The following is a 115343-nucleotide window of genomic DNA, read 5'->3' as shown; positions in this document are numbered from 1 at the left end:
AAAATTTTAATTAAGTCGGGGTGCACTTCGCCGATTTTAGTAATAAAAGCAGCTTCTTCGCCCATTTCTTTAATAAAATTGTCTACTTCTATGGTTGAAGTTTCTAAGGCTTTTTCGATGCGAGAAGGATGAATTCGCCCATCAGAGACCAAAAATTCTAAAGTTTTTTTGGCAATTTCTCTTCTAATCGGGTCAAAACTACTTAAAATAATGGTGCAAGGGGACTCATCAATAATTAAGTCTACTCCGGTTAAAACTTCCAAAGACTTAATATTTCTGCCTTGGCGCCCAATAATCCGTCCTTTCATATCTTCGTTAGGAATGTTAACAACGCTAATATTTTTTTCTCCTGTAATATCGCCAGCATATTTTTGCATGGCTAAAACTAAAAGATTTTTGGCTTTTTTAGATGCTTCGCTTTTGGCTTTTTCTTCTTCTTGTTTAATATATGACATCATTTCATAAGTGGTTTGGTCTCTTGTTTCTTTCATTATGATTTGTCTGGCTTGATCTTGCGTTAAGGAAGCTATTTTTTCTAATTGTTGTTTTTGGGTGTTTAAAATTGTTTCTTGTTCTTTGATTTGTTGTTCTAGGTTTTTTTTAGTATGGCTAATTATTTGTTGTTCAGAATCTAAATGCTCTTCTCTTTTATTGAGGCTCTCAGTTCTGTTGTTAAGCAATTCTTCACGACGATTATTTTTGGATTCTAAATCAACAATTGTGTTGGTTATTTGTTCTAAATCCAGTTCTAATTTTTGTCTTAAAGAAGTTATTTCTATTTTGGCATTACGCATCATTTCTTGTTCGCGTTGTTGCAAATCTTTTTCTTTTTCTTTTAGTTTGTTGTCAAATGCTTGTTTTTTTTCTTCTAATTTCTTTTGATTAAAAAAAGAATACAAAAAATAGCCGATAATTGATCCACAAATTAAAACAAAGACAAGAAGGGAACAACCCATTATACAATGAGTTCGCCAATAATCACCTTTCATATCCTTGATACCTTTCTTTTGGGGGGGTTAACAAATGTAAAATCATTGTTTTACCTCTTTTTCTTTTTGAATTTAGTTTAATGATTTGTAATGCAAAACAAAAAATAAAAAAATAGGGGGGATTAGATTTTTTGATGCAATTTTGTCATTAAAACGATAAATAAGTTTGTTTTTTTAAATATTGATAATTAATTTTGAATGGGGCGGGTTGGAAGTTTTATTATTTTTTTTAATTTATTCAGTACAAAATTTCATCGTGAAATGAAAAAATAAAAATGTATAAATTGGGGGTTAAAAAAAATAATAAAGTTTGGTTTGCGAAAAAAAAATCAGCAAAAACCATACAAAAAACAATGGTTCTGTGATGAATAGTGGCAAAAATAAAAAAACTGAAAAGCTAACCTTAAAAAGATTAGCTTTTGTAATGAAAAATATTTAATTATTATATATTATTATGTGCTAGCAAAATATTTGAATTTATTAATATAATTAATAATCAAGCTTTTCTTGGTGATTGGTTTTTATTTTGCGAAAAGCTTTTGCTAATGGTGCTTGATAATTTATTAGAAAAAGTTTTTAGTGATTGAGATACTTTCGGAGATTTTATAGCTCTTTCAAAAAATTCTCCTGATTTTTCAATAAATACATCTTTCAAAGATTTTTTTTCTAAAATCGAAGGGGCTGAGTTTGGGTTTTGTGTTTCATCAGAAAATTGCATTTGTTCAATAACTTCATCAGAAGATGACCCTTGAGGAGATTCTTCTTCTAAAGAAAAAAATATAATAATAGGAATGACAAGTAATATCACAATAAAAACGCTAGTAATAATGATTTGCTTGGAAGTAAATTTAAAAATAAAATGATATCCTTTGGTTGTTGAATAAAAATCATGCCAAAACTCAAAATATCAAAATAAAGAATAATAAATAATATAAATTGGATTTGAATGCATAATTTTTTAATTTTAATTTGGATTTAAAAATATAAATAATTTTAATAATTTAATTAATGAAATATATAAGATACTAAATAAAAAAAATAGTATCCATAAATATTATATAATAACTCAAAAAAGTATTTGCAAAATAATGTTAAAATAATGTCAAAAAGGAGTTAAAATAATGATTTAAAAATCTATCTTTTCATTTTTGATGTTGTTTTTGGAATTGTTATTTTCTTTTTTTCGAACTTCTAACAATTTTTGATAACGTTGCTCTAAGGTTTTTTCTTTTTTTTGAATATCTTCAATCACTTTGAGAACTTTTTCCAAAGCCGCTTTCAAATCATAAATAAAGACTTTATCAAAATTTTTCATCGCTTGTAGCACATTTTCAATACATTCAAGTTTTTCTTCGTTGTTTTGAACACTTTCGAAAATTTGAAAATAATAATCAACTGAATTAAGAATAGCAAGTAAAATCGAAGGACTTGTAATGATAACATTGCGTTTAAAAGCATATGATATTATTTCAGGATCGCAATTAATTTGGGCAAAAATACTTTCAGAAGGAATAAACATAATGGCATAAGGGCAGTTGTCTTCTTTGCTGACGTATTTTTGAACTTCTTTAATTCTTTCTTTAACGTGAAATAAAAAGCGACTCTTTAATTCTGTTTGGTTGGAAGTGACGTTAATATAGGCTATAAAATCTGTGGTAGGAAACTTCGAATCAATAGGAATTTGAACAAATTTACCATAACCTTTACACATCACATCAACTTTAAGACGATTGCCGTTATTGTTTGTTTTTTTCATTAAATATTGTTTTTCAAAAACTAATTTATCTTTAAAATGAGAAACATTTTCCAAAACGCGTGCCAACAAAAATTCTCCAGCTTGTCCTGTTTTATCGTTTTGGCACAATAATTTATGAATGTTTTGCACTTCTTGAAAACCACTTGCATTTTGTTCTCTTAAAACTTTTAAAGAATTTTCGAGATTAATTGTTAAATGTTGGCGAGTATCTTTAATTTCTTTAGTTAAACTATCTTGACTTTGATGAGTTAAATTGTTAATTTTATCATCCAAACGACAAATAACCCTAGATTCTGACTCTAAAAAAGCTTGTTTCACAAAATCTTGGATATTGACTTGCGTTTTTTTCGGTTTGGCAACAAAAAAATAAATAATGAAAGTTACACCACCCAAAATAAGAATCAAAATAACGGATAAAGTTAAGATTAATAAAAAAACAATTTGATCTTGAGGCATTTATTTTATTATTCCTTTTTCTTTTTTTCTTTTTTAATGTCTTTTAGCTTTGGGATGCATTAAAGTTGATATAAAAAAATAAAAAAAATAAAAAACAAAACAAAAATAAAAAAAGGGTTATTATTGAGATTTGTTCTTTAAATATTTTTAATATTTATTTCTTATTTGAAAAACAAATAACATACATAAAATAAAAATTTGTGAAAATGTTTGGGACAAAAAAAATAAATATTAAAAATAAATATAAATGTCTAAGTGCTAAATTACTAAATTAATGGAAATGGTGCAAAAAATAAAAGATAAACTGGCGTTTGAGAAGGGATTCGAACCCCCGACCGACGGCTTAGAAGGCCGTTGCTCTATCCAGCTGAGCTACTCAAACAAACATACAACAAATATTATACTATAAAATCATTGTTTTGGACAAAAAAAAGCAATTAAAGTAGTGAAGATAGTTTCTTTATTTAAATCCTCAAAGAAAAAACGATCCAAAAGTCATTAAATATCTATTAAATAAAAAAGTTTGCACAAATAAATAAAAAAAGTATATAATAATAATGTTGATTTTTAATTTCTAAATAATTTCTAAATTAAAATAAAAAATACAAAATTTTTTAAAAATTTTTTCAAGAAAAAAATAATTTACAAATCACAAAAAAAATTAACAAAAGACAAGTATTTTTATCCAACAAAACTAAGGTAGCCTTTTCAAACCTTATCATTCAACAATAAGAGACGAATTTGGTCAGGTCTTGATTGAAGCAGCCATAAGTTATTTTTATTGTGTGGAAGATAGGGTTTGAAAAGGTTATTTTTAATATAAAAGACCCAAAAAAACAATTTTTAAAACAACAATTCAATACATAAAATTAAAAAAACAAAAAAAATAAATTTTTATTAATGAATTTTGGCAAAAAAACTTTCGAAAAATAACAATTTCACAACTAAAAAATAAAGGAAAAGGAGTAATCATATGAATTTTTCATTTTTTCAAAAAGAAAAAGAATTTAAATTATTAACTAATATTTACAACTCTTTACAAGGAGAACCATTTTTAACCCAAGAAACAACATTAAAAGAAAAAGAAACCAAAGTAGAATTTTATTATTTGGATCAAAGCAAATATTATAGTACTCTTTTTCAATCACGCCAATTTGCTGTTTGGACTGCTGATAAAGGAGTGTGCCGCCTTTTGGTTGAAAAAAAATATTACGAAGAATTTGGAGCTTTTTATCAAAAAGATATAAACGATATGTGGCTAGATTTTATATGGCAGATTTTCCAAAAAGAAGCTACTTTAATCAAAACAATAAAATTGTTATTTGTGGCAGTTTTAGTGCCTATTTTATTAAATGCTTTTTTGCTTAGTGGACAAATTTCTGTTTGGTTAAGAATTCCTGCTTTTGTTGTATTGATATCTTCTTGTTTTTCTATGAATTATTGGATGAAAAATCAACAAAAAAAATTACACATATTTAGAGATAAAAAATTACAAGAAACATTGGACAAAATCCAAGAAACATTAGGAATAGAACTTTATGAATCATTAAAAGAAAAACAAAAACAATTCAATCCAACCTTTGTTGAGCCCAAATCCGACCAAAATCCCAATGAAGACAACCCCAAAAACAAAGACAACACAATAGACGAAATAAACGAATTAAATTAAACAAATGATAAATAAATGATTATAAAACCCAAAAAAAACAATCAAGAAAGGTACTCAAATGATCTACGATAGCATTGTTATTGGAGCAGGACATGCAGGTGTTGAAGCTGCTTTAATATTGGCAAAAAAACATAATACTTTACTCATTACAGGCTCCTTAAAACAAGTTGCTTCCTTACCTTGCAATCCTTCTATCGGAGGTCCTGCCAAAGGTGTTGTAGTACGTGAAATAGATGCTTTAGGTGGTGTTATGGCAAAAGCTGCAGATCTTGCACAAATTCAGATAAAAATGCTTAACTCTTCCAAAGGTCCTGCAGTAAGAGCTTTAAGAGCTCAAATTGATAAATTAGAATATCCTCAAATTATTTTAGAAATATTACAAAAAAAACTCAATTTAACTCTATTGGAAGGGCTCGTAAACAATCTAGTCATCCAAAACAACCAAGTTCAAGGAGTCTGTCTTATTGATGGAACAAAAATTAATGCCAAAACTGTCATTATCACTACAGGAACTTATTTAGCAAGCCAAATTTTAATTGGAGATACCAAAAAATCCTCGGGACCTAATGGCGTTCCTACAACTTACGGTATCAGCACTCAATTAAAAGAATTAGGTTTTGAAGTTATTCGTTTAAAAACAGGCACACCACCAAGAGTTAAAAAAAACAGCATTGATTATAGCCAAACCAAAATACAAATGGGAGATAATTTAGAACAAATATTTAGTTTTGTTCCCCAAACAAATCAAAGACCCCAAGAACCATGTTTTTTAACTCACACCAACCAAAACACCCACCAAGTTATCCAAAAACATTTAAACCAATCAGCTATGTATGGAGGTTATGTTGAAGGAACAGGCCCTCGTTATTGCCCTTCTATCGAAGATAAAGTAGTAAGATTTTGTGATAAAAACAGTCATCAAATTTTTATTGAACCAGAAAGCATATCTTTGGATGAAATGTATCTACAAGGACTTTCTACCAGCATGCCTCAACACGTTCAACACGAAATCCTTAAAACTATTCCAGGATTACAAAACGCCCAAATCACTAAATATGCTTATGCTATCGAATACGATGCTTTTAATCCCAACCAACTCAAACACAGTTTAGAGACTAAAAAAATCCAAAATCTCTTTTTAGCAGGACAAATGAACGGCACCAGCGGTTATGAAGAAGCTGCTTGTCAAGGGCTTATGGCAGGAATTAATGCTTCTTTAAAACTCCAAAATAAACCTCCTTTTGTGTTAAAAAGAAATGAAGCCTATATTGGTGTTTTGATCGATGATTTAATCACTAAGGGCGCCAAAGAACCGTACCGTCTTTTGACATCACGCGCGGAATTTCGTTTATTATTAAGACACGACAATGCCGATTTGCGCCTCAAAGATTACGGATATCAACTAGGTTTGATTGATGAAAAAGATTATAACAATTTTCAAAACAAAAAAGCTAAAATAAACCTTTTATTAGAAAAAAGCAAAAATTATGAAATTTTAGTTAATTCAGATAATCTATCTTATTTAAAACAACAAAACTCAGCTAGTCTTGGAGAAAAAACCACATTAGCACAACTGCTAAAAAGACCAGAATTAAATTTTTGCACTTTACAACATTTTTTACAGGAAAAAGCAGATAAAACCATTTATGAACAAGTAGAAATACAAATCAAATACGAAGGTTATATTGCTAAAGCCCAAAAAGAAGCTCAAAAATTAGCAAGGTTAGAACAAAAAAAAATTCCTAGCAAAATCAATTACGCAGATATTAAAAATTTATCAAAAGAAGCTCAAGAAAAACTTGATTTAATCAAACCCCAAACTTTAGGACAAGCAACAAGAATATTAGGAGTCAATCAAGTTGATATTTCGATTTTATTAGTTTATTTGGAAAAACATCATGCTTTACTTTGAATCATTAAAAAACAAATTTGCACTCAACAAAAAGCAATTAAACAAGTTTGTTTTTTACTATGAATTTTTAAAACAAGAAAACCAAAAAATGAACCTTACTTCTCTAATATCTTTATCTGATGTTTGCTATAAACATTTTTATGATTCTTTAATTTTAAAAAAAATATTTAACTTTAATACTGTAACTAATCTTTGTGATGTTGGCTCAGGTGCTGGCTTTCCTAGCTTTCCTTTAAAAATTCTTTTTCCTCATTTAAAAATTGTAATCATTGAATCATCTTTAAAAAAAATCAATTTCTTAAAACAATTAGCAAGCCATTTGGAATTAGATAATATATGTTTTTTTCACCAAAGAGTAGAACAATATGACATAGCCAAAAATGGCAGTTATGATTGTGTTGTTGCTCGCGCTTTGGCTAGATTGGAACTTATCTTAAAATGGTGTGTTCATTTAGTTAAAAAAAAGGGTTATTTTATTGCTATGAAAGGTAAAAACTTTCAACAAGAATTAGAAGCTAGCAAAAAGATAATTAAGCAAATAAGAGTTAAATTAGTTAGTGCAAAAACATTGGAATTACCAATGGAATTAGGAACAAGAACTAATTTATTATTCCAAACCGAATAAAAAAAGGTAATATAATAAAAAAAAGATCACGAATATTCGTGATCTTTTTTATTTTCTTTTTATTTTCTTTCTTTACCAAATAACCTTAGCAAAATTAACATTATTCTTAAAAAAATTTCAATTAAAGTTGTTGCAAAAGCCAAAGAAACTTGCCATTCATATTTTTTAGGCATTCCTTGTTTAATCATTTGTTCGGTGTAATCAAAATGAAATGCTAAAAACATAGATACAAATCCTAACATAATTAAACTAATAGGAAGAGTTAAAAAGCTATTGTAAATAATATTTTCAATTGTCCAAACGCCGCATAAAGACAACACTAAACGAACTATATAAGAAACCACCAAAGCAAAAGAACAATATAGCATAATTTGTCTAAATCTATTTGTTACTTTTATAAAACCTTTATAATAAGCATGGGACATTGCAACAAAGACGATAAAGGTTGCAAAAATAGCCATAAAGGCAATTTCAACTAAATTGGCATAAACTAAATTTAGAACAACAAAAATAATTGATAAAATTATTCCTTCTATAAAAGAATAAATTAATCCACAAGCTTTAGAAATTTCAACTTGTTTTAATCCTGCAGAATAAATGCCATAATTTAAAAAACCTAACGCAATCATGGAAAAATAAATTGCATGAATATTTAGATTTTTTAATATCGCGGGTTTTAGAATTGGATAAAAAAACATTGAAGTGATTGCTGTAACACATAAAAGCAAAATTGTTTTTAAAGCAATTCCTTTACGAGTAGCAATATTATTATAAGTAGTTGTTTCAAATAAAGAAAGAAAGTTATTTTTAATTTGGGTAAACGAATTATTTACTTTATTAGATTCCATTTAAACCACCTTTTTAAATTTTATTTATTATTAAAATTAAATTTATTTTATTATTCTTATTATTTAAAAAAATATTTACATCTTTTTTTAACTTGCTTAATAAACAAGCACATATATATTTTACCTTTTTTTAAAATTAATTGGAAGATATTTTGCTTTTTTATTGCAAAAAATGACAAAAAGTGGTGTTTTTTGGTTAGTTTTGTGAAATTTGATAATAAATAGCGTTTTTTTGGCACACAACTAATTTTTTTATAAGTGTTTAAAATATCATTATTGCAAAATTTGCATCTTTTAGTTGAGTTGGGTTAGATTTGTGGAGTTTTAAAAAGCGATAAAAAGGCAAAAGGGCAAAAAAGGGGCAAAATACAAAATAAAAAATAGTTAAAAAAGATAAAAACCCACATAATGTTGGTTTTATTTATTAATAAGGTTGGGTATAATGAATTTTTAGTTAAGAAGTTTGGAAACTGATCCTGCACCAACTGTTTTTCCACCTTCACGAATAGAAAATTTAGTTCCTTCTTCGATAGCAATTGGGTTGTTAAGGGTAACTACTAATTCAGCGTTGTCACCTGGCATTACCATTTTAACATCACCTTGTAATTCAACTACTCCTGTAATATCTGTAGTACGGAAATAGAATTGAGGACGGTATTGAGAGAAAAAGGCAGTGTGACGTCCTCCTTCTTCTTTAGTTAAAACATAAACTTGAGCAACAAATTTAGAATGAGGCTTAACAGAACCTGGTTTAGCTAAAACTTGTCCACGTTGTACGTCTTCACGGTTAATTCCACGTAATAAAGCTCCAACGTTGTCTCCTGCTTGAGCAAAATCTAGGTCTTTTTTAAACATTTCTACTGCAGTTACAATAGTTTTTCTAGTTTCTTTAAGTCCTACGATTTCTACTTCATCACCAGCTTTTACTTGACCTCTTTCTACTCTACCAGTAACAACAGTTCCTCTACCAGTAATAGTGAAAACATCTTCTACAGGCATTAAGAAAGGTTTGTCAACTTCGCGCACCGGGTCTTCAATGTAGGTGTCTAGAGTTTCGATTAATTCGTTTACTTGAGCAACATAATGAGCGTCACCTTCTAAAGCTTTTAATGCAGATCCTCTAATAACAGGAATGTCGTCTCCTGGGAAATCGTATTGAGATAATAATTCACGAACTTCCATTTCTACTAATTCTAAAATTTGTTCATCTGGGGAAAGATCACATTTATTTAAGAAAACAACAATTTTTGGAACACCAACTTGGCGCGCTAATAAAATGTGTTCTCTAGTTTGAGGCATAACACTATCTGCACCAGAAACAACTAAAATAGCAGCGTCCATTTGAGCAGCACCAGTAATCATGTTTTTAACATAATCGGCGTGTCCAGGACAGTCAACGTGAGCATAGTGACGTTTTTCTGTTTCATATTCTACGTGTGAAGTTTTAATAGTGATTCCACGTTCTCTTTCTTCAGGAGCATTATCAATTTGATCATAAGCTCTACTTTTAGCCAAGCCACGGGTAGACAAAACTTGGGTAATAGCTGCTGTAAGAGTAGTTTTGCCGTGGTCTACGTGTCCAATAGTACCTACATTTAAATGTGGTTTGTTTCGTATAAATTTTTCATTAGCCATTTTTCAAAGGCCTCCTTTTATTATGTTTTAAGGTTTATTTTAATAAATATATTTACCATTTAAATTTTAACTTATTTTTGGCTTTTCACAACTATTTTGTTAATAAAAATGTTTTTTAGTGTAAGGTTGTCTAAGCTCGTTTTTTAATAATTTCTTCAGTGATGCTTTTAGGAGCTTTTTCATATTTAGCAAATTGCATAATAAAAGTAGCTCTTCCTTGAGTATTGGAACGCAAAACAGTAGCATATCCAAACATTTCAGAAAGGGGAACAAACGCTCTAATAGCAACAGCGTTGGCGCGTGATTCTTGGTTTTCTAATCTACCTCTTCTAGAAGTTAGATCACCAATAACATTTCCTACATAATCGTTGGGAGTAACTACTTCAACGTCCATAATAGGTTCTAAAATGACTGGGTTTCCTTTGTTTTTGGTTTCTTTTAATGCCATGGAAGCAGCAATTTTAAAAGCTATTTCGGAAGAATCGACATCATGGTAAGAGCCATCAAATAAAGTTGCTTTAACATCAATAATTTGATATCCAGCTAAAATACCAACAGCAAGAGCTTCTTGAATTCCTTTTTGAACTGCAGGAACGTATTCACGAGGAACTACACCACCTACAATTTTATTAATGAATTCAAAACCTTTTCCAGGATTTGGTTCAAAACGCATCCAAACATGTCCGTATTGTCCACGACCACCTGATTGACGAATGAATTTTCCTTCTGTCTCAGTTTCTTGGGTGATTGTTTCGCGGTATGCTACTTGAGGTTCTGTAACATTTGCTTGTACTTTGAATTCTCTTTTAAGACGTTCAATAATGATATCTAAATGAAGTTCACCCATTCCAGCAATAATAGTTTGCCCGGTTTCATGATTGGAAAAAACCTTAAATGTAGGGTCTTCTTCAGCTAATTTTGCAAGGGCAATCCCCATTTTATCTTGGTCAGCTTTAGTTTTTGGTTCTACTGCAATTTCAATTACTGGTTCTGGGAAATTAATTGATTCTAAGACGATGGTTTGTCCTTCTGATGCTAAAGTGTCTCCTGTAGTAGTTGCTTTTAATCCTACAACTGCTAAAATATCGCCTGTGTAGGCTTCTTTTACTTCTTCACGAGAATTAGCATGCATTTGTAATAAGCGTCCAAAACGTTCTTTGGTTCCTTTAGTAGTGTTAGTTACGTAAGAACCAGCTTTAACTGAACCTGAATAGATACGGAAAAAGGTTAATTTTCCTACATAAGGATCGGTCATCACTTTGAAAGCTAGAGCTGTGAAGGGTTCTTTATCTAATCCGGTGCGCACAATTTCTTGGTTGTTAGAATCAAAACCAACAATAGCTGCAACATCACAAGGAGCAGGAAGGTAGTCAACAATAGCGTCTAACATTTTAACAACACCCTTATTTTTGAAAGAAGAACCGCAAAGAACTGGGAAAAAGGAAGCTTGTAAGGTTGCTTTTCTAATGGAATTTTTCAACATTTCAGAAGAGATTGATTTTTCTTCTAAATAATACATCATTAATTCTTCGTCTAGGGTAGATAAAGTTTCTATTAATTCGTTTCTTTTAGTTTGGGTAATTGATTCTAAATCGCTAGGAATAGGAACTACTTTTCCTGTTTCTTGGGAAGTGTTATCATATTCAAAAGCATTCATTTCTACTAAATCAATGATACCATTAAAGTCATTTTCTGAGCCAATTGGCCATTGAATAGCGCTTGCATGAACTCCTAAGCGTTGTTTAAGGGTTTCAATTGCATAAGCAAAATCAGCGCCTACTTTATCCATTTTGTTAACAAAAATAACTCTTGGGACTTTATATTCACTAGCTTGGCGCCAAACAGTTTCAGTTTGTGGTTCTACTCCTGCCTGAGCATCAATAACTGTTACTGCTCCATCCAAAACTCTAAGAGAGCGCGAAACTTCCACCGTAAAATCAACGTGTCCGGGAGTGTCAATAATATTGATACGGTGGTTTTTCCAAAAAGCAGTAGTAGCAGCAGAGGTAATAGTGATTCCTCTTTCTTGTTCTTGTTCCATCCAATCCATCTGAGAAGCGCCATCATGGGTTTCTCCGATTTTATGAATTTTTCCGGTGTGGAACAAAATTCTTTCTGTAGTGGTGGTTTTTCCTGCATCAATATGAGCAATAATGCCAATATTACGAGTTTTTTCTAATGAAAACTGACGTGCCATCTTTTATTCTCCTATAAGTTACAATCACCAACGATAATGAGCAAAGGCTTTATTAGCTTCTGCAGTGCGATGCGTTTCTTCTCTTTTTTTAACTAATACTCCGTTACCTAAAGAAGCATTTACTATTTCTTGGGCGAGTCTTTCTCCCATTGTTTTTTCATTGCTTTCTTTAGTGTATTTAACAAGCCATCTTAATCCTAAAGACTGGCGTCTTTCGGGACGAACTTCGGAAGGCACTTGGTAATTTTGACCACCCACACGACGCGTGCGTACTTCTAATACAGGCATAATATTGTTTAGGGCTTCATGAAAAACTTCAATAGGCTCGCGGTTAGTGATAGTTTTTACTTGTTTTAAAGCTTGATAAAAAATAGTTTGAGCTTTGCCTTTTTTGCCGTCTTCCATAATGGTGTTAATGATTTTAGTAACTAATTTAGAATTGTAAACAGGATCTGGCTGTACATCTCTTTTTTTAATATGACCTTTACGGGACACAAAAATTCACCTACTTTCTTTATTTTATTTATTTTTTTTGGGATTTGTGATTTTTTTATTATTTATTTTTTATTCTTTGTAATTGTAATTATTTTTTTTCTTTAGGTAATTTAGAGCCGTACTTAGAACGCCCTTGTTTGCGGTTAGCAACACCAGTAGCATCTAGAGCACCACGAACGATATGATAACGCACACCAGGAAGGTCTTTTACGCGTCCGCCACGAACTAAAACAGAGCTATGTTCTTGTAAGGAGTGTCCCACGCCTGGAATGTAGGCAGTTACTTCAGAACCATTACTTAGGCGCACTCTTGCAAATTTACGTAAAGCTGAGTTTGGTTTTTTTGGAGTCATGGTAGTTACACGCAGACAAACACCCATTTTTTGAGGAGAACTGTAATGTTTAGCTTTTTTTTGCAAAACATTAAAACCGTAACTTAGAGCAGGTGCTTTAGTTTTGGAAGTTTTACTGCTACGACGTTTTTTGATTAATTGAGAAACAGTAGACATTTTTTATTTCCTTTCTTTTTTAATTTTGGTTAGTTTTTTCAGCAAGTTCAGAAGTAGTTGCAGGTTCTTTTGGATATTTAAATAAAGTAGTTTCTAAAATACCTGTTCCTGCAGGAATTAAGCCACCAATAATAACATTTTCTTTAAGTCCGTAAAGATGGTCGGTTTTTCCTTTGATGGCAGCATCGATTAGAATTTTAGTAGTTTCTTGGAAAGATGCAGCTGACAGTAAAGAATCACTTCTTAAAGAAGAACGCGTAATTCCTAAAATAATGGGGCGCCCTACTGCTAAAAGTTTGTTTTCTTCTAACATTTTTAAATTAGCTTTTTTAAAGTTATTAATAGTAATTTCTGTGCCAGGTAAAAGTTGAGTATCACCTTCATCAATAATTAAAATTTGTTTAAACATTTGGTGAATAATAATTTCGATGTGTTTGTCGCTGATATAAACATTTTGGGCACGATAAACTTTTTGTACTTCTTCTAAGATGTATTTTTGAACCTCTGTTGTGCCTGCCACTCTTAAAAGTTCTTTTAGATCAACCGAACCAGAAGTTAGTTTTTGACCGGGATAAACACTGTTGTTTTTGCTTACTAAAATATCGACATTAGGTTCCAAAATATAACGGTGCTCTGTGTCAGGGTCATTTTCTTCTGTGATTACAATTTCTGGATTTTGGGAACGGATTTTATCAATTTTTTTGATTTTTCCTTTTAATTCGCTAATTAGCGCTTTTCCTTTAGGTTTGCGTACTTCAAATAATTCTTCGATCCTTGGAAGACCTTGAGTAATATCTGAGGCAGAAGCAACTCCTCCAGTATGGAAAGTTCTCATAGTTAATTGAGTTCCTGGTTCCCCAATGGATTGAGCAGCAATAACACCAACAGCTTCGCCAATTTCTACTAATTTATTGGTAGCTAGATTGACGCCGTAGTCTTTGGCGCAAATACCATATTCACAATTACAAGTTAAAATGCTTCTAATAAGAACTTTTTTAATTTTGGCAGTAATAATTTCTTGGGCTTTGGACTCAGTAATTAATTCATTGCGCGCTATAATAAGGGCGTTGGTTTTGGGATGACAAATGTCGCAACTAGCAAAGCGTCCCATAATGCGTTGTTTGAGGGAAACAATTTCTTTGTCGTCGCTCATCATAGCTTCTACAACAAAACCGCGGTCACTATTGCAGTCTTCTTTGATAACAACAATATCTTGAGTTACGTCAACTAAACGACGCGTTAGATAACCTGACTCGGCTGTTTTGAGGGCAGTGTCAGTTGAACCTTTACGGGCTCCGTGAGTAGAGATGAAAAACTCAGAAACTTTCAAACCTTCTCGGAAAGAAGCTTTAACAGGGACTTCAATAATTTCACCTTTAGGGTTATTCATTAACCCTCTCATCCCTGCTAATTGAGTAAAGTTAGAAACACTACCACGTGCGCCACTTTCGCTCATCATAAAAATGTGGTTGTCTTGTTGAAATTCTTTCATCAAGCCTTCTTGAATTTTATCACGAATAGTTTTCCATTCGTTAATTACTAAACGACGACGTTCGGCATCTGTTAAAAAACCATCGTTGTACCAAGTCTCAATTTGAATATTGCGGGCTTCTACTTCTTGTAACAATTCTTGTTTATTGGAGTAAGTATTGATGTCTGCAAATGAAACTGTAATTCCTGCGATAGTAGAATACTTGAAACCTAAGTTTTTGATGTGATCTAGCATTTTGGAAGTTTCTGTAATTTTCATTTGTTTGAAAAAACATGCAATAATCATAGATAGGAATTTTTTGTTAAAAGGTTTAGGGGCGGGAAGTTTTTTTAGGAATTGTTTGGGGTTGGTTCCTGGAGCTAAAAAATAAGCATCAGGGGTTTTGACATCCAAATTAAACTGAGTTGGTTCGTTAATGTAGGGGAAACTTGGAGGCAAAATGTCATTAAAAATTAATTTTCCTAAAGTAGTCATTAAATATTTTTGACGTTGTTCTTCAGTAAATGATAAATTAATTGCTTTTGGTTTGATAAAAATTCTTGTGTGAAGGTGGATTTCTTTATTTTGATAAGCGGTTTTGGCTTCGTTGATGTCAGCAAAAAAAGCTCCTTCATTGCGATGTTTGTATTGGTGTTCTGCAGTTCTTTGGGCAGCATCATAGCTGTTTATAGTGCGATCTTTTTTTTCTTCAATGGTTAAATAGTAGTTTCCTAAAACCATATCTTGGGAAGGTGTTACTACTGGATTACCATTTTTAGGGTCTAAAATGTTGTTCGAAACAAGCATCAATAAGCGCGCTTCGGCTTGGGCTTCTAAAGAAAGAGGGACATAAATTGCCATCTGGTCGCCATCAAAATCGGCATTAAAGGCAGGCGTAACTAAAGGGTGGAGGCGAATGGCTTTACCGTCAATTAATTTAGGATCAAAAGCTTGAATTCCTAAACGGTGTAGTGTTGGGGCGCGGTTTAAAAGGACCGGGTGTTCTTTGACTACTTCTTCTAAGGCGTTCCAAACTTCTTCATTCATTTTTTCATAAATGGTGTTGGCGTTTTTTTTGTCAATTCCTTTGGTTTCTTGTAATTTTTTCAAAATGAAAGGTTTGAACAAAATAATTGCCATTTCACGAGGCACACCGCATTGGTGCATTTCTAAATCAGGACCTACAATAATTACGGATCGTCCCGAATAATCCACTCTTTTACCTAAAAGATTTTGACGGAAACGCCCTTGTTTACCGCGTAGCATTTCGGATAAAGACTTAAGCGGGCGATTTTTTTCGACGTTGTTAATGTTTTTTTTGCTAGTTTTAGCATTATCAAATAAAGCATCAACTGCTTCTTGTAGCATTCTTTTTTCATTTTTAATGATTAAACGAGGAGCTTTTTGGAGCATTTGTTTTTTTAAACGATTGTTGCGATTAAGGATGCGGCGGTAAAGATCGTTGACTTCAGTAGTGGCAAAACGACCACCATCTAAAGGAACCATCGGTCTTAATCCCGGAGGCAATACAGGAATAACATCCATTACCATCCATTCAGGTTTGTTGTCTGATTGATGAAAAGATTCGATGATTTCTAGTCTTTTAATAATGTTTTCTCTTTTTTGTTTGGAATTTTCCGATAAAGATTTGCGAAGGACTTTGATAGTTTTTTCTAAATTGAGATTTTCTAGTAATTTTTTAACCGCTTCGGCACCTGTTAAAGCTACAAAAGCGTTTCCAAATTCATAAAGAGCTTCACTGTATTGGGTTTCTGTAATAATTTCTTTAGGTTTGAATTCGGTTTTTCCAGGATCAATTACAACGTAAGAAACATAATAAACTATTTCTTCTAATTGTTTAGTTTTGATGTTTAAAAGAATAGCTAAACGGCTGGGAGAAGAGTTAAGGTACCAAGTGTGGACGATGGGGGTTTGTAATTCGATGTGTCCCATTCTTTCACGACGCACTTTGGTTTCGGTAAATTCAACTCCACATTTGTTACAAAATTGACTTTTGATGCTGACTTGTTTTTTAGAACAAGCACATTGGAAATCAACTACTGGACCAAAAATCTTTTGACAAAATAACCCTGATATCTCTGGTTTATAGGTGCGATAGTTAATTGTTTCATAGCTAGTAACCTCACCATAAGACCACTGTCTGATTTCTTCAGGAGCAGCTAGACGGATTTTAAAATAATCATAATCTCTACTACCGTATTCTTTGTCAGATGAAATAGAAGGGAAGTGGTTGTATAACTTAAATAGGTCGTTTAATTTTTGAAAAGCAAGGGAATTGGTTTCAAATGCTTTTTTAAGGACAGCCATTTTAGTTTGTAAAAGATCTTGAAAATCTTCCATTCCTAGTTCAGTAAGAATGTTAATAACGGCTTCACTCAAATCTAGATTTTGTAAATTGCGAGGTAGGGCGAAGTTTTTGAGGATAGGTAAAACTTCTAAAAAAGCTTCTTGCAGTAAAAGCCTTAACTCTTCTAAAGTAAAAGTGTTGAAATCTTCCAAAGTATTGATTCCAGAAAGTTTTAATTTTTCTAAAACTGGAGATGAAAGATTTAAAGTTTCTAATGAAGTAAATAATCTGTTATCACTCATCTTTAATTATAACCTTCCTTTTTGTAATCAATTAAGGATTTATTAACTTCATTTTCTTTAGTATCGGTTTTGATTAGTTCTACATACAATCCTAAAGATTGTAATTCTTTAATGAAAACTCGGAAACTTTCAGGAATGCTTGGTTTAGGCAGTGGAGTTCCTTGCACGATGGCACTGTAAGTTTTGTTTCTACCTACAATATCATCACTTTTAACTGTTAAAATTTCTTGTAAGGTATGAGCAGCTCCATAAGCATAAAGCGCCCATACTTCCATTTCACCGAAGCGTTGTCCACCGTTTTGGACTTTTCCTCCCATAGGTTGTTGGGTCACTAAAGTGTATGGTCCTACGTTTCTGGCATGGAGTTTGTCATCTACCATGTGAGATAATTTAACCATATACATAACTCCTACAGAAATACGACTGTCATAAGGTTCGCCGGTGCGTCCGTCATATAAAACCATTTTGCCATCAGGATCTAAATTGGCTTCTTTCATGATTTCTTTAAGGTCGTAGTCATTAACGCCGTCAAAAACAGGAGTTGCCACTTTGATGCCTAATTTTTTGGCAGCCATTCCTAAATGGATTTCTAAAATTTGTCCAATGTTCATCCTACTAGGAACTCCTAAAGGATTTAACATGATATCAATTGGGGTGCCGTCTGCCATATAAGGAAGGTCTTCTTTAGGTAAGATGCGAGAAATTACACCTTTGTTTCCGTGGCGTCCTGCCATTTTGTCGCCTTCGTTGATTTTACGTTTTTTAGCGATGAAAACACGGATGTTTTCGTTGACACCAGCAGGAAGAACATCACCGTTTTTTCTGGAGAAATAATGAACACTTTGAACGATCCCCCCTTCACCAAAAGGAACCCTTAAAGAAGAGTCTTTGTATTCGCGGGCTTTTTCACCAATTACAATTTGAATTAATTTTTCAGAAGGAGAAGGTTCAATGTTTCCTTGAGGAGTTATTTTACCTACTAAAATATCTCCTTCTTTAACTTCGGAACCAGGAATAATAATTCCTCTTGCGTCAAGGTTTTTAATAGCATCAGCGCCCACGTTGGGAACTTCTCTAGTGATTTCTTCTTGACCGCTACCTTTTTTTAATTCTCTAGTTTGAACTTCGTATTTATCAATGTGGATGGAAGTGTAGACATCGTGTTTGACTAATTCTTCTGACATAATGATGGCATCTTCATAGTTATAACCTTCCCAAGTCATAAAAGCCACTGTAACATTTCTGCCAAGTGCTAATTCGCCTTGAGATGTAGAAGGTCCACTTACTAAAATATCGCCTTCATTGATTTGTTCTCCCAAAACTACAATCGGTTTTTGCAATACTAAAGTGTCTTGGTTAGATTTGGCAAAATTGATGAGGGTGTATTCGGCTTGGTGTTCTTTGTAGTTGTTCTCGTATAAAGCCTTGGCTTGGGCGTAGGTAAATTCTTGGGTAGTATCGTAAAGGGTTTTGCCATTTAATGAAACATTTTGGTTGGGTTTTTTAGTGATAACTATTTTTTGAGCATCAACATAAGTAACAAATCCTGATTCGCGGGCAATAATTAAGCAACCTGAGTCTTTGGCAGCGCGATATTCAACACCTGTTCCCACAATAGGAGATTCAGGGATTAATAAAGGGACTGCTTGACGTTGCATGTTGGCTCCCATTAAAGCTCTGGAAGCGTCGTTGTGTTCTAAAAAGGGGATCGAAGAAGTTGCAACAGAGACAATTTGTTTAGGAGAAACGTCAGCATATGTTATTTGGCTTCTTTCAAAAATGCCTGTTTCACCGTTGCTACGAGCAATTATTTTTTTGTCTTGAAAAGCATTATTGGCATCCAAAAAAAACCCAGCTGAGGCAATAATTTCTTCTTTTTCTTGGTCAGCTGTTAAATAATCTATGTGGCGCGAAAGGGTAGTTTTCCCGTCTTGGTGCAAAACCTTAAAGAAAGGAGTTTGGATAAAACCGTACTTATTGACTTTGGCATAAGTGGAAAGGGATGTGATAAGTCCGATGGAAGGTCCTTCAGGAGTTTCAATGGGGCATAATCTGCCGTAGTGGGAATTGTGCACGTCGCGCACTTCAATGCCTGCACGATCACGATTAATTCCTCCGATACCTAAAGCTGATACCCTTCTTTTTTGGGTTAATTCTGCTAAAGGATTGATTTGATCCATGAATTGCGATAAGCGTGAACTTGTAAAAAAAGTTTTGATTACACTCATTAAAAAAGTAAAATTAACTAGGTCGCCTGGACCGTTAACTTCACTGAATTTGCTAGTGGAAATCATATCTTTGATATTTTTTTCAGCTCTGGTAAGACCAATTCGGAATTGGTTTTTTAACAATTCTCCAATTAATCTTAAACGACGATTCCCTAAATGATCAATATCATCAACAGTGCCTACGTTTTCATAAAGATTCAAATAATAATTAATACTTGCAATAACATCTGATAAAGTGATGTGTTTTTTGGTTTCTCTTTGGTCGTTTCCAATAAGTTTGACTTTGTGATATAGCTTGCCTGATTCGTCTTTTGAAGTATAGACTTCTAAAATTTCGTTAAAAACTCCTTGACGGTCTGCTTCTTTTTGATAAATATCTTTAGTTCCTAAGAAAAATTTAGATACTTTTTCATCAAGAGTGTGAATATTGTGTCTTAAATGATTGATAATATCGTCGTTAACTAAAGTATCTTTAGCTACTAAAACTTCACCAGTGCGAGAGTTGATGATGTTAGTTTTGGTGAATAATTCGTTTTTTTGTGGGTCTTTTTTATATGCTAAAATCTCTTCATCAGTTTCGTTTTCTAAATTATGTTTAGCGTCGAATATTTCTTGGAGCAAAAAATGACGATTTTGTTTCAGGATTGCAATTTTTTCTTTGGTTAAAAGTTCGTCTTGTGCAATTATTATTTCTTGAGTTTCGGGATTGACAAAATCACAAGCTAAATAAGTGTTTCCAGCTCGGGTAAGAACGTCTAGTTTTTTGTTAAATTTGTATCTTCCCACTTTAGCCAGGTCGTATTTTTTTTGATCAAAAAGTCTTGTTCTGATAAAATCTCTAGCAGTGTCGACAGGAACTTTTTCGCCTTGACGGATTTTAGAATACAGTTCTACCAAAGCATTGTCTGAGTCCATATCAGTTTCTTTATCAAAAACAGAATCAAGGATAGCGCTTTTGCCAAAGACATTTTCGATTGCTTCTTTGCTGTCAAAACCTAGAGCATAAATAAAATTAGACAAGGGGATTTTTTTGGAACGATCTAGTTTGGCATACAAAATTTCTTTAGAGCCTTCTTCGTATTCAATCCAAGCACCACGTGAAGGAATTACTTGTCCAGAATAAGTGGTTCTGTTGAGTTTGCTGTCAAAATTACCTGCAAAATACACGCTAGCGGAACGTACAATTTGAGAAACTACTACTCTTTCAGTGCCGTTGATAACAAAAGTCCCAGTGGGAGTCATTAGAGGCAATTCAGTAAGTAAAATATTGCTTTGTTTAGTTTCGCCAGTTAAAACATTTTCTAAAGTAGTTTTGACAAATAATTGGGCAACATAACTTATATCTTTAATTTTAGTTTCTTCAATACTATATTTTGGGGGTGCTAAAAAATAATCATCAAAGTGAATTTTTAAATCCCCATTATAACTTTCAATAGGACAAAAATCCTGCAACAATTCTTTAATACCGTGTTTTAAAAACCAATCAAAAGATTGGTTTTGAATTTCAATTAAATTGGGCAAATCAACATCATAAATTGTTTTAGAATAATTACGACGTTGCGCTTTTTTGCCATATTTGACATTATGATAACCCATCTTATGCTCCTATAAATTATTAATTGGTAGTTTGTTTTGCCAAAATCTTTATTTTTAATTGTGTCTTTGCGATTTTTGGGTTTTGGGGGTTGGGGTATAAAAATAAAAACAATGCAAGACTAAAAAACCTGAGAAAACTCAGGTTTTTATATTACTTACAAGATAATAATTTATTGAAGTTCAACAACAGCTCCAGCTTGTTCTAACTTGTTTTTGATATCTTCTGCTAAAGCTTTGGAAACATTTTCTTTTACTTTAGAGTCAGGAACTTTAACAAAATTAGCAGCATCTAGCAAGCCTAATCCTGTTACTTCGCGCACTGTTTTGATAACAGCAAGTTTCTTTTTTTCATCAAAACTTTTCATAACTACTATGAATTCGGTTTTTTCTTCTACTTCAGCTGCATTATTTGCTCCAGGAGCTGCAACTGCTAAAGCAGTTGGGTCAATTCCAAACTCTTCTTTCAAACCATCTAATAATTCTTTAATCTCTAATAAAGACATTTCTTTTAAAGCCGATACAAAAGCTTCTTTCGTTAACTTAGCCATGTCAATCTCCTTTGTTATAATCTTTTCATTCATAAATTAATTGTTTATTTTTTTGGGGTTTTCTTGTTCTTTGGTTTGTACTAACATATTTAGACCAATTGCTAAATGTTGCAAAGGTGCAAACATTGAAGCAGCTAAAAGCGCTAACATTTGTTCTTTTGAAGGCAAAGTAGCTAAAGTGTTTATTTCTTGCAAGGAGACAATTTTTTGTTCCACGATGCCAGAAACTATTTTAACTGCTTTATTTTTTTTAGCAAAATTATAAATCGTTTTGATTGGTTCTAATAATTCTTGGGGACTAATAATTAAAGCTTTTGCTCCTTTTAAAAAGGTAACTAAATCAGCTTGTTTGGCGTTGGTAACAGCTCTTTGCATGATGTTTTTGGGATATACTTTTACTTCACAACTAGTTTTTTTTAACTCACGACGCAGTTGCATAAAAGAGCTTACCGGTAAGCTTGCATATTCAAAAACAATAACTGTTTTGGCAGTGCTAATTTTTTCTTGCAAAACAGCAACTGAATCTATTTTTTTGGCTAACTGAGGTTTTATCATGATTATGCCCTTTTCCTTCCTTCAAAATTTTGATCTTGATTATTGTGAAATTGTAACAGGGTCAATTTTAATACCTGGTGCCATTGTAGTTGAAATAGTAACACTTTTAATGTAAGTGCCTTTCACTGTACGAGGTTTAACAGCCATTAATTGAAGATATAAAGTTTTTAAGTTTTCTAGTAATTTTGTCTCATCAAAAGAAACCTTACCTAATATGGCGTGAATATTCCCGCTTTTGTCTAGGCGGTATTCAATTTTACCATTTTTAATTTCTTTGACTGCTTGTAAAACACCATTTGTTACAGTACCTGTTTTAGGGTTAGGCATTAGTCCTTTAGGTCCTAAAAGACGCCCTAATTTACTTAATTGCGGCATCATTTCTGGAGTAGCAACTAAGACATCAAAATCAAACCAGTTTTTGGCAATTTTATCAATTAAATCTTGGTCGCCTACGTAATCTGCTTGGGCTTCTTGTGCTTGTTTAGCTTGTTCTCCTTTAGCAAGAACTGCTACTTTTAAGACTTTACCAGTGCCATGTGGTAAAACTAAGGCTCCTCTTAAATTTTGATCAACTTTTTTAGGATCTAAATTTAGATGAAAAGCACATTCTACCGCAGCATCAAATTTAGCAACTTGAGTTTGTTTAGCTAAGCTAATAGCTTCTTGAAGCGGATATGTTTTTTTAACATCAAACATTTGTAATGATGCTAAATATTTTTTGCCTCGTTTCATCGCAGTAATTCCTTTCTCAAAACAACTTGACATTTTTTAGAAATTTTTTTAATTTGAAATTTGAATAATTGGGTTAAAAAATATTTTAATATTTTAATCTTTTACTAAAATTCCCATATTACGAGCTGTGCCTTCAATGATTTTGCAAGCTTTTTCAACGCAATAAGCATTTAGATCTGGAAGCTTTAAATTGGCGATTTCTTCTACTTGTTTGTGGGTGATAGTAGCTACTTTGGTTTGACTTGCATTAGCAGAACCAGATTCAATTTTAGCAGCTTTTTTTAAAAGATCACTTGCTGGAGGAGTTTTAGTTACAAAAGTAAATGTTCTGTCCTCATAAACAGAAATGATAACAGGGATAACGAAACCCATTTGATCTTTAGTTGTTTCATTAAATTGGGAACAAAAAGCAGGAATATTAACTTGGGCTTGCCCTAAAGCAGGTCCTACTGGAGGAGCTGGATTAGCTTTTCCTGCAGGAATTTGTAATTTTACCGTTTTAACAACTTTTTTAGCCATAAAAACCTTTCTTTGGAACGGGGAATTGAAATAAAAAACTTGATAATTTGAGTTGTTTATTCTTTGTTTGCGTTTCATTAAATTTGGAATATTGTTGATATTGTAACATAAAAAAATATGATAAAATTTTTTAGACAATTTATTTTAACATAAATTTTAAATATTTGATAAAAAATGTTAGAAATTATGAAAAAATTAAGATATTTCTTTGAAGTCGTTGAAAGAAATTTCTACTGGAGTTGCTCTACCAAACAAATCTACTTCCACTGTCATTTTTTCACGGTCGTCATCAATAATTGATACTTGCCCTATTTGACCCGAAAAAGAACCAGAAATAATTTCTACTTTTTTGCCGATAAAATTTTTATAATCGGGTTTATTGATGATGCCCATTTTTAATAAAACAGGATTGATTTCGTTTTCAGATAAAGGAACTGGTTTAGAACCCATCCCGCTGGAACCTAAAAAACCAGTAATTCGCGGAGTGTTTCTGACAACAAACCAAGATCGGTCAGTAATCATCATTTGAATAAAAACGTACCCGGGGTACATTTTACGCTCTTTTTTAACCTTTTTTCCATCCAAACGAGTTTCATAATATTCTTCTTTGGGAGACAAAACATTAGATACTAAATCACCTATGCCAATGCTTTCGACTCTTCTTAACAAATCGTCTTTTACAACATTTTCATAACCTGAATAAGTTTGAGCAATATACCATTTAAGGTGAAATGTATTTTGGGAGTTTTTTTCTTGATCTTGTTGTTCTTGCGCTTGTGTCTCTTTTATTTGTTTTTCTGTTTTATTCATTTTATTTGCTCAACAAATTTTTGATTTTGACACAAAATTGGTTTAATTTGCCAATAACATAAGAATCTATGGCATGAACAAAAAGGATTAAGAACAATGTGAAAAAAATAACTTGTAATGTTTTAAACAAAATTTGTTTTAAGGAAGGCCAACTAATGTTACAAATTTGCAAAAATGCATCTTTGAAAAAAGCAAATGAACCTATCGCAAAAATAAAAACACTCAAAAGAACTAAAGCACAAGGCAATGCCCAATGCATAGTTTCAAACTGTTTTTGTTGCCATAATTGCCCACAAAGAGCAAGAGACAAAATAGAAGTGGTAATTAGTAAAATATTGAGCCAACTATATTCTCTTTTGATTACTTCTAATAACTGATTTGGTTTGTTTTCGCTTACTATTTTAATTCCCATAAAGTTAAAAACTCCTTTACTTAGTTTCTTGATGCAAAGTGTGTTTGTTGCAATAAGAGCAATATTTTTTTAAAGTTAAACGTTTTGAGTTTTGATTGGCTCGTGGTTTGGTGTTGTAATTGCGGTTTAGACACAAAACACAAACTAAAATATTTTTTTTCAAAAAAATAGCTCCTTTTATGTTAGAAAGTTGAAAAAACATTAATTTATTTTCAAAACATCTTTTTTATTATATCACAAATCAGTGTTTTTATGCAAAAAATAAAATATAAAAATTGCTTTGTGCAAAAAAATATCCCGGGAAGAAAATATTTGGAATGTTGGATGAAAGATGGTAAGAAAACTAACAGTAACCCAAATTAGATAAATGATTAACTGCTTAAAAAAAGCTAGTGATTAGTTTGTTTTTTGGAGGAGGCAAGGGTTAATTATCGCCAAAAATAAAAGTGGAGTAGATCATTAATGCAGCAGCAACACTTACATTTAAAGAATTGATTTTTCCATACATAGGAATTTTAACCAACAAATCACATTGCTGTTTTAATAAATGTCTAATGCCTATTCCTTCGTTGCCAACAATAATAGCCAAAGAAATGTTTTTAGGGATTTGGTGAAAAGATTGGGAAGAATTGCTATCGGTACCAACGATTAAAACTTGATTTTTTTTTAGTTTTAAAATGGTTTGATGCAAATTAGTAACTAAAAAAACTTTAGTGTATTCCAAGGCACCACAAGAAATTTTGGCAACTGTGGAATTGAGTGGGACTTGATGTTTTTTACTCATAATAACACCATCCAAAGCACAAGCTTCAACAGTTCTTAAAATGGCTCCTAAGTTATGAGGGTCATTAATGGCGTCTAAAATTAAGAATTTTTGGAATTTGGCAGAATCTAAATAAGTGTCTAAGTCGTAAAAAGTGTAGTCACAAACATTGGCAGCGACTCCTTGATGGGTTTTTTGTTTGGTTAGATCATATAAAAACTTTTTGTCAACTAATTGATAAGCAATATTGTGTTTTTGCAAAAACATTATAAAAAGATGGTCTTTAATTTTTTCATCTAAATATAGTTGATAAATTTTTCTCTGCGCTTTAATTGCTTCTTTGATGGGGTTTTTTCCGTAAATAATCATATTAATTATTTGTTTTCTTTCGATTTTGTAATTTTTGTTGGATGGGGTTTTTGGGAGATTTGGGTTATGACAAGGGATAAAATGATGATTAAAACTAATAAAACTTTTTCAAGTTTATCGAATTGAGACATTTCTTCCAAAACATTCAAAATAAATGAAGCTGTCATAAATCCTATTAACATTGCTACAAATAAAATTAATTTAGCTAGATTTAAAGGTTTAGAAATTCTAAATAAAACAGTAAATAAAATGAAGGTGGAAAGCAAAATGACAAAATTAGAAACTGTTTCTAATTGTTTGAAATCGGGAGTTTGGGTTGATACAAAACCAATTCGCACACCAAAAGTTAAGACATAACTAATAAAAGCTAGACTTGCATAGGGAAAGGCTTTTTTGAGATTATTAAGTAAAAAGTTTTTGCTGATAATTTCGTTGCTTTTTTCAAAAGATAAAAAAAGCGAAGGAATGCCAATTGACCAATAATCCATGACAAATTGTAATTTCAAAGGTGATAATGGATAGTAGCAAGGACGCCTTAAAAAATTAAATAAAATAACAGCAACTGCAAGCATAAAAGCAATAATAGTTTTGGTAAAAAACAAAATAGAGATTTTATCTAAATTGTTAATAATTCTTCTGCCTTCAAAAACTACTTTAGGCATGGAAGAAAAATTAGAATCCATCAAAACTAAATTAGCAATATTACAAGTGGCTTGGCTGCCTGATGCCATCGCAATGGAAAGATCGGCTTCTTTTAGGGCTAAAATATCGTTTACACCATCGCCTGTCATGGCAACTTTTTGTCCTGCTTGTTTAAAAGTTTGGATTAAGATTTTTTTTTGTTGGGGCGAAGTTCTTCCAAAAACATTATATTTAGTAGCTATTTGGATAACTTCTTGGTCAGAAAGTCCTTCTAAACTGATGGTTTTATAAGCATCAATAATACCTACTCTTTGAGCTATTTGAGAAACTGCCACATGATTATCACCAGAAATTACTTTAACACAAACGCCATTTTTCTGGAAAAAATCAATGGTAGTAACTGCGTCTTTTTTAATAGTATCTTTGATGATAATTAAAGCTAAAGGAATGCATGGGATGTCGTGTAATTTTTGGTTTTTACAAGTTATTTGAGAAATACAAGGCTCAGGGCTTTTGGCTAATAAAAGCACTCGATAACCTGATTTAGTGTAAGTTTCAAAATCTTTTTGAATAAGGTGAAAATTGTTTTTTAAAATGAATTCAGGAGCCCCCAAAAAAATGGTTCCTAAATTGTTAAATTCAACTGCACTATATTTTCTTGTGTTAGAAAAAGAAAGATTTTGGGAGGGTTGATAAGGAGTTGAAGTAGTAAAAGTATTGAGGCTAAATTTGTTTATTAAAGCATTATAAGTACTATTAGAAGTGGGGCAAGCAGATAAAAAAGAGTTCATTAATTTAGTAAAATCAAGTTCTTTAGGGTGATAAGGAATGACTTTTTTAACTTGCATAGTGCCATCAGTAATAGTTCCTGTTTTGTCGAGGCATAAAGTGTTTATTTGAGCTAACATTTCGATTCCAAATAGATTTTGGGCATAAGTTTTTTGTTTTGCTAAACGTACAAAACCTACTGCCAAAGAAATGTTAGTCAGCAAAAAAAGTCCCAAAGGAAGCATTGCTATCATCATGCCACACAAACCTAGTAAGGAATTTTGCCTGAAACCTGATATTTTATTATTTTCTTTATTAAAAGCAAAAAAAGCTAAAATAATAGCAAAAAGTGTGACAAAAATAATGATTGTTTTGATTAACGAAGATAAGTTTTGCATTAAAGGAGTGGTCGGTTTTTTGTATTTTTTAGCTTCTTGGGAAACTTTTTCAATATACATATCACTTCCTACAGCTACAATTTCGGCATAACTTTGACCTGATACCACGTAGCTACCAGAGTATAAAAAATCATTTTCTTTTTTGATAACTAATTTAGATTCACCAGTTAAAAGTGATTCGTTAACTTCTAAAATACCCGATTTTACCTTGGCATCAGCTGCAATTTGTTCTCCTGCTTCCAAAAATAAAAGATCTCCCAAAACTAAATCAGAAGAAAAAACCTTTTCTTTTTGACTATTTCTTATTACTTGAGAATGGTTTTTTATCAACAAAGATACTTTGTCAAGAGTTATTTTAGCTTTAATTTCTTGAATAACACTAATAAAAACATTGGTTAAAGAAACTACTAAAAAAAATAAATGTTCATATTGTTCTATGAAAATAATTATTAATGCTACAATTAAAATCAACAAATTAAGATAATTAAATAAATTACTAAATAAGATATCTTTAATACTTTTAGAATTTTTATAGTTAGAAACATTAACTTGACCCGCAGTTTTTTTTTGTTCTACTTGCTTGTTAGTTAGTCCTGTAAAGTTTTTTTTTGTTGTGATATTGGGATTATTTAAAGATTCATTCATGCACAACCACCACACTTTTCTTAAATGATATCGGTATTTTTTTTATAAATTAATGGGTATTGGTAATAATTTTTGAAAGCCAAACTAAGATTTTTTTTCTTGTGTATTTTTGGGCAAAAGCAAAAAATCAATTCTTCCGCGGTCGTTGATTTTGGTGCATTTAACCGAAACTGTTTCACCTATTTTTAAAACATCGGTGATTTTTTGAAATTTCATTTGATTAACGTGGATAAGTCCTTCGATTCCTGGACAAACTTGTGCCACAGCTCCAATCATTTTTCCTTGTTTGTCACTTAAAAAATGCAAAATAGAGGCTTGATAACAAGTGCCTATTTGAATTTCTTGGATTAAACTTTCAATAAAAGCGACTGTTTTTTTGACTGTTTCTAAGTTGGAATGCATTAAAAAAACGCGTCCGTCTTGTTCAATATCGATTTTTACACCATCATGAGATTCAATAATTTGATTGATGATTTTGCCACCACTTCCAATAATATCACGAATTTTTTCTGGTTTGATTTGCATCATACAAACTTTAGGGGCGTACTTCGAAACTTCTAAACGAGGTTGAGAAATTGTTTGGCTCATGTGTTCTAAAATATGAAGGCGTCCTTTTTTGGCTTGCAAAAAAGCTTCTTGCAAAATTTTAAAAGGGATTCCTTGAATTTTAAGATCCATTTGTAAAGCAGTAATTCCTTTATTGGTGCCTGCGATTTTTAAATCCATGTCTCCAACGTGGTCTTCTAAACCTTGGATATCGCTTAAAATAACGTATTTATTCGTTGCTTGGTCAAAAACTAATCCTACTGACATTCCTGCAACTGCTTTTTTTAAAGGAACTCCTGATGCCATTAATGCCAAAGAAGAAGCACAAACAGTGGCTTGAGAAGAAGAGCCGTTAGATTCTAGAATTTCAGAAACTACTCTAATAGTGTAGGGGAAGTCTTTTTCTTCGGGCAAAACTTGAGATATGGCTTTTTCGGCAAGAGTGCCGTGTCCGATTTCTCGTCTACTAGGGGCAGTATAACGACCAACTGCACCAACTGAAAAAGGAGGAAAGTTGTAATGAAGCATAAAACATTTATTTTGTTCGTCGCTTAGACCGTCAATAATTTTGCTTTCTGATAAACATCCTAAGGTCACTACAGCAAGGCTTTGGGTTTGTCCTCTAGTAAACAAAGCAGAACCATGAGCGCGGGGCAACAAATCAATTTGAGATTCAAGAGTTCTTATTTCTTCTAATCCTCTTTTATCTGGTCTTATTTTTTCTTGCAAAATTAAAGAACGTGTTTCTTGTTTGGATAATTTTTGAAATAGGGTTTCTGTTGTTTGTAAATGTTTTTTGTGGGCTTCGTAATCAAAAACAGTGGTAGTGTCAATAGTTTTGAAAAAAGGAGTTTGTTTGGCTTGATCTAGGATTTGTTCTTTTAATTGCTGTAAATCGTTTTTGCTGTTGCAACTTAAAATAGCTTGTTTAACTTGGGATTGGTGTTTGGCAAAAAAGGCTTGTTGTTGGGTTTGTTCGGTTTGGTGCAAGGTGTTTGTTATTTTAGCAGGTGCAAATTGTTGCTTGATATTTTCTTGAAATAAGCACAGTTTTTTAATATATTGGTGAGCAAAATTAATGGCTTCTAAAAAGTCTTGTTCGCTAACTTCATTGGCGTGTGCTTCTATCATAGTAACGTTGTGTTTGGTACCTGCAACCATCAAATGTAGAGTAGAATTGGCAAGTTGTTGCAAAGTGGGATTGATGATAAACTTGTCGTTGATTTTTCCTACATAAACTCCGGAAATAGCTTCAAAAAAGGGGATTTCAGAAATCAATAGAGAAAGAGAGCTTCCAAGCATAGAGGCAAGCTCGCTTTTAAAATCAGGGTTTAGGCTTAAAACTGTATTAATTACTTGCACTTCTTGTTGAAAATAATCAGGGAATAGGGGGCGTAAAGAACGGTCGATGAGGCGTGAAGTGAGGATTTCGTGATCGTTGGAACGTCCTTCTCGGCGTAAAAAACTGCCAGGAATTTTTCCAGCAGCATATAATTTTTCTTGATAAATAACAGTAAGAGGTAAAAAATCAAGATTATTGGATTTGCGACTAAAAACAGTAGTTGTAAGAACCACTGTATCTTGGTAGCGTACTAAAATGGAAGCATCAACGTTTCTGGCGTAAGTTCCTATTTCGACTTGAAAAGAATCTTTTAAATTAGTAGTTTCAAAAACTTTTTTTAACACTTGAGATACTCCTTTAAGTAACTGGGTTGGGGTTGGGGGAATTTTGGATGTGATAAAAAAATATATAAAAATAAAAAGCTAGAGTTTGAATTGATTTCAACAAACTAGCTTAATAATTAGATAATTATTTTAATTTTAAGTGATATTTATAAAAAATCAATTTAAAATTATTTTCTTAAAAAAAGAGAATTTTGTTAAAAAAATAAGCCAATCATTGATTGTAAAATTGACTTAATAAATTAGAAAATACTAATTTAAAAAATGAGTTTCAAGGACAAAAGAAAAAACACAACAAAGATGGCGCCCACGCTAGGACTCGAACCTAGGACCCTCTGATTAACAGTCAGATGCTCTAACCAACTGAGCTACGTAGGCAGTTTTTGGTAGAGGATGAGGGACTTGAACCCCCGACATTCTGCTTGTAAGGCAGACGCTCTCCCAACTGAGCTAATCCTCTCTTTTATTCTTTTTTATAAAGCAAACCTTGGCACTCCCTATCTTCGCTCAATAAAGAACTATTGTCAGTACTAAGGACTTAACTGCTGTGTTCGGGATGGGAACAGGTGTTTCCCCTTAGTTTTATGCACCAAGGATCTTTCAAAACTAGATAAACGTTGGTATTTAAAAAATCAAAGTCAATGGGTCTATTAGTACTAGTCAGCTGAAAAGATCACTCTTCTTACACCTCTAGCCTATCAACCTGATAGTCTTTCAGGGACCTCATAGGGAAATCTCATCTTAAGGGAGGCTTCACACTTAGATGCTTTCAGTGTTTATCCCTTCTATACATAGCTACTCAGCTGTGGCTCTGGCGAACCAACTGAAACACCAGCGGTATATCCATCCCGGTCTTCTCATACTAGGGACAGTTCCTTTCAAATTTCCAACGCCCACGACGGATAGAGACCGAACTGTCTCACGACGTTCTGAACCCAGCTCGCGTTCCGCTTTAATGGGCGAACAGCCCAACCCTTGGAACCTTCTCCAGCTCCAGGATGCGATGAGCCGACATCGAGGTGCCAAACCGCTTCGTCGCTGTGAACGCTTGGAAGCGATAAGCCTGTTATCCCCAGGGTAGCTTTTATCCGTTGAGTCACGGCCCTTCCATTCGGTACCGTAAGATCACTAAGTCCGACTTTCGTCCCTGCTCGACTTGTAAGTCTTGCAGTCAAGCTCCCTTGTGCCTTTATGCTCTACAAATGATTTCCAACCATTTTGAGGGAACCTTCGAACGCCTCCGTTACTCTTTAGGAGGCGACCGCCCCAGTCAAACTGCCCACCAAACACTGTCCCTCACATTACACATGTGCAGGTTAGAAACTAAAAATAACAAGGGTGGTATCCCAAGGACAACTCCAGAAAAACTAGCGTTTTTCTCTCACAGTTTCCCACCTATCCTGTACATCTTATTTCCAATCTCAATATTAAGTTGCAGTAAAGCTCCATGGGGTCTTTTCGTCCTGTCGCGGGTAACCGGCATTTTCACCGGTAATTTGATTTCACCGAGGCTCTTGTTGAGACAGCGCCCAAATCGTTATGCCTTTCGTGCGGGTCGGAACTTACCCGACAAGGAATTTCGCTACCTTAGGACCGTTATAGTTACGGCCGCCGTTTACTGGGACTTCAATTCAATGCTTCGTTGCCTGACATCTCCTTTTAATCTTCCAGCACCGGGCAGGCATCAGCCCCTATACATCACCTTGCGGTTTAGCAGAGACCTATGTTTTTGATAAACAGTCGCTTGGGCCTATTCTCTGCGGCTTTTAGTTTTAATAAAAGCTCTCCTTATCCCTAAGTTACGGAGTAATTTTGCCGAGTTCCTTAACAAGAGTTTGCTCGCGCGTCTTAGTATACTCTACCTACCCACCTGTGTCGGTTTGCGGTACGGGTAGTTAATCAATTAGCCCTAGAAGCTTTTCTTGAAAGTATGACATCAATCACTTTACTTTCAAACCTTGTCTTTAAATGAGAAAACGGATTTGCCTGTCTTCTCAGACTTAGTTTTTCTACCCCAATCCAATAAGGGGCGTGTTTAGCCTGCTTTGTCCCTCCGTCAGTTGATTAACTAGTGCAGGAATCTCAGCCTGCTTGCCATCGATTACGGATTTCTCCCTCACCTTAGGACCCGACTAACCCAGGGAGGACGAACCTGGCCCTGGAAACCTTGGGTTTTTGACGGATAGGATTCTCACCTATCTTTTCGTTACTTACACCGGCATTCTCACTTCTGACCTCTCCACCACTGCTTCCGCTATGGCTTCACTGATATCAGAACGCTTCCCCTACCATTCAAATAACTAAGAAGTTATTTCAATCCGTAGCTTCGGTATGATGTTTTAGCCCCGGTACATTTTCGGCGCAGAGTCATTCGACTAGTGAGCTATTACGCACTCTTTAAAGGATGGCTGCTTCTAAGCCAACCTCCTAGTTGTTTAAACGTCTTCACTTCCTTTGCCACTTAACATCAATTTTGGGACCTTAGCTGACGGTCTGGGCTCTTTCCCTTTTGACCATGGACCTTATCACCCACAGTCTGACTGCTGATTTTATTTGGTAACATTCGGAGTTTGATTGAGTTCGGTACCCCGAGGTGGAGCCCTTACTCATTCAGTGCTCTACCTTCACCAAATTACTAAATCAACGCTAGCCCTAAAGCTATTTCGGGGAGAACCAGCTATCTCTGAGTTCGATTGGAATTTCACCCCTAGCCACAAGTCATCCAAACACTTTTCAACGTGTCCTGGTTCGGTCCTCCATTTAGTTTTACCTAAACTTCAACCTGCTCATGGCTAGCTCACTTCAGTTTCGGGTCTATGACATGCAACTAAACGCCCTATTAAGACTCGCTTTCGCTACGGCTCCGTTCCTTAAAACTTAACCTTGCTCCATATCATAACTCGCCGGTTCATTCTGCAAAAGGCAAGCCATCACACATTAACGTGCTTTGACTAATTGTAGGCACACAGTTTCAGGATCTATTTCACTCCCCTTTCGGGGTTCTTTTCACCTTTCCCTCACGGTACTAGTTCACTATCGGTCACTAAGAAGTATTTAGCCTTAGGAGATGGTCCTCCCATCTTCCGACAAGATTTCTCGTGTCTCGCCGTACTTATTGATACCCTAGATTTTAACTTATGTTTACGGGACTGTCACCTTCTTTGGTGCTTCTTTCCAAAAGCTTCTACTTCGTTAAAATTTTGTAACTAGAAATGGTATCAGGCTGTTCCGGGTTCGCTCGTCACTACTACCAGAATCGTTATTACTTTCTTTTCCTGCGGTTACTTAGATATTTCAGTTCGCCGCGTTTCCTTTCTTCTAACAAGATAAATCGTATTAGAAGAATATTACATCTTCAATGTAATGGGTTTTCCCATTCGGAGACCCACGGATCTTCACTTATTTACAGCTTCCCGTGGTGTTTCGCCGTTAATTGCGTCCTTCATCGGCTCTTAGTGCCAAGGCATCCACTGTGCGCCCTTAGTTCCTTTGATTTTTTAACCTTCGTTTATCTACTTTTCAAAGAGCTTTTTTAAGATTTTGCCTATTTGTGGTTATGGTGGGCCTAAATGGACTTGAACCACCGACCTCACGCTTATCAGGCGTGTGCTCTAACCAACTGAGCTATAGGCCCTTAATCTTAAAAAGATTAAAATGTTGCAAATACAATTTGTAAGCAAGTTACAATGAAAAACTTTCTTAAGTCTCTCAAAACTGAAGATGATAATTGTTTCCTTAGAAAGGAGGTGATCCATCCCCACCTTCCGGTAGGGATACCTTGTTACGACTTAACCCCAATCATCGACCCTACCTTAGACGGTTCCCTCTTCTTGCGAAGTTAGGCCGCCGGCTTTGGGTATTGCCAACTTTCGTGGTTTGACGGGCGGTGTGTACAAACCCCGAGAACGTATTCACCGCGACATGCTGATTCGCGATTACTAGCGATTCCAACTTCATGAAGTCGAGTTGCAGACTTCAATCCGAACTGAGACTGTTTTTTTGAGATTCGCCAAAAACTTGCGCTTCAGCTACCCTTTGTAACAGCCATTGTATCACGTTTGTAGCCCAGGTCATAAGGGGCATGATGATTTGACGTCGTCCCCACCTTCCTCCAATTTATCACTGGCAGTCTTGCTAAAGTCCCCACCATTACGTGCTGGTAACTAACAATAAGGGTTGCGCTCGTTGCGGGACTTAACCCAACATCTCACGACACGAGCTGACGACAACCATGCACCACCTGTGCAACTGATAACCTCCACTGTGTTTCTACAGCTTTGCAGAAGCATGTCAAGACCTGGTGAGGTTTTTCGGGTACCTTCGAATTAAACAACATGATCCACCGCTTGTGCGGAGTCCCGTCAATTCCTTTAAGTTTCATACTTGCGTACGTACTACTCAGGCGGAGTACTTAATGTGTTAACTTCAACACTGGTTTTACCCAACGTTTAGTACTCATCGTTTACGGCGTGGACTACCAGGGTATCTAATCCTGTTTGCTCCCCACGCTTTCGTGCCTCAGCGTCAGTAAAGACCCAGCAAGCCGCCTTCGCTACTGGTGTTCCTCCATATATTTACGCATTTTACCACTACACATGGAATTCCACTTGCCTCTATCTTACTCTAGCTAAACAGTTTTTATAGCATCACAATGTTGAGCATTGCACTTAGACCATAAACTTATTTAACCGCCTACGCACCCTTTACGCCCAATAATTCCGGATAACGCTTGCCCCCTATGTATTACCGCGGCTGCTGGCACATAGTTAGCCGGGGCTTATTCATTAGGTACCGTCAGAATGATTTTTCCATCATTTATTCTTCCCTAATAAAAGAACTTTACGTACCGAAATACTTCATCGTTCACGCGGCGTTGCTCGGTCAGAGTTTCCTCCATTGCCGAAAATTCCCTACTGCTGCCTCCCGTAGGAGTTTGGGCCGTGTCTCAGTCCCAATGTGGCCGTTCAACCTCTCAGCCCGGCTACACATCATAGTCTTGGTAGGCCTTTACCCCACCAACTAACTAATGTGACGCAAGCTCCTCCCTAAGCATACCTATTGCTAGGTCTTTTAAAAACAAGAAGATGCCTTCTTGTCTCCTATCCAGTCTTAGCAGTCGTTTCCAACTGTTATCCTCGTCTTAGGGGCAGATTGCTTACGCGTTACTCACCCGTTCGCCACTAAAGTTTAATTGCTCAAACTTCCGTTCGACTTGCATGTATTAGGCACGCCGCCAGCGTTAATCCTGAGCCAGGATCAAACTCTTCGTATGTTACAAAATTGATGCATCAAAAATTGCTTTTTGGTGTCAATTTTAAGGTGTTAAAAAATAATTAAAAATATTCGTTAATTATCATCTTCAGTTTTCAAAGATTAAAAAAATTAATGGTGAAGGGAGGTGGATTCGAACCACCGTACCTTACGGAACAGTTTTACAGACTGCTGCGTTTAGCCACTTCGCTATCCCTCCGAAATTGCTTAACAATTTCAAATTTATTTACCTTAAATATTATAGCACATATAAAAATGAAAAGCAAGCTTTTTTGATTTTTTTTAAATTTTAATTTGGGTTGTTATTTTTGATAGGAATTTGGGTTTTGGAAAAAGATATTTTGGAATTAGATAATGGTGTTTGAAATATTTTTTTTGCAAAATAAAAAATATATATATGAAGAAATTATCCTAACTAAATATGTTGCTTTCCAAAAAATGTTTTTTAAAAATTATAAGGATGAAAATTAAGAACTGCAGAAAAAAATATAAAAGTTTTGTTTGTTTTTTACTTAGTTTGATTTTTGAATTGTTGCAAGTATTGATGAAGGAAAAAGTTTTTATAAAGCGTTTTGTTTTAATGCAAAATATTTTTGTTGCATCTTTTTTCTAGTGAGCAAAGTTTGGAAAATAGTATAGGTGTTCCCAACAATCCAATATAAAGACAATATTGGGTTAGAACGCGAGAAAAATACCATCATTAAAATCATAAAAACACTCATAATTTTCATGCTTTTTTCTGATTGTTTAGCTTTTTGTTTTTGTTCTGAAGTCAAATGATAAGAAGGGGTTTTTAAATAATCTGGTTTTTTAAAAATAATTTTATTCAAAATAAACATCGTTACTCCCACTAAAAAAGAAAGAAAAAAGATAACAAAAGCATTATTGGGATTAGAAGGGTTTAAATTAATGAATCCTAAAAAGGGCTTTTCAATTAATTTATCAGTTGCAAAAATACCTCCAGGAATAATAAAGCGACTTAAGGTTTGATTAATTGCAATAAATAAGGGAAGTTGCAAGAAAGATAATAAAAAGCTCCAAAAAGAAAAATTATTTTTGCGATAAACTTTTAAAATTTCTAACTGCATTTTTTGAGCTGAGGTAGGATCTTTTTTGAGAGCATATTTTTGCTTTACTTTTTCAATTTCGGGCTGAATTAAACTCATATTCATACTCAAAGTACTTGTTTTAGTATAAATAGGCCAAGTTAAAGTACGGATGAAAATAGTAGCTAAAACAATTCCTAACCCTAAGTTGCCAAAAAAAATACCAGAAGCACCAGAAACTAAGAAAGTTGAGAAAAAATATAAAAAATAGCCAATTGAAATTATTAAAACATTCCAAAAATAACCAAACAGGCTCCATTCCAGTCTAGAAGGAAATTGAATTGGAACCGAAGAATTAGTTATAAAAAGTCTTCTAGATATTAAATGGTCGTTATTGTTGTTTGTAAATTTAATATCAATGTTAGATGAATCATTATTGGAAGTGTTTTTGATATTTTCTGCATAATGATCTTTGTCAAAATCTAATTTTATATTTTCTAAAGAAAGAGGGGTTTTATCTTCATATGTTCTAAATTCTAATGCATCTTTTAATTCTTTTTTTTGATATTTATTGTTTTGAATATAATCATCATTAGTGCCTGCAGAAACTGTTAAAAAATCCTTCATTAATTTATTTTTGAATTCGGTTTTTTCTTTATCGTTTTTATTTTTAAAAACATCAGCATCTGGTTTAAAAGTTAAAAAATATTCTTTTTTATTTAATTTAGAAAGATCAAAATTAGAAACATCTTCTACTTCAGGATCTGTTTTTTTCATTAAACCAAAAAAATATTTTGCTTGTTTTTTTTTATTTAACATGCCTTTAAATTCGTCTTGCATAGCTATTTGAATTTCTTTCTTTTTGTTATTGATAACATAAACCACAAAAATATCAGCACATTCATTTAATTTAGAAGGATCATTATTTGTAAAATATTCTTCATATTTTTCGCTACTTTTAAAAACAAAAACTTTGTCAAAAACTTCTATTTTTTCACGCTTTGGAGGATTAAGGAGCCAAAAAAATAACCCGAATAGAAAAATTGCTAAAAATAAAAACTTTTTTTTTGAAGAATGATTTCTAACATCCATTTTAATTAACTCCTTATTTTAGTTATTTGAAAGTAATATGCGAGTTTTGGTAGTAAATTGCAAAAAGAAAGTTTTTAATTGTTGAAAAGTTAGGCTTTTGGCTTGAGCTTTAATAACAATAACAAAAAACATTTTGGGGTTAAGGCAAGGAGAAACACTCCTAATAATTGCTCTTAAACGACGTTTAATTAAATTTCTTTCGTGGGCTTTACCATATTTTTTGCCAACACTTAAAGCAAATTTAAAATGAGGAAAGGCATTTTGTTTGACGTAATAAATAATAAAAAGGGAGTTCCCGTATCTTTTTTTAGATTTAAAAATAGGGGTGATTTCGCTTTCTTTTTTAAGAATATATTTTCTTTTCATCTTCTTAATAATCCTAAAATTCTTAACTTTTATATTCAAAACATCAATTAACCATTTTAAAAAAATATAAATTCCACAATTATTAATGATACAATAGCAATAAAAAGAAATTTATCAAAAAAACACCTAAAAAGCGGTGTTTATTTTTGGTTTGAATTAATCAAAATCAAGTTAGTTTGATTTTAAACTGTTAGTTGCAAACGTCCTTTAGCTCTTCTTCTAGCAAGAACTTTGCATCCTCCAACAGTTGCCATTCTGGCTCTAAAACCATGAGTTCTTTTTCTTTTGATTTTACTAGGTTGATATGTTCGTTTCATAAAAAAACCTCTTTTCTATTTAACACACTTCCTTAATTATAGCTTTTTTAGTATGAAATGTCAAGCCTAAAAGTTTTGAATAATTAAAAAATAGTGGTTGTGGGGGTAAAAATGTAAAAAATAAAATGTTTATAAAAAGAAAGAAAATATTTGGAGAAATGATTTAGTATTAAATGTGTTGAAACTTTTTGGTTGGCTTTTATAACAAATCATTTTTAAAATAATTTCAATAAGCTCTAGCAAATAAGACATTTTGAAGGGCTTTTTTGTTAGTAACAGGGCAGTTAGCAGTAATTAAATTAGTTTCTAAAATAACTCTGGCAGTAGCTCCTGTTTCTTGTTTAATTTGCAATTCGGCATCAGTTCCTGAAATACTCATTGCTACATAACCACCTTGTTTGAGATAAGTTTTAAATTCTTCATAAGTGGTAGCTTGTTTGCGATTTTGTTCTAAATGTTGCAGTGCTTTTTGATACATGTTATTGTGGATGGTTTCAAATAATTGCGGGATTTGAGATGGCAAATCTTTGGTTTTGATATTTTGTTTGACGAAGTTATATCTTTGAAAAATAGTAACTTCATCATTTTCTAAACCACGTTTGCCAATTTCTATACGCAAAGGAACACCTTTAAGTTCATATTGACTAAATTTCCAACCAGCAGTTTTGTCTTGTAGATCGAGATGAACGCGATAGTTTTTTTGAAGGATGGAAAAGAGGTTTTCGGATGTTTGTTTTACTGCATCATCTTGAGGTTGCAAAGGAATGATTACAATTTGCATAGGAGAAACATAAGGCGGTAAAACTAGTCCTTCATCATCGCTGTGAACCATAATTAAAGCTCCAATTAAACGTGTAGAAACGCCCCAAGATGTTTGATGAACATATTTTTTTTGATGGTCGCAATCTTGAAATTGGATTTGAAACGATTTAGCAAAATTAGTACCTAAGTAATGAGAAGTCCCTGCTTGAAGAGCTTGTCCGTCATGCATTAACGCTTCGATAGAATAAGTGATGAGGGCTCCAGCAAATTTTTCTGTTTCGGTTTTTTTGCCACATACAAAAGGAAGGGCTAAAAGGTTTTTGCCTAACTTTTGATAAATATCAAGGATGGATAAAGTTTGCTGCATCGCTTCTTGTTCGGTAGCATGCACAGTGTGTCCTTCTTGCCACAAAAACTCTTTACCTCTTAAAAAAGGTTTAGTCGTTTTTTCCCAGCGAACCACATTGCACCATTGATTATATAACTTAGGTAAATCACGATAAGAAGTGATTGTTTTAGAATAATATTGCGAAAATAAAATTTCTGAAGTAGGGCGAATCACTAGTTTTTCGGATAATTTTTTTTTGCCTGTAGTTGTTATCATTGCTGCTTCTGGAGAAAATCCTTGAATATGATTTTTTTCTTTTTGAAATAGTTTTTCTGGAAAAACTAACGGAAAATAAACATTTTGATGACCTGTTTTTTGTAAAGTACAATTAAGATGTTTTTGAATATTTTCCCACAAAGCATAACCATAAGGAAGATAGATAATAAAACCTTTTGCCTCAGAATAAGCTATTAATTCAGCTTTAAGACAAACATCTGTATACCATTTTCCAAAATCCGATGAGCGAGCAGTAACTGTTTTAACTCGTTTCATTGTTTTCATTTTTGCATTACCTTTGTTTAGTTATAATATATTATAAATATTTTAATTAATGTGTTATTTGTGTTGGTTTCAGGGAAAGAACAAACTATAATCAAAAATATTATAACATGAAAAAATAATAAAAAATAAATATTTAAAAGCATAATGATGACTTGTAAATGAAGGTTTTTTGAAAATATTTATTTTTTAAAGAATCTAACAATTCTTTTATTTCGATTTATAATAATGTTGTTATAGTTTGGAAATGACAAGAAATAATTGCAGTTGAGATGATAATTTGGTAATCCATAATAAAAAAAAGCGGGGGATAAAAGTTTTTTTATTGATTAAAAAAATACCAGATATTTATTAAAAAATAAAGGATAAAAAATAAATTCAAAATGGCGGAGCAGAAGGGATTCGAACCCTTGCACCGATTTCTCGGACTACGTCCTTAGCAGGGACGCCTCTTATAGCCACTTGAGTACTACTCCTAAATTATATTGTATAGATTTGCAAAATAAAAAAATAAATAGGTGAATGTAAGCAAATATAAAAAATAAAAATAAAAAAAAAGAGGGGATGAAAAAAATAGTAATTGAGATGTGTTAAAAAAATATCCCAAAAGTGGATTAAAAAAATAAAATAAATGGAGGCCCTGAACGGATTTGAACCGTTGATCAAGCTTTTGCAGAGCCATGCCTTACCACTTGGCTACAGGGCCAAACATCGCTTTAATGCGAGTTTTTTATAATTAAATTAATGAGTGACAAATGGTTTCATTAAAGCTTCAATGTCTTTGACTTCTTTAGGGATGTGTTTGGATAAATTAACAGCCCCTTCTTGAGTGATTAAAAGGTTGTCTTCAATTCTTACTCCAATCCCTAAATCTTTTAAATATAGACCTGGTTCGACAGTAATTACGCTGTTTGTTCCAATAACACCTGTATAATTGCAAACATCATGAATATCTAATCCTAAGTGATGTCCTAATCCGTGATAGCAATATTGATGGATTGTTTCGCCTTCTTTAAGTAAAGACATTTCTTTTAATCCTTGCAATAAAATATCTTTGCCATATTGGTTTAATTGCTTAAAGGTGTGATGCGGTTTTACCCAAGCAATGATTTCTTTGTTAGCTTTAAGAACTAAATTATAAATATCTTTTTTCAAAGAACTAAATTGTCCGCTTACAGGATAACAACGAGTAATATCAGATGAATAATGATTATAAGTAACGCCAGCATCAAATAATAAAAGGTCGTTGGGTTTTAATTGGCAGTTAGGTTTGTTATAATGCAAAATTAAGGCATTTTTTCCTGAAGCAGCAATGGTTTCAAAGGATTTTTGAGTTTGGTTATTTTCCAAAAAATAATGAAAAAGAGCAGCTATTTGATATTCATACATTCCAGGTTTTAAGTTTTTTAATAAATAATTAAGGGCTTGATGATTGATATCTAGAGCTTTTTGGATTTGGGTTTGTTCGTAAACGCTTTTTGTTTGACGCAAAGAAAATAAAAAAGAAGAGCTATTATAAACTTGCAAAAAAGGATATAAAGAAGCCATTTTTTGACAATATTCTAAAGCCCAACTTGCTTTTTGGTCTAAGGTTTGTTTGGATAGGTCAAAATAAAAACCTTCTAAAGAATCCACAAAAGAACCTCTCAAAGGATTTATCATCTGAAATAAAAAAGTTTCAAAAGTTAATATGTTTTTGAGGTTTGATAAATTAATTTGAGATATCAAATAAGCATCAGAAAAACTCAAAATATCTCCATCCCACAAGGCTTTACTAGGGTTATTTTCTTCTAAAAATAAAAAAGTATGAGATAAATTAGGTGTTTTTACCAACAATAAAATAGTGTTTGGTTGGTTAATTCCTGTCAAATAATAAAAATTATGATCAACTTCAAAAGGAAAAGTTTGATCGCCACTCTTAGTAATTGCTTTTCCAGAATAAAAAAGAGCAGCGGTGTTTGGTTTCATTTTTTGGATGAAATTATTTCTATTATGCAAAAACATAAAAACACGATTTTCCTTTTTTTAAGATAGAATAGAAATGAAAAAAATATAAGTTTATAAAGCAAACGGAAAAATGTTTAATATTAAAAAATTGGAATAAAAAAGCAGGCAAAAAACTTGGCAAAATAATTTAACTTTTGATTTGAAAAAATTTGATTTTGGGAAGTAATTTAAACTTTTGCTTTGGGAAATAATTCCAAAAAATTTTAATTTTCAAAATAATGTTTCTTTTTTAAAACATTTAAATAATTTGATTTTGGGAAGTAATTTAAACTTTTGTTTTGCGAATTTCTTGGAAAAATATTGAAAAAATTTGTTTGGCTAAAGGTTTTGCTTTTCTAAATATTAAATATTTATTTTGTTTTTTATTTTTTTTCTCTATGTAGAGTGTGAGTTCTAGAAAAAGGACAGTATTTTTTTAATTCTAAACGTCCTGGGGTCTTTTTTTTATTTTTATCAGTATGATAATTTTCTCTTTTGCACTCTGTACAAACTAATTTTACTAAATCACGCATGTTAATTTTCTCCTAACTAATTAAGCAATATAGTACTATTATATCAAATTTTTTTAATAAATAATAAAGAGTTTTTAAAATTATTATTTTTTAGTTTTTTTATAATGAGGAGTAGTTTTTTTATTAAGTAAACGTTTTTTAATCCATAAAAGAGTATAAGTCATAGAAACTGTAAAGACAAAAAGGCAAGAAAAGACCAAACAAACAAAGTCATAACATGAATAAACAAAACGATAACGTTTATGATGGCGATTTTCCTTATCTTCTAACTTTTGGGCATTTGCAGGATTATTTAATTTTTGTTTAAAAGGAGAAAAGAAAACATAAGGAAACATTTTAAAAGGATCTCTTTTAGCTGCTTGTTTTTCTGAAGTTATAATTGGTTTGTCTTTTTGCAGATCTTGAAAATAATCTTGCATAGATAAAAAGCCAAATAAACTAAAAAAGGTCATATAAAGCAAGGGATGAATAAAAGCTATCCACATTTTTTTATAAGGAATAGCATAAGAATTGACTTTAAAATAAAAATATAGATAACATAAAGGAGCTAAAGTGTGTTGGAGATGAGAAAGAAAAAAAGAAAGACTAAATTTAGGTTCGTAAAAATGTCTACCTTTATTAATTAAAGTGTGAAAAATTAAAGCTGTCATCAAAATGCTAACTAAACATGCAAAAACTACATAATGATACCAATTTTTTTGTCTTACTTTGGTAAAAAATAAAGCATAAACAATTAATACAAATAAATTACTTTGATGGGTAAAATACCAAACTGTTTTGATAAAAGTGTGGTGCCCAGGATAATAACCTTCTTCGTAATCTAAAATGTTGTCTTCTTTTCCTGTGGTGTCAAAATCAATTTCAGGCATAAAAGTAGGGGCTTTGTACTTATATTGCCAATAAATTTGTCCTTTGTTAACACATTCTTTAAAATCATGAAAAAAAACAAGCATTAAAGTACAAATAGACAACATTAAAAAAAGAAAAACAACATTGGGCTTTTTAAAATAATTTCTTAAAACAATTTTTTTAAATCTTAATTTTCTTTTCATATCGTTCCTTTTTGGTTTAACATTTAAATATTTACAAATGCAATTAAAATAATGGATAATGAAGATAAGTTATAAATTTGATTAATGATAAATTATTGCTGATGAGATTTATTTTTAGAAACAATAGGTTGAATAATGTTTTGTTCTAAGGCTTGGGGAAAAGGATATTTTTCTTCTCTCATTCTTTTAAATAACAAGTAAATAAAACCTCTTTGATAATCAATGCGAGTAATAACTGCTATTTGGGGTTCGTTTTGAACTTTGGCGCGAGTTCCTATTAAATAATTTTTAGCTGTGGGTTGCAAAAGCACTAACCTACTTCCTTATGGGTTCACTTTATCAAAAAGTGTAAATAAAAAAACAAACTAACTAGTTTGTTTTTTTATTGTAAAATATTAAAAAACTTAATAGTAAAGATTTTAAACAACGAAAAGATCTTTAAAACTTTTGCTGAATTTGAAAGTAGGAACCTTTTTAGCTGGAATGTCAATAGTTTTACCAGTTCTTGGATTTTTTCCTTCGCGAGCACTTCTGTGTTTTACTTCAAAGGTGCCAAAACCTGTTAAAGTAACTTTTTCATCTTCTTTGAATTCTTGAAGACTTTGAGAAATAACTTCAATAAAGTTATTAAGAAATTTATCAGCTTCTTTTTGACTAACGCCATTTTTTTCAGCTAATTTTCTTAAAAATTCTAATTTGTTCATTTTTTGCCTCCTTTTCTTTTTATTTACGTACTTATTATAACATCAAAAAAATAATTTACAAGCGAAAACCAACAATTATTTGAAATTATTGGTAATTATTGGTAATTATTTGCATTTTATTCTTAATTGACTGCGGGGGTGTTTGCAAAATGAATTAAAAAATGGTGGGTGGGTCAAAAATAATTTAGAATTCACTTTTGAAAGGTCTTTGCATTAAAGTTTCAAAAACAGTGTAAAAGGGTTTTGATTCAAAAATTAATTGATAAGAGGCTTGAATAATGGGCAGATCTAAATTATGTTTTAATTGCAATTGATAAAAAGCATTAAGAGTTTGGAATCCTTCGATGGTTTGCAAAGAAGAGTCAATAATTTGTTGGTAAGTAATGCCTGCAGCAATTTTAGCACCAGCATTAAAATTTCTGGAGTATTTGCTAAAAGCAGTCGCAATTAAATCACCTAATCCTGGAAGTCCTAAAACGGTTTGGGGATTTCCTTGATAAAAAGTAACTAACCGCGACATTTCTAAAATACCACGACTCATCAAAGCTGCTTGAGAATTAATTCCAAAGTTCTTGGCTACTAAAATACCATTAATAAGGGCTAAAACATTTTTAAAAGCACTGCAAATTTCATTTCCTACCAAATCAGAAGAAGTATATACTTTCAAATAATTAGGGCAAGAAAATAATTTTTGAATTTCCAAGGCAAAAGCGGGATTGGAAGAAGCTGCAGTTAACAGAGTTAATTTGCGTAAAATAACTTCTTCAGCATGCGATGGACCCATTAAGGAAGCAAAATTAGCTAAAAGAGGGGCAGGAATAACTTGTTTGACAATTTCAGAAACACGCAAAAAAGTTAAAGGTTCAATACCTTTAGAAACATTGACAAACGATTTGGGAGTAGTTAACATAAGGGCAAATTGTTTGAGAAGATGACGCATAAATTTCATAGGAACTGCCAAAACTATCAAATCAGAATAATCAAGAGCTTGTTTAAGGCAAGAAACTGCTTTAACATTTACTAGTGGATCATTAAAAATGGGATGTTTCCCTTGATTTATTTTTTCCACATAAGAAAGGTTAGTGTCATAGAGTAAAACTTGATTGTTGTTATCAGTTAAAACTTGTGCCAAAGTAGAACCCCAAGCACCACTGCCAATAATAGTAATTTTCATAAAATATAGCTTCTTTCTTGTAATCAAAATAGCAAAAACGGTCATGAAAAAAGTTACAGCAAAAATGACAAAAGTTTTTTTGATAATTAAAAATAAGGTTGAATTTTTTTCAACCACTATAATTAAATCACAAAATAAGAACAAATAATAAAATACTTGCAAACAAAATGAAAAAAGAAGGGGAAGGAGAAAAAGAGGGATTCAAAATAGTTTTAAAAATTAGACTTTTTTTTATGAAAAATAATTTTGAGGGGTGTTCCTTCTAAATCAAGGCTTTTTCTAAATTGATTTTTTAAAAATCTTTCATAAGAAAAATGAATATGTTTAGGGTCATTAACAAAACAAAGAAATTCAGGAGCTTTGGTTTTAGTTTGAAAAATATATTGAAACTTAGCTTTTTTTTGATTAAAGAAAGTGGGAGGAGTTATAAGAGTTGCTTCTTGTAAAATATCGTTTAAAAGACTAGTGCTAAACTGACTTTTATAATTGTTAAAAACTCGTTTTAAAATAGCAAAAATTTGAGTAAGACGACTTTTTTTCAAAGCTGATAAGAAAATAACAGGCGCATAAGATAAAAAAACAAACTCTTGACGAATTTTTTGCTCAAAGTTCTTTAGGGTATTGGTATCTTTTTCTAACAAATCCCATTTATTGACAATAATAATGCAAGCTTTATGATGTTCTAAAATAAACCCTGCAATATTTTTATCTTGTTCTAAAATACCTTCTTTAGCATCTAAAACTAAACAAGCAATATCTGCTTTTTCCAAAGCACCTAAAGCACGCAAAACACTGTATTTGTCTTCTTGTTCATAAATTTTACCTCTTTTTTTAATACCTGCAGTGTCAATAATTTGGTATTTTTGCCCATCATTTTCAAAAAAAGTATCAACAGCATCGGTGGTAGTTCCTGCCATATCAGAGACAATCATTCTTTGGGATGCTAAAAGAGAATTAGTAAGGGTTGATTTGCCAACGTTTGGGCGTCCCACAACACAAAATTTAATAATGTTGTTGTCTTTTTCTTGGTTTTGGTTTTGTTCTGGTTCTAACAGTTGTTTTTGTGGGATTTCATAATTAAATTCGGAAGTGGGGGGGTGCAAAGGTGTATCTATTGGAAGGTCTTCTAAAAATGAAGAATCAGAAATTAAAGCAGCATCGCGCATAAGAAAAACAATTTTATCTAACAAATCACCTATACCTATACCATGTTGAGTACTAATTGCAAAAGGAGTATCAAATCCCAGAGCATAAAATTCATAAGTGTTAGATAATAAATTGTGGTTGTCAATTTTATTAACTGCCAAAAGAACTGGTTTTTTAGTTTTATACAAAAGTTTAGCTAAATAAATGTCATTTTGAGTAAGTCCTGTTTTCCCATCAACTACAAAAACAATTACATCAGCTTCATCAACTGCAAGTTGAGCTTGTAATTTAATTTGTTCCAAAAAAGGAGTTGATTGAATTTCGATACCGCCCGTATCAATAACTCCAAATGTTTTAGTAAGCCACTCGGCAGTAGCATAAATGCGGTCCCGAGTAATGCCTGCTTTTTGATGAGTAATAGCGTGTCTTTTCCCAATAATGCGGTTAAACAAACTTGATTTGCCAACATTAGGACGACCCACAATAGCAATTTTAAAAGACATTTAAGTTCTCCTTTTTTTATCAATTAAGGCAATAATTTTGGCAATTACTTCATCAATTGATAATTCGGTAGTATCTAGTAAAATGGCATCTAAAGCTTTAGATAAGGGAGCAAGTTGGCGATGATAATCTTTATGATCGCGTTCCTTGAGTTGTTTCATAATTTGAGCAATGTCTGTGATTTTTCCTTTTTGGGCATCTTGTTGTTGTTTTCTCAAAGCTCTTTTAGTAATGTTGGCAGTAAGAAAAATTTTTAAATTAGCATCTGGCATTACAACTGTTCCAATATCTCTTCCATCCATAATTAAATTAGGAGTATTGGCACAAATTTCTTTTTGCAATTTCAATAATTTAGTTCTTACAGCAGGAATTAAAGCTACTGAAGAGACATGTTTTTCGACGTCCAAAGACTTAATTTTTAAAGAAACGTCTTCTTGATTAAGAAAAATTTTATTACAAGAATAAGAAAGATTGATTTTATCTAAAGCTTGATTAAGACTTTTTTCATGATTCCATGAAACTTCATTTTCTAACAAATATAAAGTTAGTGCCCGAAACATTGCTCCAGTATCGATGTGATTCCAACCTAATTTTTGGGACAACTTTTTACTAATAGTGCTTTTGCCAGAACCTGCCGGACCATCAATGGCGATTTTAAAACTTTTCATATGCATATATAACTAACTCCTTATAGTGATCTTAAATTTACTAAATTAATGCAGTATTTGAGTAGTTAAGGTTTTTAATTTTTTAATTTCATGAATTTTTAAAGGGCGATAAGCACCTATTGTGAGATTTTCAATAGTTAAAAAAGAATAACGATAACGTTTTAGCTTTAAAACTTGATAGCCTAAAGCTTGCATCATTTTACGAACTTGCCTGTTTTTTCCTTCAGTTATTACTAGCTTTAACCAAGTAGAAGGTTTGGGTGTATAAGAACTTTTCAAAATATCAATTTCTTTACAAACAGCCAAATAATTTTTATCAATGATAATTCCTTTGCGGAATGTGGCAAGGTCTTTTTTTTGCAAACAAGCATTAATTTTAACATGATATTCTTTAGGAATACAAAAGGAAGGATGGGTTAATTTTTGAGTAAGATCGCCGTCATTAGTAATTAAAAGTAGTCCTGTAGTATTAAAATCAAGACGTCCTATCGGATATAATCTTTGTATGCTTGCTTCTTCGATTAAATCCAAAACAGTAGGGCGTTTTTTATTGTCTTTGGCAGTGGAAAGAAATCCATTGGGCTTGTTGAGCAAAAAATAAGAATAAGTGGTTTTGGTGATCGGTTTGTCATCCAAAGTTATAATGTCGCTGGAAGATACTTTAGTTCCTAATTCAGAAATAATTTTGCCATTAACTTTAATGCGTTTTTTCAAAATTAAAATTTCTGCTTTTCTTCTAGATGCCACATTTGCATAAGCCAAAACTTTTTGTAATCTTTGCATTATTTTCCAATCCTTCCTTACTTGATTGTGTGGTTTGATGTTTAAAAACTTATTATTAAAATATTGTTCAAAAATGTCTTTTGTTTTTCTAATAGTTAATAATTAAAAATATTACAAATTAAAAAAAATAACGCGGATAGTATTTATTTTCATCCAAGGTATCATAATAAGCAACAAAATTTTTATTACTATCTTTAACTATAAAAGGTTTTTTAGTAGTTATTTGTCTTTGGTCTAAATGAGTGCCGTTTTTTACTAACTTAATTAAATAATCATTTAAAATAAGTTCATCGTAAGCAGCAAAAAAAGTACTATCCAAAATCAAATCATTGAGTTCTAAATTTTCAATATTTTTAGCGTTTTGTAATAAATGCGTGCCAATTTCAGTTCTTTGCAAATGAAGAAGAGCACCATAAGTATTTAATTGCAAAGCTAGATCACGCGCAAGACTTCTAATATAAGTTCCTTTGGAAACATGTGCCAAAAAATCTACTTGGTCGCGACAAAGCAAAGATGTTTTTTCAAAATGATGAATAAAAACTTCTCTTGGAGGAATATCTACAACTTGATTTTTGCGTGCTAAACGATACATTTTTTTTCCTTTAATTTTAACTGCTGAAAACATAGGAGGTATTTGCAAATACTTTTTTTGATGAAAAGATGCAAAACTTTTTTGGATGGTACAATCAGTTAAAGGGGTGTTTTTGGTATCCAACAATTTACCTGTCACATCCAAAGTATCATAATGTTTATTAAAAAGAAAGGTTCCTTGATAAGTTTTTGATAGTTTATCGAACAAAAAAGCCAGTTTAGTGGCTTTACCCACACAAATAATTAAAAGTCCTGAGGCTAAAGGATCAAGAGTTCCTGTGTGTCCTACTTTGTCAAAATGAAATTTTTTTTTAATTTGAAAAACTACATCATGTGATGTCATCTTTTCTGGTTTGTTGACTAAAAAAAATCCGTTCATAACGTTTGATTTTGCTTTCGGTTTGTGGTAAAATTATTTATAAGAATGTAAAAATTTAAGCAAGTCTTCTTTATTTAGAAACCCACTATGTCTTGCTAATTCTTTTTTATCTTTGTATAAAATAAGGGTGGGGAAACCAGAAACGCCTTTTTCTAATGCTAATTGTCTAAAAAAATCAACGTCTACTTTGTAAAAAAGAATGTCTTTTTCTAAAAGGCAAACTTCATCCAAAACAGGCAATAATCTTTGACATGGAGGACACCATGTAGCAAAAAAATCAACAACTACCAATTGTTGTGTGGCAGTTATGGTTTTAAAATCTTGTCCTTGATAATTCATTAAATTACTCATTATATTTAAAACTCCTTTTGTTTTTTTGGGGTTTGGGTTTTGGCATACACCATTTATTATAATTTAAAAAATGTTAATTAATAAAGATATGTTTTAGTTATTTTAATTTTTAAAACAAAATGAAAAAATGCATTTTTATGAATCATATTTTTTTTGGAAATTTGTTCGTTTGAGAATTGTTTTCTAATCCATTTAATGTTAAGGCAACCATAAAGCAAAAAAACAAATGAAGACAAAGAAAGGATTATTTTAATTAATAAGTTTACCCAATCAAAATATTTTTCTTCTTGGAAAATAAAATCTTTGTATTTAAGAGAAGCTATTTTTTGTTCCAAAATGTTTTAAGAAATAGGTTTTAGTTTGCAATAAAAAGGGACTCCATTTTTATCAATTAATTTGATATGGTAATAAAAACCTTCCAGCCAACTATTTTTAGCAACATAAGTAATTTTTTTGGTTTTATAATTATCAATTTTATTCAATAAATCAGAAACAGTAATGTTGGAAGTGGCATTTATAAAAGGCAAATGATGATAGCAATCAAAAGAAAACAACAAAATAGAAAACATCAAACTTACCACAATTAAAAAAGGGGTGATAATTTTTTTCTTGAAAATAAAATAATTTTTAGGAATAGCAAACAACCAATAAATGGTTTTAAAAATTAAAATTGTTGATAATAAAAGAAAAAGGACAAAAAAAGCAAAGTGAAAATAAAATGCCAAATAGTAGTTTTGTTAAAACCTTTTGCAGGTTGGAATGGTTGAATTTTAATTTCTTTCATATCTTTTATTTGTTTGTTTTGTAAAAATTCTTTAATTTGTGGCATTGGAGTGATATTTTGTTCTTGTAATTTTTGAGATAATTCTTTAATTAAAGGTTTATTTAATTTCACTAAAGCTTTGGCATAAGAAAAACATTTTTTAAAATATCTCTTTGTAAATCTTCTTTATCTTTAACTGATATCGAATTATAACCAAAAAAACGTGTTAGTTCTTGGGATTTGTGGAAAGCCTCAACAAAATCAGAACAAGCTTTATCAATAGTTTTTTCGCAAATCACTTCTTCAGCAACTTTTCCTGCTAAAAGAATGGTAATTTCTTGGATTAAAGTTTCTTTTAATAAAATATTAGGGGTCTGTTCTTTAGCAAATAAAGTCAATATTTTATCCGAAGAGCGTGGAATTAAAGAAACCGAACTTAAAAAATGAGTATTTTTGACTTGGCTGATAATTATTTTAGCAGCTGCATGAGTAGCAACAATTTCTTTTTCTTTGTGATTATATGTTTTGGAAGAATTTGTTATCCCTAATAAAACGTTTTCTTTAGCTTGAATAATTGTTTCAGAAGAAATTTTTTGCAATTCTTGTTCTTTGTTTTCTTCTGCTTGAAGCATTGAAGCCTCATTTAAAATGGCTTTGAGTTGAGCACCACTTAATCCTTGGGTTTCTTGGGATAATTGTTCTAAATTAATATCCTCATCAGCTATTTATTTGCCTTTAGTACATAATTTTAAAATAGCTTTTCTTGCTTTAAGGTCAGGGAGCAAAACATTAACTACATAAACAAAACGTCCTGGACGAAGCAAGGCAGAATCTAGAGATTCTACTCTGTTAGTAGCAGCTATCACAATGACATTATTTTCATTATCTTTGGATTTAATCCCATCCATTTGATTTAATAATTCTGTAGTTATTTCTTTTTCTTTTTGGCTATCTTTTCTAGCAATACCAAAAGAATCAATTTCATCAATAAAAATAATGCTTGTTTTATGGGTTTTTGTTTTTTCAAACAAATCTCTTAATTTTTTAGCACCATCACCATGAATTCTTTGCAAAAAATCAGTACCACTAAAAGCATAAAAGGATGCGTCTGATTCGCCTGCAAGAGCTTTTGCAAGTAAGGTTTTTCCTGTTCCTGGAGGTCCATAAAACAAAATTCCTTTAGGAATTTTGTCTCCTGCTTCATGATATTTTTTAGGTTCTTTTAAAAAATCAATAAAACGTTGGAGAAGTTGTTTTTCTTCTTCCATCCCTGCCACATCATTAAATTTAGTTTCACTTGAGATTGGCTCAAAATCCGTGTGATTGTGGTTGTTCGGATTCTTTTTCTGGATTAGTTTTTTTGGGTATTACCCCTTTTAACATTAAATTTGCAAAAAGAAAATAATTCCAAAAAGATATTATAAAAAGGATCAGGCAACATCGCAAAAAGTTCTTTTTTAAAATTATAATCATTGGAGCCATACCCATTCTTCGAGAAATGAAAATTAATTATGAATTCATTATTTTAAATGTGAACATATAAATGTAATAATATAAAGAAGTTTCAAAAAAGTGCAAACTCATTAAAATAAATAAAATTATTGTGTGTTAATAATTTAATTATCTAGGTAAAACTTCATCAATTTCCAAACGATTAAATAAAATATGATAATTATCTAATTTTTGAGTTGAAAGAAGCCCGAAAGTATCTAAACTTTCAAAAGTAATATCAGAGTTTTTGAGTTGAGTTAAAATTTTATGAGCAGTTTGAGGCAAAAAAGGTTGCAATAAAACTCCTAAAAACCTTAAAGTTTCTACCAAAGAATATAGTGTGTGGTCTAATAGTTGTTGTTTTTCAGGATTTTTAAATAAATTCCAAGGTTCTACAAAATCAATGTATTTATTAGCAAAACGAGCCAAATTCATAATTTCTTTCAAGGCATCTCCTACTTTACAATCTTGCATTTTGAGACGAACCAAAGGAAGAGTTGCTAAAGCTTGTTTGGATAAATCAAATTTGGGATCTAAATTAGTTGTAATTAAAGTTTTGGATAAATTATTTTGGCGATAACTTTTTACCATCCCAAAAACTCTATGAACTAAATTTCCCAAAACATTAGCTAGGTCACTATTGTGCCTTTCTACTAACAATTCATAAGTGATATTACCATCTTGAGCATAAGGAATTTCTGATAGAACAAAATAACGAATGGAATCAATCGGAAAATATTTTAATAAATCATCAACGTACAAAACGTTACCTTTAGATTTAGACATTTTATTTTTATCAAACAAAATCCATGGATGGGTTAAAAACTGTTTGGGTAGTGAAATTTCAAGTGCCATCAATAAAATAGGCCAGTAGATAAGGTGAAACCTTAAAATATCTTTACCAATAACATGCATATCACAGGGCCAATATCGATTAAACTGACTATTTTTGGATGTAGGATTGTAGTCTAGTCCGGTTAGATAATTGCTTAGAGCATCAATCCAAACATAAATAACGTGTTTGGGATCAAAAGGAACGGGAATGCCCCACTTGAAAGAAGTTCTAGAAACAGACAAATCTGCTAATGGTTCTTTTAATAAATTTAACAGCTCTTTTCTTTGGGCATCAGGTTTAATTAAGGAGGGATTGTTTTCTAAATATTGCAATAACTGGGCTTGATATTTGGAAAGCTTAAAAAAATAAGTTTCTTCGCTGATTAAAATAGGAGTTTCACCATTAAAAGTTTTTCCATCAATTAAATCTTTGGCAGACACATAAGATTCTTCAGCAACTGAATAAAGCCCTTGATATTTTCCTAAATAAATATCTCCTTGTTGCCATAACTTGTAAAAGATGGCTTGAACTGTTTGTTTGTGGTGGGGATTGGTAGTTTTTACAAATTTATCGTAACTTACTTGCATTAAATCATAAATTCTTTTAATTTCCAAAGATATTTGGTCTACGTATTCTTGGGGATTTTTGCCTTGTTGCAAAGCTTTGGCAGCAATTTTTTGTCCGTGTTCATCGGTTCCTGTTTGAAACAAAACATCAAATCCTTCTAGGCGTTTGAAACGAGCAATGGCATCAGCTAAAATAGATTCGTAAACGTTTCCAATGTGCGGAATGCCAGAAGCATAGGCAATTGCTGTGGAAAGAAAAAATTTAGGTTTTTGGTTGGGGGTTGTTTTCATAAAACTCCTTAAATAAATGGTGACAAAAATATTTTTTAATTGTGGTTTGTTGGGAAAAATCTGCATGTGGTTTGGGGAATCAAATCAAGATTGGGGGTTTTTGATTTTGTATTGGTGATAAATTTCTTTTTTGGTAATGTTTCTTTCTTGAGCAACTTTGCTAAAAGCCTCTTTTTCGTTAAAGCCTAATTTAAGGTAAAAAAGAACGTGATCGTTTATGCTTAGAGCAAGCAAATGTTCGTTGGGGTTGGGGTTGCCTGCAACAACAATGACATATTCGCCCTTATTAATTAAATCAAATTCTAAAATAGAGTCAAGATTGCCATTGATAATGGTTTCGAATTTTTTAGTCAATTCGCGCGCTAAAGAAATTTTTCTATTACCATATAATTTATGTATTAAAAGTAAAGTCTTTTTAATTCTATGAGGAGATTCGTAAATAACAAGGCTTTCTGAGGTGTTTTTATATTGGAGTAAATATTTTTCCAAAGCTTGAGACAAACGGGGTAAAAAAGCCAAAAAGATAAAAGGTGAGGGGATGGCAGAAGTCATAAAAGCAGTTAAAAAAGCAGATACTCCTGGAATCGCTACCACATTAAAACCATGTTTTTGCACTTCACAAACCAAAGAAAACCCAGGATCGCTAATAAGAGGAGTGCCTGCATCACTAATTAAGGCAATATTTTTTCCTTGTGATAAAAGTTCTAAAATTTGAGGTAGCCTTCTTGTTTGATTGTGTTCATAATAAGAAAGTAAAGGTGTTTGGATTTGATAAGTGTGTAAAAGTTTTTTGGCTCTTCTAGTATCTTCTGCTAAAATTAAAAAAACTTCTTTTAAAGTGGCAAGTGCTCTTAAGGTGATGTCTTCTAAATTGCCTATGGGAGTTGCTACCAAATATAAAGTAGGTTTGGCGTTGCAAAAACTTTTTTGTTGAAATAACATATTTTTTACCTTATTTGTTGGGTTTGGGTGTGTGCAAATTTTTAAAGATTTAAAATGAAAGTCTTTGGGCTTCTAATTGAATTAACAAAGCCATGAAAAGATTTTCTTGATTAGATAATATATATTTTTTTTTGTAAATTTGGTGAATAATTTTTAAAATATTAAAAGTGGTTGGAAGAGGTAGGGTTTGATAGTATTTTTGATATTCTGGATTTGTTAAAATTTGTGTTTTGGAAAAATAAATGGGTGTTTTGGAGTTAGGTGTTTTTTCATATAAAATATCAGAAAAAAAACGTAATAACACTGATAAAAAATCATTTAAAAAATGAGGACAAGAGATAAGTTTTGCAAGCAGAGGAGAGACAAAAACTGCTAATTTTAATGAAATTGTTTTTGGGAATTGAATAAGAAAATCCAAAAAAAATTGTTTAAAATTTTGATAATAATCGCTGGCAATAAATAAATCCATTTGATCGGAATTTTTATTTATTAAATTACTTAAGGAAAAATCAAAAGCATCTATTTGGGATTTGGTTTTAGAGTCTAAATTTTTTGATTTTGCATCCATAGTATCAGAGATATTAATAATTTGACAACGAGAAACTATGGTTGGTAAAACTTGTTCTAAATTATTTGTTAATAAAAAACCTATAGTATTGTTGTTGGAAGGATTTTCAAAAAAATGCAATAAACTGTTGGAAGTTTGGGTAGTTATTTTTTCTATTTCTTCAATTACATAAATTCTTTGGGTTCCGAATAAAGAAGTTTGCAAAAAGTTTTTTTGAAATTGCAAAATTTGTTCTTTGGTAAAAAGATGGTTTTGTTTAGTTAAATAATAAAAATTGGGGTATTGCGAATTAAGTAAGGTATCTTTTGTCAAAAGATGAGGGTCATGAGGTTTGAAAATACGATAGGCAAGTTCTAAAACAAATAATTTTTGTTGGGAAAGAGTGGAGCCAACAACTAAATAAAGATGAGCGAGTTTATTATTTTGAATAATTTGGTTAAATTTGGCTAACAAAGATTGGGTTTTGTTCATAATTCTATTTGAAAGACTTCTTTGAGTTTTTGTTCAATGATGTTATAAATGTTTTCCAAGGGCTTGCTTGCATCAATTAAAAAAATTCTTTTTTGTTGGTCTTTTTGACAAAGGTCAAGGTAGCCTTTGCGTACTTTTTTATGAAAAGACAGTTTTTGCAAATCAAACGAATTAATTTCTTTAGGTCTAAATTGTTTGACTCTTTGAATGCCTATTTTAGGGTCTAAATCTAGATAAAAAGTAATTTTGGGCATGTAATTTAGAGCAAAATTATTAATATTTAAAACAAAATCTTGACTTAAACCGCGAGCATAAACTTGATAAGCTATAGTCGAATCTAAATAACGATCACAAATAACTATTTTGTTTTGTTGTAAAGCAGGAATAATTAATTTGCTTAAATGTTCTGCTCTATCTGCTGCAAATAACAAAGCCTCAGTGTGGAAATCTATTTGTTTGTTAGAAGAATGCAACAAAATATTTCTAATTACTTCATTAAATAAACCGCCACCAGGTTCTTTGGTTAAAACACACGAATATTTTTTACTTAATTTTTCAAATAAATAACGTGAATGGGTGGTTTTTCCGGTGCCTTCACAACCTTCAAAAGAAATAAACATTTAGTATAAATTCTCCTTTTTGTGTATTTTTATTTATTGTCATAAAATCAATAAAAAATTTTTTTTAAAACTAAGGCTTTAGCAGGAGCCAAAAGGGTGGCTTTTTTAGTTGTGTTGCCTAATAACATCGCTTGAAATTGTTCCAAAGAAAATTTATTTTTACCAATTTCAATTAAAATTCCTACCAAAAAACGAATCATATATTTTAAAAAACCGTTTCCATGAAAAACTAAAATATATTTATGTAAAGTTTCTTTGAGAAAGGCTTGAAAAATGGTTTTAGAAAAATTTTTAGGTTGGGTCTCACTAGTAAAAGCAAAAAAATTATGGGTGCCTTCAATAAATTTTAGGGCTTTGGTGATTTTATCAAAATCAAGTTTGTCAGCAAAAATTTGAAAATGATGGTTAAAAGCGTTGAGAGGTTTTTTGGAAAAAACATATTGATAAATTTTTGATTTCGCTGAATAACGAGCATGAAAATTAGGAGTGGCAAAGTTCATTTGTCTAACTCTAATATCAGGAGGCAAAAAATAATTAAGAGTTTTTTGGAAATGTGTGGGTTTTAGAAAAAAAGTGGTTTGGAAATGGAGGGTTTGCCCTTGGGAATGGACTCCTTTATCGGTTCTACTAGCTGCAAAAGTAGGGATGTTTTGATGGGTCATTTTTTTTAAAGCTTTTTCAAAAGTTTGTTGCACGGTTATTTTTTGAGGTTGTTTTTGATATCCATAATAACAAGTGCCATCATAGCTTAAAATTAATTTATAAAAAAAGTGTTGCAAAAATGCCTCCTTGTGTAACTACAAAATATTTATTAAGAATTTAAAATGGGAAATAAGGAGTGAAGAAAAAGGGGTTAATATTAAAAAACCTCCTTAATCCTTAAGATAAGAAGGTTTTGATAATTTAAGTTTTTTGAGCAAGAACCTAAAAATGCTCGGTTAATTGTTATTAAACAAAAGCAATAATTGCCATTGGAGCACCATCACCACGACGAGGAACAGTTTTAATAACTCTAGTATATCCACCTTGACGATCAAGATATTTAGAGGAGATATCTTTAAATAGTTTTTGCAAAACTGTAGTGTCATCGTTGATTTTTTCATCAAAAAGATGTCTTTTGGCTTGGCGTCTAGTATGCAAAGTATTTTTTTTAGATAAAGTAACCATTTTATCAGCTAATTTTTGTAATTCTTTAGCTTTGGATTCAGTTATCATAATTTTTTCTTGCACAATTAAATCAGTCATTAAAGTTCTTAACAAAGCTCTTCTTTGAGATTTATTGCGTCCTAATTTGCTAAAAGGCATAAAATTTATCTGTCCTTTCTATTTTCTAATGTGTTTTTTAGTTTTAATGTTTGTCTTTGTCTTCTTCAACGCTGTGATGCAAAGCTCCTTTAAGATAATCATTGAATTCTAAACCGTATTCTAAAAATTTATCTTTTAATTCTTGGAAAGATTTTCGTCCTAAGCTTTTAAGTTTGACAACTTCTTTTTCACTTAATTTTACTAAAGCAGCAACTGTGTCAATCCCTGCTCTTTTAAGACTGTTAAAAAGCCTTACAGATAAATCTAGTTGTTCAATTTCTAAATCTAGTACGTAATTGTGAGCTTCTTTTTTAGATTCAGAAACAAATTCTACATGAGCAGGTTTTTGGCTTAATTCTACTAAAACATTAAAATGATCTACTAAAATGCTAGCTGCAGTTGCTAAAGCTTCTTTAGCTAAAAGAGCGCCGTTAGTGGTAATTTCAATAGTTAATTCGTCTTTGTTGCCTATTTTTTTTTCTACTTGATAAGAAACATTGACAACAGGAGTAAATAAAGAATCAATTGCAATAACGCCTACTTGATTTTCGCCGTGAACTTTGTTGTCTTTGGCGCCAACATAACCAATGCCTTTTTTAATGGTAACTGTCATATGAAAGCAAACATCATCAGAAAGGGTGGTAATGTAATGATCGGGGTTGATGATTTTAACTCCTGCAGGCAGTTCGAAAGAAGAAGCGGTTAGGTGTTGTGATCCTTTGGCAATTAGTTCTAGTTTTTCTTCAAAATCATCTGATTCGTCGTCTACGGCAAAAACAATTTTTTTTAAATTTAAAATAATTGTCATGACATCTTCATAAACGCCAGGAATAGTGGTAAATTCTTGTTCTACTCCTTGAATTTTAACATTTACAATAGCAGTACCAGGCAAAGAAGATAACAAAACTCTTCTTAGAGCGTTTCCTAAAGTAATGCCGTATCCTCTTTCTAAAGGTTTAATGGTGAATTTCCCAGAAATGGGATTTTCATCAATTTCTTCAACAAAAAAAGGTTTAATAAATTTAATATTTTTCATAATTACTCCTTGAAATGTCGAACAAGATTATTATCCTCTAGGAGGTTTTGGCGGTCGACAACCATTATGTGGTACTGCAGTAACATCTTTAATAGCAATAATTTCTAATCCTGCTGCTTGCAAAGAACGGATAGCTGCTTCTCTTCCGGGACCTGGTCCTGTAATGAAAGTTTCTACTTTAACCATTCCGTGTTCCATCGCTGCTTTGGCAACTGCTTCAGCGGCTAATTGTGTTGCAAAGGGAGTTGATTTACGAATTCCTGTAAAACCCACAACACCTGCACTACTCCAAATAACAGTATTACCGTTAAGATCAGTGATATTAACGATAGTGTTGTTAAAAGTGGTATGAATATGTGCAATTCCTAAAGGAACATTTTTTTTAACTTTGCGTTTGGTAGTTTTTTTTCTTTCCAATGCCTTTCTCCTTTATTATTTTTATTATTTAGTTAATTTTATTATTTTTTCTTACCAGCAATTACTTTAGGTTTACCTTTAACAGTGTGAGCATTGTTTCTGGTTTTTTGTCCTCTTACAGGCAATCCTTTACGGTGGCGTAGCCCTCTGTAAGCTCCAATTTCCATTAAATGCTTAATATTTAAAGTAACTTCACGTCTTAGGTCGCCTTCTACGTTGTATTTAGTAATTTCACTACGTAAAGCTGATAATTGCTGTTCGGTTAAATTTTTAACTCTAATATTTTGGTCAATGTTTAACTCGTTTAAAATTTTATGAGATAATTTATTGCCTAAACCATAAATATAAGTTAGTGCAATTACTACTCTTTTATCGCTTGGAATATCTATTCCTGCAATTCGCGCCATAAATATCTCCTTTTATCCTTGTCTTTGATTGTGTCTACGATTTGTTTTATTGATAACATAAACGCGTCCTTTACGACGAACAATGATATCATCTTCACTGCGTTTTTTAACTGAAGCTCTAACTTTCATAATCTTTTCTCCTTACTTAAAACGATAAGTGATTCGTGCTTGTGTAGGATCGTATTGTGATAATTCAATTCTTACTTTATCACCAGGTAAAATGCGTATGTTGTTGATACGTATTTTACCAGAAACATAAGCGATAATTGTTTTTTTATTTGGAAGCTCTACTTTAAATTTATCATTTGATAATAATTCAACAACTTTAGCTTCGATTTCAATTTTGGATTCAGTTTCGTTTAAATTGTTTTTTGACATTCAAAGTGATTCCTTTAATTTTGATTTCTGGGTTTGGGGGTGGTTTTGATGTAATTTGGTAAAATGAAAAACATATTATGCAAGTATTTCGTATCCTGTAGGAGTTACTAAAACTGTGTGTTCAAAATGAGCACTTAAGCTTTTGTCTGTGGTAACTACAGTCCAATTATCTTGCAAAATAGCAATTTCGGGATTTCCTAAAGTAAGCATGGGTTCTACACAAAAAGTCATTCCTGGTTGTAGGATTGCGCCTTCGTGGGGTTTGCCAAAATTAGGAATATAGGGTTCTTCGTGCAAAGATGTACCAATACCATGTCCGGTAAATTCTTCTACGATGCCTAAATTATTGTTTTTGGCAAAAAGTTCAATGACATGAGAAATGTCAGAAAAATGATTTTGGGGTTTAATTTGCAAAAGACCTTGAAATAAGGCTTTTTGAGTAAGTGCAAGCAAGTTGTGAGTAGTTTGGCAAACAGTTCCTACAGCATAAGAATAAGCACAATCAACATAATAACCTTGATAGTTAATTCCTAAATCTAAGGTAATGATATCACCTTGTTTAAGGATGGTTTTTTTGGAAGGAATGCCGTGAACTACCACTTCATTAACTGAGGCACAAATATGTTTGGGAAATCCGTTGTAACCTTTAAAAGCAGAAATAACACCTTTTTTTTGATAAAAATTCTTAGCTAATAAATCTAGATCAAAAGTTGACATTCCTGGAATAACAAAGGAAGCAAGCAATCTGTGGGCTTCGTTAATGATTTTTCCTGCTTGTTTCATGATAGCAATTTCATTAGGAGTTTTGATGGAAATCATTTGCGGTCTGTTTCTAAAACTTCTAAAATAATTTTAGTAACTTGGTCGATGTTTTGCATACCATCTACTTCAAAAAGTTGATTTTGTTCGCGATAATATTGCACTAATGGCAATGTTTCTTGATTAAACACTTTGAGGCGTTTAAGGAAGGTTTCTGGTTTGTCATCTTCTCTTTGAATTAAGGTTTTTTGGTCTTTGTCACAAATACCTGGAGTTTTGGGAGGAATGTTTTCGATGTGATAAACCTTACCACATTCGGGACAAATTCTGCGTCCTACAATTCTTTTCATTAAATCTTGGGTACCAGCGTTAAAATAGATGACTTTAGTTAAAAATAAACGAGAGTTTTTGAAAAAATCATCCAAAAAACGAGCTTGCAAAACATTGCGGGGAAAACCGTCTAATAAAAAATCTTTAGTAGCGATGTCCTTAGACAAGTAATCAGCTATCATTTGGTTAGTAATGTCGTCAGGAACTAAAAGTCCTTGAGCAATAAATTTTTTACTTAAAATGCCTAATTCAGTATTTTCTTTAAAATTTTTACGAAAAATATCGCCTGTTGCAATGTGGTTAATTTTTAAAATATCTGATAAAACAGAAGCTTGAGTCCCTTTACCAATTCCGGGCGGTCCTAATAATATTAGTATCATATTGTCTTGTTTGCTTAATTAAAATAATTTTTGATATTCTTTTTTGTTGGCAGTAGCTTTGATGCGTTGGATAGTTTCAAGGGCTACACTAACAATAATAAGCAAACTGGTTCCTCCTAATTTCATATCTTTCAAACCTAAAAAATGTTCCATAAGAATAGGTGTTACAACAAGAGCAGCAATAAAAACAGTTCCTAAAACGGTGATTTTAAATAAGGTATTAGCTAAATAACGAGTAGTTTGTTCACCTGGTCTTAAACCTGCAATATAGGCATCTTGTTTGGATAAATGTTCTGAAATATCTTCAGGATTGACATTCATAAAAGCAGAAAAGAAAGAAAAAACAATTACTAACAAGACTAAAAAGCCTATGGCAAAAAAGTTAATTTGGTTTCCAGGAAAGTTAGTTTTCGCAAAAAAATCTACTACTTCTGTAAATTTTGTATTCCCAATAACTCCTGATAACATCTGGAAAGGTTGCAATAAAGCAGATGCCAAAATAACTGGCATAACTCCTGCACTATTAATTTTTAATGGAATGTAGCTTTTTCCTTGCACTTGATTGCGCGCATAATTGATAGGTATTTTTAAAGATGTTATTTGCACAACTACAGTAAAAATTAAAAATAAGAGAAGTAAAAGAACAATGCATGCAAAATTAAAAGTTTTCAAAGTTAAAAAATTTTTTTGAGATAAATATGATTCGTTCAGATTTACAAATAGATTAATTAGGCTGTGGCTCATCGAAACAACAATTAAAATAGAAGTCCCGTTTCCAATACCTTTGGAATTGATAAGGTCAGCAAACCAAATTAAAATAGCAACTCCTGCAGTAGCAATTAAAGCTAACAAAAACAGTTGGCTTGTACTTATTGATGTGACAAAAAGTTTTGAATAACTGTTCAAAAAAGCAAAAGATTGCCCAAAAGCAAACAATAAGGCAAGACTACGTGTTAAAAGATTAAGTTTGCGTTTGCCCATTTGTCCTTGGTCTTTCCATTCGCGACAAATAGGAAGAAGTTTTTGCAAAAATTGCACTACAATGGAAGCAGTGATGTAAGGAGTGATTCCCAATCCAAAAAGAGTACCAGCATTTATGGAAAAAACCCCAAAAAGTTTGGATAAATCAAGGGATTTAGTATTAATAAAAGGAAGAGGCCAAGAAGTTCCTAAACAAACAATAGAAATAATAAATAAGGTAAAAAAGATTTGAAACATTAATTTACGATTGCCTAAAACTAATTTTAATTGACGTTTCATCTTTAAATTACCTCTATATTTCCACCAACTGCTAAAATGGCTGCTTGAGCTTGTTTGGAGAATTTTGAAGCTTTTACAACTAATTTTTTAGTGAGAGTTCCTTGCGCCAAAACTTTAATACCACATAATTGGTCTTTAATTATTTTTTTTTCTAACAATAATTGAGGAGTGACAACAGTATCTTGAGGAAAGGTTTCTAGAGTTTTAAGGTTAAGAAGGGCGTATCTTTTTTGGGCAAAGTTGTGAAATCCTCTTTTAGGAATTCTTTGAAAAAAAGGGATTTGTCCGCCTTCAAAGCCGGGACGCAAAGTTTTTCCTGAACGTGCTAATTGTCCTTTGTGTCCTTTACCAGAAGTTTTACCAGTGCCACTACCAGGTCCACGTCCTAAACGTTTAGTGGATTTACGAGCATTAGTGACCGGTTTTAGTGTGTGTAACATTATTTTTGCTCCTTTGTATCAGAAACTTTTTCAACTACAACAAGATGACTGATGGTTTTAATCATTCCATGGATGGCTGGAGTGTCATCTTTAATAACTTGATTGTTAATTTTTTTCAAACCTAAACAGTGAGCGGTTTTAATTTGATTAACACGACAAGCAATAAGGCTTTTGGTAAGAGTAATTTTTAATTTCATTGTTCTTTTTTCGCTAAAGTGATGCCTCTTAATTTAGCTACTTCTTCTTTAGTGCGTAAACTTTGTAATCCATCCATTACTGCTCTTATTACGTTAATAGAGGTGCGTGAACCAAAAGTTTTAGTAAGAACATCATTAATGCCTACTAATTCTAAAATAGTTCTAGCAGCTTTTCCTCCAGCAACAATTCCAGTTCCTTTGGAAGCTGGTTTTAGAAAAAACTTAGATGCTCCAAAACGTCCAATAGTGTCATGAGGAATAGTAGTTCCTGTAATAGGAATACGAACTAATTGTTTTTTGGCTTTTTCTAAAGCTTTTTTAATAGCTTCTACAATTTCTTTAGCTTTAGCGGTGGCGAAACCAATTTGCCCTTTTTTATCGCCAACAACTACCAAAGCAGAAAAACGAAAACGAGCACCGCCTTTAACTACTTTAGTAATACGATTGATTTTAACAACTTTTTCTTCTAAAAGAGGGGCTTTTTTGTTAAATTCTTTCTTTATTGCTTTCATTTTGCTTTTCTCCTTTAAAACTGTAAGCCTGATTTACGACAAGCATCAGCTAAGGCTTTGATTTTGCCGTGATACAAATACCCTGATCTATCAAAAACAACATTTTTAATGCCTTGGGCTAAGGCTTTTTTAGCGATAAGAGCGCCTACTGCTTCAGCGGCTTTGATGTTGGATCCCAAAACATTGGCTTCTTTGCTATTAGCGCTGCATAGAGTTGTTTGTTGGGTGTCATCAATTATTTGCACATAAAGAAATTTATTAGATCTAAAAACATTTAAACGTGGTCTTTGTGATGTGCCTGAAACAATTTTTCTAAGGCGAAGATGACGTTTTTTACGAAGCACGTTAGAGGATTGTTTGGTTATCATAACTTATTTTTAGTCCTTTCTTGTTTTTTTAGCGCTTTTCCCAGCTTTTTGTCTAACGTATTGTCCTACGTAGCGGATTCCTTTACCTTTGTAAGGTTCTGGTTTACGTAGTTTTACATTTTTGGCAGCAAATTCGCCGACAAGTTGTTTGTCAATTCCTTTGATAACAATTTCTGTGTTTTGGTTAACTACCACTTCTAGATTATCAGGAATGGCAACGATTACAGGATGAGAAAAACCCAAAGATAAAATTAGTTGTTTATCTTTAATTTGAGCACGATAAGCTAACCCTACAATTTTTAAGGTTTTTTGAAAGCCTTTGCTTACGCCTTCTACCATATTGGAAAGTAAGGCTCTAGTGGTGCCGTGAATTTTTTTCATAAAAATTTCATCATTAGGGCGTTTTACTGTGATGACTTTGTTTCCATTAGTGATTGTTAATCTGTGATTGAATTGATATTCTAATTTGCCTTTAGGGCCTTCAACTGAGATAAAATTTCTATCTTTGATATCAACTTTAACCGCATTAGGGACTTCAATTGCTTTGTTTCCTACGCGTGACATAATTTTCTCCTTTATCTCCTTTAACTACTTTTGATTTGGCAATTAATTACCAAATATAAGCTAAAACTTCGCCACCAACTTGAGAAAGGCGAGCTTGAGCGTCTGTTAGAATTCCTTTAGAAGTAGAAACTAAAGCAACTCCTAAACCGTTGAGCACTTTAGGAATTTGTTCTGCTGATGCATAAACTCTAAGTCCTGGTTTGGAAACTCTTTTTAAGCCTTTAATAACTCTTTCTTTGTTGGGAGCATATTTCAAACTAATAATTATTTCGCGAGATGACTGAGGTAGATAAAAATCTTTAATAAAACCTTCTTTTTTTAAAACTGCTAAAATTTCTAATTTTAACTTAGAAGCAGGTACTAACACTTTTAAATGTGACATTTGATTGGCATTACGAATGCGTGTCAGCATATCTGCAATAGGGTCTGTCATAACCATGTTTGAGCCTCCTTTTTACCTTTACCAACTAGTTTTTCTGACTCCAGGTAATTTACCTTGATGAGCTAACTGCCTAAAATTAATGCGGGAAATGCCGAATTTACGAATGTATCCGCGTGGTCTTCCATCAATAGAATCTCTGTTTTTTAAACGTACAGGTGATGCTTTGGCAGGAATTTGAGACAACCCAGCATAGTCAGCTTTTTTTTTAAGTTCTAAGCGTAGTTTGGCATATTTTAAAACTAGCTCTCTTTGTTTTTGATCTTTTACGATTTTGGATTTTTTAGCCATAAGTAATAGTTCCTTTAATTTTTAAACGGCATACCATAAAGCTCTAAAAGCTTTTTGGCTTGAGTGTTATTTTTGGCAGTAGTTACAATGATGATATCCATGCCACGAATTTTTTTAACTTTGTCGATATTAATTTCTGGAAAAACGATTTGTTCTTTTAATCCTAGAGCATAATTACCTCTGCCGTCAAAAGATTTACCAGAAATGCCTCTAAAATCTCTTACACGGGGGAAAACTAAACGAGTTAGTTTGTATAAAAACGCCTCTTTGCGGGTTCCTCTTAAAGTCACTTTAGCTCCAATTGGCATGCCTTCACGTAATTTGAAATTAGAAATAGCTTTTTTGGCTTTAGTGATAACAGGGCTTTGTCCGCTTAATAATTTTAATTCTTCTACTACATCATCCAAAACTTTAACATTAAAAATAGCATCGCCTACGCCCATATTGATGACAACTTTTTCTACTTTTGGGACTTGCATAACGGATTTATAATTAAAAGTTTCCATTAAGGTGGCAGTGATTTTGGAATAGTCTAGAGTATTTTCTTTTTTCATTGACATTGATGCAAAACCTCCTTAATTTTTTTCGTCTAATGTTTGATTTGATTTTTTAGCATAACGAACTTTTTTACCTGATTGTATGCGAATTCCTACTTTAGTGGGAGTTTGTGTTTGGGGGCAAACTAAAGCTACATTAGAAACATGAATGGGAGCTTCTTGTTTAACGATGGTGCCATTTTCTTCGTTTTGGGAAGGGGGTTGGTGTTTGGTTTTGATGTTGACACCTTCAACAATAATTTTTTGAGTTTTGGCAAAAACTTTTAATACTTTGCCTGTTTTAGTCATTTTTTTACCTGATTCGTCTGTTACAAAACGATCTTTGCCAGCTAAAATAGCTACTGTTTCTCCTACTTTAATACGCATTGAGTTGTCCTCCTTACAAAACTAATTGGGCTAAAGAAACTATTTTGGAAAATTTCTTATCACTCAATTCTCTAACTACTGGACCAAAAATACGGGTGCCAATAATATTTAAATCTTCTTTTAAAAGTACTACAGCATTGTCGTCAAATTTAATGTAAGAGCCATTTTTACGTCTTAGACCTTTTTTGGTGCGTACAATGACAGCTTTTAGAACGTCATGTTTTTTAACTGTACCAGAACCTGATTTAACAGTTACTAATACAATATCTCCGATATTTACATGACTACGACGAGTGCCTCCTAAAATACCAATAACTAAAACTTCTTTAGCACCGCTGTTGTCAACTACAACTAAACGACTTTCTCGTTGAATCATCTCAAAATCTCCTTACTTTGCGCTCTTTGCATGGGAAAGAATTTTGAATAATCGAAATCTTTTAGTTTTAGAAAGAGGTCTTGTTTCCATAAAATTAACTAAATCGCCTGGTTTGGCTTCTTGATTTTCATCATGGACGTGGAATTTTTTCGATTGTTTCACTCTTTTGCCATATAAAGGGTCTTTTTTGTAAATATCAACAATAACAGTAATGGTTTTATCCATTTTATCTGAAACTACTTTACCTACGAAAGTTTTTCTAAAATTGCGTTGCATTATTGTTGTTCCTCCTTGATAGTTTCTACAGTGTCATCTAAATCAGGGGTAGTTGGTTGTGGGGTTGGGCTTTGATTTGCTAAAACAGGTTTGGCAGTGGAAGTGACAAAAGTTGGAGTAGTGGCTGTTTGTTGATTGATTTTTTGGGTTAGGATTGTTTTGATGCGAGCAATGGTTTTTTTAAGCTTTTTGATTTTGGCAGTGTTAGTGAGTTTGCCTAAAGCTAATTGAAAACGCAAATCAAACAGTTCTTGTTTTAACTTGTCTACTTTGTTTTCTAATTCTTCTGGATTTAATTTTAAAATTTCTTGAGTTTTCATACTTCAGCACCTTTTTTAACGATTTTAGTTTTAATCGGTAGTTTGTGAGACGCAAGTCTTAAAGCTTCCATTTCTACTTTGGAAGAATTAGTAGTGTCTTTAACTTCGAACAAAACTTTACCTGTTTTTACCACAGCTACCCATTCTTCAGGAGAACCTTTACCAGAACCCATTCTTACTTCTAAAGGTTTTTTAGTTAAGGATAGATGTGGAAAAATGTTGATCCACACTTTTCCTGTTCTTTTCATGTAACGTGTTATTGCAATACGAGCGGCTTCAATTTGTTTGTTAGTGATAAAAGCACCTTCTTTGGCAACCAAAGCGTGGTTTCCGTTGGCAATAACGTTTTTACCTTTGGATTTGCCTTCAAAACTAACGCGGTGAGGACGACGATATTTAGTTCTTTTTGGCATTAACATGATTATTGTTGCCTCCTTTGAAATTGCGAGGGCGTCTGTTAGGAGTGTTAGAAGATTGGGAAGTAAAAGGTTTTCTAGTGTCTAGAATGGTTTGTCCTGGTAAAACTTCACCGTGGAAAATCCATACTTTAATTCCTAAAACTCCATAAGTAGTATGAGCTTCAAGAGCAGCGTAATCGATGTCTGCTCTTAGAGTGTGTAGAGGAACTCTGCCTTCGGCATGTCCTTCGCTACGAGCTATTTCAGCACCGCCCAAACGACCAGAAATTAAAGTTTTTACTCCTTTGGCACCAGCTTTTAGGGCTTTTTGGATTGCCATTTTTTGAACACGGCGGAAAAACATACGATTTTCTAGTTGTTCAGCCATATTTTGAGCAATTAATAAAGCGATTTTATCAGAGTTTTTAACTTCTAACACGTTAAGATTAACGTCTTTTTGGGTAAGTTCTTTGAGTTTGTCAACTAATTTGTTGCGTGTATCGCCATCTTTTCCAATAATAACGCCTGGTTTAGCAGTGTGGACAGAAATAGTGATACGGTTTTTATTTTTTTCTTTTAAGCGTTCAATGTCAATTTGACTGATAGCGCTTTTTTTATTAAAATTATTGATTAGTTTACGAATTAAAAAATCTTCTTTAATTAAATTAGGAATTTCTTTATCATTAACACACCATTGAGATTCCCAAGTTCTAATAATGCCTAATCTTAAGCCGTTAGGATTAGTTTTTTGACCCACTTTGTTCTTCCTCCTTTGATGTTTGCAAGTTTGTGCTAGAAGTTATTACTAAAGTAATGTGGCTGGTTCTTTTTTTAATCATATCACCAGAACCTTTAGCTCTTGGAAACATACGTTTTAAACGCAAACCTTCGTTGACAAAAACTTCTTTAACATAAAGTTGTTCGCGGTTTAATTTTAAATTATTAACAGCATTGGAAACAGCACTGTTTAAAAGTTTTAAAATAACGGGAGCAGCTACTTTAGGGGTAAAAGTTAAAATGGCTTGAGCTTGTGCAATATTTTTTCCTCGAATTAAATCAACAACTAAACGTGCTTTTCGAGGGGCGATTGAAACTTTTCTAGCAATCGCTTTGGCGTTTTTGGTTTCCATAGTTATTCCTTCCCATTATTTTATTTTTTTTGCATTTTTTTGTCTTTTTTGTTGTGTCCGCGGTAAGTACGTGTAGGGGAAAATTCACCTAACTTATGTCCTACCATGTTTTCTGTAATGTAGACTGGAATATGTTCGCGTCCGTTATAAACAGCGATTTTGTGTCCTACAAAAATAGGTGTGATTGTAGAACTGCGTGACCAAGTTTGGATCACTTTTTTGTTTTTTAAGTTTTTTTGTTTTTCTATTTTTGCTAATAGATGGCTAGCAACAATAGGTCCTTTTTTAACTGAACGTGGCATATTAACAACTCCTTATTTTGTACGACGTCTAATAATTAAAGCATTAGATGCTTTTTTACGGTCACGAGTTTTGACCCCACGAGCTTTTTTGCCCCAAGGTGTCATTGGTGATTTACGTCCAATAGGAGCTCTACCTTCACCACCACCATGAGGGTGATCGTTCGGGTTCATCGCAGAACCTCTTACTGTTGGTCTTATTCCTAAGAAACGTTTTTTGCCTGCTTTACCATAATTAATTAGTTTATAAGATTCGTTGCCGATCTCTCCAATAGTAGCACGACAAGTTCCAAGAACTTTGCGAACTTCGCCTGATTGAAGACGTAATAGCACGTATTTGTCTTCTCTACTAATAATTTTACAAAAAGAACCAGCACTACGAGCAATTTGTCCGCCTTTACCTGGTTTTAATTCAATGTTATGAACGGTGGTTCCTACTGGAATATTCATTAAAGGAAGGCAATTGGCAACTTTAATATCTGCTTCTTTACCAGAGACAATTTGCATCCCTACTGTAAGTCCTTTAGGAGCAAGAATGTATCTTTTTTCGCCGTCTACATAGTGAATTAAAGCGATGTTAGCACTGCGGTTTGGATCGTATTCAATGGTAGCTACTTTGCCAACAATGTTATCTTTGTTTCTTTTAAAATCAATTAAACGGTATTTTCTTTTAACGCCGCCGCCACGATGTCTTACTGTAATTTTACCTTGGTTGTTGCGTCCAGCTTGGTCTTTATGAGATACCAATAATCTTTTTTCAGGAGTTTGAGTGGTGATTTCTGAAAAAGCAGAAACACTCATATTACGACATCCATTTGTAGTAGGCTTATATTTTTTAATTGCCATAATTTATACCTGCCTTGTATTTTTTTAATCGTTAATCGTTGTTTTGGTTGGGTTTGAGTTTATTCGTTAGCAAGGATTTCGATTTTTTGTCCCGGAGTTACTTTACAAATAGCTTTTTTATAACCAGAAGTATAGCCTTCGAATTTACCTTTTCTTTTGAATTGTGGTAAAACGTTGCGAGTGTTAACTGATAAAACTTTTACTTGAAAAATGCTTTCTAAAGCTTTTTTAATTTCTACTTTATTAGCTGTTTTGGCAACTTTAAAAGTGTATTTATTTTGTCTTTCGATCAATTTATTAGTTAATTCAGTAATGATTAGTGCTTTAACTAAATCATAGTATTTATTCATTATTTTAAAACCTCTTCAAAATAGTTAACAGCATCAGCAGTTAGGACTAATTGTTTGCAATTAAGGATTTGATAAACACTTGCATGAGAAGCTGTTTCTAAAGTAATATAAGATAGATTGCGAGAAGCCAAAGCTAATTGTTCTGTCATTTGAGTAACTACAATTAAGGATTTGGAAGTGATGTTTAATTTTTGTAACATTTGTTGGAAATCTTTAGTTTTATGAGTTGCTAAATTAATGTTGTCTACAACTACTAATTGATTATTTTTAGCTTGGAGTGATAAAGCTGATTTTAGAGCCAGACTACGTACTTTTTGGTTTACTTTAACAGAATAATCTCTTGGGGATGGTCCAAAAGTAACTCCACCACCACGCCATAAAGGAGAACGAATAGAGCCATGACGAGCACGACCAGTTCCTTTTTGTCTCCATGGTTTTCTACCTCCACCAGCAACTAAAGCGCGAGTTTTGGTAGCATGTGTGCCTTGACGCATTGCAGCTCTTTGAGCATTTACAACGTCATATAAAACTTGTTGATTAGGTTTAATGTCAAAAACAGTAGTTGCTAAAACCTTTTCAGAAACGAAGTCGCCTTTTTGATTAAGAATATTAATTTTTGGCATGCGTTTACTCCTTTGTCAATTTTTTTACAGCAGATTTGATAATTACAAAACCTTTATTAGGTCCTGGGACATTGCCTTTTATTAAGAATAAGTTTTTTTCAGTATCAACCGAAAGAATAGCTAAATTTTGGATAGTAACAGTTTCGTGTCCCATGTGTCCTGGTAGTTTTTTACCTTTTAATTTACCTTTAATAGGGCCCATTGAACCTGGACGACGGTGATAACGAGACCCGTGACTTTCAGGACCTCTGCTTTGATTGTGTCTCTTAATAGAACCAGAAAAACCTTTACCTTTGGAAGTTCCTGTTACATCAACTAAATCACCTACTTGAAATAAATCGTTTGTGATTAGGGCGCCTACTGCTAAATTAGCTAGGTTTGAATTGACATCCGAACTAAAATTAATTTCTTTAATGAAGCGCTTAGGGGCAGTAGTTGCTTTTTTAAAATGTCCTAACATAGGTTTAGAAGTGTTTTTTTTTCTTTTGTCGCAAAAACCTATTTGAGTAGCTTGATAGCCGTCTTGGTCAACGTTTTTTTGTTGTAAAACAACGTTAGGTGCAACATCTACTATTGTTACTGGAACTAATTCTCCTTGTTCGTTAAAAACTTGAGTCATTCCTATTTTTTTACCTAAGATTCCTTGAGCCATGTCCTTCCTCTTTCTTTTTTTAATTTTGGTTTAAAGTTTGTAAAAAGTTTTTTAAAGTGATTTTCAAAAGTTGATTGAAATTGTAATTGCAATCGTGATTGTGATTTAACCAAATGAAATGATTTAAATGAAATGGTTATAAAAAAGTAAATATTTATTCATATTAAAATGAATAGTGCCTAAATTTTGCTTTTGCTATTGGTTTTTTTTTAACAAAATATCAATTGCAGGTGGCAAACTAATGTGCATTAAAGATTCAATTGTTTTTTTATTAGGATTGATAATTTGAATTAAACGTTTGTGAGTGCGTCGTTCAAATTGTTCTCTTGAATCTTTGTTAACGAAAGGGGAACGCAAAACAGTAAATAATTCTTTTCTGGTAGGAAGAGGTATTGGACCTTCAATATTTACTCCTGTTTTAGTGATAATATCAATAATTTTTTTAGCTGCTTGATCAATTAAATGATGGTCGTAGGCTCTTAGAATTATTTTGATAATTTCTTTTTCTTTTTTGTTCACTTATATTCTCCTTTTTTAGAAATGTTTGAAAATATTGCCTATTAGACAAATATTTTGCTTAAATAATTTTTTTCTTAGACAACTGACATTGGTGTTTTGTTTTTTGGATTAAAAGAAAAAATATTTAAAACAAGCCTTTTTATTATACCTTAAAAAAGATTTTATTGCAAGTCATTTTAATTACAAAAGTTAAAAAAGTAATTAATAATGTTTTTTAAAATAAAAAAAGCTGTTTCAAATAAGTAAAATGGTGAAAAGATTTATTTATTTTGAATTTTGTTTGTTAAAAAATACAATAATTTAATTCAAATATCCTCATTAAGTTAATTCAAACATCTTTATATTAAAAGATAAAATTATTTAATGAAAAGGTCCATTTTTATATTTATATTTATTGATAACTTTTTTAACAAATTTAAAAAACTGTTTAAAAGGGTTAATTTTGGCAAAACACATATAACCATTAAATATTATAATTAAAACCCAAATAATAACTAATATAACAACTCTTAAATAATTTGTATACATTTGTTTTTTAATAAGTTGTAATAATAAATTATAATTTGATAGTATATTTGTATTAGATTGTAATGAATCTAGATATTGTTGTAAAACTTTTTGAGTATTTAGATTTTCAAAAAACGTATATATCAAAAAAGTAACAATCATTCCAAATACACTTAATAATAAAAAATTGATGTTTTTAATAAAGAAGATATGTTTTGTTTAATATCAGACATATTTTTTACTTATAATTATTTAAATGATTTAGCTTTAGAATAACAGAAATAACCATTAAATCCTACTAACGCCAATACAAAGAAAAACTCTACAAAAAGGAAAACGTATTTTTTAGTTACTTCTTGTTTTTCTTTGAGGACTTTTTGATCTTCGTTATGTTTTTCTAATTTGGCATCATAAGATTTTTTAGCTTCTTCATTAACCAAAGAAGCTGAATATGAATTCTCCTTGTAAAATTTCGTTGAATTATCATTATAAGTTTTAGAAAATGATGCCGTATCTGCTTCTTGATATTTTTTTGATGCTTCTAAAACAACATAAGACCCAAACATACTTAAAAATAAAATAATTCTTTTAAAATAAATTAAATAGTAACTATCAAAAAATAAATAAATCCAAAAAATATTAAAACTATAAATTAAAATAATATCAAATAAAAAAACAATATCGTCATCTAAGAAAAAAATTATTTAAACAAAATAATTTGTCTAATAATGATAAATTAATTGTCAGTTGTTTTTTTGAGATTTAGAAGGTTTGTTTTCCAAAATAAGTTTTCCTTTGTAATAACCACTATTTTTAGTAACTCTGTGAGACAAAGTAAAAGTATTAGTTTCTTTGCAAAGTACTAAAGCAGGATTGCTTAACTTATAATGAGTACGTCTTTTTCTTTTTGCCGTTTTTCCGGTGCGTCTAAAAGGAACAGCCATTTTATCAAATCCTTTCTTTATAATTTTTTGTTTTTAGCATTTATTATAAATAATAATAAAACTTTTAACAAATAAAAGGTTAATCAAAACCCAATTAATAACTGCCAAAAATTATTATTAGCACTTTAATCAAGCTTAAAAAATTAATAATCATGCCAAAGCATGCAAAAATTAATTTTAAACCTAAGTTTATTTTATCTTAAAAAAGCTGTTTTGTCAATCTATTTTGAGCTTTTTTACTTTTTTCTTATTTATTTGCTACTTTAATTATTATTTTATCAAATTACAACAATATAACTAAAATAATTTGAGTTTTTTTAATAAATTAATTTTGTTGAAGTCCCATTTTTATGTTTCGCCTCCGTAAAAGGTTTTGAAAACAAAGAAACTACTAAAAAATGGTTCTTAAAAGTATTTTTACCAACATTCAAAGTTAACGACGTAGATAAAACTGACAAATTTAGAGTTGGAGTAAAAGTTAAAACACAAGATAACAATGATTTTGAAGTATATACCAAAGACTCCAAATTTGCTCTTACCAAAGATAACAAATTTGTTTCAGTAGAAGTTCAATTAGAAGTAGAATTATTAACTCTTGATGGTTTAGTTGAAAATAACACCGATACTGCTGATTTTGAATTAACTATGCAATATGAAGTAGTGGATGAAAATGGTAATGTAATTGCAGAAAATAACAAACTAACAGAAGCTCAATCAGCTAAATCCAAAATAAATTACACTAACACATACTAAAAAACACTTTCCATTAACAAACATGTATAAATTGAATAAATTACTCTTTAATAACATTATTTTATAATCTTTCATTAACTTAAATAAATATCAAATAATCAATTCAAAGACTATTAATTATTTAATAGTCTTTGATGTCTTAAACTTTTTATCTTTTTTGATGGTTTAACTAACTAAAAACCTAATGAATACTTTATAATTAACTTAAATAATTAAAAAACCGTAAATTTTATAAAGAAAGAAGGGGATATTTTTCCAAAAATTTATCAATTTTCTAAAAAAAGGTATTAACCAAAATGTTTTTATCCAATACTTATAACAAAAAAACACTTTTATTTTTAATTATTGTTTTTAATTATTATTTATTATTTTTAATTATTATAATATTTACTTTATTTATTATTATCCCTCATTTTACCAAAGCTCAATCAAATCTTAAATTAAGATATGATTATAAAACAAGTATAAAATAAGTTTGAGAAAAAAAGAAAGACAAGCACAAACAACAACAACAACACAAGTACAAGAAGAGCCAACATAAGAACAACAAGGACCAAAATTACACCTTGTAGAAATTGAAAGGGATTGGGATTCCCACCTGGACAAAGTAATAAAACATATTAAAGAAAAGATTAATCCTAATTTTAATGGAACATTAACCAAAAGAAAAACAATAAATAGAATAAAAGATGGGAATATATCGTTCGAAATTGCTACAGGAACATGCGAGCCAAGTACAATTTGTTTATATCCTGATGGAGAAATTCGAGGTGACCTAGATAAAAAATATACTTATCAAGAACTAACAAAAATTACAGGCAAATATACAAATTTGTATATTTTTTACCATGACATAGAAAATACCAAAAAAAATAGATGGAGCTAAAACCTACTTCTAGATGGATTTCAGGAATGGTAAGGCGTCTGAGAGATTGGGCAAACACTCAATAATAAACAACAATAAACAACAATAAATCTTTATCTTTTATCTTTTTAATTATATATATTAATTTATATTATCTTTTTGGTAGCTTAATAATTTATACTTATAATTAATATTAACTACCTTTTTTAAAAGAAAGGAGTCTGTTTTTTACATTAACAAAATTAACAAGACTTCTAAAAAAAGACCAAATATAAACTTTAATTCCTTTTTAATGCTTATAATTATAAATATATTAATACTATTACTTACTTAACATTAATTCTTATTTTATTAAAGCACATTCAACATTTAAATTAAACTATCAAATCAAAAGTACTTTTAAAATAAAAGTAAAAAAAGAGAATCTAAATAATACAATTCATAACATTAAAGTAAAAAGCACTAATAAAGCTCTTATCTTTATACATAAAATTGATCCTAATTATTACAAAAAAGTCTCATTTCACAAAACAATTAATCAAAACAAGGGCGAATTAATGTCTAAGTCAATTCTTAATTGTCCCCAAAATATTATATTTATCTATCATGATGGAAAAATGCCATTTATTAAGGATAAAACAAATACCTTAGAAGCAATCATAAACATGAAAAATAAATACAATAGTTTATATATTTTTTACTATGAACCAACTTTAATCCAAAAATATCTCTATCCTAAAAAAACAACTTGGTATAAACCTTATCGTAAGAAATAATTATTTTCATATTTAAAATAAATTAATAAACTATTTAAAAAATAAAAATAATATAAATAATGAAAGAAACTATCCTTCAGGATAGTTTTTTTGTTTTTAAGATCTAAATATAAAAGCTAAGTATTCTTTTTTACATCCCAAATTAATTTGGTTTATGTTATGATAAAGGTAAATGATAAAATAATTTAGAACTTATTTCTTTGAAAAACCAAAATAATATAACATTACAAAAAAAATTAATAATAAACTACAATTAAGTATTTTTATATTGTTTAATCAATATTTAGATTGAAGGAAAAATTTTATGTCATCATATTATAATAGATTTTTGGCTTTATTCTTAAAACACAATAAAACATTATCAAGCGATTTTTTCTCTCCTTTTTTATCCCAATTAACAAATAATATCACAAACCTAAAAAACATCCAAGAAAAAAACACAACCCCAAACATTATTACAAACAACCAAAACAAACAATTAAATCAAAGACTACAAACCCTAAATAACAAGCACAATACCCAAACAAAACAATTACAAGAAAAATACCATCACATATTATTAAACATTTACGCACAAATAGAAAAACTCCAAACCCATAAAAAAAAAATCCTCCAAAAATACAACTCACAACAACAAAAAACCCAAACTCTTTTAAACCAAGAACTTATTTATCAAAAAAACAAAAACAACGATAAAAACCTCCAATTAAAAGAAATCTTACAAAAAGAACTTAAGGAAATTACTAAAAAAAACAATCACAAAGAAACTACTCTTATAACTAATCTCAACAACAAAAATAACAACATTAATAATTTATTAATTCAAATTGAAAAAGACAAACAAAAATTAGAACTCAAAAACCAAAAACAAAACCAAGAATCCAAACAAAACTTTTATACTACTGATTTTAACCTCAATCAAAAAAACACCAATTTATTAAAACAACTAGAAACAACTCTTAATTTACAAGAAAAAGAAAAAGGCAAATCAATTTGCATCTTAGAACAAATAAAGACTACAAAAGAACAAACTTATCAAAAAACCATTACCAAAACTCACAAACTATACCAAAATAAACTAAGTATAAACGACAAAAAACTAGACACCATCAAAGATGCTTACCAACAAGAAAAAACTATCATCCAAGCACAAATACAAACTTTTTTTCTTCAAATAAGACCTTTTCCTTTTATAAATATACCAATTCTTTCCAATTACCAAATTGAAACATCCAAAAAAGCTCTTTTTTACAAACAACAAACAAACTACCTTTCTTACCAAAACCAAAAATCTTTATGGAGCCAACAATATCACCTCATCAATCTTTTACACCAACAAGCAATTAATATGTGGCATTTAGAACACCACAAACAAAACAAATACAAACACATCTACCAACAAACCTTAGAAAAAATTTATCATCTCATCCACCAAAAAACAAATTATTTATTCTCCCAAAAAATAAACGGTATCAAAGAACAAATAAAAACAGTCCTTAACTTACATCTCCAAGAAACAGCTATCTTTGATAATCAAAAAGACTATCAAGAAACTTTCTTTGCTTATCAAAAAACTCTTTTAGCCTTACAACGTAAACAAAACAATTACCAAATAGATTATCATTATCATTTCTTTGCAAAAAAACAAGAATTTGACCTTAAAACTAAAAGTATTGCCCTACAACTAAAATTAGAAAAAACCAAAATCCAACATTATTATTTAGAACAAATAACTACTTTAAAAAAAGAAATTAACAACTTCCAAACCCAATTAACACTTAATAAAATATTTCAAAAAGATGATTTTCTAACCTTCAAACTTACCCAAGAAAAAGAAAAACATCTCTTTTTACAAGACATCACCTTAATGCAAAAAAACATCTATTTATTATTACAAACCCAAAATATAGAACTTTTACAAACTTTAAATAATTTACTCAACACTTATCCATCTTGGCAAAAAGAAAGCACATTATTAGAACAAACTTTACAACAAATCCAATTACAAATTAATACTTTTACAAGTAATTATCAAACTAAAACTTGTCTTATCGAACAAATAATCTTAGAACAAATAAAAACTATAATTGAAACTAACTTATTTCCTATCATTCAAAAACAATTTAATCAAACAATTAATCTTTTACAAAAAAAACACCAATTAAACCAAACTACCCTACAAAATGAAATTAATCTTAACGAACAAATAATAGCTTTTTATGACAAACAATTAACCTTTCTTAATCAAAAAATACACACTGACAAAAAGAAAGGAATACAAGGATTTTTTCACAAATACAAACAAAAAGGAACTGAACTATATCCCCTTTTATACCAAATCAAAACTCACAAAGAACTTTATGAAAAAATTATCAAAAACCTCACCAAAAAAAAAGATAAAGCAACCAAAAAACACCAACATATTTTAGAAAAAACAACTAACAAACACCAAAAAAAAATCAACAAAACCAAACTTAAAATAACCAAACTTTTAACTTTATGGCACTATTTAAAACCTGCCTCCAAAAACATTGCTCTTACTCCTTTAATCAATTTCAAAATATCAAACAAATCTTTTTTCAATGCTTGCCAAAAAACAATCACAAATGTTATCCAAGATATTTTATTCTATAATAATTATCAAAAAAACATTTATCAATGTTTAAATACTTTACTCCAAGAACAAATAAAAAAAGAACAAAAATTAATTCAAACAAATACAAATACTACTAACACAACTAAACACCTTAACAAATTTTTTTACAACCAAAATGAATTAATAAAAAATGTTATTAATGTTTCTTTGGAAAAAACATTTAAACAAAATCAAATATCTTTATTACAAGAAATTACTAAAACAGTTAAATCCAAAGAAAAAAGTTTAACCCAAACAACTAATTTAATGAAAGAAAAATTAGGATTATTAAACGAAAATCTAAGTGATGCTATTATCAATCTTAATTTATCATGGCAACAAACACAAAAAGAATTACGCCAAAAACTATCAAACCTCAAAAAAGAAGCTCTCCTCAATTTTGAAAAAAAAGACAAATTATTTTTCGAACATAAAAAAATAGCCATCAAACAAAAAAACAACCAAATCTTTAAACATTTCACCAAACAAAAAGAAAAAATATCCCAATCATTTACTCACAAACAAAAAGCTAATCACAAAAAAATAACCAAAATAGAAAAACAAATCAAAAAAACCAAAAAAAACTTACTTACTAAAATCAAACTAACTAATTTCGAAACCAAACTTAAAAATATCTTTTTAAAATGGTCTTTTTTTTGGCAAAAACAAAAAGGAAAATTCAAAATAAAACATCACCAAAAACAAATTACCAAACAAATCAAAAAAACTATTGCCCTTGATAAACAAATTTCTTAAAGCAAAAAAATATTGATATTATAAAATGAAATTATAATTTATAAATAAATGTAATAACAAATTTCTTAAAAAATATAGGAATAAAACAGTTTACCAAAACCACCCAAAAAAATCATTTATTACAACAATATTTAAAATCTATTTGCATTTTTATTTTTTTTTAGTGTATAATGAAAGTAATTATTATTTTGTGATAAATATTAATTTCTTAAAAAAACATTTTAAATAATAATTTATCAAAACAATAATAATTAAGGATTAAGGCAAAAAGTAAATTTTTCACAAAATGAAGCAAAAAACTAAGAAAGGAGGCAAAAATGACATCCTCAAACCAAGTTTTAATTGAAATTAAAAACTTATCCAAAAACTTTTCTATCAAAAAAAACTTTTTAAAACCAGATACCTTATTAAAAGCCAACCAAAATATTAATTTATCCATTTTCAAAGGCGAAACATTAGCCGTAGTTGGAGGCTCTGGTTCAGGAAAATCAACTTTAGGACAAGTTCTTCTACAACTTGTAAAACCTACTTCAGGCAATGTTTTTTATCACAAAGAAACAATCCCCAAAACTAAGGAAACACAGACAAAAGACATTGAAGAAATTGATTTAACTACTTTAAGTAATAAAGAAAAACGCTTTTTAAGAAAAGATTTACAAATTATTTTCCAAGATCCTTTTTCTTCTCTTAACACTCATCTCAAAATATCAGATATCATCGGCGAAGGACTTTTAATCCACAAAATGACAAAAGGCAAAAAAGACCCCAAATATCAAACAATGATTCTAGCTATCATGAAAAAATGTGGCATTGATACTTCTCTTTATGACCTTTATCCTCATCAACTTTCAGGGGGACAAAGACAAAGAATTGCAATTGCAAGAGCTTTAATTATTAAACCTAAATTTGTTGTTTGTGATGAAATAGTATCAGCATTAGATGTATCAATTCAAGCCCAAATTTTAAACCTTTTAAATGATTTAAAAAAAGATTACCAACTAACTTTCTTGTTTATTACTCATGATTTAGGAGTTGCTCGTTTTTTAAGTGACCGTATTTGTGTAATGCATTTAGGAAAAGTAATTGAAATAGCACCTTCAGAAAGCCTTTTTAAAAAACCTCATCATCCCTACACCAAACAACTTCTAAATGCTATCCCTAAATTAAAAACTCAAAATAAAGCTTTAGAAGAAATGCCAATCACCTACGAAACTAACAAATTTAGATTTTTATTTCACACTCAAAAACAAGACCTAGATTGGTATCAAGTAGCCCCTAATCATTTTATTTCTTGCACTTTAAAAAATAAAGTTACTAAAATATAAAGGAGTAAAATATGAGTTTATTAAAAGTTAGCAATCTACATACTTATTTTGAAACCCAAAAAGGTCTAATCAAAGCAGTTCGTGGTGTTTCTTTTGAAGTCCAAAAAGGCAAAACTTTAGGAATAGTTGGAGAATCTGGTAGCGGCAAAAGCCAAACTGCAATTTCTATTCTCAAATTATTTGAAAAAAATCAAAAAATTTACCAAGGCGAAATTATTTTTGAAAATCGTATTATTTCTCAATTTAGTGAAAAAGAGATGCAAAAAATCAGAGGAAACGAAATTGCTATGATTTTCCAAGATGCCATTTCTAGCCTTAACCCTGTTTTTAAAATCAAAAATCAAATTATAGAAGTTTTAATGCTCCATCAAAAACTTGATTACACCCAAGCTTATCAAAAAACTCTTGATATTTTGGAAAAAGTCCAAATTCCTAACGCTCAAAGAATAATGAATTCATATCCTCATCAACTTTCAGGCGGAATGTGTCAAAGAATAATGATTGCTATGGCATTAGTTTGTAAACCTAAACTTTTAATTGCTGACGAAGCAACTACTGCCCTAGATGTAATTGTCCAAAAAGAAATTCTTAATTTAATTGCTTGTCTACAACAAGAACAAAACACTGCTGTTTTATTTATCACCCATGATTTAGGAGTAGTTTCTCAAATAGCCGATGATATTATTGTCATGTATCAAGGACAAATTGTAGAAAGTGCTAAAACATCCCAAATATTAAAAAATCCAAAACACCCCTACACTAAAAGTTTACTTAATAATTTTTTAAAAACTGGGCTTGGTTATCATAATGTTTAGTTTGTTAAAAAAATAATGAATCAACAATAATATCTCCTAAATATTTATTAATATTATTTGTTACTAAATATTATTTTTATTTCCCCACACTTCATCCATATTTTGAATTCTTATTTCTTTTACAACAATAAAAAAATACTTATTTTACCGCAAAAATTAAATAATTGCAATATAAAAAAATCAAAAAGAAGAATATAGGAGCAAAATGGGCATTAGACAACTATTACAAAAATATAAAAAATATTTAATTATTAGTGGAACATTTTTTTACTTAGTATAATAAGTTTTGCAATCTACAAAATATTTTTTCAAAAACAACCCCCAAGAAATGATTTTATAGTTATAATTCCTAATTATGTTAACAGATTTGATCCAGGACAAAAAGCACACACTTCCAACGCACAAGGAGACAGATTATTTTGTTGTATTCACTCTGCTTTAATTTCTACAAATGAAAATGGCGATGTTTTGCCTCAAGTAGCTAAATCATGGGATAAATTGGAAAATGAAGATGCCATTATTTTTACTCTAAGAGATGATGTTTTATTTCATAACGGCAAAAAATTAACTGCACAAGATGTCAAATTTTCTTTTGAACGAGCCAAAGAAAAAGGAAATGACGAATATGCTATTATTAAATCAATCGAAACGCTAGAAAATGATACAAAGGTAAAACTTAAGTTGCAAGCTTTACCTATTTTTGTCTATGAACTTATTGCTAAATACAAAATACTTAGTAAAGAATCACTAGAAAAAGACCAAACACACAATCAATTAGAAGGACTAAAAATTGGTTCAGGTCCTTATCAATTAATTTATGAAGATTCTTTTAACAAAATAATAAAATTAGGACTTTTTGACAAATACTTTAATAAAGACAAAATAAAAAACAGCCAAAAAGAAATCCTTTTTAAAGTTAACTCTAACTACGATACTTCTTTATTGCAATTAGAAGAAGGAACTGTGGATGCTATCTTAGATTTTCCAATAAACAAAATAAATAATGCAAGCAACAAAAAAAATATTGAAGTCGTCCAAAATAAAGGTGCCAAATGTATTGTTTTATTTATCAACAACAACAAAGTTAAAAAGGAGAAAAGAGAATTAATCGCCCAAACTCTAAATATCGAAAAGATAATTGCTGATCTAAATTTACCCGTTAATCCTTTAAAAACTTTTGTTCCTCAAGGAGAAATAGGACATAACGAAAATATTCAATACGCTTATGATTCAAACCAAAACGAAGTTAAAAACAAAGTTAGTCTTTTAAGCGAAAAAGACAAGGAAATTAAATTAGGAGCTTCTTTTAAAGAAATAAAAGAAGTAGTACACAAAATAAAAGAACAATTACAAGAGGTAGGTTTTGAAGTTATAGTAAACATACCAGAATCGCTTACTTTTTTTACAAATTCCAAAAATGGCAAATATGACATATCTTTTATGAGTAATATGAATGAAATGCCATACGGTCATAAAGTTTTAATAGATTATATGAACCCAATATTCGAAAAAGAAGGAAAACAAACTCCCAAAAGCCATTCTCACATTCAAGGAGACACAACACTAAAAAAACTTTTAGATGAAACCCAAACAATCACTGATAAAAACATTTACGAACAAACAGTAAAAGATATTCAAACTCATTTATACACAAATAAATATGTTATTCCTTTTTATCAACAAGACATATATTTTTTAACGAGTAAAAAAGTCCAAGGTCTTACATGCGATCCTTTTACAAGAACTGATTTTACCCAAGTTAAAGTAAGTAAATAAAATTTTATTCATAATAAAAATAATTTTGTTTTCAAAACACAAACAAAAAAGGAAATAAAAAAATGGATTTTAAACAATTATTACAAAAATATAAAAAACAATTAGTTATAGGAACAGCAGTTATTTTATTTATTGTAATGGGTTTTGTAGTCTACAAAAAGCTTTTTAAAACAACTCCCCCAAGAAATAATTTTGTAGTAGCAATGCCAAATGATATTGTAGGTTATGACACAGGAAATAAAGATCACACTCAAAATGCACAAGGAGATAGATTGTTTTACTGCATCCACTCTACTTTAGTTTCTACAAATGAAAATGGCGATGTTTTACCTCAAGTAGCTAAATCATGGTTTAAAGTGGAAAATGAAGATGCAATTGTTTTTACTCTCAGAGATGATGTTTTATTTCACAACGGTAAAAAATTAACTGCAAAAGATGTCAAATTTTCTTTTGAAAGAGCAAAAGGAAAACAACACGATGAATATGAAAATATTGAATCAGTTGAAGAATTAGAAGGCGGCACAAAAGTAAAACTAAATCTTAAAGCATTCCCTGCTTTTGCCTATGAAAGCATCGCTAAGCAAAGAATAATAAGCCAAGAAGCAGTTAAACAAGACCAAACAAAAGATCAATTAGAAGGACTTAAGGTTGGTTCAGGTCCTTATCAATTAGTTTCATGGGATTCTTCTGAAAAAGTAATAAATTTAAAACTTTTTGATAAATATTTTGACAAAGAAAAAATAAAAAACAGCCAAAAAGAAATCGTTTTTAAAACCATTTCTAATCAGGATACAGCTTTATTACAGTTAAGCGCAGGGACTGTGGATGCTGTCTTAGACTTTCCAGTAAATAAAGTAGCCGATGCAAAAAAACAAAAAGATATTACAGTTGTTGAAAATGCCGCTGTTAAATGTAGTTATTTAATGATGAATAATCAAAAAGTTGAACTTGAAAAAAGAAAATTAATTGCTCAAGCTTTAGATATTAAAAAAATAATTACTCAACTGGAATTACCAGTTAAACCTTTAAAAACTTTTATCCCCGAAGGAGAAAAAGGTCATAATACAAATATTTCATATGCTTATAATACAAACACACAAGAAGTTAAAAACCAAGTTAGCCAACTTCCAAATAAACAAATTAAATTCGGGTTTTCTGCTAAGGAAACTCCAGAAGTAGCAAACAAAATAAAAGAACAACTACAAGAAGTAGGTTTTGAAGTAACATTAGACATACCAGAATTTAATACATTCAAAACAAATTTAAAAAAAGGAGATTATGACATTTTTTTATGAGTGATATGCATGAAATGGCATACGGTCATAAAGTTTTAACAGATTATATGACACCAAAAAACGAGGGGGATTCTACCCAAGGAACTTGGGCTCATATTTCAGGAGACCAAACACTAAAAGATCTTTTAGAAAAATCTCAAACAAATATAGATTTAGGTACTTACGTACAAAAAATTCAACAAATTCAAACTCATTTAGACCAAAAGAAATATGTTGTTCCTTTTTATCAACAAAACATATATTTCTTAACAAGCAAAAAAGTCCAAGGTCTTAAATGTGATCTTTTCACAAGAACTGATTTTACAAAAGTTCAATTAAGTAAATAAAAAAAATATTCAATAAATAATAAATAGATTTATAATTAAATAATTAGGAAAGTAAAAACAAAGCAAAATGAATGAAAAAAAATAAAAATATATATATAAGTGTTGGAGCTTTAACAGTTATAATTTTAATCATTTTGTGGTGGCAGTTATTCCCAAGCAAAAAACATGAAGACGATAAGGATACAATTAAAATAGCTGTTATATCAGATATCCAAGGATTTGATATTACTTCTCCAGAAAACACTTTTTCTACTTATTCTAATAGATATTTACGTTTAGTTCATGACACTTTATTAGAAGAAAAAGAAGGTAAAATCATAAGTAAATTAGCTAAATTAGTTGAAAGTGATGCAAATCAAAACCAAGACAAAACTTTATTAAAGTTTAAACTTAGAGATGATATTTTATTTCACAATGGCGAAAATATAACAACTGATGATGTTATATTTACAATCGAAAGAGGACACAAAAATAAACATCCTCAGTTTGAAGAAATCAAAGCAATCAAAAGAATAAACAACATAGAATTTGGAATCGAATTAAAAGAAAAAACACCTTATTGGCACTTTACTTTTTGTAATTTTATCAGAATCCTAAATAAAAAAGCTGTAGAAGAAAACGAAGAAAAAGGATTACAAATTGGCACTGGACCTTATAAATTAGTTGAATATAAATCAAATGATGAAATCAAAATGGAAAAATTTAATAATTATTACAATAAAGACACAATTAAATACAGTCCTAAAACAATCATTTTCAAAATTAATAAAAATAATGATACTAATTTACAACAAGTAGAAAATGGTTCTTTAGACGCTTGTCTGGATTATCCATCTCATAAAATTCAAATTATAAAAGATAAATTAAGCCATAGTGTTGAAGTAGTTGAAAATAAAGATGTTTCAGCTAGATATTTATACATTAATAAAGCTAAAACCTCTCTAGAAACAAGAGAAGCTATTTCTTGGTCGTTAGATATTGAAAAAATAATATCTGATTTGGAAATCCCTGCTAAAAAATTAAAAACTTTTTTGCCAGAAACCTTGAAAGGATTCGATAACGAATTAGATGCTTATCCAACAAACTTTTTACAAGCTAAAAAATATGTCCAAAAACTAGATAAAACTGCTAAAAAACTTAAAATAGGATGCAGTACAAAATCTGAGTATCTTTTTGAACATAAAATAATAGAACAACTAAGAAAAGTTGGTTTTATAATAGAATTTGCTCCTATGGATTTTAAAACTTTATTAACAGAAGCCAAAAAAGATAACTCTTCTTACAATATGATTTTTTTAGGTGAAAACTATGAATCAAAATGGGGGCATAAAGTTTTACGTGATTATTTTTTAACTAATAACAATCCCAATAATTTTTGTCATATTGATAATGATGATAAAAGCCATATAGAAAATAAATTATTACAAGTTGAAAAAGAAACAAGTGAAGAAAAATATACTAATTTATTAAAAGAAATAAGCCAATATATACATAAAGAATTTTATGTTATTCCTTTATATAGTTATCCTAATTATGTAATTACTTCCAAAAATATCAAACAAGGCTTTAAATCAGATCTTTTCTCACATTTTGATTTTACAAAAATAATAAAAAAATAATGGGTTTTGATTAATACATTTATAAAAAAAATTTAATATTAAAAAAATGGTTAATTTCGTTATAGAAAACAAATATGTTTTTTAATACATCAATTAAAATTAACCTATAATTTTTTATATTATTTAAATCACCCAATAAAAATTCATAAATGAAATATTCTAAATTTTTGAGGTAAATTTCGTTGATAAAATATATTTTTAAAAAAAGTTTATACACTATAACATTATTTATAACAGTCATATTTATCAGTTTTTTTACTATGAAAATGATACCAGGTGATCCTGTTGATGCTATGTTTGAAAAAGGACTTACTTCTGAACTAAGAAAATTAAAGGAAAAGGAATTAGGATTAGATAAACCTTTAAAAACTCAATTTATAAATTATTTCAAAAATATTTTTATAGGAGATTTTGGAAAATCTTATTATGGCACAAAAGAGCCAGTTTTCAACCTTTTTACAAAAGCTTTTACTAATACCTTTAAATTGGCTTTTTTAAGTTGTTTTTTTGGTTCTTTATTAGGGATTTTTTTAGGAGCATTATCAGCTTTTTATGAAGGGTCCAAAAAAAGCTTTATACTAGATTTTTATTCTATTATCATCATTTCTTCTCCTAGTTTTATCATTGGCATCTTATTGCAACTTACATTAGGTCATTATTTAAGATTATTCCCAGTAGCTGATTTTGATACTCCTAAACATGTGGTTTTGCCTATTTTAACTCTTTCTTTATTAATATCGGGTTCTGTTTTTAAAACTACTAAAACAAGCATGGAAGAATGTTTGTCACAACCATATATCAAAACGGCCTATTCTAAAGGATTGTCTAAAAAAAATATTATTTTTAAGCACGCTTTAAAAAATGCTTTAATTCCTATTGTAGCACACATCGGTTTACTTCTAAGTTTTTTAATCGGTGGTTCTATTATTACAGAAAATATTTTCGAAATAAAAGGGGTAGGTGTTTTAATAAAACATGCATTTGATAATAGAAATTATCCTGTTATTCAATGTTGTATTATTTTACTCGCTTTATTTATAGCTATTTGGAATTTATTTCTAGACTTAGTGTATGCTTGGTTAGATCCCAAAATTAAACAAAAGGGATAAATATGCAAAAAGGATACAATCATTTATTATGAAAAAAAACTTTAAACCATTTCTTTTTTTCCAAAAAAAATTAAAATATTGGGCAAAAAATAAAAATATTTTATTTGGTTCTTTATTTTTAACTATTTTATTTTTAGCTGTTTATTTAATTCCTTTTACTCCTTTATATAAAAATCCTGATGCATCATCTCATTATAAACGTTTACAAAGCATTAGTTTAAAACATCTCATGGGAACAGATTCTACTGGACATGATTTATTTAATAGAATGTTAGAAGGAACTAAAAAATCTTTAACTATAGGTTTTTGTTCTATTATGATGGCTAGTATAATAGGAACGTTATTAGGAATTATTTCAGGTTATTTCAAAAATATTTTTGATAATATCATTAATTTTATATGTGATATTTTAGTAGTTTTTCCCGATGTTATTTTAGCTATTTTAATTATGTTTTTTTTGAAAGACAACAAAAAATTATCATTAATAATTGCTCTAAGTATTTCTAATGCTCCTACTTTTATTCGAATCATAAGAGCAAATACCATGAAAATTAGGCAAAAAGGTTTTATCAAAGCTTCTAAAGCTTTAGGATCAAATGAATTTTGTATAATTTTCAAACATGTTTTGCCTCATCTATGGTCTATTATTATCACAAGAATAACAATAGGTATGGCAACAGTTATTTTAACAATATCGGGGTTAAGTTTTGTTGGATTAGGTCTCGATCCTACAATTCCTGAATGGGGCAATATTTTAAATGCTAGTAGAAGTGATATTAGATTCTATCCTCATTTATTTTTTGGACCTTTTATCATTATTTTATTAACTAGTTTATCTTTTAATTTAATAGGTAAAGGTTTGATCCAAATTTTTAATCCAAAAGATGCAAATTAGAAAATAAAATATTTGCAAACTTACACACCATTAAAATCGCAATAAACAAAATAATAATTTATTAAAAATTAAAGTTTGATTTATACTTAAATCAAACTATTTTTTTCAACTTTAATAAAAAAACAAAGCTTTTTTCAAAAATTAACCTCTCGTGAACCCATCGCAAAAAACATTTATTTACAAATAATATAAATAACTAAGGAATCCTTATATGTCAATTAATTATCAAAAATTAGAACAAAGATTTGAAAAAATTGGTCGTTTAGAAAATATTATCAATATATTAAACTGGGATATGGCTTGCAACATTAAAAAGGGCTCCCAAGAAAGCCGCACTTTAGAAATCATCGATTTAACCCAAATTATAAAAAAACTATTAACTTCACAAGAAACCAAAAATTTGCTTTTACAAGCACAACAAGAACAAGAAACTCTCAATTCTTGGCAACAAGCTAATCTACGAGAAATAACATCCAAAATACAATCCGAAGAAACAATCCCTGAAGAGCTACAAAATAATTTAATTTTAGCAACTACCAAATCAGAGATAATGTGGAGACAAGCCAAAAAAAATAATGATTATAACAGCTTCAAACCTTATTTTCAAAAAGTACTCAATTACACCAAAGAAGTAGCAAATCTCAGATCCCAAAAATTAGGCATATCTTTGTATGATGCTCTAATCGATCAATATGACCCTGGAATGACTGCTACCAAAATCAAAAAAATATTTAACGTCATCAAAGAAAAATTACCACCTTTAATGAAAACTATTTTGCAAAAACAAGAACAAGAAAAACACCTTTACAAAGATATTGCAATGACTTTAGAAAACCAAAAAAAATTAAATCAAATCATTATGCCCAAAATAGGATTTGATTGCAATTATGGTCGCCTAGATGAATCCATCCACCCTTTTTGTGGAGGCACTCCTTATGATGTTCGCCTTACTTCCAATTATAATACAAACAATTTTTTAGATAGTTTTTTAGCCACTATACACGAAGTAGGACATGGTTTATACGCCCAAAATTTACCCCAACAATACAAAAATCAACCAGTAGGCACTCCACGAAGCTTTTCTTTTGATGAAAGCCAATCTTTATTAATGGAAAAACAAGTTGCTAAATCTCAAGAATTTTTAACTTACTTAGTAGATATTTTAAAAACAGAATTAAATTTTTACAATCCTTCATTAACTCCACAAAATTTATTTAAACAAGCCAACCAAGTAAAACCTGATTTTGTTCGTATTTATGCTGATGAAGTAACTTATCCTTTCCATGTTATTTTGCGTTTTGAAATTGAAGAATTATTAATTTCTGATCAGTTGTCTTTGGATGATTTACCTCACTTTTGGAATTGCAAAATGAAAGAATATCTAGGAATTACCCCACCCAACGTAGGTCTTGGATGTTTGCAAGATATTCACTGGCCTCAAGGAAGTTTTGGTTATTTCCCTAGCTATTTAAATGGAGCTATTTTAGCATCCATGATAATGAAAAACGTTCAAAAAGCAAATCCTAATATTAAAGAGGGATTTAAAACAGGCAAATTTGAAACTTTAAATCAATATTTAGATCAAAAAATAAGAAACTGGGGTTCTTTTTATACCAACCAAGAATTTGTGTTCAAAGCAACAGGCACGCCCCAAATTAACCCTGAAACTTTTTTACAATATTTAGAAAATAAATATTTGAATAATTAATTTAAGAATATAAAAAAAAGACTCTTTCAAGAAGAGTCTTTTTTGTTTTTTAATATCATCTACATTTATGGCATTTACAATGACAAAATCTTTTTTTAATTTCTACAAACAACAAAGGCAACAAAGATAGTAATAAAATGATTACAAAATCTTTTGTTGTTAAAGAAATTAATTGAAATAAATCTCTTAAAAAAGGGACAAAAATTATGATTAATTGCAAAAATACACTAATGGCAAACGCTTTAATCAAAAATGAATTTATTTTTAACTTAAAAACAGAAGTGAAAAAACTTCGCAAATTCCATACATGAATCAATTGTGAAAACGCCAAAACCATAAAAGCAAAAGTTTGAGCATATCTTATTTTATCACTATCATGATTATAATATCCTATTAAAGAAGCCACAAAAGCCAAAAGACCAATTAAAAATCCTTCCAAAATAATTTTTTGATAAGTTTTTTTATTTAGCAAACTTCCTTTAGGATTATAAGTTTTTGGCGACATAGAATTTGTTTCTTGTGGTTCGATTCCCAAAGCCATTGCTGGCAATGAATCAGTAACTAAATTAATCCAAAGAATTTGTAAAGCAGTCAAAATTTTAAAATCACACCCAAAAAAGAAAATTCCTAAAAAATTACCAAGCAAAATCAAAATAATTTCACCAACATTACAACTCAAAAGAAAAACTAAACTTTTTTTAATATTATTAAAAATATTTCGCCCTTCTTCTAAAGCATTCGTAATAGTAGCAAAATTGTCATCTGTTAAAATCATATCTGATGCCATTTTACAAACATCAGTACCTGCAATTCCCATAGCAATTCCCACATTGGCTTGTTTAATGCTTAAAGAATCATTTATGCCATCTCCTGTCATTGCCACTACAAAACCTTTTTTTTGCCAAGCTTTCACAATTTTTAATTTATGATGAGGATTAGTTCTTGCATAAACTTTAATTTGCAATAATTTTTCCAAAAATTCTTCCTCTGGCATTTGAGCTAATTCATCTCCTGTAATGGCTAAATCTTGAGGTTGGGATAAAATATTTAATTTTTTGGCAATCACAAAAGCAGTTTTTAAATGATCCCCTGTAATCATAATCGGAGTGATGCGTGCTTGATTGCATTTAAAAATGGCTTGCATAACTTCTTTTCGAATGGGATCTTCCATCGCCACTGCCCCTAAAAAAATAAGATCTTGTTCAAAAATATCAGGATTGTTTTTAAGATTCGTCTCTAAATCAAGAGAAAATACACGATAAGCAACTCCCAAAACTCGCAAAGATTGCTCACTTAATTGACTAATTTGTTTTTCTAATATTTTTATTATTTTAGTATCTTTTGCAATGGTTTGTTCTTGATATTGAACTTGACTACATTTTTGCAACAAAACTTCTGGAGCACCTTTAGTAATGGCATAAATAAATCCGTCTTTATAATGAAAAGTAGTCATCAATTTCCTTTGAGAATCAAAGGCAATTTCTGCAAATCGAGGATATTGCTTTTGGAGTAAAAACGCATCATATTGATAAAACAAAGCTAAATTAATAAAGGCTTTTTCAGTAGGATCAGCAATAATTTCTAAGTTGTTTGAAGTTTTATCGTTGGTTGTTTTTGCAACACTAATCAAAGCATCATTACATAAAATACCAAATAAAAGCAACTTTTCTAAATTAAAGGGTTTGGGTTCATTAATATTTTCCACACAAAAGGGACTTATTTTTTCCAAAGAATTACAAACTATAATTTTTTTAACAGTCATATTATTTTGGGTTAAAGTTCCTGTTTTATCAGTACAAATAACATTAACAGCCCCCAAAGTTTCTAAGGTTTTTAAATTTTTGACAATAGCTTTTTTAAGAGCAAGTTTTTTCATTCCCAAAGCCAAAATTAAAGTCATAATAATTAATAAACTTTCAGGAATAGCAGCAACTGCAAGAGCAATGGCATCCAAAAAAGTATGTTTCAAAATGTGAGAGCTAAAAGTTGAGCTGTAAATGTTTTTAAAAATCGTCCACAAGCCATTAAGGAAAATAATAATACCAATTATCAAAGTTAACTTTTTAGTTAATTTGGCAATATTTTGTTCTAATGGTGTTTTTTCTTGTTGGGGTTGAGAAATAAACTGGGTAATTTTTCCAATTTCAGTTTGCATTCCTGAAGCAAAAACCACTCCTTTAGCTCTTCCTTTTAAAATAACAGTATTCATAAAAGCCATGTTTTGATTAGTAAGAGCTGCATTTTGGACACAAACACAAGCACTTTTTAAAACAGCTTGCGATTCTCCTGTAAACAAAGATTCATCTACATATAAATTAAATGTTTCTAAAAGTATCATATCAGCTGGAATAATATCACCAGTTTCTAAAATGACAATATCTCCTATCACTAAATTTTGCATAGGAATTAAAAGCGGTTTGCTATCTCTTATTACTTTAGCATTAAGGGAAGCTTTTTTTGATACATTAGATAAAACTTTTTGGGTTTTAGTTTCGTAATAAATACTTAAAAGGGCGTTAAGAAGGACAATAATCAAAATAAAACAGCCTTCCAAAAGTTCTTCTTTGTTTCCTTGTAAAATACCAATCACGAAATTAATTGTAGCTGCTAATAGAAGGACAATAACTAAAAAATCTTTAAATTGTTGTTGGAATTGATGCCAAAAAGTGGGTTTGGTAAGGGATTGAATTTGATTTTTACCGTTAATTTGAAGTCTTTGCAAGGCTTCTTGGGAAGTAAGCCCTTTTGTGATTTTAGTTTGTAACAATGCTTGCGATTGTTCAGGGTTTTTTTGACTAAATGAATGTTTCATTAAAATTCCTTTAATTTAATATAAATACAAAAAATATTTTGTGCAAAGCAAAAAGTAAAAATTTCAATTTGTTTTGCATGTATTATGAAATTGAGTTTTACAACTAATAAAAATAAGTGAAGCGTGCAAATAAAATAAAAAACTAAACTGTTTTAGCAGTTTAGTTTTGTTTCTTTTTGGGGAACAGAAGTTATCAATCCCATAAATAAGGCAGATAATTTAATACGTAAAACAGTATAAAAAAGTGATAAAGATATTTGTGTAGTAAGTTCTTTTAGACCTGTTTCTTTATAAAAATATTCAATAATAAAAACACCCACAGCACCAAAAATCATAAGAGTATAACCAAACATTTCTACTACAAAAGAGATATCTTTTTTCTTATAAACAGATAAATATTTAGCAACAATATCAAGTCCTCCAGTAGAAGCACCAATTCTTAAAGGAATACCATTAAAAATACCTATTAAAACACCTGCAAAAAAAACTCTGGTAAGATCGCTTAAAAAATCACTTTCAGTTTTGAATATTCCAAAAAATTGTTCAGTATGATATAAAAAACCTTGTTTAACTTGGTTTTCAATAAAAAACACTGAAACAAAAAGAAGGACAGTTGCAAATGCAGTAGTAATGGTAAAATATTTACCCAAATAACGACGAGAGATAAAAAACAATAAGAAAACATTAACAACAAAGTAAAAAGTACCAGCAATAACTATAATATTATTGGTTTCAATCTTTCCTGCTTTATGTAATAATTTACCTATTACATTGCCTAAACCAATAACCCCAGTAGGAAAAAGATCAGTTTTATATCCGCCATCTCGGGTGCAATCAAAAGCCCAAACAGAAACTAAAACATATACTATTAAGGATAAGGATAAAATTAATATTTTTTTAAATTCTTGAACATATTGAATTTTTTTCTTTATTGGAGGAAATTTTTCAATATTTTCGATACCATTTTTCATAATAAACCTATTTCTTTTATTTTAATATATTTTGGCAACGCGTGCACAAAGGAGTAAAGGGTTTGGTGATTACTACATTCCAACATCTTTGACAAGCATACCCAGAAGCTTTGGCAACTTTAATATCAAAAGTATCTTTTAATTGAAGTGTTACTTTAGAGACTATAAAAAGTTGATGCAATTGATCTTTAATTTGTAAAACATCCAAAGCATGCATTTCTTCTTGGGTTAATGATAACGTAATATGGGCTTGCAAAGAAGAATTAATAAGCCCACTTTGTCTTGCTTTTTCCAAATATTGTAAAACGTTTTTTCTTAATGTTAAAAATTTATGATATTCTAATAAAAGATGAGAAGTTGGACGTGTTTTGAGTTGTGGCATTTTTTCTAAATAAATATCTTTTTCCACAGCAAAAGGAAAAAAGCCGTAAACTTCTGAAGTAGTGTGAGGAATAATTGGAGTTAAAACTTGTAAAAGCGATAATAACAAATCATAGATAGTTGATTGAATCATCTTTCTTTCTTTGTGATCTTCTTTTTCGATGTATAAAATATCTTTGGCAAAATCGAGATAAAAAGCACTGATTTTATTAGTAATGAAGGGGAATAGATGCCTTAAAACACCTTCAAAATTATAATTATCATAAGAATGTAGTACGTTTTTTAACACTTCTTCAAAATCTAGCATCATTGCTTGATGGATAAAAGTTCTTTGTTCAAAGGCAATATAATTAGTATCTTTTTTAAAATTATCTAAATTACCTAACATAAAACGGAAGGTGTTTCTAATTTTGCGATAAAGATCTTCTACTTGTTTTAAAATGGAAGGATTAATGCGCACATCAAGATTATAATTAGTGTTTGCAACCCATAAACGAATAATATCTGCTCCTTTTTGTTCAGCAACAGTTAATGGATCGATGATATTGCCCAAAGATTTAGACATTTTTTTGCCTTCACCATCAAAAACAAAACCATGAGTAATAACAGTTTTATAAGGAGCTTGATTTTGAGTGGCTACAGAAGTAATTAAAGAAGAATTGAACCAACCACGATATTGATCAGAGCCTTCCAAATAAACATCACTTTGTAAAACTTGATTACGTTTTTTAAAAACACTATAAGAAGTTCCTGAGTCAAACCAAACATCCATAATATCTAGTTCTTTGGTAAACAAATTGTTAGGACTTTGGGGATGAGTGTAGTTTTCAGGAAGTAGTTTTTTAACATCCCATTCATACCAAATATCCATTCCATGCTGTTCGAATAAATCAGCTACATGATTAATTAATTTTAAATCTAGAATGGGTTGATGGGTTTCGGTGTAAAAAATAGGAATGGGAATGCCCCAAGTTCTTTGACGACTAATATTCCAATCCTCACGATTAGTAATCATATTAGTCATTTTTAATTCTCCCCAACGTGGAATCCACTTAACTTTTTGGGTTTCTTCTAGCAAAAGAGATTTAATTTTTTTAATAGAGACAAACCATTGAGGAAGTGCAAGAGAAATAACTGGTTTTTTAGTGCGCCAATCATGAGGATAGGAGTGCAAAATTACATCTGCTTTAAGCAAAGAATGGTCTTTTTCTAAATCAGAGATGATAGCTTCGTTGGCTTTGGTGTAAAATAGACCTTGATATTTGGAAACATCTGTCATCATACCTTTTTTATCAATACTACAAACAACATCTAAATTATATTTTTGACCTACTAAAAAATCGTCCAAACCGTGTCCTGGAGCGATGTGGACTAGTCCTGTTCCTTCTTCATCCAAAACATGTTGTGATAAAATTATTTTTCCGAATTTGGAAACAAGGTGATTTTGGTAAGTTAAATGTTCTAAGGTTTTTCCTTCAAAAGTGGCAACAACTTTGATGTGTTCTTTGTTCCAAGCAAAAACTTTTTGAAGAAAAGGAATGTTTTTAGTTCCTACCAAATAGCGTTTTTGTAAAACTTCAATTAATTGATATTCTTTTTCGGGATGCACCGCAATTGCTACATTGGCAGGCAAAGTCCAAGGAGTAGTTGTCCAAATTAACAAAGCCACATTGTCAAAAATATCTAGTTTTTTCATGCTAAAAGCAACATAAACAGAAGGAGATTGGTGATTTTGGTACTCTAATTCTGCTTCTGCTAAAGCAGATTCTAAAGTAGGTGACCAATGAATGGGTTTGAGGGCTTTAAAAATTAAGCCTTTGTCAACCATTTGTCCAAAAATTCTTACCTGATCAGCAACAAAAGTTTTATCCAACGTTAAATAAGGATTTTGCCAATCTCCTAAAATACCTAATCTTTGAAATTGCTGTTTTTGATTATTAACATTTTCCAAGGCAAATTCTTGACATTTATCTAGGAAAGACTTTCTGGTAAAAGCATTTTTAGAAGTTTTTTTAAGAACTGCTGCCTCAATTGGCAAACCATGAGTATCCCAACCAGGAATTAAAGGAGTGTAAAAACCTTGCATACTACGAAAACGAACAATAAAATCTTTTAAAATTTTGTTTAAGGCGTGTCCCATATGAATATTGCCGTTAGCATAAGGAGGTCCATCGTGCAAAATAAAAGGGTTGTTGTCTTGATTTTGTTGTAATTTTTTTTGATATAAGTCAAGTGTTTGCCAATGTTTTTGAATGTTAATTTCGTTTTTGCCTAAATTTCCTTTCATAGGAAAATCAGTTTTTGGCATCAAAAGAGTTGTTTTATAATTTGTTGTCATATCTTTTTTATCTCCTTATTTTTAGGTTGTTAAATTGATAATTTGTTATTTGGGGGGGTTAAAGTTGAAAATAGAAAAAATCGAATTTCAAAATTAAAAGTTTGAATATTAAACTAAACATTAAATCTAAAAGTAATAATATCACCATCTTTAACTATGTATTCTTTGCCCTCAATGCGAACTTTGCCTTTTTCTTTGCTTTTTTGAAAAGTTTGGGCCTCTAATAAATCAAGGTAAGAAACAACTTCGGCTTTAATAAAACCTTTTTGTAAATCGGTGTGAATAATGCGGGCGCATTCGGGAGCTTTAAGACCTTTTTTAAAAGACCAAGCGCGAACTTCTTTAGGTCCTGCAGTAAAATAAGTTTGGAGACCTAAAAGAGCATAACTTTCTTGAATTAATTTAGTAAGCCCTGATTCTACAAGACCATAGTCCTTTAAAAAAAGTTTCTTTTCTGCAAAGTCTAAAGACGATATTTCTTTTTCTAATTGCACACACAAAGGAATTATTTTTTTGGATTCTTTATTAGCATACGCTAAAACTTGTTGATAAAAAACGTTGGAATCCAAAGATAATAAATCATGTTCTTTAATGTTGGCTAAATAAAGGGAAGGTTTTAAAAACAACAAATTAAAGGTTTTGACAAGCTTTAATTCTTCATCCGAAAAAACCAAATTTTTTAAATCTTGGGTAGTTAAATGGGTTTTAATTTTGGTTAATAACGCTTTTTCTTGCAATAATTCTTTGTCAAGTTTATTTTTTTGTTTACCCAGTTTAATTAAGCGTTTTTCAATTTGTTCTAAATCTGCTAAAGCTAGTTCTGTTTGAATAATATCAATTTCTTCTACAGGATTATTCGTTTCTGTCACATGAGCAATATTGGGGTCTTCAAAACATTTAACCACATGACAAATAGCATCTACATTGCGAATATGACTTAAAAATTGATTACCAAGTCCTTCGCCTTTGGAAGCTCCCGCCACTAAACCTGCAATATCTTTGAATTCTATCAAAGCAGAAATAGTTTTTTGAGATTGAAAAATTTGAGATAAAGTTTGGAGACGCGAATCTGACACTTCTACAATGCCAACATTAGGTTCGATAGTGGCAAAAGGATAATTAGCTTCTAAAACTTGCATTTTAGTTAAAGCATTAAATAAGGTAGATTTACCCACATTTGGCAAACCAATAATTCCGACTTTCATTTTTGAGTTTCCTTATGGTATTTTATTTTGTAAAAAATAATTGGTTGGTAAAAAAGGGGGGGTGTTTTTTTGGTTGGGGGTAAAATGCGATTTTACAATTGTGTAAAAAATAGATAAAATGCAATCTTGTAGCAATTCTTAAATTGAGTTCTAAAATGATGCTATAAAAAAATAAAAAATAACTAATATTTGAGTTGGTTTTTGATTTCTTCATAAAAGCTCACATAATTTTGATATCGAGAGGGAAGTATTTTGCCGTTTTCTAAGGCTTTTTTAACGCCACATTTTTCTTCTTGCAAATGAAGACAACTTTCACCAAAAAAACAATCACAAACATGTTCTACAAAATCAGGATAAAAATTCTTTAAAGTCCTAGGGCAAAAAGTAGTTAAGTCTAGTTTGGAAAAACCAGGAGTATCAACAATAAATCCACCATTAAACTCGTATAATTGGGCGTTTTTGGTGGTATGTTTGCCTCTGCCAAGACTTTTAGAAATTTCTTGTGTTTTGAGTTTGGCATCTGGAATTAAGGCTTTGAGTAAGGTCGATTTTCCTACTCCGGTTTGTCCTGCCAAAACTGTAATTTGATTAGCAAAAATATATTTAAGGGCATCTATTCCTATTTTTTGCTTGGAGTTAATATAATAAAAGGGTTGAAATTTTTGGTAATAAGATAATTGTTGTTGCATTGTTGTAAGGTTTTCGGGTTCTAACAAATCTATTTTAGAAAAAACCAAAACTACATCTAATTTTTGTTGTTCTAAAATTAATAAAAACTTATCTAATAAAAGAAATTGAAAATTGGGCTTTACTAAGGAAAAAACTAGCAATACCTGGTCAATATTGGCAACATTAGGTCTTTTTAATTCATTTTTACGAGGCAAAATAGATTGAATTAAATAAGTATCACAAGAAAGTTCATAAAACACAATATCTCCTACTTTAATAATAAAGTCAGAGGCAGAACTATTTTCTTTTTGGGTAGTTTTGATATCAGGGTTTTTTAATTTGCCTCTTTTTTTAGCTTCCAAAATAATTTGAGTTTCTAAATCTTTAATATAATAAACTCCAGCCAAAAATCTTAATACTAAAGCTTTTTCCAAATAATAACTCCTTTTTATATTTTGAAATCTTTTTTAATTATTTTTTTCTTATTTTGTCTAAATTACTTTTTAAAAATTTTTAAATTGTCTGTGTGTGTGCGATAAAAAATGCTAGATACTAATTTATTCTAATTTGAGTAACTTTTTTATAATTAATTAAAAAAACCATTAATTATTTTTATTATAACATATAAAAAAACAATAATTACATATAAAGATAAATTGGGTTTAAATAAGCAAAAGCATAGTTTATTTGCTAATGTTTTTATGGGTGTGACTTTGACAAATGGGATGTTTTTTGCAAAATAAAAAAGTTTTGGGGGGTGGCAAAAATTGTTACATAAAAAAGGAAGGACCCCTTAATAAAAAGGAGTCTTTTGTTAATGTTTTATTAATATTTTGTTAATGGCATTAGGCAAGAAAAAATGTAGAATTACAAAATAATTATTTTTATGTTTGAAAATAGGGATGTTTTTTTTACTTATTAAATTTACTTAATAAAGCCAAAACTTGTTGTTTAATTTGGGCTAAATAAGATTCGTCGTCCAAGTGATTGATAGCTTTGTCCATCAAATCTGCAACTAAAATAAAATCATTTTCTCTAAAACCTACTGTTGTCATAGCAGGTGTGCCAATTCTAATACCGCTTGTCACAAAAGGTTTTTCTTGATCAAAAGGAATGGTATTTTTGTTGACAACAATATTTATTTTTTCTAACATGTTTGCAATTTTGGATCCTGTAAACTCAGGATTTTTATGTTTAACATCAATTAAAAATAAATGATTATCAGTGCCTCCACTTACAATGCGATAACCTTTTTGTTGGAAGGCTTTAGCAAAGGTGTTTGCATTTTTGATAACTTGCTTTTGATATTCTTTAAAGGAAGGCATCATCGCTTCTTGAAAAGCAACAGCTTTAGCTGCAATAGTATGAATACAAGGTCCTCCTTGAATACCTGGAAAAATACCACGATTTATTTTTTTAAATACTTCTTCTTTATTGGTTAAAATCAAACCTCCACGCGGTCCTCTCAGCGTTTTGTGCATAGTAGAAGTAACAACATCGGCGTTAGCTTCAAAGGGACAAGGATGAAGCCCACAAGCAACTAAACCTGCAATATGGGCAATATCTGCCATTAAATAGGCATTAGCTTCATCAGCAATTTGACGAAACTTTTTAAAATTAATAGTTTTAGAATAAGCCGAATACCCTGCAATAATTAATTTAGGTTTAACTTTTAAGGCAACTTTACGAATTTCATCATAATCAAGCATTTCAGTTTGGGGATTGACATTATAAAAATGAGCTTCATAAAAACCACCAGAAAAACTTAATTTATGACCGTGAGTAAGATGTCCTCCATCCATTAAAGATAATCCTAAAATTTTGTCACCAGGTTTTAATAAGGCTTGAAATACTCCCATATTGGCTTGTGAACCTGAATGAGGTTGGACGTTTGCATATTTAGCACCAAACAGCTTGGTTGCTCTTTGAATGGCAATTTTTTCTATTTGATCTACATTTTTACAACCATTATAATATCTAGCTTGAGGATAACCTTCTGCATATTTGTTAGTCAAAATGCTTCCTTGGGCATCTAAAACTGCTTGAGAAACAAAATTTTCTGAAGCAATTAATAAGATATTTTCTTTTTGTCTAATTTTTTCTTGTTCAATAAGATCAAAGATTTCTTGATCTTGGTCTTTTAATCCTAACTTTTGATTCATTTGGGCACAACCTTTTTCTTTTTTTATTTTTGGGCATTCAATGTAATTATTGGAAAAACAAAATGTTTTATAAAAGCATTTACAAATACGAATTTATTTGATAAACAATAGAGCAAAAATGGTAGTTATGGTTATAAAATCAAGCATTTTCCAACGATAAGTAATCATTTTGGTGCGAGGAGCTCCCAAAACATAACCTCTTACTTCCATAGCATTAGAAATTACCAAAGACCTTTTAAAAACCAACACAAAAATAGGAACCAACAGGGCTAAAAGATGATTAATTCTTTTAAAAATATTTTTTTTATGCAAATCCATGCCTCTTGCTGTCTGAGCTTTTAAAATTTTATTGGTTTCTTGCAATAAAAAAGAATTAGCCATAAAAATTAAAGAAAGCATTAAAGTAAAAGTTTCAGTAGCAATTTTGAGTTTTTTTAAAGGAGACAAAATAATATCTAGACCATCTTGAATTTCGATAAAAGAAGTTATTTTATTGAATAAAAACAACAACATCACAATTAAAAACAATCTTGTCATAATAAAACAAATTCTTAGAAAAGAAGTCGTTTGCAATATATAATTTTTAGGTTTGCAACCCAAAATTTCTTGTATATTGGAAGGAAAATACGAAGGAATAACAAAGACGAACAAAAGCAAAAATAACAAATAAGATAATTTAAAGGGAATATGTTTTTTATTGAAATTATACAATAAAATACATATTAAAAACAACCAAAAAGAATGGATGGCATCATAACTTAAAATAGGAATTTGAGCTCGCATAAAAGCATTAAAAGAAGTATCTTCCGAAGGAACTAAATTTATTATCAAAGAAATAATAAAAACAAATCTTAAATGTTTAATTCTTTGCCAAAAATAACTCCAAGTTACTCCAAAAAAGAAACAAAGGCTCATTAAAGCTACAACACAAAAAAGATAAAATAAAGTGATGCGTTTGGGGTTTGCAAAAATAAAAACTTGATTTGGAGCAATATTTTCAACATTAATGGGCAGTTTTAAAATAAAAACTAACAGCAACACAAAAGAAAGAATTTTGATAGAAGGATGGAGTTGGTACAAAAAACAACGCGATAAAGAGGGGTGGGATAAATTATTATTTGTAAAATCATTATTTTTCATCAATAATACCTTTTAACAATAAAATTCTTTTAAATATTGGGCAAGGGTGCTAAAACAATAGTGTGCTTGAAAGGGGATTCCTAAAGTTTGATTTAAATGTTTTAAAATTTTAAAAGTATCAGGAATATCTAAGTTAAATTGCTCAAATCGGGGGTGTTCAAAAAAAGTTTCTTTTGTGCCATCAAAAAGTAATTTTCCTTGAGACAAAACCAAAACACGTTTTGCATATTGGGCAACCAAATTCATATCATGAGTAATAATGATAATAGTTTTGTGAAATGTTTGATGCAAAATTTGTAAAAAATCCATAATATCAGAGCTACTTTCCAAATCAAGACCACGTGTAGGTTCATCAAGGATTAAAATATCAGGCTGCATGGCTAAAATACCTGCAATAGCGACTTTTCTTTGCTGTCCGTCACTAATTTGAAAGGGAGATTTTTGATGTAAAGCGGGAGGGATGTTGATTTGTTCTAAAGTTTTGAAAGCTTGCTTTTGGGCTTGTTGTTTGTTATTTAAAAAAACTTCAGCACCAAACATTACATCTTTTAAAACAGTTATTTCAAATAATTGATATTCAGGGAATTGGAAAACTAAACCTACTTTTTGACGCAAGGGCACTAAGAGTTCTTTTTTTGTTTTAGAAGTTATGGTAGTGCCACAAACTGTTACTTTTCCTATATTTGTTGTAAGCAAAGCATTCATTAATTGCACTAAGGTCGATTTGCCTGAACCGGTTTCCCCCACTAAAGCAATAAATTCATTTTGAGAATTGATTTTGAAATTAATGTCAGATAAAGTGGCAGTAGTTTTTTTTGGGAGGTGGGGGGGGTTTTTATAATAAAAGTTTACTTTTTCAAATTGTATTGCCATAAAATATCCTTTAAATTTTCTAACATTTGATCATTTTTAATGTTTTTAGTGGTGCTGTCTTTTAAAATTTCATAGTAAAGCTCTAATGATAAAGGAGGTTTTAATTTATATTGTTGCAAAAATAAAGGGTCTTGAAAAAGGTTTTGGGGGGGGGTTTGGGTAATTAATTTTCCTTGATCAAGAACAATAATTTCATCACTTTTGGCAGCAAACTCTAAATCATGAGTAATGGTAATCAAAATTTTATTTTTAATGGTTTGAATAATTTTTTGCACTTCCAAAGCGCCTTGAGGATCTAAAAAAGAAGTTACTTCATCAAAGATAATAATTTCGGGCTCCATCACTAAAATGGAGGCAATTGCTACACGTTGTTTTTGTCCCCCTGAAAGTTGATTCACGTTTGTGTCCAATAAATCATCTATTTTTACCATTTTGGCATATTGCCAAACTTTGGCTATAATTTCTTCTCTACAAACATTATAATTTTCCAATCCAAACGCAATATCTTCTCTTACAGTAAATCCTGTAAACTGATAATCAGGATTTTGAAAAACCATACCTATTTTAGGTCGCAAAAGGGGCAAATTTTTTTCATTTAAAACGATATTGTCAATTAAAATTTGTCCTTTGGTACAAGAAAGCAGCCCTACTAAAATTTTGGCTAAAGTAGATTTTCCCGAGCCATTATGACCAACAATAGAAACCCAAGAATTATTTTGAATGGTTAAATTAAGGTCTTTGAGAATAGGATTACAACCGTAATAAAAAGTTAAATTTTGAATAGATATCATAACTTTAAATTTTTCTTTCTTTGTTTGTTTGTTTGGTAGTTTTGATGGGGCATTTTTGAGGTAGTTGATTTATTTCGAGGGGAGGTTAGTTTGAAAAAGGCAAAACCACTTTTGCAACGAATCTCAAATCGTAATATAAGATATAAAATAAGATTGAGTTTTTGTGGAAGGAGTGAAAAATTGTTATAAAATTGTGTAATTAAAATTTAGTATCATCAATTTTTTGCAAATAACAAGTTACAAAAGAAACAATGTTTTTTAAGTGATTAGGTTCAAAAGGATTAGTAAGTCCTGTAGTTTTTAAAAGGTTTAAAAAAGTTTGTGAACCGCCTAATTGACATAATTTTAAGTACTTTTGCCAAGTATTGGAATAATCTTGCTTGCTTAAAAGCCAAATTTCTAAAGCACAAACTTGGGCTAAAGTATAGTCAATGTAGTAAAAAGGAGTAGAAAAAATGTGGCTTTGACGGAACCAAAAAGTACCTTTTTCTAAAAAAGGATCGCCTTCATAAGTTTCTAACAACAAATATTTTTTTTCCAAATTACGCCAACACTCTTTTCTTTGAGCAGGAGTCATTTGAGGATTTTGATAAACTTCATGTTGAAAATGATCCACTAAAGCACCATAAAGTAAGAAATTAAGGGATTGGGATAAATGTAGAAATTGATATTTGTCTACATCTTGGGCAAAAAAATCTTTTACCCACGGATAAGCTAAAAATTCCATTCCCATAGAACTAATTTCAGCTGCTTCAAAAGTAGGCCAACGATACTCAGGAATTAAATGACGACTTTGATAAACTTGGAAGGCGTGTCCTATTTCGTGAGTCAAAACATCTACATCATGACTTGTGCCATTAAAATTAGCAAAAACAAAAGGAGCGCTATATTTAGGAAGGTAAGTACAGTATCCACCGCCTGTTTTGTTGGGTTTGCTATCTAGGTCTAATAGGTTTTTTTCTAAGAGAAAATCAAAAAATAATTTGGTTTGGAGAGACATTGCATGATACATTTTTTTTGCTTGGGTTAACTGAAAATCAACTCCTCTTTGAGGTTTGGGATTGCCACTTGAAAAATTAAAACTTTTGTCATAACTTTCCAATTTAGCAATATCTAAACGTTTGGATTTACGTTTTTGAGTCATGGTATAAAACGGCAAAACATATTTTAAAATGTTGGTGCGATAATCTGCAATTTGGTTAGCATCGTAATCAGTGCGCCCTAAAAGATCATAACCTAAGGCAACGAAATTGGAATATCCCAATATTTGAGCCATCTTGGTTCGTGTTTGGACTAATTGGTCATAAATAAGGTCATATTCTTGCTCGTTTTTAGCAAAAAATTGCGAAACAGCTAATTGGGCATTTTTTCTAGTTTGCCTTTGGGACGATTCCAAAAAAGTAGCCATTTGACTTAAATTATAAAGTTTGCCTTCAAAAGCAACAGAAGGATCAGAAATTAATTTTTGATATTTGGTTGTTAAAGTATTTTCTTCTTGTAAATAAGGAATAATTTTAGGGTCAAATGTTTTTAAAAATAGTTTGATTTTGTCAAATAACAAGGGCCCAAATTCTTGTACTAAGGCGTCATAATGTTTACTTTTTACCATAGTTTGGCTAAATTGATGTTTTAATTCGGTTAGCAAAGGGGCATTTTGGTCACAAAAATGTTTTTCTTGTTGATAAAAAGTATCTTTTACATCTAGGCTATGCCTAATTTCTGCCAAAGTAAACATGGAATTAATTTCATCCATTAATGAATTAAGACGGTTAATAATTTTAATTTGTTCTGGTAAGGAAGCATCCAAAAAAGCCTCTATCATAGGCAAAATAGTTTGTTTGGTTTGAGCAATATCCACTCTTTGATATTCAAAATCTTGAAATTTCAATTTGGTTTAATCCTATCTTTTTAATTTTTATGAAAAATATCTAAATAGCAACGGTGTGGCAAGTTTAATTTTATTTATGTTAGTTTGAAAAAATATTTTATTGTCGAATAACTACATTTTAATTATAAACTAATAAATTTGATTATTTCTTATAAAATTCGTAAGTATCTGCTAAAAATTGCAATCTTTTAAACAGCTCTTTTAAAAGGATAACTACAAAAAGGGAAGTCACAAAGACAAGGGGCAAAGCAATAAAGAGCCCTTTATTTACCATAGTTGTTGAAATTTGTTGGATGGTAATATCTTGGGAAAAAATATTTATTTCGGCTGTCCACCACCATTTTAACATTACATACCAATATAATGTTTGATATAAAGCTGATAACAGGACAATAACGAAATACATTTTTAAAAAATTATCTTGGGGTCTTAACAACAAACCAGGTAATAATCCAAACGATAAAACACAAGCTAAATTAGCAATCAGTTCAAACTGATAACCAAATTAATAACCATATCCTACAAAATATCCAATTGTTTCAGCCAAACAAGCACCCAGGCAAGAAAGATGCCAAGGAACATAAAAAGACATTACAATTAAAGGTAAAAAACGCACATAGACAAGAATATTTACATCTATATTAATAAAATGAAACCCTGGAAAAGATGTTGTTTTATCTGGGAATATAATTTGTAGTATTTTAGATAAAACAATAGATAAGGAAGTTAAAAAAGAAGTTAGGATAATTTGTCTTAAAAGTTTTTGATTGCGATTAAAATTATTATTCATAGTTTTTCTCTTTTCTTTGTGTATGTAATTTTATTATTTATATTGAATTAATAAAATGTTCTTTGACAACATTGAGGAAAAAAGAGGAGGGGGGCAAAAATTATCTATAATAGTTAAGGTAAGTTTTAATTCTAGGATTTAAGAAAAATAAAAAAATAAAAATAAAGATAAAAGTAGCAAAAACGGGGATTAAATTATAACAAAAACACCAAATAATAGGGTGGTTGATTAGGGGAGCTAAAAAGGGGAAATAATTTTGTTTATTTGCAATAAGGGGCAACCAAATAAAATAAGAAGACAAACATTTAAAAGCAAAAACAGAGGTAAAAACTATTAATAAATTAAGTAAAATGCTTTTATAATTATCAAAATATTTTAAATTAGGGGTATAAAAAACAAAAGAAAGACTATAAGATAAATCAACTAAAAAATAATCCAAAAGTAAAACTGCAATTTGTTGTAAGGAGCGCATTTGTTGGGCTTGCATATAAGCTAAAATATTGGTGGATTCACTTAAAAAAATAGCTTTAAATAGATGAAATAAGGCATAAAGAGTACAAAAAAGAAAGCTATGTTTTTTGCCCAATAAAAAACCAATTAAAATTAAGGGAAGGAGAGAAACTTTAATAAAAGAGCCAATATTTGCTCCCATTTTGGCAATCCCTAACTTATCATAAGCAAATTCTAACACAATTGTGAATCCTAACAAAGTAGAAGCAATAATGTGTTTTTGCAAGGGGGAGAAAAAAACTTTTGTTTCTTTGTTGTTGGTTTTTAGCATATGAGATTAATTTCTTTCTAAAGAAATATCAAAATTACTTTTCATCAGACAAAGTAATAATTGGGGTAAAAAAATAAAATAAAGGTGAAGGAGGGTATTTTTAGCAAGGGAATAATTATTGGTTTTGATAATATTTTATAATAATATAATGTTGCAAATAAAAATATAAACTAAGGGAAAAAAGTGGAGAAAAAATAGTGGGATGATCGCCAATAGAAAATCATTAATAAAAGATATTGATAATAAATTTAATTAATAATAAGGTGATAACAATATTTTTGAAGGGTTGCAAAGGAGAGAAAAAAGAAAATAGACCACTTTCAAAAAATGGTCTAAGGGGTTTTATTTGTAATAAAGATAGATTCAAAAAGGATTAAACTAAAGTTGCTACTTTGTGAAGCAATCTTACTAATTGACTAACATAACTCATTTCATTGTCATACCAAGACATTAATTTAATAAATTTAGGTTTTTCTTTGAGGACTTGCAAAGTGTGAGAATCATATAAAGAACCATAACTTGTTCCAATAACATCTGAGGAAACAATAGGATCTGTAACGTAGGCTAGGGTTTCATTAGCAGCTTTTTTGAAAGCTTCATTGATGGCTTCTGGAGTAGCTTCTTGAGTCAGTTCTGCGGTAAGGTCAACTAAAGAGCCTGTAATTGTAGGAACTCTAATTGCTGTACCATCCAGTTTTCCTTTTAATTCAGGAATAACTAAACTAATAGCTTTGGCAGCTCCAGTAGAACTTGGCACCATATTAAAGGCTGCAGCTCTACCGCGACGTGTCCAAATGCCTTTGGGATGGTTTTGATCAATTAAACTTTGGTCATTGGTGTAACTATGAACGGTAGTCATAAAAGCTTGGTTGATGCCGAAGTTGTCATTTAAGACTTTAACAACGGGCGCCAAACAGTTAGTAGTGCAAGAAGCCCCGCTTACAATGGCATCTTCTTTAGTAAGTATTTGGTCATTAACATTGTAAACAACTGTTTTTACATCCCCAGTAGCAGGAGCACTAATTAACACTTTTTTAGCTCCAGCTTCTAAATGAAGAGCTGCTTTTTCTTTGCTAGTAAAAAAACCTGTACATTCTAAAACAATATCTACTCCTAGTTTTTTCCAAGGTAAATCTTGAGGATTTTTTTCTTGAAAAATAGGAATTTTTTGTCCTTCAACTACTAAATAGTTGTCTTCAAAACTAACAGAGTCTAATTTGTAAGGTTTTTGAATGCTGTCGTATTTTAATAAATAAGAAATAGTTTCTAAAGTTGCTAAATCATTGATAGCTACTACTTCAAATTTAGGATTTCCAAAAACAAGACGAAAGGCTAATTTACCGATACGCCCAAAACCATTAATTGCTACTTTAACTTTCATAATTAATTAAACCTCTTTTTCTTTTTTTATCCCTTTTTAATGTAAATGATGGATCTATTTGTTGGTTGTGTGGATTGTTTTATTTTGTGATGTTTGTAATATTTGGTAATTTGAAGAATAATAATGATCAAAAAATAAAATAAAAATAGGGGAGTTGTGATTACAGTTTCTCCATACATGCAAGCCCTGGCATTGGTTTTCCTTCTAAAAATTCTAAAAAAGCGCCTCCACCCGTAGAAATATGGCTGAAATTTTGATCTAGACCGAATTTAAAGACTGCAGCAGCGCTATCGCCACCACCAATAATGGTAGTTGTATTGGGCGAAAGATTGCTTATTGTTTGGGCTAAAGCTTTGGTTCCTTTAGAAAATTGTTCAAATTCAAACACTCCTACAGGACCATTCCAAACAACTGTTTGAGCCGTTTGTAAATGTGTTTTGAAAAGTTCAATTGTTTGAGGTCCAATATCAAGTCCCATTACATCATCAGAAATATTATCATAACTATAAACAGCTGCTTGTGTTGTTGGCGAAAATTCTTTGCCACAAACAAAATCTTTAGGTAAAACGATTTTTTTGCCTTCTGGAGAAGCTAATAATTCTTTTACTAAAGGGATTTTGTCTGCTTCTAACAAGCTAGTTCCTATGTTAAAACATTTGGCTTTAAGACAAGTATAGCTCATTCCTCCACCTATCAAAAGAACATCAACTTTTTGCAAAAGACTACGAATAACTCCAATTTTGTCAGATACTTTGGAGCCACCCAAAACAGCAACCAAAGGTCTTTGAGGAGTTTGGACAATTTTTTTGAGAAAAGATATTTCTTTTTCGACCAAAAAACCAAAGCATTTTTCTTTGATATATGTTGCAATACCTACATTAGAAGCGTGAGTGCGATGGCATGTACCAAAAGCATCATTGACAAAAACATCACCTAAAGATGCCCAATATTTGCCTAATTCGGGGTCGTTTTTACTTTCTTTTTTGAAAGGAACATCTTCAAAACGAGTATTTTGGACTACTAAAACATCCCCTGGAAGCATCTGGCCAACAGCTTGATTTAAGGTGTTGCCTTGAGTTTCTGGAACAAACTTTACTTTTTGTTGCAAATAAAAAGCAATTTTTTCAGCTACCACTTGCAAGCTAAAATGGGCTTTATCAGCTTCAGTTTTAACGCGTCCCAAATGAGAAAAAATAATAACTTTAGCTTTTTGCTGAACTAAATATTTTAAAGTAGGTAAAATAGCCTTAATTCTGTTGTAATCTGTGATAACGCTGTTTTCTAAAGGAACATTTAGGTCTGCTCGCAATAAAACTTTTTTATTTGTAATATTCATATTAGTTAAGGATTTTGTCATGCATTTATTGCCTTTCAATTAGGAAATATTAATTATTTTTAAGTTATTTTTAATCTAAATTAGTAAATAGTTTGTTTGAATGGTTAATTTTATTTTTTGTTGTTTTATTTTATTTATTTTATCCATCGTTTAGAGGAATAATAATTTTTAAATATTGGTATTATTTTATCGTTTATGTTTTTTAATTTTTTCAATTGTTGATTCTGGCAATTCGTCTTTAATGGCATTTAGTTCTTCTAAGTATTGGTCAAGTTCGCCTTCTATAAGGTTGTATTTGCGATTGGTAAAAGCTCCTATTACAAAAGTTAAAAACATTTCACCTCCCATTAACCGTTGCTTTTCAAAATCATCAATTCTTTCCACAATAAATTGAATTTTTAAAGAAAACTTTTCTTTTAGTTTAAAATTATCGCATTCAGTTAACCTAATTTTAATATCTTTAATTAACCACTTAATAAAACAACGTTTAGTTTCAATTTTTTTGCCTTTAAAATAACTGCGCAAGGCTAAAATACCCACAACAATAGGTACAAGTGTTTTAATTGCTAATAACACAATAACTATGGTATTGTTGGTGTTCATATTTGTATTAGAACTTGCCATATTTTGGAACTTTCTTCTCTAAAATGTAAAAAAGAAATTTTTTATAATTGTAGCTATATTTTCTTAAGGGAAATATTTAAAATTGGGAAATATTGATATTCAATAATTAAGCTTTGTTGATTGAACCAAAAAGAGCTAATTTATGTCTCATTAATTCTTTAATAGCTAAAAAGCCGGGATTTAATAACTTACGCGGATCAAAGCCTTTGTCTGTTAAATCTTTTTTTTCTTCAATGTATTGTCTAGTAGCTTGGGCAAAAACTAATTGAAATTCAGTGTTGACGTTGATTTTTACTACTCCCAAAGAAATAGCTTTTTTAATCATGTCTTCAGGAATACCAGTGCCTCCGTGCAGTACTAGGGGCGTTTGTTTGTTGGTAAGTTCTCTAATTTTGGCAAAAACACTAAAATCAAGTCCTGTCCAATTATCAGGATATTTACCGTGCACATTACCAATTCCAGCAGCAAGCATATCAACACCTAAATCAGCAATTTGTTTGCATTCTTGAGGATCTGCAATTTCTCCTTGACCAATAATGCCGTCTTCTTCGCCGCCGATGCCCCCAACTTCTGCTTCTATTAAAAGTCCTTTTTGGTGACATATCTCGGTGATTTCTTTGGTTTTACTTAAATTTTGGGCAAAATCATAATGACTGCCATCAAACATAACAGAAGTGAATCCTGCCTCCATTGCTTGTTTGGCACCTTCATAAGAACCGTGATCTAAATGCAAAATAACAGGGACAGAAACCTTATAAAAGGCGTCTAGTTCTCTTACCATTGCAACGACTGTTTTAAGCCCTCCCATATATTTCGCAGCTCCTTCGGATACTCCTAAAATAACAGGTGATTTTAGTTCTTCGGCAGTTTGTAAAGCAGCTTTGGTCCATTCTAAATTATTAATATTTACTTGAGCTATAGCGTATTCTTGTTGATGCGCTTTTAAAAGAACATTTTTATCGGAAGTTAACATTTAACTTAATCCTTTCTTTGGTTTTAGATTTGCATCTAAATTGTAATTAATGAGGTTTGTTAATTGGCTTTTGGACTAAAAAATAATTTAGGATTATGGGTAGTTTTGCAAGTATAAGTGCAAAAAACAAAATATATTATTGTTGGTCGAAAGGAATGCAAATTAACAGTTTTAAAATCACAAAACAGAGAAAAAAATATAAAAATTATAAAAGTAAGTAAAAATGCATGCTGTTTTAAAATCAAAATCCAAAAGAAAAAATTAAACTAAATGATGTAGTTTTAAAAAATCATAGAATTTATCATCGTCGATATGAGGAGCTAAAAGATTGCAACTATCTTTTATTTCTTGGCAATTGGTGTTTTCCAATCCGATGCCTACATCAGCTAATTTAAGCATTTCAACATCATTATAGCCGTCCCCTACACAAACTAATTGATGATGGGGGTAAAGTTCTTTTAATTTTTTAATACCACAAGTTTTATTCACACTTTGAGGCACCAAATCAACACCACCATTAGTTCTCCAATAATACGCTTGCAAATCTTTCAAATCTTTAAGAAAATTTTGCAATTTTTCTTTGTTGGGTTCGAATAACCACACTTGATAAACATTGTTGTGCAGATGAAATTCAGGGTCCACTACAGATTTTTTATTAGTGCAGTAAAGTTCTCCTAATGAAGGCGGAATTAAGTCTTGTGGGCTTGGTACAATTTCTTGTGTCATTCCTGTAAGACCTATGTGAATTTTGGCTTGATGGGCTTTTGCGATTAGTTCTTTGACTACTTCTTTTTTAAAAGGTCTATCATCAATTACTTTATCAAAATATTTAGTAAGACCGCCGTTAAAAAAGACAAAATGTTTGAAATAAGGTAGCAAATTGCCTAAAACATCTATTCTTTTAATGTTTCTTCCTGTGGCAACTGCTAAAACATTATCAGGGTTTTGGGCTAAAGTTTGGATGGCTTTGATTGTTTGGGGAAATATTTTTTTATATTTAGAACTTAAAAGGGTGCCATCAATATCAAAAATAAATAAAGATTCTTTTTTTTGTTTCATTTGAAACTCCTATTATCCTATCGTATTTGAGAAACACAAAAAATGATGAAATGCAAAAATGAAAGAAAAAATGCAAAAATGAAATTAGAAAAAAGGGGGATGAATTAATTAATTGTAGCAAATTAAAATAAAAACTTTTGCTAAATGTTTGTCTTATTTTCCTAATTGTAAATTGGAATTAACAGCAAAAGGGACAATCATTTTTTTGAAAAATATCTTTAGTGGAAGCTAAGGTTTGTTTGCTTGCTATTTGAGCAAAAAATAAAAAATCCTCAGTTTGGAGGGAAGCTTTTCCTGCTAAAATACCATCAATAGCGGGTTGTTCTAAAATGGTTTTAATGTTGGCAACAGACACCGAACCGCCGTAAATAATTCTCATGGCACAAGATGCTTGGGAAGAATAAAGTGCAGTGACTTTGTCTCTGATTTGTTCAATGACTTTGTTAGCATCTTGGGGAGTTGCACTTTTGCCTGTACCAATTGCCCAAACCGGTTCATAAGCGATGATTATGTTTTGTAATGCTTCTTCTGGAACACCTGCAAAAATGTTGGTTAATTGTTGGTCTAAAAACACTTGGGTTTGGTTATTTTCCTTGGTAAGAAGCGATTCGCCCACACAAACAGTAGGAACTAATTTGTGTTTGAGAGCTGATAAAAGTTTTAGATTAACTGTTTGATCGGTTTCTCCAAAAAGAGTTCTTCTTTCGCTGTGTCCTAATAAAACGTGCTTGACACCTAATGAAAGTAAATTTTGTGGTGAAACTTCGCCAGTAAAAGCGCCTTCGGATTCATAAAACACATTTTGGGCCCCTACTTGTAAATTAGTGCCTTGGAGTTGTGCTAAGGAATCCAATAAGGTAAGTTGGGGGAAAATTAAAGTTTGGACTTGGTTTTGGTCAGGAACTTGCAAGCTTACTTTTTGGATGAATTCCAGGGCTTCGTCTTTGCATTTGTACATTTTCCAATTACCTGCAATCACTTTTGTTCTTGGTTTGTAATTCATAAATTACTCCTTTAATATTTTTTTACAAAAAATAGATGGTGGACAAATTTGAACTAATTTTTTAAATCAATATTTTTGAAATGGAAATTGTTAAAAAGTTTTAAAATATTGAATTTAAATTTTTGATAAAGAGAAAGGAAAAACGCGAAAAGAGTTATTATTTTATATTAACATTTACAAATAAAATTATATCATAACAAGGCAAGGGCAAAAAGATTAAATGTTAAAAAAATATAAATAAATATGGTAGTTTGGATTTGTTTAAAAAGGTAAATTAAAGAGTATGAGAGCAAAAAAAGAACTCAAAAGCCAAGAATCAAACCTATCTAAAAAACCACCATGACCTGGAAGGAAACTTCCAAAGTCTTTGATGCCATAATCTCTTTTAAATTTGGAAGCTAACAAATCGCTAATTTGAGAAATAATAGAAATTAAAAAAGCATAGATGGGGGAACTAATGCAAGATTTGCAATCAATAAATAAAAAGACCATCAAAACTGTTATAGTAGAGCCAAAAGTACCTAAAATAGCACCTTTTTGAGTTTTTTTAGGACTTAGGTGAAAAGCTAGGGGTCTTGTTCCTAAAAAGGGGCAAAAACGCGGGAAACGTGCTAAAAAAGCAGAAGAATCAGTGAGCATAACTGCTAAAAAAAACAAAAGCAAATAATGCCAATGCAGGAAAAACAAAGAAAAAAGACAAGCCATCAAAAAACCAATATAAAAGGTGATAAGAAAGGTTTTGCTTACATCTTTAGTTTGCAAAAAAGGTAAAAAAACTAGCATTATTAAAACTAACACAAAAGGCAAGAATAAAAGAAGGAAAAAATTTAGGTTCGAGGGAGTTGATTTTGTTAGGGATACAAATGTGTCTTTATTAAGGAATAAAAAGTTTAATTGTTTTGCGTCTTTTATTAAGTTTTGATTTTGACAAATATTTGGATACAAAATCAAACAAACAACTGTAAAAAATAATAAAGTAGAAGTGGCAACTAACCCAAATTTAATAAAGGTCTGTTTTTGGGTATCTTTGGGATGTTTGAGTATAAAAAACATTTCTTGTACTGCTTTTATTGCTAAAAGGGCAAAAACTACAAATTTGATTTCTAAAGGGGCATAATAATAAAAGAAAAAAGAAAATAAAACTAAGGTGGCCCCTGTTATTATTCTCTTTTTTATCATATAAACCTCCATTTTTTTAAAGCGAAAGGTAAAAATTGGGTAAAATTGTTGTATTTGGAAAACGAAATCATTTTAAGCTTTTAATAATTCAGTGTTTTTAGTGGTGGTGTGTTTTTCAATAAGTTTAATGTTTTTATCAGTTAATGTTTGAATTTGATTTAAATAAAAAGTTTCTAAATCTTTAGTAAGTTCCACTTTTTTGATTTTGTCATTGCCTTCGCGACGCACGTTTCTAATAGCTACTTTGGTCTTTTCTGCTAGTTGCTCTACTTCTTTCATTAAAGTTTTTCTTCTCTCTTCGGTTGGTTTGGGGAAAACAAGTCTTACAACTACACCATCAGTTTGAGGAGTGATTCCTAGATTAGATGCCAAAAGAACTTTTTGAATATTAGGAATTAAAGTGCTATCGTAAGGTTTAATGTTGAGTTGATTGCCTTCAGAAACACTAATAGAGGCTAACGTTTTTAAAAAAGTGGGTGCTCCATAATAATTAACAGTAATTTTATCTAAAATATTAGGATTAGCAGTTCCAGTGCGAATATCGCAAA

General features: G+C 30.7%; 109 protein-coding genes, 7 tRNA genes, 3 rRNA genes, 1 other RNA gene and 2 pseudogenes (2 of these 122 cut by a window edge). 15 read left to right on the top strand and 107 right to left on the bottom strand.

Translation table 11 applies throughout. The annotated features are described in order from the left end of the window. The 4 genes from rny to BHE82_RS01855 all read right to left on the bottom strand — a co-directional run. Positions 1-989, bottom strand: partial view of a ribonuclease Y gene (gene rny / locus BHE82_RS01870; RefSeq protein WP_084024639.1) — the 5' portion only. It extends 598 nt beyond the left edge of the window; the window shows 989 of its 1587 coding nt (coding positions 1-989); the start codon lies at positions 987-989; the stop codon falls past the left edge of the window. 496 nt (positions 990-1485) lie between these two features. After that, complete coding sequence (locus tag BHE82_RS01865; protein ID WP_071345564.1) at positions 1486-1797, bottom strand: hypothetical protein; 312 nt, start codon at positions 1795-1797, stop codon at positions 1486-1488. A gap of 318 nt (positions 1798-2115) precedes the next feature. After that, positions 2116-3201 (bottom strand): DNA recombination protein RmuC, encoded by a 1086-nt coding sequence (locus tag BHE82_RS01860; protein WP_071345563.1) that lies wholly within the window; start codon positions 3199-3201, stop codon positions 2116-2118. A 305-nt stretch (positions 3202-3506) separates the two neighbouring features. Further along, positions 3507-3583, bottom strand: a tRNA-Arg gene (locus BHE82_RS01855). A gap of 329 nt (positions 3584-3912) precedes the next feature. On the opposite strand from BHE82_RS01855, the gene ffs reads away from it, so the two are divergent. The 4 genes from ffs (at position 3913) to rsmG (ending at position 7407) form a co-directional block, all read left to right on the top strand. Beyond that, an RNA gene (gene ffs / locus BHE82_RS01850) (signal recognition particle sRNA small type) lies at positions 3913-4004 on the top strand. A 170-nt stretch (positions 4005-4174) separates the two neighbouring features. Then, entirely contained in the window at positions 4175-4870 is a 696-nt protein-coding gene (locus tag BHE82_RS01845; protein WP_071345562.1) for a hypothetical protein, read from the top strand. Between the two features lie 58 nt (positions 4871-4928). Next, a complete protein-coding gene (mnmG, locus tag BHE82_RS01840) occupies positions 4929-6782 on the top strand; it encodes a tRNA uridine-5-carboxymethylaminomethyl(34) synthesis enzyme MnmG (RefSeq protein ID WP_071345561.1) in 1854 nt (617 codons plus the stop codon). Beyond that, positions 6769-7407 (top strand): 16S rRNA (guanine(527)-N(7))-methyltransferase RsmG, encoded by a 639-nt coding sequence (gene rsmG, locus BHE82_RS01835; protein ID WP_071345560.1) that lies wholly within the window; start codon positions 6769-6771, stop codon positions 7405-7407. The genes mnmG and rsmG overlap by 14 nt, the downstream gene beginning before the upstream one ends. Positions 7408-7466: 59 nt before the next feature. Here the strand turns inward: rsmG and BHE82_RS01830 are convergent, their stop codons facing one another. The 82 genes and pseudogenes from BHE82_RS01830 to rpmF all read right to left on the bottom strand — a co-directional run bounded on the left by BHE82_RS01830 (position 7467) and on the right by rpmF (position 73786). Next, a complete protein-coding gene (locus BHE82_RS01830; protein WP_071345559.1) occupies positions 7467-8255 on the bottom strand; it encodes a Bax inhibitor-1/YccA family protein in 789 nt (262 codons plus the stop codon). Between the two features lie 450 nt (positions 8256-8705). After that, positions 8706-9890, bottom strand: coding sequence for an elongation factor Tu (gene tuf / locus BHE82_RS01820; RefSeq protein WP_011160639.1), 1185 nt, complete (start codon positions 9888-9890; stop codon positions 8706-8708). 130 nt (positions 9891-10020) lie between these two features. After that, positions 10021-12087, bottom strand: a complete 2067-nt coding sequence (fusA, locus tag BHE82_RS01815; protein ID WP_071345557.1) for an elongation factor G — start codon at positions 12085-12087, stop codon at positions 10021-10023. 24 nt (positions 12088-12111) lie between these two features. Next, on the bottom strand, positions 12112-12582 hold the full coding sequence (gene rpsG / locus BHE82_RS01810) for a 30S ribosomal protein S7 (RefSeq protein ID WP_071345556.1): 471 nt from the start codon (positions 12580-12582) through the stop codon (positions 12112-12114). Positions 12583-12670: 88 nt separating this feature from the next. Continuing rightward, on the bottom strand, positions 12671-13090 hold the full coding sequence (gene rpsL, locus BHE82_RS01805; RefSeq protein ID WP_011160636.1) for a 30S ribosomal protein S12: 420 nt from the start codon (positions 13088-13090) through the stop codon (positions 12671-12673). Between the two features lie 19 nt (positions 13091-13109). After that, entirely contained in the window at positions 13110-17171 is a 4062-nt protein-coding gene (gene rpoC, locus BHE82_RS01800; protein WP_071345555.1) for a DNA-directed RNA polymerase subunit beta', read from the bottom strand. Positions 17172-17173: 2 nt separating this feature from the next. Further along, positions 17174-20995, bottom strand: coding sequence for a DNA-directed RNA polymerase subunit beta (gene rpoB, locus BHE82_RS01795; RefSeq protein ID WP_071345554.1), 3822 nt, complete (start codon positions 20993-20995; stop codon positions 17174-17176). A 170-nt stretch (positions 20996-21165) separates the two neighbouring features. After that, on the bottom strand, positions 21166-21543 hold the full coding sequence (rplL, locus tag BHE82_RS01790) for a 50S ribosomal protein L7/L12 (RefSeq protein ID WP_071345553.1): 378 nt from the start codon (positions 21541-21543) through the stop codon (positions 21166-21168). 36 nt (positions 21544-21579) lie between these two features. Beyond that, positions 21580-22098, bottom strand: a complete 519-nt coding sequence (gene rplJ / locus BHE82_RS01785) for a 50S ribosomal protein L10 (RefSeq protein ID WP_071345552.1) — start codon at positions 22096-22098, stop codon at positions 21580-21582. A 39-nt stretch (positions 22099-22137) separates the two neighbouring features. Beyond that, a complete protein-coding gene (gene rplA, locus BHE82_RS01780; RefSeq protein WP_071345551.1) occupies positions 22138-22830 on the bottom strand; it encodes a 50S ribosomal protein L1 in 693 nt (230 codons plus the stop codon). A gap of 93 nt (positions 22831-22923) precedes the next feature. Continuing rightward, the gene (gene rplK, locus BHE82_RS01775; protein WP_042067774.1) at positions 22924-23349 is read right to left on the bottom strand and encodes a 50S ribosomal protein L11; all 426 of its coding nucleotides are present in this window, start codon (positions 23347-23349) and stop codon (positions 22924-22926) included. Between the two features lie 195 nt (positions 23350-23544). Beyond that, a complete protein-coding gene (gene nusG, locus BHE82_RS01770; protein ID WP_071345550.1) occupies positions 23545-24159 on the bottom strand; it encodes a transcription termination/antitermination protein NusG in 615 nt (204 codons plus the stop codon). Position 24160: 1 nt separating this feature from the next. Continuing rightward, positions 24161-24571 carry a preprotein translocase subunit SecE gene (secE, locus tag BHE82_RS01765; protein ID WP_071345549.1) on the bottom strand — a complete coding sequence of 137 codons (411 nt, stop codon included), beginning with the start codon at positions 24569-24571 and terminating at the stop codon, positions 24161-24163. Positions 24572-24587: 16 nt separating this feature from the next. Continuing rightward, the gene (gene rpmG, locus BHE82_RS01760) at positions 24588-24773 is read right to left on the bottom strand and encodes a 50S ribosomal protein L33 (RefSeq protein ID WP_011160627.1); all 186 of its coding nucleotides are present in this window, start codon (positions 24771-24773) and stop codon (positions 24588-24590) included. A 222-nt stretch (positions 24774-24995) separates the two neighbouring features. Then, complete coding sequence (gene rlmB / locus BHE82_RS01755) at positions 24996-25703, bottom strand: 23S rRNA (guanosine(2251)-2'-O)-methyltransferase RlmB (protein WP_071345548.1); 708 nt, start codon at positions 25701-25703, stop codon at positions 24996-24998. Between the two features lie 5 nt (positions 25704-25708). Beyond that, positions 25709-28156, bottom strand: coding sequence for an HAD-IC family P-type ATPase (locus BHE82_RS01750; RefSeq protein ID WP_071345547.1), 2448 nt, complete (start codon positions 28154-28156; stop codon positions 25709-25711). Between the two features lie 84 nt (positions 28157-28240). After that, positions 28241-30388: a polyribonucleotide nucleotidyltransferase gene (locus BHE82_RS01745; RefSeq protein ID WP_071345546.1), complete on the bottom strand. Its 2148-nt coding sequence runs from the start codon at positions 30386-30388 to the stop codon at positions 28241-28243. Between the two features lie 298 nt (positions 30389-30686). Then, positions 30687-30763: transfer RNA gene (locus BHE82_RS01740), tRNA-Asn, on the bottom strand. 6 nt (positions 30764-30769) lie between these two features. Further along, positions 30770-30845 (bottom strand) — tRNA-Val (locus BHE82_RS01735). A 25-nt stretch (positions 30846-30870) separates the two neighbouring features. After that, positions 30871-30979 (bottom strand): 5S ribosomal RNA (gene rrf, locus BHE82_RS01730). A gap of 35 nt (positions 30980-31014) precedes the next feature. Further along, positions 31015-33879 (bottom strand): 23S ribosomal RNA (locus tag BHE82_RS01725). Between the two features lie 63 nt (positions 33880-33942). Next, positions 33943-34019: transfer RNA gene (locus BHE82_RS01720), tRNA-Ile, on the bottom strand. Positions 34020-34124: 105 nt separating this feature from the next. Beyond that, a 16S ribosomal RNA gene (locus BHE82_RS01715) occupies positions 34125-35657 on the bottom strand. Together the 16S, 23S and 5S rRNA genes with 4 tRNA genes alongside form the textbook arrangement of a ribosomal RNA operon. A gap of 114 nt (positions 35658-35771) precedes the next feature. Next, positions 35772-35855 (bottom strand) — tRNA-Tyr (locus BHE82_RS01710). 361 nt (positions 35856-36216) lie between these two features. Then, the gene (locus BHE82_RS01705; protein WP_071345545.1) at positions 36217-37794 is read right to left on the bottom strand and encodes a YidC/Oxa1 family membrane protein insertase; all 1578 of its coding nucleotides are present in this window, start codon (positions 37792-37794) and stop codon (positions 36217-36219) included. Positions 37795-37812: 18 nt separating this feature from the next. Then, entirely contained in the window at positions 37813-38160 is a 348-nt protein-coding gene (gene rnpA, locus BHE82_RS01700; protein WP_071345544.1) for a ribonuclease P protein component, read from the bottom strand. A gap of 182 nt (positions 38161-38342) precedes the next feature. Next, on the bottom strand, positions 38343-38477 hold the full coding sequence (gene rpmH / locus BHE82_RS01695) for a 50S ribosomal protein L34 (RefSeq protein WP_024563646.1): 135 nt from the start codon (positions 38475-38477) through the stop codon (positions 38343-38345). A gap of 226 nt (positions 38478-38703) precedes the next feature. Continuing rightward, positions 38704-40128, bottom strand: a complete 1425-nt coding sequence (gene proS, locus BHE82_RS01690; RefSeq protein WP_071345543.1) for a proline--tRNA ligase — start codon at positions 40126-40128, stop codon at positions 38704-38706. Positions 40129-40509: 381 nt separating this feature from the next. Further along, positions 40510-40601: transfer RNA gene (locus tag BHE82_RS01685), tRNA-Ser, on the bottom strand. Between the two features lie 156 nt (positions 40602-40757). Next, positions 40758-40831: transfer RNA gene (locus BHE82_RS01680), tRNA-Cys, on the bottom strand. A gap of 35 nt (positions 40832-40866) precedes the next feature. Continuing rightward, a complete protein-coding gene (locus BHE82_RS01675; protein ID WP_071345542.1) occupies positions 40867-42129 on the bottom strand; it encodes an aminopeptidase P family protein in 1263 nt (420 codons plus the stop codon). A gap of 365 nt (positions 42130-42494) precedes the next feature. Continuing rightward, on the bottom strand, positions 42495-42644 hold the full coding sequence (rpmG, locus tag BHE82_RS01670; RefSeq protein ID WP_011160619.1) for a 50S ribosomal protein L33: 150 nt from the start codon (positions 42642-42644) through the stop codon (positions 42495-42497). A gap of 83 nt (positions 42645-42727) precedes the next feature. Continuing rightward, a complete protein-coding gene (locus BHE82_RS01665; RefSeq protein ID WP_071345541.1) occupies positions 42728-43696 on the bottom strand; it encodes a hypothetical protein in 969 nt (322 codons plus the stop codon). Between the two features lie 92 nt (positions 43697-43788). After that, on the bottom strand, positions 43789-44007 hold the full coding sequence (locus BHE82_RS01660) for a hypothetical protein (protein WP_180365488.1): 219 nt from the start codon (positions 44005-44007) through the stop codon (positions 43789-43791). A gap of 108 nt (positions 44008-44115) precedes the next feature. Next, positions 44116-44400 carry an HU family DNA-binding protein gene (locus BHE82_RS01655; RefSeq protein WP_071345540.1) on the bottom strand — a complete coding sequence of 95 codons (285 nt, stop codon included), beginning with the start codon at positions 44398-44400 and terminating at the stop codon, positions 44116-44118. Between the two features lie 184 nt (positions 44401-44584). Continuing rightward, entirely contained in the window at positions 44585-45574 is a 990-nt protein-coding gene (locus BHE82_RS01650; RefSeq protein WP_071345584.1) for an NAD(P)H-dependent glycerol-3-phosphate dehydrogenase, read from the bottom strand. 212 nt (positions 45575-45786) lie between these two features. Beyond that, entirely contained in the window at positions 45787-47223 is a 1437-nt protein-coding gene (der, locus tag BHE82_RS01645; protein WP_071345539.1) for a ribosome biogenesis GTPase Der, read from the bottom strand. After that, complete coding sequence (gene cmk / locus BHE82_RS01640) at positions 47224-47889, bottom strand: (d)CMP kinase (protein WP_071345583.1); 666 nt, start codon at positions 47887-47889, stop codon at positions 47224-47226. Positions 47890-47934: 45 nt separating this feature from the next. Then, the gene (locus tag BHE82_RS01635; RefSeq protein ID WP_071345538.1) at positions 47935-48672 is read right to left on the bottom strand and encodes a pseudouridine synthase; all 738 of its coding nucleotides are present in this window, start codon (positions 48670-48672) and stop codon (positions 47935-47937) included. Positions 48673-48790: 118 nt separating this feature from the next. After that, complete coding sequence (gene truB, locus BHE82_RS01630) at positions 48791-49642, bottom strand: tRNA pseudouridine(55) synthase TruB (RefSeq protein ID WP_071345537.1); 852 nt, start codon at positions 49640-49642, stop codon at positions 48791-48793. A 33-nt stretch (positions 49643-49675) separates the two neighbouring features. After that, on the bottom strand, positions 49676-49993 hold the full coding sequence (locus BHE82_RS01625; RefSeq protein ID WP_069028269.1) for a thioredoxin family protein: 318 nt from the start codon (positions 49991-49993) through the stop codon (positions 49676-49678). A gap of 341 nt (positions 49994-50334) precedes the next feature. Next, the gene (locus BHE82_RS03120) at positions 50335-50562 is read right to left on the bottom strand and encodes a hypothetical protein (protein WP_180365487.1); all 228 of its coding nucleotides are present in this window, start codon (positions 50560-50562) and stop codon (positions 50335-50337) included. 95 nt (positions 50563-50657) lie between these two features. Then, positions 50658-50888 (bottom strand): hypothetical protein, encoded by a 231-nt coding sequence (locus BHE82_RS01610; protein ID WP_071345534.1) that lies wholly within the window; start codon positions 50886-50888, stop codon positions 50658-50660. Further along, the gene (locus BHE82_RS01605; RefSeq protein ID WP_257608389.1) at positions 50888-51466 is read right to left on the bottom strand and encodes a hypothetical protein; all 579 of its coding nucleotides are present in this window, start codon (positions 51464-51466) and stop codon (positions 50888-50890) included. The genes BHE82_RS01610 and BHE82_RS01605 overlap by 1 nt, the downstream gene beginning before the upstream one ends. A 15-nt stretch (positions 51467-51481) precedes the next feature. Next, positions 51482-52045 (bottom strand): annotated as a pseudogene (locus tag BHE82_RS01600) (AAA family ATPase); the annotation flags it as partial. Between the two features lie 331 nt (positions 52046-52376). Then, positions 52377-53939 (bottom strand): methionine--tRNA ligase, encoded by a 1563-nt coding sequence (metG, locus tag BHE82_RS01595; protein WP_071345531.1) that lies wholly within the window; start codon positions 53937-53939, stop codon positions 52377-52379. An 84-nt stretch (positions 53940-54023) separates the two neighbouring features. Further along, positions 54024-54881 (bottom strand): 16S rRNA (cytidine(1402)-2'-O)-methyltransferase, encoded by an 858-nt coding sequence (gene rsmI / locus BHE82_RS01590; RefSeq protein ID WP_071345530.1) that lies wholly within the window; start codon positions 54879-54881, stop codon positions 54024-54026. 49 nt (positions 54882-54930) lie between these two features. Continuing rightward, positions 54931-55920, bottom strand: coding sequence for a DNA polymerase III subunit delta' (locus tag BHE82_RS01585; RefSeq protein ID WP_071345529.1), 990 nt, complete (start codon positions 55918-55920; stop codon positions 54931-54933). Beyond that, a complete protein-coding gene (gene tmk, locus BHE82_RS01580; protein ID WP_071345528.1) occupies positions 55917-56540 on the bottom strand; it encodes a dTMP kinase in 624 nt (207 codons plus the stop codon). Before tmk ends, BHE82_RS01585 begins: the two co-directional genes overlap by 4 nt. A 47-nt stretch (positions 56541-56587) precedes the next feature. Next, positions 56588-57319: a tRNA pseudouridine(38-40) synthase TruA gene (gene truA, locus BHE82_RS01575; protein ID WP_069028277.1), complete on the bottom strand. Its 732-nt coding sequence runs from the start codon at positions 57317-57319 to the stop codon at positions 56588-56590. Positions 57320-57488: 169 nt separating this feature from the next. Then, on the bottom strand, positions 57489-57845 hold the full coding sequence (rplQ, locus tag BHE82_RS01570) for a 50S ribosomal protein L17 (RefSeq protein WP_011160603.1): 357 nt from the start codon (positions 57843-57845) through the stop codon (positions 57489-57491). Positions 57846-57888: 43 nt separating this feature from the next. After that, complete coding sequence (locus BHE82_RS01565) at positions 57889-58881, bottom strand: DNA-directed RNA polymerase subunit alpha (protein ID WP_071345527.1); 993 nt, start codon at positions 58879-58881, stop codon at positions 57889-57891. A 30-nt stretch (positions 58882-58911) separates the two neighbouring features. Continuing rightward, positions 58912-59298: a 30S ribosomal protein S11 gene (gene rpsK, locus BHE82_RS01560; RefSeq protein WP_071345526.1), complete on the bottom strand. Its 387-nt coding sequence runs from the start codon at positions 59296-59298 to the stop codon at positions 58912-58914. A 41-nt stretch (positions 59299-59339) separates the two neighbouring features. After that, positions 59340-59705 carry a 30S ribosomal protein S13 gene (rpsM, locus tag BHE82_RS01555; RefSeq protein WP_071345525.1) on the bottom strand — a complete coding sequence of 122 codons (366 nt, stop codon included), beginning with the start codon at positions 59703-59705 and terminating at the stop codon, positions 59340-59342. 12 nt (positions 59706-59717) lie between these two features. Continuing rightward, entirely contained in the window at positions 59718-59834 is a 117-nt protein-coding gene (gene rpmJ, locus BHE82_RS01550) for a 50S ribosomal protein L36 (RefSeq protein WP_071345524.1), read from the bottom strand. A 12-nt stretch (positions 59835-59846) separates the two neighbouring features. After that, positions 59847-60083 (bottom strand): translation initiation factor IF-1, encoded by a 237-nt coding sequence (infA, locus tag BHE82_RS01545; RefSeq protein ID WP_071345523.1) that lies wholly within the window; start codon positions 60081-60083, stop codon positions 59847-59849. 75 nt (positions 60084-60158) lie between these two features. After that, complete coding sequence (gene map, locus BHE82_RS01540) at positions 60159-60902, bottom strand: type I methionyl aminopeptidase (protein ID WP_071345522.1); 744 nt, start codon at positions 60900-60902, stop codon at positions 60159-60161. Beyond that, positions 60899-61552, bottom strand: a complete 654-nt coding sequence (locus BHE82_RS01535; RefSeq protein WP_069028281.1) for an adenylate kinase — start codon at positions 61550-61552, stop codon at positions 60899-60901. Before BHE82_RS01535 ends, map begins: the two co-directional genes overlap by 4 nt. Positions 61553-61570: 18 nt before the next feature. Further along, the gene (gene secY, locus BHE82_RS01530; protein WP_071345521.1) at positions 61571-62812 is read right to left on the bottom strand and encodes a preprotein translocase subunit SecY; all 1242 of its coding nucleotides are present in this window, start codon (positions 62810-62812) and stop codon (positions 61571-61573) included. A 2-nt stretch (positions 62813-62814) separates the two neighbouring features. Further along, on the bottom strand, positions 62815-63252 hold the full coding sequence (gene rplO, locus BHE82_RS01525; RefSeq protein WP_069028283.1) for a 50S ribosomal protein L15: 438 nt from the start codon (positions 63250-63252) through the stop codon (positions 62815-62817). Then, entirely contained in the window at positions 63252-63449 is a 198-nt protein-coding gene (rpmD, locus tag BHE82_RS01520) for a 50S ribosomal protein L30 (protein ID WP_011160593.1), read from the bottom strand. Before rpmD ends, rplO begins: the two co-directional genes overlap by 1 nt. Then, a complete protein-coding gene (rpsE, locus tag BHE82_RS01515) occupies positions 63446-63961 on the bottom strand; it encodes a 30S ribosomal protein S5 (RefSeq protein WP_011160592.1) in 516 nt (171 codons plus the stop codon). The genes rpmD and rpsE overlap by 4 nt, the downstream gene beginning before the upstream one ends. Before the next feature lie 14 nt (positions 63962-63975). Beyond that, positions 63976-64329, bottom strand: coding sequence for a 50S ribosomal protein L18 (rplR, locus tag BHE82_RS01510; RefSeq protein ID WP_042068032.1), 354 nt, complete (start codon positions 64327-64329; stop codon positions 63976-63978). Positions 64330-64338: 9 nt separating this feature from the next. Next, entirely contained in the window at positions 64339-64893 is a 555-nt protein-coding gene (gene rplF / locus BHE82_RS01505; protein ID WP_071345519.1) for a 50S ribosomal protein L6, read from the bottom strand. A gap of 46 nt (positions 64894-64939) precedes the next feature. Then, the gene (gene rpsH, locus BHE82_RS01500) at positions 64940-65332 is read right to left on the bottom strand and encodes a 30S ribosomal protein S8 (RefSeq protein ID WP_011160589.1); all 393 of its coding nucleotides are present in this window, start codon (positions 65330-65332) and stop codon (positions 64940-64942) included. Positions 65333-65353: 21 nt separating this feature from the next. After that, a complete protein-coding gene (gene rpsN / locus BHE82_RS01495; protein ID WP_011160588.1) occupies positions 65354-65623 on the bottom strand; it encodes a 30S ribosomal protein S14 in 270 nt (89 codons plus the stop codon). A 14-nt stretch (positions 65624-65637) separates the two neighbouring features. Further along, positions 65638-66177: a 50S ribosomal protein L5 gene (gene rplE / locus BHE82_RS01490; protein ID WP_071345518.1), complete on the bottom strand. Its 540-nt coding sequence runs from the start codon at positions 66175-66177 to the stop codon at positions 65638-65640. A 21-nt stretch (positions 66178-66198) separates the two neighbouring features. Beyond that, positions 66199-66546 carry a 50S ribosomal protein L24 gene (gene rplX, locus BHE82_RS01485; RefSeq protein WP_069028288.1) on the bottom strand — a complete coding sequence of 116 codons (348 nt, stop codon included), beginning with the start codon at positions 66544-66546 and terminating at the stop codon, positions 66199-66201. A 13-nt stretch (positions 66547-66559) separates the two neighbouring features. Then, positions 66560-66922: a 50S ribosomal protein L14 gene (gene rplN / locus BHE82_RS01480; RefSeq protein WP_011160585.1), complete on the bottom strand. Its 363-nt coding sequence runs from the start codon at positions 66920-66922 to the stop codon at positions 66560-66562. Between the two features lie 12 nt (positions 66923-66934). Further along, positions 66935-67198 carry a 30S ribosomal protein S17 gene (rpsQ, locus tag BHE82_RS01475; RefSeq protein WP_011160584.1) on the bottom strand — a complete coding sequence of 88 codons (264 nt, stop codon included), beginning with the start codon at positions 67196-67198 and terminating at the stop codon, positions 66935-66937. Beyond that, positions 67198-67518, bottom strand: coding sequence for a 50S ribosomal protein L29 (gene rpmC / locus BHE82_RS03505; protein ID WP_071345517.1), 321 nt, complete (start codon positions 67516-67518; stop codon positions 67198-67200). The genes rpsQ and rpmC overlap by 1 nt, the downstream gene beginning before the upstream one ends. After that, positions 67515-67937 carry a 50S ribosomal protein L16 gene (gene rplP, locus BHE82_RS01465; RefSeq protein WP_069028292.1) on the bottom strand — a complete coding sequence of 141 codons (423 nt, stop codon included), beginning with the start codon at positions 67935-67937 and terminating at the stop codon, positions 67515-67517. The genes rpmC and rplP overlap by 4 nt, the downstream gene beginning before the upstream one ends. Further along, complete coding sequence (gene rpsC, locus BHE82_RS01460) at positions 67915-68673, bottom strand: 30S ribosomal protein S3 (protein WP_071345516.1); 759 nt, start codon at positions 68671-68673, stop codon at positions 67915-67917. Before rpsC ends, rplP begins: the two co-directional genes overlap by 23 nt. Then, positions 68657-69046, bottom strand: a complete 390-nt coding sequence (gene rplV, locus BHE82_RS01455; protein WP_024563686.1) for a 50S ribosomal protein L22 — start codon at positions 69044-69046, stop codon at positions 68657-68659. The genes rpsC and rplV overlap by 17 nt, the downstream gene beginning before the upstream one ends. Positions 69047-69066: 20 nt before the next feature. After that, positions 69067-69348 (bottom strand): 30S ribosomal protein S19, encoded by a 282-nt coding sequence (rpsS, locus tag BHE82_RS01450; RefSeq protein ID WP_011412797.1) that lies wholly within the window; start codon positions 69346-69348, stop codon positions 69067-69069. A gap of 12 nt (positions 69349-69360) precedes the next feature. Beyond that, positions 69361-70191, bottom strand: coding sequence for a 50S ribosomal protein L2 (gene rplB, locus BHE82_RS01445; RefSeq protein ID WP_071345515.1), 831 nt, complete (start codon positions 70189-70191; stop codon positions 69361-69363). Positions 70192-70250: 59 nt separating this feature from the next. Next, the gene (gene rplW, locus BHE82_RS01440) at positions 70251-70541 is read right to left on the bottom strand and encodes a 50S ribosomal protein L23 (protein ID WP_071345514.1); all 291 of its coding nucleotides are present in this window, start codon (positions 70539-70541) and stop codon (positions 70251-70253) included. Further along, entirely contained in the window at positions 70541-71164 is a 624-nt protein-coding gene (gene rplD, locus BHE82_RS01435; protein ID WP_071345513.1) for a 50S ribosomal protein L4, read from the bottom strand. Before rplD ends, rplW begins: the two co-directional genes overlap by 1 nt. Before the next feature lie 4 nt (positions 71165-71168). Further along, positions 71169-71816 (bottom strand): 50S ribosomal protein L3, encoded by a 648-nt coding sequence (gene rplC / locus BHE82_RS01430; RefSeq protein WP_071345512.1) that lies wholly within the window; start codon positions 71814-71816, stop codon positions 71169-71171. Between the two features lie 195 nt (positions 71817-72011). Further along, positions 72012-72335, bottom strand: a complete 324-nt coding sequence (rpsJ, locus tag BHE82_RS01425) for a 30S ribosomal protein S10 (RefSeq protein ID WP_071345511.1) — start codon at positions 72333-72335, stop codon at positions 72012-72014. A gap of 755 nt (positions 72336-73090) precedes the next feature. Continuing rightward, the gene (locus BHE82_RS01415) at positions 73091-73408 is read right to left on the bottom strand and encodes a hypothetical protein (protein ID WP_071345509.1); all 318 of its coding nucleotides are present in this window, start codon (positions 73406-73408) and stop codon (positions 73091-73093) included. 170 nt (positions 73409-73578) lie between these two features. After that, a pseudogene (gene rpmF / locus BHE82_RS01410) lies at positions 73579-73786 on the bottom strand (50S ribosomal protein L32). 2175 nt (positions 73787-75961) lie between these two features. Between rpmF and BHE82_RS01405 the strand changes: the two are divergent. The 11 genes from BHE82_RS01405 (at position 75962) to BHE82_RS01355 (ending at position 90439) form a co-directional block, all read left to right on the top strand. After that, positions 75962-76180 carry a hypothetical protein gene (locus BHE82_RS01405; RefSeq protein ID WP_071345507.1) on the top strand — a complete coding sequence of 73 codons (219 nt, stop codon included), beginning with the start codon at positions 75962-75964 and terminating at the stop codon, positions 76178-76180. A gap of 304 nt (positions 76181-76484) precedes the next feature. After that, positions 76485-79571 (top strand): hypothetical protein, encoded by a 3087-nt coding sequence (locus BHE82_RS01400; protein WP_071345506.1) that lies wholly within the window; start codon positions 76485-76487, stop codon positions 79569-79571. 317 nt (positions 79572-79888) lie between these two features. Continuing rightward, the gene (locus BHE82_RS01395) at positions 79889-80896 is read left to right on the top strand and encodes an oligopeptide/dipeptide ABC transporter ATP-binding protein (RefSeq protein ID WP_071345505.1); all 1008 of its coding nucleotides are present in this window, start codon (positions 79889-79891) and stop codon (positions 80894-80896) included. Positions 80897-80907: 11 nt separating this feature from the next. Then, positions 80908-81711: an ABC transporter ATP-binding protein gene (locus BHE82_RS01390; RefSeq protein ID WP_071345504.1), complete on the top strand. Its 804-nt coding sequence runs from the start codon at positions 80908-80910 to the stop codon at positions 81709-81711. A gap of 468 nt (positions 81712-82179) precedes the next feature. Further along, complete coding sequence (locus tag BHE82_RS01385; RefSeq protein ID WP_071345503.1) at positions 82180-83487, top strand: ABC transporter substrate-binding protein; 1308 nt, start codon at positions 82180-82182, stop codon at positions 83485-83487. 62 nt (positions 83488-83549) lie between these two features. Continuing rightward, on the top strand, positions 83550-84782 hold the full coding sequence (locus tag BHE82_RS01380; RefSeq protein WP_084024636.1) for an ABC transporter substrate-binding protein: 1233 nt from the start codon (positions 83550-83552) through the stop codon (positions 84780-84782). Further along, positions 84779-85108, top strand: a complete 330-nt coding sequence (locus tag BHE82_RS03050; protein WP_084024635.1) for a hypothetical protein — start codon at positions 84779-84781, stop codon at positions 85106-85108. The genes BHE82_RS01380 and BHE82_RS03050 overlap by 4 nt, the downstream gene beginning before the upstream one ends. Before the next feature lie 71 nt (positions 85109-85179). Then, the gene (locus BHE82_RS01375) at positions 85180-86727 is read left to right on the top strand and encodes an ABC transporter substrate-binding protein (RefSeq protein WP_071345502.1); all 1548 of its coding nucleotides are present in this window, start codon (positions 85180-85182) and stop codon (positions 86725-86727) included. A gap of 182 nt (positions 86728-86909) precedes the next feature. Next, positions 86910-87836, top strand: coding sequence for an ABC transporter permease (locus BHE82_RS01365; protein ID WP_071345501.1), 927 nt, complete (start codon positions 86910-86912; stop codon positions 87834-87836). Between the two features lie 28 nt (positions 87837-87864). After that, entirely contained in the window at positions 87865-88731 is an 867-nt protein-coding gene (locus BHE82_RS01360; RefSeq protein ID WP_071345500.1) for an ABC transporter permease, read from the top strand. Positions 88732-88942: 211 nt separating this feature from the next. Beyond that, positions 88943-90439 (top strand): carboxypeptidase M32, encoded by a 1497-nt coding sequence (locus tag BHE82_RS01355; protein WP_071345499.1) that lies wholly within the window; start codon positions 88943-88945, stop codon positions 90437-90439. 55 nt (positions 90440-90494) lie between these two features. Here BHE82_RS01355 and BHE82_RS01350 read toward each other — a convergent pair whose 3' ends face one another. From BHE82_RS01350 to frr, 21 genes are all read right to left on the bottom strand, one after another. Continuing rightward, complete coding sequence (locus tag BHE82_RS01350; protein ID WP_071345498.1) at positions 90495-93251, bottom strand: cation-translocating P-type ATPase; 2757 nt, start codon at positions 93249-93251, stop codon at positions 90495-90497. Between the two features lie 152 nt (positions 93252-93403). Beyond that, positions 93404-94222, bottom strand: coding sequence for a YitT family protein (locus BHE82_RS01345; protein WP_071345497.1), 819 nt, complete (start codon positions 94220-94222; stop codon positions 93404-93406). A 16-nt stretch (positions 94223-94238) separates the two neighbouring features. Next, complete coding sequence (gene ileS / locus BHE82_RS01340; protein WP_071345496.1) at positions 94239-96941, bottom strand: isoleucine--tRNA ligase; 2703 nt, start codon at positions 96939-96941, stop codon at positions 94239-94241. 113 nt (positions 96942-97054) lie between these two features. Next, entirely contained in the window at positions 97055-98146 is a 1092-nt protein-coding gene (gene ychF / locus BHE82_RS01335; RefSeq protein ID WP_071345495.1) for a redox-regulated ATPase YchF, read from the bottom strand. 182 nt (positions 98147-98328) lie between these two features. Next, complete coding sequence (gene rsgA, locus BHE82_RS01325; protein WP_071345493.1) at positions 98329-99249, bottom strand: ribosome small subunit-dependent GTPase A; 921 nt, start codon at positions 99247-99249, stop codon at positions 98329-98331. Between the two features lie 477 nt (positions 99250-99726). Further along, positions 99727-100977: a serine hydroxymethyltransferase gene (gene glyA, locus BHE82_RS01320; RefSeq protein ID WP_071345492.1), complete on the bottom strand. Its 1251-nt coding sequence runs from the start codon at positions 100975-100977 to the stop codon at positions 99727-99729. A 93-nt stretch (positions 100978-101070) separates the two neighbouring features. Further along, positions 101071-102117, bottom strand: a complete 1047-nt coding sequence (locus tag BHE82_RS01315; RefSeq protein ID WP_257608385.1) for an energy-coupling factor transporter transmembrane component T — start codon at positions 102115-102117, stop codon at positions 101071-101073. A gap of 12 nt (positions 102118-102129) precedes the next feature. Beyond that, positions 102130-102990 (bottom strand): ATP-binding cassette domain-containing protein, encoded by an 861-nt coding sequence (locus BHE82_RS01310; RefSeq protein WP_071345491.1) that lies wholly within the window; start codon positions 102988-102990, stop codon positions 102130-102132. Beyond that, positions 102966-103781 (bottom strand): ATP-binding cassette domain-containing protein, encoded by an 816-nt coding sequence (locus tag BHE82_RS01305; protein WP_071345490.1) that lies wholly within the window; start codon positions 103779-103781, stop codon positions 102966-102968. Before BHE82_RS01305 ends, BHE82_RS01310 begins: the two co-directional genes overlap by 25 nt. A 199-nt stretch (positions 103782-103980) precedes the next feature. Then, complete coding sequence (locus BHE82_RS01300; RefSeq protein ID WP_071345489.1) at positions 103981-105669, bottom strand: M3 family oligoendopeptidase; 1689 nt, start codon at positions 105667-105669, stop codon at positions 103981-103983. 142 nt (positions 105670-105811) lie between these two features. Beyond that, positions 105812-106075: a hypothetical protein gene (locus BHE82_RS01295; protein ID WP_143549427.1), complete on the bottom strand. Its 264-nt coding sequence runs from the start codon at positions 106073-106075 to the stop codon at positions 105812-105814. A gap of 99 nt (positions 106076-106174) precedes the next feature. Continuing rightward, positions 106175-106459, bottom strand: coding sequence for a hypothetical protein (locus BHE82_RS01290; RefSeq protein WP_071345487.1), 285 nt, complete (start codon positions 106457-106459; stop codon positions 106175-106177). A gap of 100 nt (positions 106460-106559) precedes the next feature. Continuing rightward, positions 106560-107240: a hypothetical protein gene (locus BHE82_RS01285; protein ID WP_071345486.1), complete on the bottom strand. Its 681-nt coding sequence runs from the start codon at positions 107238-107240 to the stop codon at positions 106560-106562. A gap of 373 nt (positions 107241-107613) precedes the next feature. After that, a complete protein-coding gene (gap, locus tag BHE82_RS01280; protein WP_071345485.1) occupies positions 107614-108621 on the bottom strand; it encodes a type I glyceraldehyde-3-phosphate dehydrogenase in 1008 nt (335 codons plus the stop codon). Positions 108622-108781: 160 nt separating this feature from the next. Next, on the bottom strand, positions 108782-109978 hold the full coding sequence (locus BHE82_RS01275) for a phosphoglycerate kinase (protein ID WP_071345484.1): 1197 nt from the start codon (positions 109976-109978) through the stop codon (positions 108782-108784). A 165-nt stretch (positions 109979-110143) separates the two neighbouring features. Continuing rightward, positions 110144-110581: a hypothetical protein gene (locus BHE82_RS01270; RefSeq protein ID WP_071345483.1), complete on the bottom strand. Its 438-nt coding sequence runs from the start codon at positions 110579-110581 to the stop codon at positions 110144-110146. A gap of 106 nt (positions 110582-110687) precedes the next feature. Beyond that, a complete protein-coding gene (fba, locus tag BHE82_RS01265) occupies positions 110688-111554 on the bottom strand; it encodes a class II fructose-1,6-bisphosphate aldolase (protein WP_011160547.1) in 867 nt (288 codons plus the stop codon). Positions 111555-111815: 261 nt separating this feature from the next. Beyond that, complete coding sequence (locus BHE82_RS01260) at positions 111816-112613, bottom strand: HAD-IIB family hydrolase (protein ID WP_071345482.1); 798 nt, start codon at positions 112611-112613, stop codon at positions 111816-111818. Positions 112614-112791: 178 nt separating this feature from the next. Next, a complete protein-coding gene (gene tpiA / locus BHE82_RS01255; protein ID WP_071345481.1) occupies positions 112792-113616 on the bottom strand; it encodes a triose-phosphate isomerase in 825 nt (274 codons plus the stop codon). A gap of 261 nt (positions 113617-113877) precedes the next feature. Continuing rightward, a complete protein-coding gene (locus BHE82_RS01250) occupies positions 113878-114795 on the bottom strand; it encodes a phosphatidate cytidylyltransferase (RefSeq protein WP_071345480.1) in 918 nt (305 codons plus the stop codon). Positions 114796-114867: 72 nt separating this feature from the next. After that, positions 114868-115343: the 3' portion of a ribosome recycling factor gene (gene frr / locus BHE82_RS01245; protein WP_071345479.1), read on the bottom strand. 79 nt of this gene lie beyond the right edge of the window; only the last 476 of its 555 coding nucleotides appear in the window; the start codon falls outside the window, past its right edge — the gene reads right to left on this strand; the stop codon is at positions 114868-114870.

Origin of the sequence: Rice orange leaf phytoplasma (assembly GCF_001866375.1) — a bacterium.
In the GTDB taxonomy this organism is placed as follows: Bacteria; Bacillota_I; Bacilli_A; order Acholeplasmatales; family Acholeplasmataceae; genus Phytoplasma; species Phytoplasma asteris.
Note: the sequence above shows the minus strand (reverse complement) of the source record. Positions and strands in the feature narration are given on the sequence as shown.

Bases quoted from the DNA above. Each gene is read 5' to 3' on its own strand.
- BHE82_RS01860 (WP_071345563.1), bottom strand. From the start codon at position 3,201: ATGCCTCAAGATCAAATTGTTTTTTTATTAATCTTAACTTTATCCGTT.
- BHE82_RS01845 (WP_071345562.1), top strand. From the start codon at position 4,175: ATGAATTTTTCATTTTTTCAAAAAGAAAAAGAATTTAAATTATTAACT.
- mnmG (WP_071345561.1), top strand. From the start codon at position 4,929: ATGATCTACGATAGCATTGTTATTGGAGCAGGACATGCAGGTGTTGAA.
- rsmG (WP_071345560.1), top strand. From the start codon at position 6,769: ATGCTTTACTTTGAATCATTAAAAAACAAATTTGCACTCAACAAAAAG.
- BHE82_RS01830 (WP_071345559.1), bottom strand. From the start codon at position 8,255: ATGGAATCTAATAAAGTAAATAATTCGTTTACCCAAATTAAAAATAAC.
- tuf (WP_011160639.1), bottom strand. From the start codon at position 9,890: ATGGCTAATGAAAAATTTATACGAAACAAACCACATTTAAATGTAGGT.
- fusA (WP_071345557.1), bottom strand. From the start codon at position 12,087: ATGGCACGTCAGTTTTCATTAGAAAAAACTCGTAATATTGGCATTATT.
- rpsL (WP_011160636.1), bottom strand. From the start codon at position 13,090: ATGTCTACTGTTTCTCAATTAATCAAAAAACGTCGTAGCAGTAAAACT.
- rpoC (WP_071345555.1), bottom strand. From the start codon at position 17,171: ATGAGTGATAACAGATTATTTACTTCATTAGAAACTTTAAATCTTTCA.
- rpoB (WP_071345554.1), bottom strand. From the start codon at position 20,995: ATGGGTTATCATAATGTCAAATATGGCAAAAAAGCGCAACGTCGTAAT.
- rplL (WP_071345553.1), bottom strand. From the start codon at position 21,543: ATGGCTAAGTTAACGAAAGAAGCTTTTGTATCGGCTTTAAAAGAAATG.
- rplJ (WP_071345552.1), bottom strand. From the start codon at position 22,098: ATGATAAAACCTCAGTTAGCCAAAAAAATAGATTCAGTTGCTGTTTTG.
- rplA (WP_071345551.1), bottom strand. From the start codon at position 22,830: ATGAAACGAGGCAAAAAATATTTAGCATCATTACAAATGTTTGATGTT.
- rplK (WP_042067774.1), bottom strand. From the start codon at position 23,349: ATGGCTAAAAAAGTTGTTAAAACGGTAAAATTACAAATTCCTGCAGGA.
- nusG (WP_071345550.1), bottom strand. From the start codon at position 24,159: ATGAATAAAACAGAAAAACAAATAAAAGAGACACAAGCGCAAGAACAA.
- secE (WP_071345549.1), bottom strand. From the start codon at position 24,571: ATGGGAATTAAAATAGTAAGCGAAAACAAACCAAATCAGTTATTAGAA.
- rpmG (WP_011160627.1), bottom strand. From the start codon at position 24,773: ATGTTTTTTCAACTTTCTAACATAAAAGGAGCTATTTTTTTGAAAAAA.
- rlmB (WP_071345548.1), bottom strand. From the start codon at position 25,703: ATGATTATTTACGGAAAAAACCCCATCAAAGAAGCAATTAAAGCGCAG.
- BHE82_RS01750 (WP_071345547.1), bottom strand. From the start codon at position 28,156: ATGAATGAATCTTTAAATAATCCCAATATCACAACAAAAAAAAACTTT.
- BHE82_RS01705 (WP_071345545.1), bottom strand. From the start codon at position 37,794: ATGGATGTTAGAAATCATTCTTCAAAAAAAAAGTTTTTATTTTTAGCA.
- rnpA (WP_071345544.1), bottom strand. From the start codon at position 38,160: ATGAAAAGAAAATATATTCTTAAAAAAGAAAGCGAAATCACCCCTATT.
- rpmH (WP_024563646.1), bottom strand. From the start codon at position 38,477: ATGAAACGAACATATCAACCTAGTAAAATCAAAAGAAAAAGAACTCAT.
- proS (WP_071345543.1), bottom strand. From the start codon at position 40,128: ATGAAAACAATGAAACGAGTTAAAACAGTTACTGCTCGCTCATCGGAT.
- BHE82_RS01675 (WP_071345542.1), bottom strand. From the start codon at position 42,129: ATGTTTTTGCATAATAGAAATAATTTCATCCAAAAAATGAAACCAAAC.
- rpmG (WP_011160619.1), bottom strand. From the start codon at position 42,644: ATGCGTGATTTAGTAAAATTAGTTTGTACAGAGTGCAAAAGAGAAAAT.
- BHE82_RS01665 (WP_071345541.1), bottom strand. From the start codon at position 43,696: ATGAAAAGAAAATTAAGATTTAAAAAAATTGTTTTAAGAAATTATTTT.
- BHE82_RS01655 (WP_071345540.1), bottom strand. From the start codon at position 44,400: ATGAACAAATTAGAATTTTTAAGAAAATTAGCTGAAAAAAATGGCGTT.
- BHE82_RS01650 (WP_071345584.1), bottom strand. From the start codon at position 45,574: ATGAAAATTACTATTATTGGCAGTGGTGCTTGGGGTTCTACTTTGGCA.
- der (WP_071345539.1), bottom strand. From the start codon at position 47,223: ATGTCTTTTAAAATTGCTATTGTGGGTCGTCCTAATGTTGGCAAATCA.
- cmk (WP_071345583.1), bottom strand. From the start codon at position 47,889: ATGAAAAGTTTTAAAATCGCCATTGATGGTCCGGCAGGTTCTGGCAAA.
- BHE82_RS01635 (WP_071345538.1), bottom strand. From the start codon at position 48,672: ATGCAAAGATTACAAAAAGTTTTGGCTTATGCAAATGTGGCATCTAGA.
- truB (WP_071345537.1), bottom strand. From the start codon at position 49,642: ATGAACGGATTTTTTTTAGTCAACAAACCAGAAAAGATGACATCACAT.
- BHE82_RS01625 (WP_069028269.1), bottom strand. From the start codon at position 49,993: ATGAGTAATTTAATGAATTATCAAGGACAAGATTTTAAAACCATAACT.
- BHE82_RS03120 (WP_180365487.1), bottom strand. From the start codon at position 50,562: ATGTTTTCTATTTTGTTGTTTTCTTTTGATTGCTATCATCATTTGCCT.
- metG (WP_071345531.1), bottom strand. From the start codon at position 53,939: ATGAAAACAACCCCCAACCAAAAACCTAAATTTTTTCTTTCCACAGCA.
- rsmI (WP_071345530.1), bottom strand. From the start codon at position 54,881: ATGTTATTTCAACAAAAAAGTTTTTGCAACGCCAAACCTACTTTATAT.
- BHE82_RS01585 (WP_071345529.1), bottom strand. From the start codon at position 55,920: ATGAACAAAACCCAATCTTTGTTAGCCAAATTTAACCAAATTATTCAA.
- tmk (WP_071345528.1), bottom strand. From the start codon at position 56,540: ATGTTTATTTCTTTTGAAGGTTGTGAAGGCACCGGAAAAACCACCCAT.
- rplQ (WP_011160603.1), bottom strand. From the start codon at position 57,845: ATGCCTTTTAGCAAATTAGGACGCAATAAATCTCAAAGAAGAGCTTTG.
- BHE82_RS01565 (WP_071345527.1), bottom strand. From the start codon at position 58,881: ATGAAAAATATTAAATTTATTAAACCTTTTTTTGTTGAAGAAATTGAT.
- rpsM (WP_071345525.1), bottom strand. From the start codon at position 59,705: ATGGCGCGAATTGCAGGAATAGATATTCCAAGCGATAAAAGAGTAGTA.
- rpmJ (WP_071345524.1), bottom strand. From the start codon at position 59,834: ATGAAAGTTAGAGCTTCAGTTAAAAAACGCAGTGAAGATGATATCATT.
- infA (WP_071345523.1), bottom strand. From the start codon at position 60,083: ATGTCAAAAAACAATTTAAACGAAACTGAATCCAAAATTGAAATCGAA.
- map (WP_071345522.1), bottom strand. From the start codon at position 60,902: ATGATTTCCATCAAAACTCCTAATGAAATTGCTATCATGAAACAAGCA.
- BHE82_RS01535 (WP_069028281.1), bottom strand. From the start codon at position 61,552: ATGATACTAATATTATTAGGACCGCCCGGAATTGGTAAAGGGACTCAA.
- secY (WP_071345521.1), bottom strand. From the start codon at position 62,812: ATGAAACGTCAATTAAAATTAGTTTTAGGCAATCGTAAATTAATGTTT.
- rplO (WP_069028283.1), bottom strand. From the start codon at position 63,252: ATGTTACACACACTAAAACCGGTCACTAATGCTCGTAAATCCACTAAA.
- rpmD (WP_011160593.1), bottom strand. From the start codon at position 63,449: ATGAAATTAAAAATTACTCTTACCAAAAGCCTTATTGCTTGTCGTGTT.
- rpsE (WP_011160592.1), bottom strand. From the start codon at position 63,961: ATGAAAGCAATAAAGAAAGAATTTAACAAAAAAGCCCCTCTTTTAGAA.
- rplR (WP_042068032.1), bottom strand. From the start codon at position 64,329: ATGATAACCAAACAATCCTCTAACGTGCTTCGTAAAAAACGTCATCTT.
- rplF (WP_071345519.1), bottom strand. From the start codon at position 64,893: ATGTCACGCGTAGGAAACAAAGCAATTGAAGTCCCTAATGCGGTTAAA.
- rpsH (WP_011160589.1), bottom strand. From the start codon at position 65,332: ATGGTTATGACAGACCCTATTGCAGATATGCTGACACGCATTCGTAAT.
- rpsN (WP_011160588.1), bottom strand. From the start codon at position 65,623: ATGGCTAAAAAATCCAAAATCGTAAAAGATCAAAAACAAAGAGAGCTA.
- rplE (WP_071345518.1), bottom strand. From the start codon at position 66,177: ATGAAAAAAGAAAATACTCTAGACTATTCCAAAATCACTGCCACCTTA.
- rplX (WP_069028288.1), bottom strand. From the start codon at position 66,546: ATGCGTATTAAAGTAGGAGAAACAGTAGCTATTTTAGCTGGCAAAGAT.
- rplN (WP_011160585.1), bottom strand. From the start codon at position 66,922: ATGATTCAACGAGAAAGTCGTTTAGTTGTAGTTGACAACAGCGGTGCT.
- rpsQ (WP_011160584.1), bottom strand. From the start codon at position 67,198: ATGCAACGCAATTTTAGAAAAACTTTCGTAGGTAAAGTAGTTTCAGAT.
- rpmC (WP_071345517.1), bottom strand. From the start codon at position 67,518: ATGAAAACTCAAGAAATTTTAAAATTAAATCCAGAAGAATTAGAAAAC.
- rplP (WP_069028292.1), bottom strand. From the start codon at position 67,937: ATGTTAATGCCAAAAAGAACTAAATATCGTCGTCCTCACCGCGTTAGT.
- rplV (WP_024563686.1), bottom strand. From the start codon at position 69,046: ATGGAAACCAAAAACGCCAAAGCGATTGCTAGAAAAGTTTCAATCGCC.
- rpsS (WP_011412797.1), bottom strand. From the start codon at position 69,348: ATGCCACGTTCAGTTAAAAAAGGACCTATTGTTGCTAGCCATCTATTA.
- rplB (WP_071345515.1), bottom strand. From the start codon at position 70,191: ATGGCAATTAAAAAATATAAGCCTACTACAAATGGATGTCGTAATATG.
- rplW (WP_071345514.1), bottom strand. From the start codon at position 70,541: ATGAATAAATACTATGATTTAGTTAAAGCACTAATCATTACTGAATTA.
- rplD (WP_071345513.1), bottom strand. From the start codon at position 71,164: ATGCCAAAAATTAATATTCTTAATCAAAAAGGCGACTTCGTTTCTGAA.
- rplC (WP_071345512.1), bottom strand. From the start codon at position 71,816: ATGGCTCAAGGAATCTTAGGTAAAAAAATAGGAATGACTCAAGTTTTT.
- BHE82_RS01415 (WP_071345509.1), bottom strand. From the start codon at position 73,408: ATGTTTGGGTCTTATGTTGTTTTAGAAGCATCAAAAAAATATCAAGAA.
- BHE82_RS01405 (WP_071345507.1), top strand. From the start codon at position 75,962: ATGTCTAAGTCAATTCTTAATTGTCCCCAAAATATTATATTTATCTAT.
- BHE82_RS01400 (WP_071345506.1), top strand. From the start codon at position 76,485: ATGTCATCATATTATAATAGATTTTTGGCTTTATTCTTAAAACACAAT.
- BHE82_RS01395 (WP_071345505.1), top strand. From the start codon at position 79,889: ATGACATCCTCAAACCAAGTTTTAATTGAAATTAAAAACTTATCCAAA.
- BHE82_RS01390 (WP_071345504.1), top strand. From the start codon at position 80,908: ATGAGTTTATTAAAAGTTAGCAATCTACATACTTATTTTGAAACCCAA.
- BHE82_RS01380 (WP_084024636.1), top strand. From the start codon at position 83,550: ATGGATTTTAAACAATTATTACAAAAATATAAAAAACAATTAGTTATA.
- BHE82_RS03050 (WP_084024635.1), top strand. From the start codon at position 84,779: ATGAGTGATATGCATGAAATGGCATACGGTCATAAAGTTTTAACAGAT.
- BHE82_RS01375 (WP_071345502.1), top strand. From the start codon at position 85,180: ATGAAAAAAAATAAAAATATATATATAAGTGTTGGAGCTTTAACAGTT.
- BHE82_RS01360 (WP_071345500.1), top strand. From the start codon at position 87,865: ATGAAAAAAAACTTTAAACCATTTCTTTTTTTCCAAAAAAAATTAAAA.
- BHE82_RS01355 (WP_071345499.1), top strand. From the start codon at position 88,943: ATGTCAATTAATTATCAAAAATTAGAACAAAGATTTGAAAAAATTGGT.
- BHE82_RS01350 (WP_071345498.1), bottom strand. From the start codon at position 93,251: ATGAAACATTCATTTAGTCAAAAAAACCCTGAACAATCGCAAGCATTG.
- BHE82_RS01345 (WP_071345497.1), bottom strand. From the start codon at position 94,222: ATGAAAAATGGTATCGAAAATATTGAAAAATTTCCTCCAATAAAGAAA.
- ileS (WP_071345496.1), bottom strand. From the start codon at position 96,941: ATGACAACAAATTATAAAACAACTCTTTTGATGCCAAAAACTGATTTT.
- ychF (WP_071345495.1), bottom strand. From the start codon at position 98,146: ATGAAAGTCGGAATTATTGGTTTGCCAAATGTGGGTAAATCTACCTTA.
- glyA (WP_071345492.1), bottom strand. From the start codon at position 100,977: ATGAATCAAAAGTTAGGATTAAAAGACCAAGATCAAGAAATCTTTGAT.
- BHE82_RS01315 (WP_257608385.1), bottom strand. From the start codon at position 102,117: ATGAAAAATAATGATTTTACAAATAATAATTTATCCCACCCCTCTTTA.
- BHE82_RS01310 (WP_071345491.1), bottom strand. From the start codon at position 102,990: ATGGCAATACAATTTGAAAAAGTAAACTTTTATTATAAAAACCCCCCC.
- BHE82_RS01305 (WP_071345490.1), bottom strand. From the start codon at position 103,781: ATGATATCTATTCAAAATTTAACTTTTTATTACGGTTGTAATCCTATT.
- BHE82_RS01295 (WP_143549427.1), bottom strand. From the start codon at position 106,075: ATGTATTTCGTTATTGTCCTGTTATCAGCTTTATATCAAACATTATAT.
- BHE82_RS01290 (WP_071345487.1), bottom strand. From the start codon at position 106,459: ATGAATAATAATTTTAATCGCAATCAAAAACTTTTAAGACAAATTATC.
- BHE82_RS01285 (WP_071345486.1), bottom strand. From the start codon at position 107,240: ATGCTAAAAACCAACAACAAAGAAACAAAAGTTTTTTTCTCCCCCTTG.
- gap (WP_071345485.1), bottom strand. From the start codon at position 108,621: ATGAAAGTTAAAGTAGCAATTAATGGTTTTGGGCGTATCGGTAAATTA.
- BHE82_RS01275 (WP_071345484.1), bottom strand. From the start codon at position 109,978: ATGACAAAATCCTTAACTAATATGAATATTACAAATAAAAAAGTTTTA.
- BHE82_RS01270 (WP_071345483.1), bottom strand. From the start codon at position 110,581: ATGGCAAGTTCTAATACAAATATGAACACCAACAATACCATAGTTATT.
- fba (WP_011160547.1), bottom strand. From the start codon at position 111,554: ATGTTAACTTCCGATAAAAATGTTCTTTTAAAAGCGCATCAACAAGAA.
- BHE82_RS01260 (WP_071345482.1), bottom strand. From the start codon at position 112,613: ATGAAACAAAAAAAAGAATCTTTATTTATTTTTGATATTGATGGCACC.
- tpiA (WP_071345481.1), bottom strand. From the start codon at position 113,616: ATGAATTACAAACCAAGAACAAAAGTGATTGCAGGTAATTGGAAAATG.
- BHE82_RS01250 (WP_071345480.1), bottom strand. From the start codon at position 114,795: ATGATAAAAAAGAGAATAATAACAGGGGCCACCTTAGTTTTATTTTCT.